The sequence below is a fragment of the Pectobacterium aroidearum genome (genome assembly GCF_015689195.1).
Taxonomy (GTDB): Bacteria; Pseudomonadota; Gammaproteobacteria; order Enterobacterales; family Enterobacteriaceae; genus Pectobacterium; species Pectobacterium aroidearum.
On record NZ_CP065044.1, the window covers coordinates 575,098 to 690,440 of the forward strand.

General features: G+C 53.7%; 108 protein-coding genes, 2 tRNA genes and 1 pseudogene (1 of these 111 running past the window's edge). 40 read left to right on the plus strand and 71 right to left on the minus strand.

The features are described 5' to 3' along the window. Window positions 1–16 carry the 5' portion of an EF-P beta-lysylation protein EpmB gene (gene epmB / locus I2D83_RS02560; RefSeq protein ID WP_205947474.1) on the minus strand. The gene continues 1,040 nt to the left of window position 1, outside the view, so 16 of the gene's 1,056 nt are visible here — the first part of the coding sequence; the start codon lies at window positions 14–16; the stop codon falls past the left edge of the window. A 42-nt stretch (window positions 17–58) separates the two neighbouring features. Between epmB and efp the strand changes: the two genes are divergently transcribed. The 3 genes from efp (at window position 59) to I2D83_RS02575 (ending at window position 1,395) form a co-directional block, all read left to right on the plus strand. Further along, window positions 59–625 (plus strand): elongation factor P, encoded by a 567-nt coding sequence (efp, locus tag I2D83_RS02565; RefSeq protein WP_015841891.1) that lies wholly within the window; start codon window positions 59–61, stop codon window positions 623–625. A gap of 181 nt (window positions 626–806) precedes the next feature. Then, entirely contained in the window at window positions 807–938 is a 132-nt protein-coding gene (locus I2D83_RS02570; protein ID WP_015841890.1) for an entericidin A/B family lipoprotein, read from the plus strand. Window positions 939–1,041: 103 nt separating this feature from the next. Further along, window positions 1,042–1,395: a DMT family protein gene (locus I2D83_RS02575; protein ID WP_015841889.1), complete on the plus strand. Its 354-nt coding sequence runs from the start codon at window positions 1,042–1,044 to the stop codon at window positions 1,393–1,395. A gap of 41 nt (window positions 1,396–1,436) precedes the next feature. On the opposite strand, the gene I2D83_RS02580 is transcribed toward I2D83_RS02575, so the two are convergent. From I2D83_RS02580 to frdA, 5 genes are all read right to left on the minus strand, one after another. Further along, window positions 1,437–2,006, minus strand: a complete 570-nt coding sequence (locus I2D83_RS02580) for a lipocalin family protein (RefSeq protein ID WP_220273996.1) — start codon at window positions 2,004–2,006, stop codon at window positions 1,437–1,439. Window positions 2,007–2,130: 124 nt separating this feature from the next. Beyond that, the gene (gene frdD, locus I2D83_RS02585) at window positions 2,131–2,487 is read right to left on the minus strand and encodes a fumarate reductase subunit FrdD (protein ID WP_181847261.1); all 357 of its coding nucleotides are present in this window, start codon (window positions 2,485–2,487) and stop codon (window positions 2,131–2,133) included. 14 nt (window positions 2,488–2,501) lie between these two features. Beyond that, window positions 2,502–2,897: a fumarate reductase subunit FrdC gene (gene frdC / locus I2D83_RS02590; RefSeq protein WP_043881993.1), complete on the minus strand. Its 396-nt coding sequence runs from the start codon at window positions 2,895–2,897 to the stop codon at window positions 2,502–2,504. Window positions 2,898–2,910: 13 nt separating this feature from the next. Further along, the gene (locus I2D83_RS02595; protein WP_015841885.1) at window positions 2,911–3,648 is read right to left on the minus strand and encodes a succinate dehydrogenase/fumarate reductase iron-sulfur subunit; all 738 of its coding nucleotides are present in this window, start codon (window positions 3,646–3,648) and stop codon (window positions 2,911–2,913) included. Next, window positions 3,641–5,437 carry a fumarate reductase (quinol) flavoprotein subunit gene (frdA, locus tag I2D83_RS02600; protein ID WP_205947475.1) on the minus strand — a complete coding sequence of 599 codons (1,797 nt, stop codon included), beginning with the start codon at window positions 5,435–5,437 and terminating at the stop codon, window positions 3,641–3,643. The genes I2D83_RS02595 and frdA overlap by 8 nt, the downstream gene beginning before the upstream one ends. A 474-nt stretch (window positions 5,438–5,911) precedes the next feature. Here frdA and epmA point away from each other — a divergent pair, with 474 nt between their 5' ends. Next, entirely contained in the window at window positions 5,912–6,889 is a 978-nt protein-coding gene (gene epmA, locus I2D83_RS02605; RefSeq protein ID WP_015841883.1) for an elongation factor P--(R)-beta-lysine ligase, read from the plus strand. 51 nt (window positions 6,890–6,940) lie between these two features. Here the strand turns inward: epmA and mscM are convergent, their stop codons facing one another. The 3 genes from mscM to rsgA form a co-directional block, all read right to left on the minus strand. Next, window positions 6,941–10,264 (minus strand): miniconductance mechanosensitive channel MscM, encoded by a 3,324-nt coding sequence (mscM, locus tag I2D83_RS02610; RefSeq protein ID WP_205947476.1) that lies wholly within the window; start codon window positions 10,262–10,264, stop codon window positions 6,941–6,943. A 55-nt stretch (window positions 10,265–10,319) separates the two neighbouring features. Next, complete coding sequence (asd, locus tag I2D83_RS02615) at window positions 10,320–11,348, minus strand: archaetidylserine decarboxylase (RefSeq protein WP_205947477.1); 1,029 nt, start codon at window positions 11,346–11,348, stop codon at window positions 10,320–10,322. A gap of 144 nt (window positions 11,349–11,492) precedes the next feature. Continuing rightward, entirely contained in the window at window positions 11,493–12,542 is a 1,050-nt protein-coding gene (gene rsgA / locus I2D83_RS02620) for a small ribosomal subunit biogenesis GTPase RsgA (RefSeq protein ID WP_015841880.1), read from the minus strand. 183 nt (window positions 12,543–12,725) lie between these two features. On the opposite strand from rsgA, the gene orn reads away from it, so the two are divergent. From orn to I2D83_RS02650, 6 genes are all read left to right on the plus strand, one after another. Then, on the plus strand, window positions 12,726–13,268 hold the full coding sequence (orn, locus tag I2D83_RS02625; RefSeq protein WP_015841879.1) for an oligoribonuclease: 543 nt from the start codon (window positions 12,726–12,728) through the stop codon (window positions 13,266–13,268). Between the two features lie 232 nt (window positions 13,269–13,500). Next, window positions 13,501–13,576 (plus strand) — tRNA-Gly (locus I2D83_RS02630). A gap of 76 nt (window positions 13,577–13,652) precedes the next feature. After that, a tRNA-Gly gene (locus I2D83_RS02635) sits at window positions 13,653–13,728 on the plus strand. Between the two features lie 228 nt (window positions 13,729–13,956). Continuing rightward, the gene (locus tag I2D83_RS02640; protein ID WP_205947478.1) at window positions 13,957–15,765 is read left to right on the plus strand and encodes a tyrosine-type recombinase/integrase; all 1,809 of its coding nucleotides are present in this window, start codon (window positions 13,957–13,959) and stop codon (window positions 15,763–15,765) included. Between the two features lie 157 nt (window positions 15,766–15,922). Beyond that, window positions 15,923–18,172 (plus strand): KAP family P-loop NTPase fold protein, encoded by a 2,250-nt coding sequence (locus I2D83_RS02645; protein WP_205947479.1) that lies wholly within the window; start codon window positions 15,923–15,925, stop codon window positions 18,170–18,172. Window positions 18,173–18,468: 296 nt separating this feature from the next. Further along, a complete protein-coding gene (locus I2D83_RS02650) occupies window positions 18,469–19,155 on the plus strand; it encodes a hypothetical protein (RefSeq protein WP_205947480.1) in 687 nt (228 codons plus the stop codon). 161 nt (window positions 19,156–19,316) lie between these two features. Here the strand turns inward: I2D83_RS02650 and I2D83_RS02655 are convergent, their stop codons facing one another. From I2D83_RS02655 to I2D83_RS02680, 6 genes are all read right to left on the minus strand, one after another. Beyond that, window positions 19,317–22,868, minus strand: a complete 3,552-nt coding sequence (locus I2D83_RS02655) for a DEAD/DEAH box helicase (protein WP_205948127.1) — start codon at window positions 22,866–22,868, stop codon at window positions 19,317–19,319. Beyond that, entirely contained in the window at window positions 22,861–23,631 is a 771-nt protein-coding gene (locus I2D83_RS02660) for a Hachiman antiphage defense system protein HamA (RefSeq protein WP_205947481.1), read from the minus strand. The genes I2D83_RS02655 and I2D83_RS02660 overlap by 8 nt, the downstream gene beginning before the upstream one ends. Window positions 23,632–23,923: 292 nt before the next feature. Beyond that, window positions 23,924–24,142, minus strand: coding sequence for a hypothetical protein (locus I2D83_RS02665; RefSeq protein ID WP_015730057.1), 219 nt, complete (start codon window positions 24,140–24,142; stop codon window positions 23,924–23,926). Window positions 24,143–24,559: 417 nt separating this feature from the next. Next, window positions 24,560–25,243 carry a hypothetical protein gene (locus I2D83_RS02670; protein WP_015730058.1) on the minus strand — a complete coding sequence of 228 codons (684 nt, stop codon included), beginning with the start codon at window positions 25,241–25,243 and terminating at the stop codon, window positions 24,560–24,562. A 102-nt stretch (window positions 25,244–25,345) separates the two neighbouring features. Next, complete coding sequence (locus tag I2D83_RS02675; RefSeq protein WP_039325644.1) at window positions 25,346–25,594, minus strand: helix-turn-helix domain-containing protein; 249 nt, start codon at window positions 25,592–25,594, stop codon at window positions 25,346–25,348. 378 nt (window positions 25,595–25,972) lie between these two features. Further along, on the minus strand, window positions 25,973–26,245 hold the full coding sequence (locus I2D83_RS02680) for a helix-turn-helix domain-containing protein (RefSeq protein ID WP_129712389.1): 273 nt from the start codon (window positions 26,243–26,245) through the stop codon (window positions 25,973–25,975). 620 nt (window positions 26,246–26,865) lie between these two features. Here I2D83_RS02680 and I2D83_RS02685 point away from each other — a divergent pair. The 9 genes and pseudogenes from I2D83_RS02685 (at window position 26,866) to I2D83_RS02725 (ending at window position 38,912) form a co-directional block, all read left to right on the plus strand. Beyond that, on the plus strand, window positions 26,866–27,384 hold the full coding sequence (locus I2D83_RS02685; RefSeq protein ID WP_129707094.1) for an Hcp family type VI secretion system effector: 519 nt from the start codon (window positions 26,866–26,868) through the stop codon (window positions 27,382–27,384). Window positions 27,385–27,475: 91 nt separating this feature from the next. Continuing rightward, window positions 27,476–29,326, plus strand: a complete 1,851-nt coding sequence (locus I2D83_RS02690) for a type VI secretion system Vgr family protein (protein ID WP_205947482.1) — start codon at window positions 27,476–27,478, stop codon at window positions 29,324–29,326. A 31-nt stretch (window positions 29,327–29,357) separates the two neighbouring features. Next, on the plus strand, window positions 29,358–29,804 hold the full coding sequence (locus I2D83_RS02695; RefSeq protein WP_205947483.1) for a DUF1795 domain-containing protein: 447 nt from the start codon (window positions 29,358–29,360) through the stop codon (window positions 29,802–29,804). Next, window positions 29,797–34,092, plus strand: coding sequence for an RHS repeat-associated core domain-containing protein (locus I2D83_RS02700; protein WP_241007263.1), 4,296 nt, complete (start codon window positions 29,797–29,799; stop codon window positions 34,090–34,092). The genes I2D83_RS02695 and I2D83_RS02700 overlap by 8 nt, the downstream gene beginning before the upstream one ends. Next, the gene (locus tag I2D83_RS02705) at window positions 34,086–34,574 is read left to right on the plus strand and encodes an Imm26 family immunity protein (RefSeq protein WP_205947484.1); all 489 of its coding nucleotides are present in this window, start codon (window positions 34,086–34,088) and stop codon (window positions 34,572–34,574) included. The genes I2D83_RS02700 and I2D83_RS02705 overlap by 7 nt, the downstream gene beginning before the upstream one ends. 42 nt (window positions 34,575–34,616) lie before the next feature. Beyond that, a pseudogene (locus tag I2D83_RS02710) lies at window positions 34,617–35,274 on the plus strand (RHS repeat-associated core domain-containing protein); the annotation flags it as partial. Between the two features lie 439 nt (window positions 35,275–35,713). Continuing rightward, a complete protein-coding gene (locus tag I2D83_RS02715; protein WP_205947485.1) occupies window positions 35,714–36,376 on the plus strand; it encodes a pentapeptide repeat-containing protein in 663 nt (220 codons plus the stop codon). A gap of 76 nt (window positions 36,377–36,452) precedes the next feature. After that, entirely contained in the window at window positions 36,453–36,992 is a 540-nt protein-coding gene (locus I2D83_RS02720) for a hypothetical protein (protein ID WP_205947486.1), read from the plus strand. A 321-nt stretch (window positions 36,993–37,313) separates the two neighbouring features. Next, entirely contained in the window at window positions 37,314–38,912 is a 1,599-nt protein-coding gene (locus tag I2D83_RS02725; RefSeq protein ID WP_241007264.1) for a sigma-54 interaction domain-containing protein, read from the plus strand. Between the two features lie 59 nt (window positions 38,913–38,971). Here I2D83_RS02725 and mobH read toward each other — a convergent pair whose 3' ends face one another. Beyond that, complete coding sequence (mobH, locus tag I2D83_RS02730) at window positions 38,972–40,795, minus strand: MobH family relaxase (RefSeq protein WP_205947487.1); 1,824 nt, start codon at window positions 40,793–40,795, stop codon at window positions 38,972–38,974. Window positions 40,796–41,167: 372 nt separating this feature from the next. Between mobH and I2D83_RS02735 the strand changes: the two genes are divergently transcribed. From I2D83_RS02735 to I2D83_RS02745, 3 genes are all read left to right on the plus strand, one after another. After that, window positions 41,168–41,884, plus strand: a complete 717-nt coding sequence (locus I2D83_RS02735) for a hypothetical protein (protein ID WP_205946765.1) — start codon at window positions 41,168–41,170, stop codon at window positions 41,882–41,884. Further along, entirely contained in the window at window positions 41,874–42,461 is a 588-nt protein-coding gene (locus I2D83_RS02740) for a hypothetical protein (RefSeq protein WP_157681917.1), read from the plus strand. The genes I2D83_RS02735 and I2D83_RS02740 overlap by 11 nt, the downstream gene beginning before the upstream one ends. A gap of 179 nt (window positions 42,462–42,640) precedes the next feature. Beyond that, window positions 42,641–43,024 (plus strand): DUF3742 family protein, encoded by a 384-nt coding sequence (locus I2D83_RS02745; RefSeq protein ID WP_476739473.1) that lies wholly within the window; start codon window positions 42,641–42,643, stop codon window positions 43,022–43,024. A gap of 13 nt (window positions 43,025–43,037) precedes the next feature. On the opposite strand, the gene I2D83_RS02750 is transcribed toward I2D83_RS02745, so the two are convergent. From I2D83_RS02750 to I2D83_RS02775, 6 genes are all read right to left on the minus strand, one after another. Continuing rightward, entirely contained in the window at window positions 43,038–44,555 is a 1,518-nt protein-coding gene (locus I2D83_RS02750) for a conjugal transfer protein TraG N-terminal domain-containing protein (protein ID WP_205947488.1), read from the minus strand. A gap of 12 nt (window positions 44,556–44,567) precedes the next feature. After that, on the minus strand, window positions 44,568–44,918 hold the full coding sequence (locus I2D83_RS02755) for a hypothetical protein (RefSeq protein ID WP_121247323.1): 351 nt from the start codon (window positions 44,916–44,918) through the stop codon (window positions 44,568–44,570). Beyond that, complete coding sequence (locus I2D83_RS02760; protein ID WP_476739474.1) at window positions 44,915–46,315, minus strand: integrating conjugative element protein; 1,401 nt, start codon at window positions 46,313–46,315, stop codon at window positions 44,915–44,917. The genes I2D83_RS02755 and I2D83_RS02760 overlap by 4 nt, the downstream gene beginning before the upstream one ends. A gap of 7 nt (window positions 46,316–46,322) precedes the next feature. After that, window positions 46,323–47,258 carry a TIGR03756 family integrating conjugative element protein gene (locus I2D83_RS02765; RefSeq protein WP_205947489.1) on the minus strand — a complete coding sequence of 312 codons (936 nt, stop codon included), beginning with the start codon at window positions 47,256–47,258 and terminating at the stop codon, window positions 46,323–46,325. After that, on the minus strand, window positions 47,255–47,689 hold the full coding sequence (locus I2D83_RS02770) for a TIGR03757 family integrating conjugative element protein (RefSeq protein WP_205947490.1): 435 nt from the start codon (window positions 47,687–47,689) through the stop codon (window positions 47,255–47,257). The genes I2D83_RS02765 and I2D83_RS02770 overlap by 4 nt, the downstream gene beginning before the upstream one ends. Before the next feature lie 139 nt (window positions 47,690–47,828). Beyond that, window positions 47,829–48,569, minus strand: coding sequence for a DsbA family protein (locus I2D83_RS02775; protein WP_205947491.1), 741 nt, complete (start codon window positions 48,567–48,569; stop codon window positions 47,829–47,831). A gap of 196 nt (window positions 48,570–48,765) precedes the next feature. Between I2D83_RS02775 and I2D83_RS02780 the strand changes: the two genes are divergently transcribed. Together I2D83_RS02780 and I2D83_RS02785 are read left to right on the plus strand one after the other, a co-directional pair. Continuing rightward, window positions 48,766–49,377: a DUF6088 family protein gene (locus I2D83_RS02780; RefSeq protein WP_121247311.1), complete on the plus strand. Its 612-nt coding sequence runs from the start codon at window positions 48,766–48,768 to the stop codon at window positions 49,375–49,377. Then, window positions 49,370–50,389 (plus strand): nucleotidyl transferase AbiEii/AbiGii toxin family protein, encoded by a 1,020-nt coding sequence (locus I2D83_RS02785; RefSeq protein WP_205947492.1) that lies wholly within the window; start codon window positions 49,370–49,372, stop codon window positions 50,387–50,389. Before I2D83_RS02780 ends, I2D83_RS02785 begins: the two co-directional genes overlap by 8 nt. Here I2D83_RS02785 and I2D83_RS02790 read toward each other — a convergent pair whose 3' ends face one another. The 17 genes from I2D83_RS02790 to pilL2 form a co-directional block, all read right to left on the minus strand. Further along, entirely contained in the window at window positions 50,390–53,242 is a 2,853-nt protein-coding gene (locus I2D83_RS02790; RefSeq protein ID WP_205947493.1) for a conjugative transfer ATPase, read from the minus strand. It abuts the gene before it with no gap. Continuing rightward, window positions 53,242–53,679, minus strand: a complete 438-nt coding sequence (locus tag I2D83_RS02795) for a TIGR03751 family conjugal transfer lipoprotein (RefSeq protein WP_205946759.1) — start codon at window positions 53,677–53,679, stop codon at window positions 53,242–53,244. The genes I2D83_RS02790 and I2D83_RS02795 overlap by 1 nt, the downstream gene beginning before the upstream one ends. After that, window positions 53,660–55,066 (minus strand): TIGR03752 family integrating conjugative element protein, encoded by a 1,407-nt coding sequence (locus tag I2D83_RS02800; protein ID WP_205947494.1) that lies wholly within the window; start codon window positions 55,064–55,066, stop codon window positions 53,660–53,662. Before I2D83_RS02800 ends, I2D83_RS02795 begins: the two co-directional genes overlap by 20 nt. Next, the gene (locus I2D83_RS02805; RefSeq protein ID WP_205947495.1) at window positions 55,056–55,958 is read right to left on the minus strand and encodes a TIGR03749 family integrating conjugative element protein; all 903 of its coding nucleotides are present in this window, start codon (window positions 55,956–55,958) and stop codon (window positions 55,056–55,058) included. The genes I2D83_RS02800 and I2D83_RS02805 overlap by 11 nt, the downstream gene beginning before the upstream one ends. Further along, window positions 55,955–56,635, minus strand: a complete 681-nt coding sequence (locus tag I2D83_RS02810) for a PFL_4703 family integrating conjugative element protein (RefSeq protein WP_039325559.1) — start codon at window positions 56,633–56,635, stop codon at window positions 55,955–55,957. The genes I2D83_RS02805 and I2D83_RS02810 overlap by 4 nt, the downstream gene beginning before the upstream one ends. Beyond that, window positions 56,632–57,030, minus strand: coding sequence for a TIGR03750 family conjugal transfer protein (locus I2D83_RS02815; protein ID WP_205947496.1), 399 nt, complete (start codon window positions 57,028–57,030; stop codon window positions 56,632–56,634). Before I2D83_RS02815 ends, I2D83_RS02810 begins: the two co-directional genes overlap by 4 nt. Window positions 57,031–57,042: 12 nt before the next feature. Next, window positions 57,043–57,399 carry a TIGR03745 family integrating conjugative element membrane protein gene (locus tag I2D83_RS02820; protein ID WP_205947497.1) on the minus strand — a complete coding sequence of 119 codons (357 nt, stop codon included), beginning with the start codon at window positions 57,397–57,399 and terminating at the stop codon, window positions 57,043–57,045. Between the two features lie 20 nt (window positions 57,400–57,419). Continuing rightward, a complete protein-coding gene (locus I2D83_RS02825; protein WP_048257629.1) occupies window positions 57,420–57,653 on the minus strand; it encodes a TIGR03758 family integrating conjugative element protein in 234 nt (77 codons plus the stop codon). Next, window positions 57,650–58,030: an integrative conjugative element protein, RAQPRD family gene (locus tag I2D83_RS02830; protein WP_205947498.1), complete on the minus strand. Its 381-nt coding sequence runs from the start codon at window positions 58,028–58,030 to the stop codon at window positions 57,650–57,652. The genes I2D83_RS02825 and I2D83_RS02830 overlap by 4 nt, the downstream gene beginning before the upstream one ends. A gap of 128 nt (window positions 58,031–58,158) precedes the next feature. Beyond that, window positions 58,159–59,259: a pentapeptide repeat-containing protein gene (locus tag I2D83_RS02835; RefSeq protein ID WP_205947499.1), complete on the minus strand. Its 1,101-nt coding sequence runs from the start codon at window positions 59,257–59,259 to the stop codon at window positions 58,159–58,161. A gap of 95 nt (window positions 59,260–59,354) precedes the next feature. Then, window positions 59,355–60,104, minus strand: coding sequence for a TIGR03747 family integrating conjugative element membrane protein (locus I2D83_RS02840; protein ID WP_205947500.1), 750 nt, complete (start codon window positions 60,102–60,104; stop codon window positions 59,355–59,357). Further along, a complete protein-coding gene (traD, locus tag I2D83_RS02845) occupies window positions 60,101–62,260 on the minus strand; it encodes a type IV conjugative transfer system coupling protein TraD (RefSeq protein ID WP_205947501.1) in 2,160 nt (719 codons plus the stop codon). The genes I2D83_RS02840 and traD overlap by 4 nt, the downstream gene beginning before the upstream one ends. Before the next feature lie 4 nt (window positions 62,261–62,264). Continuing rightward, window positions 62,265–62,744 (minus strand): integrating conjugative element protein, encoded by a 480-nt coding sequence (locus I2D83_RS02850; protein WP_457810200.1) that lies wholly within the window; start codon window positions 62,742–62,744, stop codon window positions 62,265–62,267. 56 nt (window positions 62,745–62,800) lie between these two features. After that, window positions 62,801–63,391: a transglycosylase SLT domain-containing protein gene (locus I2D83_RS02855; protein WP_039325579.1), complete on the minus strand. Its 591-nt coding sequence runs from the start codon at window positions 63,389–63,391 to the stop codon at window positions 62,801–62,803. After that, entirely contained in the window at window positions 63,373–64,179 is an 807-nt protein-coding gene (locus I2D83_RS02860; RefSeq protein WP_476739475.1) for a TIGR03759 family integrating conjugative element protein, read from the minus strand. Before I2D83_RS02860 ends, I2D83_RS02855 begins: the two co-directional genes overlap by 19 nt. After that, window positions 64,101–64,751, minus strand: coding sequence for a hypothetical protein (locus I2D83_RS02865; RefSeq protein WP_205947502.1), 651 nt, complete (start codon window positions 64,749–64,751; stop codon window positions 64,101–64,103). Before I2D83_RS02865 ends, I2D83_RS02860 begins: the two co-directional genes overlap by 79 nt. Further along, window positions 64,748–65,317, minus strand: coding sequence for a PFGI-1 class ICE element type IV pilus protein PilL2 (pilL2, locus tag I2D83_RS02870; protein ID WP_205947503.1), 570 nt, complete (start codon window positions 65,315–65,317; stop codon window positions 64,748–64,750). The genes I2D83_RS02865 and pilL2 overlap by 4 nt, the downstream gene beginning before the upstream one ends. 50 nt (window positions 65,318–65,367) lie before the next feature. Here pilL2 and I2D83_RS02875 point away from each other — a divergent pair, with 50 nt between their 5' ends. Together I2D83_RS02875 and I2D83_RS02880 are read left to right on the plus strand one after the other, a co-directional pair. Next, a complete protein-coding gene (locus I2D83_RS02875) occupies window positions 65,368–65,535 on the plus strand; it encodes a hypothetical protein (protein WP_434221036.1) in 168 nt (55 codons plus the stop codon). A gap of 302 nt (window positions 65,536–65,837) precedes the next feature. Then, entirely contained in the window at window positions 65,838–66,386 is a 549-nt protein-coding gene (locus I2D83_RS02880; RefSeq protein ID WP_205947504.1) for a 3'-5' exonuclease, read from the plus strand. Here the strand turns inward: I2D83_RS02880 and I2D83_RS02885 are convergent. The 11 genes from I2D83_RS02885 to I2D83_RS02935 form a co-directional block, all read right to left on the minus strand. Then, a complete protein-coding gene (locus I2D83_RS02885; RefSeq protein ID WP_205947505.1) occupies window positions 66,383–66,874 on the minus strand; it encodes a Mov34/MPN/PAD-1 family protein in 492 nt (163 codons plus the stop codon). The two genes, I2D83_RS02880 and I2D83_RS02885, sit on opposite strands and share 4 nt — an antisense overlap. Beyond that, the gene (locus I2D83_RS02890) at window positions 66,871–68,346 is read right to left on the minus strand and encodes a ThiF family adenylyltransferase (protein ID WP_241007265.1); all 1,476 of its coding nucleotides are present in this window, start codon (window positions 68,344–68,346) and stop codon (window positions 66,871–66,873) included. The genes I2D83_RS02885 and I2D83_RS02890 overlap by 4 nt, the downstream gene beginning before the upstream one ends. A 292-nt stretch (window positions 68,347–68,638) precedes the next feature. Then, on the minus strand, window positions 68,639–69,889 hold the full coding sequence (locus I2D83_RS02895) for a nucleotidyltransferase domain-containing protein (protein WP_205947506.1): 1,251 nt from the start codon (window positions 69,887–69,889) through the stop codon (window positions 68,639–68,641). Next, window positions 69,889–71,064: an SAVED domain-containing protein gene (locus I2D83_RS02900; RefSeq protein WP_205947507.1), complete on the minus strand. Its 1,176-nt coding sequence runs from the start codon at window positions 71,062–71,064 to the stop codon at window positions 69,889–69,891. The genes I2D83_RS02895 and I2D83_RS02900 overlap by 1 nt, the downstream gene beginning before the upstream one ends. 374 nt (window positions 71,065–71,438) lie before the next feature. Next, complete coding sequence (locus I2D83_RS02905; RefSeq protein ID WP_205947508.1) at window positions 71,439–73,718, minus strand: helicase-related protein; 2,280 nt, start codon at window positions 73,716–73,718, stop codon at window positions 71,439–71,441. A 96-nt stretch (window positions 73,719–73,814) separates the two neighbouring features. Beyond that, window positions 73,815–74,126: a plasmid related protein gene (locus tag I2D83_RS02910; protein ID WP_205947509.1), complete on the minus strand. Its 312-nt coding sequence runs from the start codon at window positions 74,124–74,126 to the stop codon at window positions 73,815–73,817. Between the two features lie 138 nt (window positions 74,127–74,264). Then, complete coding sequence (locus tag I2D83_RS02915; protein WP_205947510.1) at window positions 74,265–75,374, minus strand: DUF6094 domain-containing protein; 1,110 nt, start codon at window positions 75,372–75,374, stop codon at window positions 74,265–74,267. A 70-nt stretch (window positions 75,375–75,444) separates the two neighbouring features. After that, on the minus strand, window positions 75,445–76,092 hold the full coding sequence (locus tag I2D83_RS02920) for a hypothetical protein (protein ID WP_205947511.1): 648 nt from the start codon (window positions 76,090–76,092) through the stop codon (window positions 75,445–75,447). 81 nt (window positions 76,093–76,173) lie between these two features. After that, a complete protein-coding gene (locus I2D83_RS02925; RefSeq protein WP_039498878.1) occupies window positions 76,174–76,515 on the minus strand; it encodes a hypothetical protein in 342 nt (113 codons plus the stop codon). Between the two features lie 91 nt (window positions 76,516–76,606). After that, entirely contained in the window at window positions 76,607–77,281 is a 675-nt protein-coding gene (locus I2D83_RS02930; protein ID WP_205947512.1) for a DUF3275 family protein, read from the minus strand. Between the two features lie 82 nt (window positions 77,282–77,363). Then, entirely contained in the window at window positions 77,364–78,284 is a 921-nt protein-coding gene (locus tag I2D83_RS02935; protein ID WP_205946744.1) for a DUF3577 domain-containing protein, read from the minus strand. A gap of 377 nt (window positions 78,285–78,661) precedes the next feature. On the opposite strand from I2D83_RS02935, the gene I2D83_RS02940 reads away from it, so the two are divergent. After that, entirely contained in the window at window positions 78,662–78,985 is a 324-nt protein-coding gene (locus tag I2D83_RS02940; protein WP_205946743.1) for an H-NS histone family protein, read from the plus strand. Window positions 78,986–79,050: 65 nt separating this feature from the next. Here I2D83_RS02940 and I2D83_RS02945 read toward each other — a convergent pair whose 3' ends face one another. From I2D83_RS02945 to I2D83_RS03015, 15 genes are all read right to left on the minus strand, one after another. Beyond that, window positions 79,051–79,893 carry a phosphoadenosine phosphosulfate reductase domain-containing protein gene (locus I2D83_RS02945; protein WP_205946742.1) on the minus strand — a complete coding sequence of 281 codons (843 nt, stop codon included), beginning with the start codon at window positions 79,891–79,893 and terminating at the stop codon, window positions 79,051–79,053. 125 nt (window positions 79,894–80,018) lie between these two features. Further along, window positions 80,019–80,384: a DUF3085 domain-containing protein gene (locus tag I2D83_RS02950; protein ID WP_015730106.1), complete on the minus strand. Its 366-nt coding sequence runs from the start codon at window positions 80,382–80,384 to the stop codon at window positions 80,019–80,021. Window positions 80,385–80,531: 147 nt separating this feature from the next. Next, window positions 80,532–81,329, minus strand: coding sequence for a GTPase (locus I2D83_RS02955; protein WP_205946741.1), 798 nt, complete (start codon window positions 81,327–81,329; stop codon window positions 80,532–80,534). A gap of 319 nt (window positions 81,330–81,648) precedes the next feature. After that, window positions 81,649–83,112, minus strand: coding sequence for a DNA cytosine methyltransferase (locus tag I2D83_RS02960; RefSeq protein WP_205946740.1), 1,464 nt, complete (start codon window positions 83,110–83,112; stop codon window positions 81,649–81,651). A 526-nt stretch (window positions 83,113–83,638) separates the two neighbouring features. Next, window positions 83,639–85,651, minus strand: a complete 2,013-nt coding sequence (locus I2D83_RS02965) for a DNA topoisomerase III (protein WP_205947513.1) — start codon at window positions 85,649–85,651, stop codon at window positions 83,639–83,641. A 316-nt stretch (window positions 85,652–85,967) separates the two neighbouring features. Next, entirely contained in the window at window positions 85,968–86,369 is a 402-nt protein-coding gene (locus tag I2D83_RS02970) for a single-stranded DNA-binding protein (protein ID WP_039551813.1), read from the minus strand. A 61-nt stretch (window positions 86,370–86,430) separates the two neighbouring features. Next, window positions 86,431–86,991, minus strand: a complete 561-nt coding sequence (locus tag I2D83_RS02975; protein ID WP_205947514.1) for a DUF3158 family protein — start codon at window positions 86,989–86,991, stop codon at window positions 86,431–86,433. Continuing rightward, entirely contained in the window at window positions 86,988–87,806 is an 819-nt protein-coding gene (locus tag I2D83_RS02980; protein ID WP_205947515.1) for a PFL_4669 family integrating conjugative element protein, read from the minus strand. The genes I2D83_RS02975 and I2D83_RS02980 overlap by 4 nt, the downstream gene beginning before the upstream one ends. Window positions 87,807–88,086: 280 nt before the next feature. Then, the gene (locus tag I2D83_RS02985; RefSeq protein WP_205947516.1) at window positions 88,087–89,301 is read right to left on the minus strand and encodes an STY4528 family pathogenicity island replication protein; all 1,215 of its coding nucleotides are present in this window, start codon (window positions 89,299–89,301) and stop codon (window positions 88,087–88,089) included. Next, on the minus strand, window positions 89,298–89,861 hold the full coding sequence (locus I2D83_RS02990) for a DUF2857 domain-containing protein (protein WP_205946736.1): 564 nt from the start codon (window positions 89,859–89,861) through the stop codon (window positions 89,298–89,300). The genes I2D83_RS02985 and I2D83_RS02990 overlap by 4 nt, the downstream gene beginning before the upstream one ends. Window positions 89,862–89,872: 11 nt before the next feature. Next, on the minus strand, window positions 89,873–91,597 hold the full coding sequence (locus I2D83_RS02995; protein WP_205947517.1) for a ParB family protein: 1,725 nt from the start codon (window positions 91,595–91,597) through the stop codon (window positions 89,873–89,875). After that, the gene (locus I2D83_RS03000) at window positions 91,590–91,850 is read right to left on the minus strand and encodes a type II toxin-antitoxin system HicA family toxin (protein ID WP_015730118.1); all 261 of its coding nucleotides are present in this window, start codon (window positions 91,848–91,850) and stop codon (window positions 91,590–91,592) included. Before I2D83_RS03000 ends, I2D83_RS02995 begins: the two co-directional genes overlap by 8 nt. Then, window positions 91,834–92,697 carry a ParA family protein gene (locus I2D83_RS03005; RefSeq protein WP_205947518.1) on the minus strand — a complete coding sequence of 288 codons (864 nt, stop codon included), beginning with the start codon at window positions 92,695–92,697 and terminating at the stop codon, window positions 91,834–91,836. The genes I2D83_RS03000 and I2D83_RS03005 overlap by 17 nt, the downstream gene beginning before the upstream one ends. A 33-nt stretch (window positions 92,698–92,730) precedes the next feature. Then, a complete protein-coding gene (locus tag I2D83_RS03010) occupies window positions 92,731–92,943 on the minus strand; it encodes an AlpA family transcriptional regulator (RefSeq protein ID WP_015730120.1) in 213 nt (70 codons plus the stop codon). Between the two features lie 438 nt (window positions 92,944–93,381). Beyond that, entirely contained in the window at window positions 93,382–94,332 is a 951-nt protein-coding gene (locus tag I2D83_RS03015; RefSeq protein WP_232427863.1) for a LysR family transcriptional regulator, read from the minus strand. Between the two features lie 1,052 nt (window positions 94,333–95,384). On the opposite strand from I2D83_RS03015, the gene I2D83_RS03020 reads away from it, so the two are divergent. The 3 genes from I2D83_RS03020 to I2D83_RS03030 all read left to right on the plus strand — a co-directional run bounded on the left by I2D83_RS03020 (window position 95,385) and on the right by I2D83_RS03030 (window position 98,103). Then, the gene (locus I2D83_RS03020) at window positions 95,385–95,930 is read left to right on the plus strand and encodes a hypothetical protein (protein WP_015841878.1); all 546 of its coding nucleotides are present in this window, start codon (window positions 95,385–95,387) and stop codon (window positions 95,928–95,930) included. A 248-nt stretch (window positions 95,931–96,178) separates the two neighbouring features. After that, a complete protein-coding gene (locus I2D83_RS03025; RefSeq protein WP_241007266.1) occupies window positions 96,179–97,411 on the plus strand; it encodes an MFS transporter in 1,233 nt (410 codons plus the stop codon). Then, entirely contained in the window at window positions 97,408–98,103 is a 696-nt protein-coding gene (locus I2D83_RS03030) for a YjjG family noncanonical pyrimidine nucleotidase (protein ID WP_205947519.1), read from the plus strand. The genes I2D83_RS03025 and I2D83_RS03030 overlap by 4 nt, the downstream gene beginning before the upstream one ends. A 124-nt stretch (window positions 98,104–98,227) precedes the next feature. Here I2D83_RS03030 and I2D83_RS03035 read toward each other — a convergent pair whose 3' ends face one another. The 3 genes from I2D83_RS03035 to I2D83_RS03045 form a co-directional block, all read right to left on the minus strand. Beyond that, window positions 98,228–98,557, minus strand: coding sequence for a type II toxin-antitoxin system RelE/ParE family toxin (locus tag I2D83_RS03035; protein ID WP_181830270.1), 330 nt, complete (start codon window positions 98,555–98,557; stop codon window positions 98,228–98,230). Continuing rightward, window positions 98,526–98,762 carry a TA system antitoxin ParD family protein gene (locus tag I2D83_RS03040; protein ID WP_039317656.1) on the minus strand — a complete coding sequence of 79 codons (237 nt, stop codon included), beginning with the start codon at window positions 98,760–98,762 and terminating at the stop codon, window positions 98,526–98,528. Before I2D83_RS03040 ends, I2D83_RS03035 begins: the two co-directional genes overlap by 32 nt. A gap of 185 nt (window positions 98,763–98,947) precedes the next feature. Beyond that, window positions 98,948–100,594 carry a DUF1963 domain-containing protein gene (locus I2D83_RS03045; protein WP_205947520.1) on the minus strand — a complete coding sequence of 549 codons (1,647 nt, stop codon included), beginning with the start codon at window positions 100,592–100,594 and terminating at the stop codon, window positions 98,948–98,950. A gap of 336 nt (window positions 100,595–100,930) precedes the next feature. On the opposite strand from I2D83_RS03045, the gene I2D83_RS03050 reads away from it, so the two are divergent. From I2D83_RS03050 to I2D83_RS03060, 3 genes are read left to right on the plus strand one after another with little or no spacing between them, the layout of a single operon-like run. Then, a complete protein-coding gene (locus I2D83_RS03050) occupies window positions 100,931–101,950 on the plus strand; it encodes an ABC transporter substrate-binding protein (protein WP_181830269.1) in 1,020 nt (339 codons plus the stop codon). Window positions 101,951–101,965: 15 nt separating this feature from the next. Continuing rightward, the gene (locus tag I2D83_RS03055) at window positions 101,966–102,730 is read left to right on the plus strand and encodes an ABC transporter permease (protein ID WP_015841873.1); all 765 of its coding nucleotides are present in this window, start codon (window positions 101,966–101,968) and stop codon (window positions 102,728–102,730) included. Beyond that, on the plus strand, window positions 102,727–103,545 hold the full coding sequence (locus I2D83_RS03060) for an ABC transporter ATP-binding protein (protein WP_205947521.1): 819 nt from the start codon (window positions 102,727–102,729) through the stop codon (window positions 103,543–103,545). The genes I2D83_RS03055 and I2D83_RS03060 overlap by 4 nt, the downstream gene beginning before the upstream one ends. A gap of 70 nt (window positions 103,546–103,615) precedes the next feature. Here the strand turns inward: I2D83_RS03060 and I2D83_RS22300 are convergent, their stop codons facing one another. Genes I2D83_RS22300 through I2D83_RS03070 form a run of 3 tightly spaced genes read right to left on the minus strand, consistent with a single transcriptional unit; the run spans window position 103,616 to window position 105,685 of the window. After that, window positions 103,616–104,305: an MFS transporter gene (locus tag I2D83_RS22300; RefSeq protein ID WP_241007267.1), complete on the minus strand. Its 690-nt coding sequence runs from the start codon at window positions 104,303–104,305 to the stop codon at window positions 103,616–103,618. 32 nt (window positions 104,306–104,337) lie between these two features. After that, window positions 104,338–104,781 carry an MFS transporter gene (locus I2D83_RS22305; RefSeq protein ID WP_241007268.1) on the minus strand — a complete coding sequence of 148 codons (444 nt, stop codon included), beginning with the start codon at window positions 104,779–104,781 and terminating at the stop codon, window positions 104,338–104,340. 19 nt (window positions 104,782–104,800) lie between these two features. Further along, window positions 104,801–105,685 (minus strand): LysR substrate-binding domain-containing protein, encoded by an 885-nt coding sequence (locus I2D83_RS03070; RefSeq protein ID WP_205947522.1) that lies wholly within the window; start codon window positions 105,683–105,685, stop codon window positions 104,801–104,803. 252 nt (window positions 105,686–105,937) lie between these two features. Between I2D83_RS03070 and I2D83_RS03075 the strand changes: the two genes are divergently transcribed. From I2D83_RS03075 to I2D83_RS03105, 7 genes are all read left to right on the plus strand, one after another. After that, window positions 105,938–106,555, plus strand: coding sequence for a LysE family translocator (locus tag I2D83_RS03075; protein WP_015841869.1), 618 nt, complete (start codon window positions 105,938–105,940; stop codon window positions 106,553–106,555). Window positions 106,556–106,911: 356 nt separating this feature from the next. Beyond that, entirely contained in the window at window positions 106,912–107,961 is a 1,050-nt protein-coding gene (locus I2D83_RS03080) for an NAD(P)-dependent alcohol dehydrogenase (RefSeq protein ID WP_205947523.1), read from the plus strand. 208 nt (window positions 107,962–108,169) lie between these two features. Next, complete coding sequence (locus tag I2D83_RS03085) at window positions 108,170–108,712, plus strand: LemA family protein (protein ID WP_205947524.1); 543 nt, start codon at window positions 108,170–108,172, stop codon at window positions 108,710–108,712. A 4-nt stretch (window positions 108,713–108,716) separates the two neighbouring features. Next, on the plus strand, window positions 108,717–110,849 hold the full coding sequence (locus I2D83_RS03090; protein ID WP_420851265.1) for a DUF2207 domain-containing protein: 2,133 nt from the start codon (window positions 108,717–108,719) through the stop codon (window positions 110,847–110,849). Next, window positions 110,839–112,545 (plus strand): DUF6138 family protein, encoded by a 1,707-nt coding sequence (locus tag I2D83_RS03095; RefSeq protein ID WP_205947525.1) that lies wholly within the window; start codon window positions 110,839–110,841, stop codon window positions 112,543–112,545. Before I2D83_RS03090 ends, I2D83_RS03095 begins: the two co-directional genes overlap by 11 nt. A gap of 68 nt (window positions 112,546–112,613) precedes the next feature. Then, window positions 112,614–113,540 carry a D-2-hydroxyacid dehydrogenase gene (locus tag I2D83_RS03100; protein WP_181830262.1) on the plus strand — a complete coding sequence of 309 codons (927 nt, stop codon included), beginning with the start codon at window positions 112,614–112,616 and terminating at the stop codon, window positions 113,538–113,540. Between the two features lie 221 nt (window positions 113,541–113,761). Continuing rightward, a complete protein-coding gene (locus tag I2D83_RS03105; protein ID WP_205947526.1) occupies window positions 113,762–115,240 on the plus strand; it encodes a hypothetical protein in 1,479 nt (492 codons plus the stop codon). The last annotated feature ends 103 nt before the right edge of the window (window positions 115,241–115,343 follow it).

Consider the following 115,343-nt stretch of genomic DNA (forward strand, 5'->3'; position numbering starts at 1 on the left):
TTACAATGTGTGCCATTTTTTTGGCTTCGTACCAGTATTAAAATTGTAGAGGGCCTTTATGGCGACTTATTCTAGCAACGATTTCCGTTCCGGTCTTAAAATCATGTTCGAAGGCGAGCCGTATGCCATCGAATCCAGTGAATTTGTGAAGCCGGGTAAAGGCCAGGCTTTTGCTCGTGTAAAAATGCGTCGCCTGTTGACAGGTTCTCGCGTTGAAAAAACCTTCAAATCTACCGATTCTGCAGAAGGCGCAGACGTTGTAGATACCAACATGAACTACCTGTATAACGACGGTGAGTTCTACCACTTCATGCACCCTGAGACGTTTGAACAGCATCAGGTTGAAGAGAAGACCGTTGGTGATTCTGCAAAATGGCTGCAGGACAATGCTGAATGTATCGTTACCCTGTGGGATGGCCGTGCTATCGCTGTTCAGCCGCCGAACTTTATCGAAGCTGAAATCACCGATACCGATCCTGGCCTGAAAGGCGATACCGCAGGAACAGGCGGTAAGCCAGCTACGCTGAGCACTGGCGCGGTCGTTAAAGTGCCATTGTTCGTACAGATCGGCGAAGTGGTCAGAGTTGACACGCGTTCTGGTGAGTACGTTTCACGCGTTAAGTAATGTATCTGGAAATGCCGCCTTCTATAAGGGCGGCTTTTTTAATTCATTCTCTCCTCACGTAAGCCTCCCTCTGTTTTGCTCTTCATCCGAAAAAACCGCCACAAGCATTAAAATTGGCTACGCTTAAAAAGCAGTCCTTTCGTACCGTTGAAATCCTATTCTCATAAAGAAGGAACCGAGTATGTTGAAGAAAGCTTGTGTTGCCATTTTCTCTCTGGTTATTCTCTCTGCGGTGGTGGGGTGCAATACCACTCGAGGTGTTGGGCAAGATGTGGAAGCGGGTGGTAAGGCTATTCAGCGCAGCGCCCAATAGAAATAAGTCGTAATAACTTTTCCGAGTGGAAGAAAATGCCGTTTATGGTGTTTTCTTCCCCGCGGCGAGATAATGTGAAAGTGGATCACTCGGAGAAGTAATAATGTCGCCTATTTTCATTACTGTCGGCATGCTGACATTGAGTAATATATTTATGACGTTCGCCTGGTACGGACATTTACGCTATTTCAGCGGTCGTACCTGGATCATTGCCGCGTTGGTCAGCTGGGGGATCGCATTATTTGAATACCTCTTGCAGGTGCCGGCAAATAGGATCGGTTATCAGGTTGCTTCTGCCGGTCAGTTGAAAATATTGCAGGAAGTGATCAGCCTTTCCGTATTTATCCCTTTCTCCATGATTATTTTAAAAGAGCCGTTCCGCACTGATTATATTTGGGCGGGGCTATGCCTGCTGGGCGCGGTTTTCTTTATGTTTCGCGATAAGATTATGGGATAACGCGCCGTTCTATCCCCTGTGTTGCGACCAATACGATCGGGTTACTGATTGACCCAAATGAGCGCCTCTGTTGGGAAACCGTAGCGTTTGGCTGTGGCGAGCAGTTTGTCGCGTGTCACGGCATCCAGCGTTGGCGTGCGTGAGAGAATCCACAGGTAGTCACGGTTCGGCCCGCAAATCAGGGCGTAGCGGTAATCGTCATCCAGCTCGATAATGTTGTAGCCGCCATAAAACGGCCCGAAGAACGACACTTTTAGCGCGCCTCGCTGAGGCGATCCCGTGAAATAGGCTTTCCCGGTGCTCTCTTTCCATTCCTGTTTTTCGACGTTAAAGCCACGGTTGATAACCTTGATGCCGCCGTCATCCCGCGGGCTGTAGGTTGCCGTTACGCGTTCCAGATTGCGCTCAAAGCGGTGGTCGAGACGGGCGATCTCATACCATGTGCCGAGGTAGCGATTGACGTCAAAATTTTCCACTACGGTGACATTATCGGGCGGCGTTACGCTACAGGCGACAGAAAAGAGCGCCACCAGCGCGGCAACGCAGGCTTTCCCGCGACGTTTGATTGTTAATAGCAGGTTTTTGAAGAACAGGGCGTTAAAGGGCATCATATTGACGTCTCATCGTTTTCATCACTGTTCCAGTGTAGACGATGGGCGTGGTCCGGCGGGAAAAATAAACGGCCTGCGGCGATGTCGTGCAGGCCGTTGAGTACAACTTTACAGATGTTACATCTTACAGTGTGACGACGCCGATGACGGTAACCACGGTCAGGATTGCCGCCAGACCGTAGAACACCCATTTTCCGGCAGGAACGTGGATTTTCAGGTCATGCATCGCGTGGTGGATGCGGTGCAGGCCACACCAGATTGGCAGCACAATCATCAGTAGTAAAAAGACGCGGCCGATAAAGCTCTGGCTGAATGCGGCGATGCGCTCATAGGTTAACGCATCCGGGAACAGCCCCAGAGGCAGCATTATACCGACCAGTAGGATCATCACCGGGGCGAAGAATGCGCTCCACATCCCGCCGGCGCCGAACAGGCCCCAGAAAGGTGGTTCGTCAGAACGTTTTGGCGTTGGGTTAATCACGTTATTTCTCCTGTTCAGAATAGTAAGGCGATCGCCAGAACGGCTACGGTTACCACCACGGTGACAGCCCACAGCCCTTTAATGATTGGCTCTGGCCCCATTTTTTCATCTTTAACGACGATGATGCTGGCCTTCGGCGCCAGTTCAAACCAGGTTTTGGTATGCAGCGCGGCGGCAAGTAGAGCCACAATATTAATCAGCAGTACCAGCGGGTTTTGCAGGAAGCTGACGAAGTGTGCCCAGCCTTCCGGCCCGTTCTTCAGTGCGAAGACGCCGCACATCAGTACGATGCTGAACCAGACGGCAGGGACGGCCGTCCCCTCACGCAGCATATAAAAGCGGTAGAACCCCAGTTTTTTCCACCAGGTCGGCGACACGTCGCGAACATACGCTTTACGTTTAGATGTCATCATTGTCCCTCCCTTATTGTGGTTTCAGCATGGCGATCATGAAGTCTTTCGCGCTTTCGACTTTACCTTGCTGGATCGCAGCGGCAGGGTCGACGTGCTTCGGACACACTTCTGAGCAGTAGCCCACAAACGTACAGGACCAGACGCCATTATTACCGTTCAACTGCGGCATACGTTCTTTCTTGCCGTGATCGCGGTTGTCCAGGTTATAACGGTGTGCCAGCGTAATCGCCGCCGGGCCGATGAACTCAGGGTTCAGGCCAAACTGCGGACAGGCCGCGTAGCACAAACCACAGTTAATACAGCCGGAGAACTGGTGATACTTTGCCATTTGCGCCGGGGTCTGCTTGTTCGGGCCGTCAGCAGGTTTACGATCGTTGCCGATGATATACGGCTTGATGGCTTCCAGGCTCTCGATGAAGTGGGTCATATCGACCACTAAATCACGCTCAATGGGGAAATTGCCCAACGCTTCGACCTTCAGACCGTTCGTATAATCACGCAGAAAGGTTTTGCAGGCCAATTTAGGGACATTATTCACCATCATGCCGCAGGAGCCACAGATTGCCATACGGCAGGACCAGCGGTAGGAGAGGTCCGGTGCCAGGTTATCTTTGATATAACCCAGCGCATCCAGCAGGGAAGTCTGCGTGTTGTACGGGACGTCGAACGCTTCAAAATAGGGTTCGCGATCCTGTTCAGGGTTATAGCGCATGACTTCCATTTTCAGGGTTTTGATCGTCTCAGCCATTCGCCTGCTCCTTCTTGCTGCCTTCCTGTGCATCACCTTCTGCACCGTATACGCGTTTGGCCGGTGGAAGTTTGGTAATCTTCACATCGCTGTACTCCAGACGAGGTGCGCCTTCCGGGTTATAGAACGCCAGCGTATGCTTCAGGAAGTTAACGTCATCACGCTCGGTGCAACCCTCATCCAGACGCTGGTGCGCGCCGCGAGACTCTTTACGGTTGATTGCCGAGTGCGCCATACATTCCGCAACATCCAGGCTGTGGCCCAGCTCAACGGTGTACAGCAGATCGGTGTTGAACACGCTGGAGCGGTCGGTGATTTTCACGCGTTTGAAGCGCTCTTTCAGCTCCGCAATTTTATCGACGGTTTTCTGCATCAGATCGGTGGTGCGGTAAATACCACAGCCTTCTTCCATCGACATGCCCATTTCGTCGCGGATTTTCGCCCAGCTTTCGGTGCCTTCCTGATTCATCAGGTCATGCAGGCGCTGTTCGATATCCCGCGTTTGCGCGTCCAGCGCTGAACCGTTGGCCGGCGCTGCGGCTTGCGCGCGCTGTACGGCGTGTTCACCCGCAACACGCCCAAAGACCACCAGTTCGGCCAGTGAGTTTGAGCCCAGACGGTTCGCGCCGTGCAAGCCAACAGAGGAACATTCACCGACGGCGAAGAGACCCTTGATGCGGGTTTCGCAGTTTTGATCGGTTTCAATGCCGCCCATTGTGTAGTGCGCGGTAGGACGAATAGGAATCGGCTCTTTCACCGGATCGACGCCAACATAGGCTTTTGCCAGTTCGCAGATGAACGGCAGACGTTCCAGAAGTTTCTTCTCGCCGAGATGGCGCAGATCGAGGTAAACCACATCGCCCAACGGGGTTGAGACGGTGCGGCCTGCGCGCCATTCGTGCCAGAACGCCTGCGACACTTTATCGCGCGGCCCCAGCTCCATGTATTTGTTTTTCGGCTGACCAAGCGGTGTTTCCGGGCCCATGCCGTAGTCTTGCAGGTAACGGTAACCGTCTTTATTGACCATGATGCCGCCTTCGCCGCGACAGCCTTCGGTCATCAGGATACCGGAACCGGGCAGACCGGTCGGGTGATACTGAACGAATTCCATATCACGCAGCGGTACGCCGTGGCGGAACGCCATGCCCATACCGTCGCCAGTGACGATGCCGCCGTTGGTGTTGTAACGGTACACGCGACCTGCGCCGCCTGTTGCCAGCACCACGGCATTAGCACGGATCTGAACCAGCGACCCTTCCATCATATTGATGGCAACGAGACCGCGGGCCTGACCGTCATCGACCAGAACGTCGAGGACAAAATGCTCGTCAAAACGTTGGATTTGCGGATATTTAAGGGAGGTTTGGAACAGCGTATGCAGCATGTGGAAGCCGGTTTTATCGGCAGCAAACCAGGTGCGCTCGATCTTCATCCCGCCAAAGCGGCGAACGTTGACAGAACCATCCGGTTTACGGCTCCAGGGGCAGCCCCACTGTTCCAGTTGAATCATCTCTTCCGGGCAGCGTTTGACGAAGTGCTCAACAACGTCCTGTTCACACAGCCAGTCGCCACCAGACACGGTGTCGTTGAAGTGATAATCGAAGCTATCGTGTTCCTGAGTCACTGCTGCTGACCCACCTTCTGCCGCCACGGTATGGCTACGCATTGGGTAGACTTTTGAGATCAGCGCAATTTTCAGTTGAGGGTTGGCTTCTGCGGCAGCAATTGCCGCTCGCAGGCCAGCACCCCCGGCCCCGATAATGGCCAAATCGGCGTTAAAGGTTTGCAATGCATTCCTCCAGTTACTTAAGTTAATTAAGTTAAAATAAAAAAATAATATCTATTCATTTCTGTCTTTATATCCGAGCTTAATATCAAACCCGCTGAAAATTATGTGATAGAGGTATAAAGAATAGATAAACCTATAATTTTTGTGTGGGAATAATTATACCGAATTATAGGTAGATGAAATTTGATGTGATCCCGCATTTTGTCGTTTTTTCAGCGAGTCTCGTATTTATTGATAAAAACGTGATCGAAAGGCTTATTTAGGGGGAAATAATGCTTTTATTTCTTTAATAACCCTTTTGAGGGGGATATAAGAAAATGATCCACTGGATATAATTTATGGCTGCTATCCTGACCGCTCCCTATCTAAAGGTAGAGCATAGATTGCTGAAAAGCGCGTCTGGCCTTTTTTCCGCTGGAAATTTGGGCTGATGCGGGTAGACTGCACCCCCTGTTTGACTTTGGAGTAAGAACCATGAGCGAGACGACAAGTTGGCAACCTAGTGCTTCTGTCGCTAATTTGTTGAAACGAGCGTCGATCATTGCTGCTATTCGACGTTTCTTCACCGATCGTGGTGTACTGGAGGTCGAAACGCCTGCGATGAGTCAGGCTACGGTAACGGATATTTTCTTATACCCGTTCCAGACCCGTTTCGTTGGCCCCGGTGCTGCGGATGGTATGACGATGTACTTGATGACCAGCCCGGAATACCACATGAAACGTCTGCTGGCGGCTGGCAGCGGACCGATTTTTCAGCTGTGCCGCAGTTTCCGCAATGAAGAATCAGGCCGACACCACAACCCTGAATTCACCATGCTGGAATGGTATCGCCCTCACTATGATATGTACCGCCTGATGAATGAGGTCGATGACCTGTTGCAGCAGGTACTGGATTGTGAAAGCGCAGAGATGCTCTCTTATCAGCAGGCGTTTCTACGCCATCTGGAGCTCGATCCTCTGTCTGTCGACAAAGCGCAACTGCGCGAAGCGGCAGAAAAACTCGGATTGGGCGATATCGCCTGCCGCGAAGACGATCGCGATTCGCTGGTTCAGATGCTCTTTACCTTTGGCGTTGAGCCGCACATCGGGCGCGACAAGCCAGCGTTTGTCTACCATTTCCCCGCCACGCAGGCCTCGCTGGCTGAGATCAGTTCGGAAGATCATCGCGTCGCCGAGCGCTTTGAAGTCTATTTCAAGGGGATCGAACTGGCGAATGGCTTCCGCGAACTGACCGATGCCGATGAGCAACGTCAACGTTTCGAGCAGGATAACCGTAAGCGCGCCGCGCGTGATTTGCCACAGCAGCCGATTGATGAAAATCTGCTGGCAGCGCTGAAACACGGTCTGCCGGAGTGTGCTGGTGTAGCGTTAGGTGTGGATCGTTTGATCATGCTGGCGCTGAACGCCGAAAAGCTAAGTGACGTGATTGCGTTCTCGGTAGAGCGCGCGTAGCAAGCCTCATGAAGGGCGGTGCCACCTCTGGCCGCCGCCCATTTTCCTCTCTTATAAACTGCCCGGTGTCCGCTGCCGTGGCGTCAGCGTTCTTCCACTGCGCGACAGATTGTCCATTCTTACCTGGAACGGTGGGAAAGGAAGATCCAGATTGTGCTTGCGGTAGTTTTCCAGAATCAGCTGATGCAGTTCATGGCGCAGCGGCATACGGTGCCCCATTTCAGCGGCGAACACGCGCAGTTCGAAAATCTGAATCCCCTGTTGCAGGTCAACCAGGAAGGCTTCGGGCTCTGGCGTATCCAGAATCAGCGAACAACGCTTCACCGCATCCATCAGCAGTTCTGTGACTTCCTGACTGTTCGCGTCCGCCGGAGCGGGCACCGTCAGCACAACACGTGTGACGGAATCCGACAGTGACCAGTTGATAAACTGCTCGGTAATAAATGCCTTGTTTGGCACGATGATCTCTTTGCGGTCCCAGTCGGAAATGGTGGTGGCGCGGGTATTAATACGCATGACGCTACCCGTGAGATCGCGGATCGTAACGGTATCGCCGATACGGATCGGTTTCTCAAATAGGATGATCAGGCCAGAGATAAAGTTGGCGAAGATCTCCTGCAAGCCGAAGCCGAGTCCCACACCCAGTGCGGCTACTAGCCATTGCAGCTTCGACCACTCAATCCCGATCAGCGAGAACCCCATCAGACAGCCGATCAACATCAGAATATATTTGCTGATGGTGGTAATGGCGTAGCCGCTACCCGGCGACAGATCGAGATGCTGTAGGATCGCCAGTTCCAGCAGGGCAGGCAGGTTACGCACCAGCTGCGCGGTAATAATGAAGATCAGTATGGCGATCAGCACCGATCCCAGCGTAATCGCCTGTACGCTCTCCACACCTTTGACCGTGCTGGAGACATCCCACAGGCTGATATTTTCCAGGAATGCGAAGGCGGAGTGAATTTCCGACCACAGCGCGATAACGGAAACCAGTGCAATCAGCGTCAGAATGGATCGCACCAGTTGCAGCGATTTGGCGCTGATGGCGTCCAGATCGACAACGGGTTCTTCCACCGCTTCCGAACTGCTTTCATGGGACGACGCAGACGGCGTGTCTTCTTCACCTTTGGCACGCTGCGCCAGAATTTCCGAACGTCGCTGCTTGGCGCGGTCGAAGGCGATGCGACGTCGCTGAATCAGCATCCAGCGGCGAATAATATGGTAAACCACCAGCAGGAAGAACCAGATAGAGACGGAGGTTTCCAGACGGGCCAGCAGCGCCTGTGCGGTCGCCAGATAGCCGATGCAGGAGGCCAACGCAGCAACGAGCGGCATGGCGATCAGGATATTCCACATCGCACGGTTAACGGAGTTTTCCCCTGAGCCTTCTTTATCCAGATACAGCGGGATACCGGCGCGTTTTAACCCGGTTGTGACCAGACTCAACGCCATACAGAGAAGGATGAAACAGAGCCGCCCCAGCGTGCTGGAAAACTCGCGATCGTTGAGCTTATCGAACGTAATCAGCGCCATAATCAGCGGCACGATAAAGGCGATGGAAAGGCGATAATAGCGCATCGCTCTGGCAACGCGCTCCGGCGACCAGCGGAAGTGGACAATGAACAATCCCTGCGGGTGCGCGAATGAGGCGCTGATCATCACCAGCCACATCAACGGCACAGTGGCGGTCACGCTGTCGCCGATGGCGACGGCAATCGGATAAGGCCAGGCGTTTTGCAGCCCGTAGCCCAGCGCTGCCCAGAGTACCGGCAGTGGCAGAGCGGTAAGGATGGACCAAAATACGGTACGCAGCGTCAGCATAAAGTGATCGAGCGTGACCTTGCCGACGCGGCTGCTGGCGCGCTCCATAAACGCATGATAGTGACGACGGGAACTGATGCTGAAGCCCACCAACAGCAGCGCGCCCAACAGCGGCAGCACGGTTTCCTGACTAGTCACCATCATGACCAGCGCGCTACCCAACTGCGTCAGCGTATCCAGTGACAGCAGACGCGTCAGATCCTGCACCAGTTTGAGCGGATAGGCGAACGTCACAGGATCGACATCCGCAACCCAGAACAGATCGCGGTGGGCCGCTTCGCGTGTTTCGGTCAATGCATCCGCCAGTTGGTTATTGGCGACTTTGAGTTTGGTCAGTTCGAGTATCTGTGAGTCACAGCCGGAGATCAGCGAGGTTAGCAGGTCACGCTGAGTACGCATCTGATCGGTCAGAATACGCTGCTGCGCACTGGTCAACGGATCGCCGTTATCCTGTTTGGCGTTATCAAGATCCTGCGGCTTGTTGATCAGGTCTTCAAAGTGCAGCCGCTGTACGCGCAGCTGCGCCATGTCGCTATCCAGCAGCTGAGGCTTGGGCATTTCCGGCAGGCGCGCTATCTGCGCCCGTAACGTTTCTCCCAATATCGGTGAGACGCCGAGCCACTGTGCCTGTTCGCGGATAGTGCTCAGCGCCTGACGAACCTGAATGGTGTGCGTGGCAGCCTGACGCTGTTGAGAGGCGATAAGGTCCATCCGCTGCGCCTGTTGGTTCAGCGCGACGGAGAGCTCGCGGTTAACCTGTAGCTGCTTGCTGATGACGCTGGGTAAGTCGCCACTTTGTTCAGCGAGAAGTTCTGTGCGTTCTAATGCCTGCTCAGCCTCGCGCTGGCGCAGGTTATTGAGCCGGCTGCGTAAATCCTGTTGCAGCAGATCCAGCCTGTCGTGACGCTTCTTATACAGCTCGACGCGTAGCCGGGACAGCTCCTGACGATTGCTGGCGGAAAGCTGCGCCAGTTCCAGTTCGTCCACCCGGCTTTTGCGCAGTGCGGATTCGGCCTGAAGCGCGACGAGCTGTGCTTGCCCCAGCGGCGTGGCGGGTGTCCCGAGAGACTGAATACGGCGCTCGGCCTCGCTTTGCATGCGGCTGGCTTCCGTTTGCTGCTGCGGAAGCTGGCTCAGTGAATCGCCGATCTCACGCAGCCGATCTTGTTCCTGCTGGAGTTGGCGCGCCTGTTCCAGCAATTGGCTGCTCGTTTGCAGCAACTGTTGTTCGAGATCGTTACTGGAGAGACTTTCTGAAATGGACGAGGGCTTGCCGTCTTCGGCGTTAAGCTGGCGTCGCAGCTCCTGAACCAGTTTGGGGAAGTCATCAATAACGCGTTGATACTGTGTGGCGCGCTCCAGTGACTCTTTGCGATCCTGTAGGGTGTTCAGTGCAGCCTGATATTCCTCAACGATCTTTGCCTGATCGGCTGCACCTTTGTTCGCTTCCGCCTGCTGTAGCTGCTGGCGTAACTGCGCCTCATTGGGCGCAGTGGCAGCCAACGTGGCAGTTGATAATAAACATCCCAGAAGAAAAGTCAGAATCAGACGCACGTTAGCTACCTTATTACAAACAACACTTTTACAAGCGACTAAAGTCGGACGCTATTTACGGCGCGTCGGGTTTGTGACCCGTCTGGCCAGTTGCGTCAGACGCAGTATTTTGTTCCTCAGTCTGAACAGGTTCAGACGCTGCTGTGACAGGCGACGGTGCGGCGTCGTTGGCTGCCAGCTCGGTTCCTTCCGGGAAGACGACAGGCGTTGGATCATCCTGACGAACTTCGGCAAACGGTTCACCCATACGGGTCACACTCATGTTATTTAGGTGGGCGGCAAACTGGAGATTATTGCCTGCGGCAAACAGGTTAATCACGGTTGAGCCCAGCTTGAAGCGACCCATTTCCTCGCCTTTCGCCAGCACGACCGCACCTTCTTCACCCGCCTGCGGGTAAGTCCAGCGCTTGATGATGCCTTCACGCGGTGGCGTCACCACGCCTGACCACACGGTTTCGATGCTGCCGACAATGGTTGCACCGACCAGAATTTGTGCCAATGGGCCGAATTCCGTATCAAACAGACAAATGACGCGTTCGTTACGTGCAAACAGATTCGGCACGTTATCGGCCGTCAGCAGATTGACGGAGAACAGGTCGCCCGGCACGTAAATCATCTCGCGCAGCACGCCGTCGCACGGCATGTGGAGACGGTGATAATCGCGCGGTGAAAGGTAAATGGTGGCAAACAGGCCGTCGCGGAACAGATCGGCCATCATATAGTTGCCGGCCAGCAGCGCTTCCAGCGTGTAGTCGTGCTGCTTCGCCTGAATCAGCTTGCCATCGGTAATGGGACCAAATTGCGACAGCACGCCGTCAGCAGGTTGCACCAGACGGTGCGCATGAGGATCGACAGGCCGAACGCCTGGGCGCAGAGGGCGAACGAAAAATTCGTTAAACGTGCGATAGGATGCGGTATCCGACTGCTGCGCTTCCTGCATGTTGACGTTGTATTGGCGGACAAACAGATCGATCACCAGCTTGGTGAGTTTTCCCGCACGCTTATTTGCTCCCCAGCCCGCTAAGCGGGTCAGCCAGATCTTGGGAAGCCAATACTGTAGTTTGATTTTGATATTATCCAGCACTGTGAGCCTCTTGGATTAATAGTGCGCCATAAAACAAACAGTCTGGGAAACACGCCTGACGTTGCCAGCGGTAGCCCAGAAAGAGAGTCAGCGGATTCGTTAACTCTCAAAGGGGGCGCATTGTAACGATGGTCATGATAAATGTCAGTTATCTGTATCCGAAAAGCCTTTACGCGTTTTTACTTGCGCCATGCTTTCCAGAATCCGGTGATAGTTATCATAGCGCTCTACGGCAATCTCTCCGCGATCAAGTGCGGCGTTAATGGCGCAACCCGGATCGTTTTCATGTTTACAGTCGCGGAACTTACACGAGCCGATATATTGGCGTAGCTCGATGAAACCACGCGTCACCTGTTCGGGTTCCAGATGCCACAGGCCAAATTCACGCACGCCCGGAGAATCGATGACGTCGCCGCCGTGCGGGAAGTGGTAAAGCCGGGAAGCGGTGGTTGTGTGTTGCCCCAATCCTGAGTTATCGGAAACCTCATTTACCAGAATGCGTTCTTCATCCAGTGCGAGCAGCGCGTTAAGCAGGCTGGATTTCCCGACGCCTGATTGTCCAGCGAAAATACTGATACGGTCGGTGAGCGCCTGTTCCAGTTCAGGGATACCCTGTTGAGTATGGCTAGACACCATCAGTACGCGATAATTGAGCGCACGGTAGATATCCATCAATTTATCGACAAATTGGCGGGATTCGTCATCCAGCAGATCGATTTTGTTCAGCACGATCAGCGGTTCGATCTCCAGCGTTTCGCAAGCGACCAGATAGCGATCGATAATGTTCAGCGACAGTTCAGGCAAGATCGCGGAAACGATCACGATCTGATCGATATTCGCGGCGATCGGTTTAATACCATCGTAATAGTCAGGACGCGTCAGGACGGAATGACGGGGGTGAACGGCCTCCACGATCCCGCTGATGCCAGCGAGCGATTCATGGCCAGGGCGCCAGACGACGCGGTCGCCAGTAACCAGCGATGAAAGGGTCCGACGAATGTTGCAGCGGTGCACCACGCCATCGGTGGCTTCCACATCGGCGTGCATACCGAATCGGCTGATGATAATGCCTTCCTGTGCGTCGCCCAGTTGGCTATCTTCCCATTCGACTTTGCTTTCCGTTTTTTTCAGGCGGCGCTGGTGGTTTGCGCTAACCCGACGCTGCTGACCTTTCGACAGTTTCTTTTTGCTCACTGAGCCTCACTTAATACGATTTATCGTTTGCGGCAGTGCGTTATCGCCCGTCGCGTTTCAACCGACTATAATACACCCTATTTGATTTTAATTAACTGATACCACCTTGTCGGTATCAGCACTGGGATTGATACTGTTATCCTTGTATCGACGACAGGGCACAATGCAACAGGAACACCCACGATGGTAGATGAAAATAACCTGATCTGGATCGATCTCGAAATGACCGGTTTGAACCCGGAGCGCGATCGCATTATTGAGATCGCAACGCTGGTGACGGATGCCAATCTGAATGTTTTGGCTGAAGGACCGGTACTGGCGGTGCACCAGTCTGATAGCCAACTGGCGCTGATGGATGACTGGAATGTGCGCACACACGGCGCCAGCGGCCTGACAGATCGCGTTAAAGCGAGTACCACGGATGAACGTGCAGCCGAGCTGGAAACGCTGGCGTTTCTACAAAAATGGGTGCCAGCGGGTAAATCGCCAATCTGCGGCAACAGCATCGGTCAGGATCGCCGCTTCCTGTTCCGCTATATGCCGGAGCTGGAAGCTTACTTCCACTACCGCTACCTGGATGTCAGCACGCTCAAAGAGCTGGCGCGACGCTGGAAACCGGAAATCCTGACGGGCTTTAAGAAACAAGGTACGCATCAGGCGATGGACGACATTCGCGAATCACTGGCAGAGCTGGCTTATTACCGTGAGAATTTTCTGCGGCTGTAGATGAAGCAAGACGGGTAGGGCGTGATGTGCAGCGAACCTCTGCTATTTACGCCACAACGTCTGTTTTGTCGGCGCATGTCTATTTTATCAACATATTGTTTTTTTTATCAGCAGTCAGACGATTTTTCATTTTGGGGGGCTTGCGGTTAAACGGATTTCTCGTATAATGCGCACCCCATACCGATGAAGAATTTCTACTAAAGAACTTCAACATCGTATGAAGATTTCCCGGGCGGGAATAGCTCAGTTGGTAGAGCACGACCTTGCCAAGGTCGGGGTCGCGAGTTCGAGTCTCGTTTCCCGCTCCAAGTTTTATCACTGTTTGTCACCATACAGGCAGTGTGCAGTAATCAGACGTAACGCCTGTTAATGTCTGTCCGATATGCGGGAATAGCTCAGTTGGTAGAGCACGACCTTGCCAAGGTCGGGGTCGCGAGTTCGAGTCTCGTTTCCCGCTCCAATTTATGATCTGTAGACTGCTACTGAAGTCTGCAAGTCGTTGAAAATAGGACCTTCGGGTCCTTTTTTCGTTCCAGCGCAGTCCACTGGAATCCACCCACATCCGGGACTTTTTAGTCCATTTTTTAGTCCATAAAAAACGGGTGTGTGGGGTTCCGTATTGTTGCTGGGTCGGAGCGAGCCATGAGTCGAGGATCTAGCCTAACTCTTCAAGTTAGGAGCTGGAACTATGGCACTATCAGACATGGCGGTTCGCCAAGCCAAGGCAACAGGCAAGGCCTATACACTTGGCGACATCGATGGTCTCTCATTGGCTGTGACCGACATGGGCGGTCGGTCTTGGCACTTCCGCTATTCTTGGGCTGGTAAGCAAAAACGTATGTCCTTGGGGACTTACCCTGAGGTCGGTTTGCGTGAGGCGCGAACGCTGCGCGATCAGGCCCGAGCCTTGCTTGCCAAGGGCATCAATCCCAAGCTCGATCGTAAGCATAAACGGCAGTTCGTACGGCTTGCCGACGAGCACACATTCAAGGCTGTGTTTCTTCAATGGGTTGAGCATCGTAGGCTAGAGCTCAAAGAAGGGCGCAACAGTACCTTGTCGCAGATTCAGCGTATCTTTGAGCGCGATGTGCTGCCAAGCCTGAGTAAGCTATCTATTTACGACGTTCGTCGTGCCGACTTGCTGAATATACTCTCCAAAATTGAGCAACGCGAGGCGTTTACTACTGCCGAAAAAGTACGTTCCTGGCTCAATCAACTGTTCCGCTTTGCGCAAGTGAAAGTCGAAAGACTGGAGAGCAATCCGGCATCTGACTTGGATGTGGTAGCTGTTCCTGCTCCGCCTGTTGTTCACAATCCGTTCCTGCGTTTACCTGAGCTACCCGAACTTCTGCAGAAAGTGCGAGGCTATCGTGGGGCGATCACGACGCAACTCGGAATCCGCTTGTTGTTGCTGACGGGAGTGCGTACAGGCGAGCTACGGTTGGCGACTCTGGAGCAGTTCGATTTGGAACAAGGGCTGTGGATTATTCCTCCGGAAGTGGTCAAGCAGTTGCAAACCGATATGCGCAAGAAGGGCAAGCGGCCTCAGGACATTCCCTCCTACATCGTACCGCTGTCTATTCAGGCGATAGAGATCGTTCGCTACCTGCTCGAAGAGGTGAGGCCAGCGCAACGGTATCTTTTCTCGCATCGCAGTGATCTGAAAAAGCGTATCAGCGAGAACACATTGAACGGTGCCCTCAAGCGTATGGGTTATCAGGATTTGCTCACTGGTCACGGCATCCGTGGCACGATTTCCACGGCACTCAACGAAGTGGGCTACCCCAAAGTTTGGGTGGATGCCCAGCTTTCGCATTGCGATCCCAACCAGGTGAGCGCAGCTTACAACCATGCACTCTATGTCGAGCCTCGGCGCAAGATGATGCAGGATTGGGCGGACCGGTTGGACTTGCTGGAGCAGGGAGAAGTAGAAGCCGCCAGTCAGCATCTGACCATTCGCATTGATGGTGTGCCTGTTCTGGATGAAAGCAATGGGGCAGATGCAATGTCGAAAGATGTGTCACCCATTATCGGTGGTATTACGTCTCACCGCTTGTCTGCTGTGCCGGCACGCCCTGTGCCTGAACCTGTCGTTGACATCCCTGTTTCTGACCTGCAGCGTGAGCGGATGGAAATGCTCGCAGCTTATGAAGCACCGCACAACTTGCCTGTCGTTCAGTTTGCCAAGCTGGCAGGCAAGTCCAAGGATCAGATTAACCGAGAAATCAAAGCTGGCAAGTTATTGACAATCAGTCTTGGGAACCGTGGGCAGAGAGTGCCTGAGTGGCAACTGGTGCCGATGAAACTCAAACTGACGCAGATGATGATGAAGCATCTTTCGCGTGCTGAAGGATGGGATGTATATCGTTTGTTGAGCAACCCCCATCCTGAGCTGGATGGTTGTGCAGCAGTTGATATTATTAAGCCCACTAATATGAGCAGTGTTGTGCAGGTTTTGCTGTCATTACAAGCATTCGGAGCTGAGAGAAAAGTGTGACGAGACCTATGTCTGATAAATTTGGTGTTTCTCAGAAAAAACTATGCCTGATGATCTCAAAGAATGAGGGCGCGTCGAGCTTTTGGATGGGCTGGCGTTTGGCCTATTTTTTTAATTAAGCTTGTCGATATATTATAAATCCTAGGAGAAAAGAAGAATGATGAAGTGGATTCGCAAGTTTTTCAGGCACCGAAATTCGGCGGATACGTCACCTGTCAGTGAGGCCATTGCCGATACTGACGAAAATATTGAAGATGATGGTCACTACCTTTCTGATGAACCAATAATTTCTAAAGAGCAAGACCGTTTCGGCCGTGCTCTTTTTGCCAACAGGATCGCTGAGACAATTGCCAAAAGCCGAGACCCTTCCAGTCTCGTGATCGGCCTTTTTGGCCCTTGGGGAGATGGTAAAACTTCCGTATTGAAAATGATGGAGGAGTCGCTTGCTATACATGAGAGGGTAGTGACTATACGGTTCAATCCTTGGCATTTTCCGACCGAGGATGCACTTCTACGAGGATTCTTCGCTACATTGGCAGATGCGCTGGGCCAAGAGCCAGCTTTCAAAGAAAAAGCGGCGAAACTTCTGGAGTCATACGGAGGGATTCTATCGCTCGTTTCGGTCGCTCTGCCAGGCGTGGAAATTAATCCTGGTGAAGCGGCAAAGAGTATTGGTGAGTCACTATCTAAGGTATCTCTCGATCAACTAAAGGATCAAATTGATACCTTGCTAGGCCAGAGTGGAAAACGAATAGTCATTCTTATTGATGATATTGATCGGCTGGATAAAGATGAAACCAATGCCATTTTTAAGCTGGTAAAACTCTCGGCAAGTTTTAAGCACACCAGCTATGTGCTGGCTTTTGATGATGAAGTGGTTGCTGCAGCATTAGGTGAGCGATATGGCGCTGGAGGAAAAGAAGCAGGACGAGCGTTTCTTGAGAAAATTATTCAAGTGCCTTTGCACCTTCCTCCCGTTGATCGGGTAAGCCTGCGTCAGATCGCTTTTGAAGGCGTGCAATATGCCCTGAATCAAGCAGAGATAAGTCTAAATCAGCGCCAGGTTGATATGTTTTCACGCCATTTTGTGGATACTCTCGAGCCCAAATTAAAGACCCCAAGGATTGCAAAGCTTTACACGAATGCGCTGATGTTTGCGCTGCCTCTTGTAAAGAATGAAGTGAATATTTCCGAGTTCATGCTGATTGAAGGAATGCGGGTACTTTATCCAAAGCTATACGCTGCTATTCGCGACAATTCTGAGATATTCCTGAAAGGTGAATCTCGTGAATCTAGGAGGGGCCTTGAGCGACCATTTTCCCCTATTGATAAGCTGCTAGAAGATACTATGCCGATGTCGGACTTGGAGGAACGCAGGCGAATGCGAGAACTGCTGCTTAAGGCATTGTTTCCTCGAACTGGAACCTCCGTGTACGGTGATGCGTGGGAGGATGAATGGACTGGCGAGCAGCGTATCTGTTCTGCCCGATATTTTGCGCGCTACTTTGTTTATGGGGTGCCAGAGGGAGATATATCGGATAGCCAGCTTGGTGCTTTGACAGAGGCCCTTGCCTCAGCCGGCCCAGATGAGCAGCGTCGCCTTTTAAGTGTATATCCCATGCGGACTATGCCCCAGTTAGTCCAGGCATTGCGAGAGCGAGCGGACTCTATCGATGAAGATTATGCTTTGCCAGTTGCAGTTGCTATTGCAAGAAATGGCGATCTTCTTCCTCGTGAGCGAGGCATTAATGTGATTGGTGGCACAATGATGCAAGCTGGAATATTGATATCTCAGCTAATGAGGCGCATTCCTCTTGCAGGAAGGCAGGCTGCAGTTGAATTGGTAATTTCGGCTGCGTTCCCGCTAAAAATGGGAAGTGAGTGCATTCCATGGTTTGTACACTCGAAAGATATAAGTGAGGAGCACCGCGTGCTCCCAGACGAAGCAAATGACGTTATTTATAAATTGTTTGCTGATCGTATATATGCAGCAGACATTGGCGCGCCAATATTTGCGCAGGCCGGGAAGGATGCGCCTCAGCTTTATTGGTACTGGCAAAAAGGGCGAAATAAGGCGGAAATAGAAAGCCGATTATGTGCGATATTCGATGCAGAGTCTGCTCGGGTTGATGAATTCTTGGAGAACTATATCGGTGAGGGATGGATAGTGGATAGTGGTCTACCGGTTCGCGCAGACATGATGCGTGAGAATTATGAAGCTATCGCACTATTGATTTCGCCGGACTATATCGCAGCAAACTTGCGTTCGCGATATGGATCAGAGCTTGATGATCCTCAGTATCATTATAGCGGTGAATCAGCACTGATGACTGCTCATCAGTTTATGTTTATACACCAGCAGGCTTTAATCGAGCAGGGGTCTCAGTCGGACAATGATTTAGCCTAGGAATAGAAGGGGGCAGAGGGAGATGATCGTAACCTCTCCTCCCTTGAGGTATGCTTGCCATTTTTTAATCAGTTCGTTTCTTTGAAAATTTGTAGTGCCTGAAATCAGTAAAAGATAAATATCTATTTCGGAGTGCCCTATAAGAATATTTTTAATTAATAGTTGGTTCTATTATTTTTTGTGGAATTTTTTATTTCACAAGTTTGATTTTTTAATCTTGTCATAATTGTCTTTTTATGTGAAAACCAAGTTTGCCTGTTAGGTTGGCCACTACATAAGAACGGTTGGGGAATCCTATGCGAACTGAATTAAGGGATGACGAATTTTCGGAAATCTATGCGGAATTTACGGCGCTTTTGCCTGAAAAGCCTTGGATTAAACGCGTTTCTAATCTACAGCATCAGATCAATGAAATGCCGATCATACAGCCCCTTCTGTGGAAGAAGAATATTTTGGCATACGGCTTAGCAGCTTTTGATTCTCATGGAAAATCTTCTGACCATGAAGTATGGGGCGCTATCAAACAGGCAATGATATTTGCCTCGCAGATAGTAAAAATTTGTAGAGAAAGCTCTCCTGAAAATGCTCGGAATTTGTGTAGACGGGTGTCGCATGCGCTTAATAAGCCAGATGGTGCACGTGGCCTGCGATTCGAACTGATGGTTGCGACTCACCTCAGCAGAAAAGGCTGTGGTATTACCTGGATGGAAGAACATAGTGGCGAAGAAACCTTTGACATCCTTGCAACGATTTCGGGTGTGGCATCAGTTGAGATTGAGTGCAAAAGTTTATCGGTTGATAAAGGCGAGTCATTAACAGAGGAGGAGTTTTACGATTTAATTAATTGCCTTATGCCTCTGATTGAGCCAAAGCTTCCTGAATTGGAGCGCTATCTCTACGGTATTTCTTTCACTTTAAATGAAAAAATTCCCGTGGCGGCGTCAGAGCGAGCACAACTCGTTTCTAAATTAGTAGAGGGGTAATACCCCCAATAAAGCGGTGAGATCAGAAGTAGAATTTTCTCATTGAGGAGTTCTACGACATGAAGAAGTCACGATTCACAGATAGCCAGATTCTGGACGCGATCAAACGCGTGGCGCAAGGACGGCAGGGCCAGCTCAGCGCCATCGTCATGGATGCATGGTCAGCCCTCTCTTGGGGCCGCAATATCGTCAGGCCCCAGGTAGTCCACTTCTATGTTCGATTGGTTTCCCACTGTAACCCGCATCAGCCCCTTCCTTTTTGTATTGATCGCACCTGTAATGCTGGCAAGTGGCCTGCCGTCTTCTGCGAGCAGATAATTGACCCCATCCAACTGATAGAAATGAAGTGGTGTTAGCGGTTGAGGTATTGCGCCAATCCATTTTACTGTACCAGTATACCGACGAAGGCTCCATGTCTGATCGTCAGCAGGGTTTGTTACTCGTGTAAAATCAATCCACATCCTGTGAGTTTCTGGAGTCGGCCAGTCTGGAAGCTCGCCCCAAGCAACGATAAGGTCGGATCTTAACCACTCACGAAGTCCCCGGCCTGAAATGAAATCGGCGTCGGAGTCCTTTACAGCCTTAATTGCAGCAAGCCTTGAGTTGAATCCAGCCTGAATCAGCAGTGACGCCGCTCGGTTCAGCGTGCCAGTTTCAACTGCCGCAACCGCCGGACCAAGTTCAAAAGCATCCAACGTCAATCCTTCGTCATCCACGATGTCGCCATTCGCGATGGCTCGCACCCGGATAGCTTCCATCGCCCAGGGAAGGCGATAGGTAAGGCCATTCTCCACAAACTGCAAAATTTCCGTCTTCACGACGTCGGCGATTGCAGTAGTAGGTTTGCCGGATAGCCAAGCATGCAGTATCGCCTGCCAGTCATCGGGAAGGGGGTCTGGTGTAAAAGGATAAAAAGTAAAGACCCGACTTGCTAAGGCCGTAAGGGCGGCTATCGCCCCTTCTTCATCACTCCGCATGATGGCGGCGTTAGCCTCAATTAAGAGACGGTTCGCCTCCGGCGCGATGGAATCGAGTTGCTGGCCGGTTTTCAGTCCTACCCCCGAGAGAAAGTAACCCCGACGGGCGGCTGGCGTTGAGTTTTGCCAAATATGATGACTGCGAGATAACAGCCCGGATTTGATCAACCCGCGAATGTTATCACCCGGGTAACGTTGAAGGCTTCTTTGCCACAACGAGGAATGCAAAATGTCATCAAGAGTGTCTTCAATCTGATCGTCTGGAACATCACTCTCGCCAATCAGGCTGAGGATAGCCGTATCCAAGGTGGCGATTTGCTTTTCCCAGAGAGTAAAGGCTCTCTCCCTTTCATTAGCGTTTTCCCCGGTTTTGATAGGGAATGTCCACGCTCTCGCGTTGTTCAGAACATAGTCAGTGAGCGTGTCAATATCACCACTTACTTGCAGGCTCATTCGTGTCAGTAAGGAAATAACAAGCTGGACCAAGCCGCTTTGCATCTCTCTGGCACCGGTGTCCTTGGTCAGCTTATTCCAGTTTCCTAGGCGTTTACCGACCTCGTCAAAGATGGGGTAAATAACCAGCCCTTCTACGTCAACATAGGCACGTCCAGCACGGCCGATAACATTTCTGAATTCGGAAACATTGATGAGTTCACCATTCCTGTGCAGCGAATGCATTACTATCACCGTGGCAGAAAGATTGAGTCCCTGCGCAAGCGTAGGTGAAGAAACAGTCACTTTCAGCACGCCATCGCGGAGCAGGCGCTCGATTTCTTTTCGATAAGCTGTAGGCAGCGCGCCATGATGGAGCGCCACCCCCAGACGAAGGCAGGTGAGTATTGGGCTCTGAGCGCCAAGCCACTCTTCTCCAAGCGCAATAGCCCGATCAAGTACATCCGCTTCCCCTTCGAACAAAGAGCGCAGTAATCCCCGTTGGTTAAGATCAACTATTGTGTCAGCAAAGGGTTCCACGCTTTTGCGAAGCGGGCAATAAATCAGCACGGTCTGTCCATCCTCGACAAGTCGCCACGCTGTTGCTAAACAGAGTTCATTAGACGTACCGGGGAAGAGTTTTTTACGCTGTTTCCTTCCCCTCAGTTTAACCACAGGCGGTTCGGCAGAGACTAGGAATCGTGAAACCCATGGCCGTTCTTCCCCTACGCTAAGGTTGAGTCTGGCGGCTGCACCAGCCCAAATTACCTCTCCAAAACGCAGGCTGGTGGGCCGCCAGTCGTTCCTGACGACGCCGCCAGGTTTGTCACGCCGTAGCCAGTTGGCAAAATCATCAAGCTGATTGCCATCAGGCAGAATGGCCGATAGACAAACGATTCTGCGTTCATTAGCATCGGAGCGGCGTAACAGTCGCTGGATCTGGACCTCGTAACGGACCTCGCGCTCATCGGCCCCGATCATGTGTCCCTCATCAAAAATGAATAGCCCAACATCATTGATTAGACCCGGATCATTGCGCAGTGCAAAATCAAGCTTTTCAGGTGTAGCCACCACGATATCGCGCAGGCGAATGGCGTCCTCATCCATTCCACTGACGCCGATGCTGCCATAGAGCGCAGAGATCGTCTTTCCAAGGGGATTGAACGTTCTGGATAGCGTGGCTTCTGTCTGTGCGGAAAGCGCGCGAAGTGGAGTAATAAAAACAACCCGTTTTCCTCCCGCCAGACAACGGAGTATGCATAGCTCAGCTATTCGCGTTTTACCTGCGCTGGTGGGCAGGGAGACCACTAAGTCATCCGCATCGTTTACTGCACGCACCGCAGCTTCTCTCTGTGATGGCCAGAGGTCGACTTCCGCACGGGGACGTTGATGGAGTAATGCGATGAACAACTCACGAAGTTCGGGCCATGCTTCAGCTTCATTGCCAGCCGTGTCGAGTGGCAGCAGTTCATGGAACGTATCAGACCAGAGGTCTGACAGCAGATGGATGGTAATAAAAATGACCCACCATTGAGGAAGCATATTAAAGCGCGAGCAGACTGCCAAGCCTGACTGTAGCTGCTCGATAGCCCTGGTCAGGTAGAGGCGATCACCTCTTTCGATAGCAAGAATATAGAGGGACATCGCGGTCATATAGGTATCGGTCAACGCAGTATCCAGCCCCTCAAACAAAGCGTTGTATTCTGCTTCAGCGAGATTATTCTCTCTATCGTCTTCAGCCCCTCCTTCGACCTGCGGGTCAACATTTGCACGCATGTCATCAATAATTCGCTCCTCACTCCCCTCCCCACGCACTCGATAGCTGAGAACGCTGGATCGCAGGGTATGAAAATCTCGCCGGATGAGCTTCGTTAGGACGTGTTCGATAGGGGAGAAATTGTCATTATCGCCAACCATCGCGAGTAATGAATAAGCGCGGGCAGAGAGGTGGGCCAAGTGATAGCTGGCGGCAGCCATGACAAAGTGAAAATTATTGTCATAACTTTCCCGAGCACCTTTCGCAATTACTGATTCAAGAGCGGTCGCCGCATACTCAAATGCCAGTCGCGAGTAGTAGGCATCTCCGTTCAGATTCCGAAGACCAAGCCCAAGGCTAATCAATGAGTAAGCATAACCTTGAAGGTCTTCACTGAGCTGAGGAGTAAATTCTGGCGCATCCTCAGGTAACTTACCATCACGCCAGATCATAGCCCGGGCTTGGCCCCGAGCAAGAAGTCGGCCACGAAATCCGGTAGCAGTTGCGGCACGGATGGCTTCAATGATTTCTTCTGACGTTTCAAGCATGGCGAATGACCGTTTCAAAAATTTGTTCAATAAAATCACCATGCCGGACAACCATAACGGTGACGCCCATCTGCTCAATGTTTCCCTGATATGCGTGCATGGATGTTTTCAGTAAACCGTCGGAGGCATTGCCTGACAGCAAAAAGATTAAATGCCGGACGTGCCCAGGCAATATTCCTTGAGATAACGATGCCCTAAGAATGGCCCGCCCCAGTTCTGGTTGACCAGTTTCAAGCAGGCGCGTTGCTATAAACGAAAGAGCATGAGGGGTGGGCAACCCCTGCTCTTTATTTAAGTTATTCCGGGCTTCCGTAACCGTGCTGGCGCTCATGTTGACACGACTTTTGGCTTCCGTTTTTAGGAAAAACAAAGTCTGTGAATCCGGGGAAGCATAGATGCCAATTACATCTTCCCCGCGCATGGCCAGATTTCGGTGGTCTTTCCAGCGCAACCGATTGAGAGGCACGATGTATCCGTTGCTCCGCTCATTAATCCATTCGGTAGCCAGAATTTCGCCAATATCACCCGACCGGGTTTGCTTCGAGATAGGGAGATACTCTTTGATATAATTGGCCACACCGGGTTTGCCGAGAACCTCGAAGGCAACTGCGATGTTTTCAGGAGAGGCATAGTGATGAGGGACAACTTCAGCTGTCGCCCTAACACCATTGTCGAAATCGGTGGATCTTACCGTAAGTGTCTGAAGAAAGTGCTGTCCTACATTGCTGTCAATTGAATCACACCAATCATTGAAATTCGCCATGCTATTCCCTTACCTAACGGTAGCTACGGTGAGCAGTCGCACCGATCCTGCTGCTCGGGTTAGGCTATAACACTGTTAATATGGTGGGTAAGAGCCAAAAAAATAAGAAAAATTAACGACTTATTTGTCTTATTTTAAAAATGATAGCTCTGTAGCTTCCATTAATACTGAAACAGCATTGAACTTCTGCTTTTCGCCCGTTGTCGACTGTCAGATTGAATAGTGTTCTAAGAGCACCGCCAGCTCAAGTCTGAGCTAATATAAATTAAGGCCGCTGGCGCGGCTATTTTCTCTAGACTTGAACAACTTCCACAGCTACGCCCATCCCTTCAACCTCAAGGTAGTAGCGTGTTCCATCAGTTAGCAGCTTGGCTTTGGGGCGATAGCTGTAACTATAGCTGTACGTGTAGGAGGCTAACTTCCATTTGGTGCCATCATCAAATTCATAAATTTTGTCATCATCCCACCCTTCAAATTCATCTGAAAGGTTTGAATCTTTCAATATTTTCATAAAAATATCCCAGTTAAGTGTGAAATTCCTACGTGGTTTATATGTTACAGGAAATTATTGGCATATACATCTGCTAGAATGAGAATGGTGTATATACAAAATCTGATGGGCTTGCCGCGAAACCGCTGCAAGGAGAAAAGCCGCACTGGATAGTATTGGCAGAGTTTCCAGGTTGGCATCGGTTACATATTCAATTATGTCGGACCTAAAAATTTCTATAGTTCAAAATTGATTGCTCATATGAACTTATTGCTTATACCAAAAAGTGATCAGCTAATTTCCCGCTGCTGTGTCAAAATCGGAAATAGCTAGCGTAATTTGGCATTAATCTAAGAGGGACGGCTCAGATTCTCTGAGCGGCAAGGCGTTTAGTCTATTTATTTTGGATGTGTTAATAGTGCTCGTAGGCAGTTAACACTAAAAATTTACACTGTAATTGTTAAGTTCACCCGAATGATTATCAGGCACCGCCTCAAATCTATTTGGAATTAACGATCCCGGTTTTCCTTCGCGAAAATGTTCACGAACGGCACATTTCGTTAAGCTAGCAAGATACTCCCAAGTACAGTATAAATCATTCTGGTTATCCTGTTCTGCTTTGATTCTGTTCCGCTTAACAGGCTGATTATGCCGAAGATCAGGTCTGGTAGTATGTGTCACAGTGATGCTACCAATTTTCCAGTCATCGGTTTCTGATTCCCGCCAGCGAAAGGTAACTCGAACCTGTAAGTTTCTCGTTAACGTACCTATTGGATGACGGATTTCATCGTCTACTATGTACAAACGCTGCTCGCTAAGTTGCTTCTCAGCCTGGATTTTCATTGTCTGAACGGCATGAATTAAATCATTTTCAGCCTTGTCCACAGCGAATTGTGTTTCACTGCGTTTTTTTGAACTTTTAGCAGCCTGGTGAGATGCAATTGCTAAATTGAGGCGATTTTCACATTCAGAAATGTATGGTCCGCAGCTGTATAGTCGAAAATCTCGCAGAGGATAGGAAATTTCATTTTTTTTACATTGATTAATGCAATCCCTCAGAGATTTGACGTCAATCAATTGTATTGCCTCAATCTCAGGAAGGGGTATATTGATATTGTTCATAGTATTTCCTTTGGTTGGCAGAAATCATTAAATCTAAATAATTTTATTTTCATAATAATTGGATTCTACAGCACTTATTCCCTGGTGTGGAACGCAAGTCAATCAACTGTTTCTGGTTTTTCTTTCCAGTTTATTACCATCATCATCAAAGTATCGACTAGGCCAAATTTCGGCGGGTTCCACGCCGAGTGCGTTGGCTATCAGTTGTTCGCCTTTCGGCCAGGAGCGAGTGAGTGCGTTGGCGAGAGTAGAGGAGCTTAGTCCCGCTTGCCGGGACAACGCAGCCAGCGTGGTGTGCTTTTTACGAAGGCCTGCGATGATATCGGCGTTGTGCCAGTCCTGCTTGTTCATTGTCATATGAAGTAACCCTGAGTCTTACTGCTGGTGGCGATTCAGACAGGGTTTGCAGTACCGGGCAAGTTACCTAAACCGGCGAGGACATTGTCCTCCCCTGCCTGAACCGCCATAACAGGGGCGTACTCAGGCACACCAGCGTGCGAACGCTGATGGGTAACTCGCTAAGGGGCTGCAAATCCCCGCCAATGGATTTTGCCAAAGGCATAATTAAGATAAGTGAAATTTGCAGCTTTCTCAAATTAAAAAGTTGTTGTGCTGAAGGGCTGGCAGTGTTGAGCTGTTATGGCAGCATGTCGGGAGAATAGTAAGTAAAACAGGTAGTGAAGACGCATTTTTGTGCTGGCAGATGATTTTGCCAGCAAGTGGTTGTTTTTAGCCAGAAACGGGTGTTCGTGCTTTTTTGAACCTTCGGGTGACTTTGTTGCCCGTCTCATCGTAATACCGGCTCGGCCAGATCTCGGCTGGGTCCATGTCCAGCGCTTCTGCAATCAATTTTTCGCCTTTCGGCCAGGGGCGATAAAACGTATTAGCGAGAGTGGAATCACTGAGTCCGGCCTGTCGTGAGAGTGCGGCCAGGCTGATACGTTTCTTGTGAAGTGCGGCGACGATATCCGCCCGGTGCCAGTCCTGTTGCTGCTGCGCCATAACCATAAATAGCTCCATGTTGTGGGTGGCGGTTCAGACAGGGTTTGCACTACCGGACATGTGACCTAAACCGGCGAGGATAAATCCTCCCCTGCCTGAACCGCCATAACAGGGGCGTACTCAGGCACACCAGCGCCTAAACGCTGATGGGACACATGTATAGGGGGTGCAAATCCCCGCCGATGGATTTTGCCAAAGGCCTAAACAAGATAAGTGAAAAATGCGCCGCACTCAAAAACTTTTAAGCACATCATGTTATTGGTTCTAATTACTGGTCGATCGAGAAGCTAATGTTTACACACTATTATTTGAAAGATTGATAGCCATACCCTCTCAAGGAGATGGTAGTCTCAAAAATTAATCAAAATTATCAGAATAACTGCGAAGCTCAGGCCATTTATTGCGCAGATCACAGAATAATCCGACTGTCTGGGTCAGTTTTACAAAGAATCATCATTGTTTCGGGATGGTCTGAGCAACTTCTTGCTCAAATTTGGCTTAGGGGAAATTTGATTTAAGTAAATAATCAATAAAAACAGCAGGATAAAAATTGGCATGGTTATTGATATGAGTAACGACGAAGCGTTACCTATATCAACAACAAGGAAAGGAGCAAGACTATGCCAACTCCATGCTATATCAGCATCGAAGGAAAAACGCAGGGCAACATCACCGCTGGAGCCTTCACTTCTGATTCTGTCGGCAACATCTATGTGGAAGGCCATGAAGATGAAATGCTGGTACAGGAATTCAAACACGTCGTCACCGTGCCGACCGATCCGCAGTCTGGCCAACCGTCTGGTCAGCGTGTCCACAAGCCGTTCAAGTTCACCGTCGCGCTGAACAAAGCGGTGCCACTGATGTACAACGCCCTGGCCTCCGGTGAAATGCTGCCGACCGTCACGTTGAAGTGGTATCGCACGTCGGTTGAAGGTAAGCAAGAGCACTTCTTCTCTACCGTGCTGACTGACGCCACCATCGTGGATATCGACTGCAAAATGCCACACTGCCAGGACCCGTCCAAGCTCGATTACACCCAACTGATCGAAGTCTCTCTGGCCTACCGCAAAGTCGACTGGGAGCACACTGTGGCCGGAACCTCTGGTTCTGACGACTGGCGCACGCCTGTCGAAGCTTGATGCTGCTCAAACCCGGCCCTGTGCCGGGTTTCCTGCACTGAGTCATGGCTCATGCCATGCCTGAGTGTGGATGACAGCATCAGGAGGACGTGTGGCAAACAGTACAGGATTACAGTTCACGGTAAAGGTCGGTGCATTGCCCGAGAGCACCTTTGCGGTGGTGGATTTTCAGCTCAGCGAGGCACTGAACCAGCCGTTTTCCCTGTCGCTGAATCTGGCCAGCCCGCTGCCGGGTATCGACTTTGGTGCCGTGCTGGATCAGCCGTGTGAACTGCTGGTGTGGTACGAAGGTGAACTCAAGCGCCGTGTCAGCGGCATTGTCAGCGCCTTTGCGCAGGGCGACACCGGTTTTCGCCGTACCCGCTATCAGGCAGAAGTGCGACCGGCGCTGTGGCGGCTGGGGCTGCGCACCAATGCACGGATCTTCCAGGCACAGAAGCCAGAAGCGATTATTGGTACGTTGCTGGAAGAGTCCGGCATCACCGACTACGCCTTTGCGCTGCGGCACGACCACGCGCCCCGCGAATACTGTGTGCAGTACCGGGAAAGTGATTTGGCCTTTGTCGCCCGTTTGGCGGCTGAGGAAGGCCTGTACTTTTTCCATGAGTTTGAGGCCGGTAAGCACCGAGTTGTCTTTGCCGATGACGCCGGGGCGCTTGGCAAAGGCCCGGAACTGTTCTTCAACCTCGCCACGCAGGGGCTGAGTGAAGGCGAATATGTCAGACGTTTCCGCTACGCCGAAGCGGTCAGCACAGCAGAAGTCGCGCTCAAGGATTACAGCTTCAAAACGCCCGCCTACGGCCTGCTGCACAGCAAGGTGAGCGGTGAGTTGGCGAACCAGCGTGAAAGCTATCAACACTTCGACTATCCCGGTCGCTTCAAACAAGATCCGAGCGGCAAGGCCTTTACCGGCTATCGGCTGGATGCATTGCGCGCCGGTGCCATGACGGGATCGGGTGAATCTAATGCCGCGATGCTGATGCCGGGGAGCAGTTTTACCCTCACCGAACACCCCAATCCAACGCTCAACGCGGCTTGGCAACTGGTGGCGATCACCCACAGCGGCCAGCAACCGCAGGCACTGGAAGAAGAAAGCGGCGGCGAACCGACCACCTACAGCAACAGCTTTGAGGTTATCAGCGCCAAAAGTACCTGGCGTGCCGATCTGCCATACAAACCGATGGTGGATGGCCCGCAGATTGCCACCGTGGTCGGCCCCGCAGGCGAGGAAATCTACTGCGACGAATACGGGCGCATCAAACTGCAATTCCCGTGGGACAGATATGGTGCCAGCGACGACCAAAGCTCCTGCTGGGTACGAGTCAGTCAGGGCTGGGCAGGCGGTCAGTACGGCCTGATCGCCATCCCGCGCATCGGCCATGAAGTCATTGTGAGCTTCCTTGAAGGCGACCCTGACCAGCCTATTGTGACGGGCAGAACCTTTCATGCCACCAATCCTTCACCGTATCCACTGCCAGCGAACAAGACACGCACCTCGCTGCGTACTTCAACGCATAAGGGCGCGGGATTCAATGAACTGCGCTTTGAAGACCAGGCCGGGCAGGAAGAGGTGTTTATCCATGCTCAGAAAGACATGAACACCGTGGTGCTGAATAACCGCAGTACTACCGTGACGGCTGACCATACCGAAAACGTCGGTGGCAATCAGGCAGTGTCCGTCATCAAAGACCAGTCCACTGAAATCCAGGGGCAGCAAACCATTGCCATCTCCGGTAGCCGCAGCACCGTTGTGGGCGACGCCACTGCAACGGAAGACGTTCATGACAGCCTGCAGGTGAAAAACAACATCCTTATCCAGTCGAAACAGGGCGGCATCCTGATTGCCAACGGCATCGGTTTTTTCAGTATCAGCGATAAAGGTGACATCACCATCAAGGGTAACACCGTCACCATCAACGGCAATCGTATCGATCTGAACTAAGTCACAAGAACAACAACAAGGACGCTGAAACATGTACCAGATGAACGAAGGCACGTTGAACATTCCTGCGCAATGGCGTGATGAGTCGCTGCACGTTTTTGTTCTGCCTGACGACACGACCAACCTGGTGGTCAACCGCACTCCAGTGGAGGGCGGTAAAACAGCCGATGCGGCTTATCAGGACACGCTGGCGCAGTTGTCGGCGCAACTTAAAGGTTATGAAGAGCGGCAGGCGTGGACGCTGACGCTGGATGGGCAAACCGCTCAAGCGGTTGAGTACACCTGGCAGTCGCCCGAAGGGCAGATGCATCAGGTGGTGGTGATGCAGATGCGTGACAACCTGCTGCTGACCTTCACCATTACCGCCGCCGATGTGCTCAGTGATGAGAACAAAGCCAGCTTGCTGGCCGTGATTGAGACCTTCAAAGCAGTTGAATCGCCTGCCACACCGGAGGATAAGGCAGGCGGCCATGCGTGAGGAAATACTCTCCCGTATTGCACGTGTTGGTGCCATGCATGCGGGCAACCGCCCTAAGTTGCCACCGGGTTTACCTGAGCCGGGGCAGGGTAAGCCGCCCACCTCGCCAGGCAAGGCCATCAAGCATAGTAGCTTCTGGGGCGCACTGGCAGGGGCGGCTGTCGGAGCGTTGATCGCGGCTGCCGCGTTTACCGTGGCAGCCGCCGCAGTCGCGGGTGCGGTCGTGTTGACCGGCATTACAGGCGGGGCTGGTCTCGCCCTGGTGGTGGGGGTAGTCAAGCTGGCGGCAGGGGCGGCGCTGGTGTATGGACTGAGTGACCTGATAGGCGGTGTCAGCAAGCGTGTGTCCTCGATGGTTGACAGCATGTCGCCCTCATCAGGGGCGGTCAAGGATGGTTCGAAGAAAGTCTTTGCTGAGGGTAATCCAGTCTCCCGCGCTGAAATAGATGCGGTGCTGTGCGACAAACACAACGGCCCGCAACTGATTGCCCAGGGCAGTGCCACGGTATTTGTCGAGGGCTACCACGCAGCACGTGTAGATGACAAAACCGTATGTGGGGCCACCATCAAGGAGGGAGCATCAACAGTATTCTTTGGCTCTGGCCAGGCCTCTCCACTCAAGGTAGAGGACGAGTTCAGTGGCTGGGAGAAAGCACTGATACTCGCGGTGGAATTCCTGATGCCCCCCAGTCGCGGTCTGTTCCGGGGATTGGGCAAGCTGTTCACCAAAGGGCCGATGGCGGTGCTGCGGGGCATGAAAGCGGGCGCAGCACATGCCCTGGAAGGGCTCCGTAGCGCCGTGCAGTGCGCCAAAAACGGCTTTAAAGAAAGCAAAGGACTGGCGCGTGTCACCGAATCCATTCGCGGCTTCCTGAAAGATCCTGTCTACATCGCCAGTGGTGAGGTCATTGAAAAACGCCTCGATCTGGAACTGGGCCAGACCGTTCCGCTGCTGTTTGAACGCACCTACCGTTCTGGTAGCCCTCACACCGGTTTGCTGGGTCATGGTTGGCACGATAGCTGGAGTGAAGTGGCCACCATTGGTCGCACCGACCAGGGGGACATCCATGTGACGCTTACCCTGGCGCAGGGCTATGACATCGATTTCACCTTTGGAATCGGTGCAACGGTGGTGTACTGCGCCGAATACCCCGAATTCAAACTGGTGAAACGCCATAACGGCTTTCACCTGTGGCACCGCGACAGCCAGACCTGGCGGGCGTTTACCGTCAAGCAGGGAGACCAGCTACTGCTGTCGGCTATCACCGACAACCACCGCAATCGCATCGACTTTCTGCGCGATCCGAAAGGCTACTTGCGTAAGCTTAGACACAGCGACGGCATCGAACTGCTGCTGGTATGGCAGGGCGAATTCCTGCGCCAGGTGCAGCGCATTGATGGCGGGCAAAAAACCGTGTTGGCCGAATACCGGCAGGATGAACAGGGACGGCTGGTCGAGGCGGATGCTGCGCACGCTTATCACCTGTTCTACGACTATGACAGCCATCACCGTCTGATCCGCTGGCACGACAACGACCAGACCTGGGCACGGTATGAATACGACCATCAGGGGCGCTGCGTTTATACCACCTGTGCCGATGGCTACCTGACGGCGAATTTCGAGTACCTGGCCGACCGCGTGGTGATGATTGACGGGCTGGGGCAACGCCATGAATACGGCTTCAATGACCTGTACCTGATGGCGTGGGAGAAATCCCCGCTCGGCCATATCACCCGCTATGAGTATGACGATGTGGGCAACCTGCTGCAGGAAATCTCTCCGGCAGGGCGGGTTGTGGAATTTGCCTATCTGGACAACAGTGGACTGGTCAGCACCTTTACCGACGGCAGCGGCCACCAGTGGCACTACGACTATGACCACTACGAGCGGCTGACCGGCATCACCGACCCATTAGGCCGCAACTGGGCCTGGCAGTATGACAGCAAGGGCAATCCGCTGAGCCTGACCGGGCCGGACGCCAGCGAAGTCCGGTTTGCATGGAACCGCTACGGCCTGCTGACCGAGGTGAGCGACGAACAAGGCCGGACGCAGGCCAACCTGTTCTATGACCACCGGCACCGCCTGATGAGTGCCACTGATGCAGAATCTCGCACACGGCAACTGCGCTATGACCAGCAAGACCGCCTCACGAGCTGGACACGCGCGGATGGTGCCACCTATCGCCTAGGGTATCGCCGTGCAAGCTGGAAACTGCCGGAGCAACTGCTGCGCCCGGACGACAAGCAAGAGCAGCGCCAGTACGACAAGCACAACAACCTGCTGAACTACACCGATGGCAACGGCGCGGTATGGCGGCAAACCTACGGCCCGTTCGACCTGCTGATGTCGCGTACCGACGCAGAGGGACGCACCTGGCGGTACGACTACGATAAAGAAAGCCAGCAACTGGTGTGCGTCACCGCACCGGATGGCAACCGCTGGCAGTGGTGGCTGGATGCCGATGCGCGGGTTATCCGCGAGCGGGACATGGCCGGTACGGAAACCCATTACGGCTACGATGAGGACGGACATTGCATCGCGGTTCGTAACGGCGAAGGAGAAACCCGCCACTTTCTGTACGACGGGCGCGGCCTGCTTATCAAAGAAACCGCGCCGGACGACACCCTGCACTACCGCTACGATGCGGCAGGCCGGCTGATTGAAGTGACATCCTCCACCAGTCATATCCAGCTTGAATATGACGAGCGTGACAGGGTGGTGCAGGAGCGGAACAGCGGCACGGCAATCCGACGCCACTATCAGGACACGTCGCATACCGTCACCCGCAGCCTGCACTGGGAGGGCGAAGAAGACAGTGCGGCACTCACCAGCACCTTCCGTTACAGTGCGACAGGTGAACTGCGTCAGGTGCAGTTACCGGATGGCGCGGAGCTGACGCTGGCGCACGACAGTGCGGGTCGGGAGTCTTCCCGGCAGAGTCAGGCTGGCTTTATGCAGCACCGTGAATACGATGCCATGGGCTGGCTGACGCGGGAGATGAGCGGCCAGGCGGTGGACGGTCGCCTGCAACCGACCCAGACGCGGGAATATCTCTACGACGGCGCAGGCAACCTGACCGGCACCCGACGCAATCGCGAAGCAGCAGGCTATCAACTCGATGCCAGCGGACGGGTGCTGTCGGTACTGAGCGGTGGTGCGGGGCGCACCGTCAACACCGAAGAGGAATACCGCTACACCCGTAGCGGCTTACCACAGGACGCCACCCGCCTGACCGAATGGCAGGCCGGACGCCTGACCCAGCAGGACAACACTTACTATCAGTATGACAAGGCCGGACGTCTCATCCGCAAGCAGGTGGTGCAGCCGGGCTATCGGCCGCAGGTGTGGCACTACCGTTGGGACAGCCGCAACCAGCTCCGGGTTGTGGATACGCCAGCAGGTGAACGCTGGTTCTACCGTTACGACCCGTTCGGACGGCGCATTGGCAAACGCTGCGACCAGACCCAGGACGATATCCGCTACCTGTGGGATGGCGACCAGATAGCTGAAGTGCGGCATGACCGCGACGGTGAACCCGTATCACGACGGCACTGGATACACAGAGGCTGGGAACTGCTGGTGCAACAGCGCCAGAACACTGACGGCAGTTGGGAAACCGATTTTGTCACCAGCGGCCATAATGGTGAACCGCAGGCTATCTTTAATCCGCAAGGCGAACTTCGCTGGCAGGCTCCGCGCACCAATTTATGGGGCCAGCGCTATACAGATAATACTGAAAATCTTGATCCGGGACTGGCATTTGCGGGGCAGTACCGTGACGCTGAAAGTAGCTTATGCTATAACAGGTTCCGCTATTATGATCCGAGTGGTGGCTGTTATATCTCGCCTGATCCTATCAGTATTTTAGGTGGGGAGAGTAACTACGGATATGTGCCTAACCCGATTGGCTGGGTTGATCCGTTTGGATTGGCTTCTTGCCCCAATATGTCATATGACGATTGGATAAAATCTAAAGCGGCACAAGGAAACAATACGCACGTGTACATAGGGTACAAGGATGGGAATCCAATTTATGTAGGAATAAGCAAGGACGTTGATATTCGTGCTCTACAGCATGGTAGTAGGTTTGATCGATTGGTTCCTATAACTGAAACCCCATTGAATCGGGGGCATGCCCGGAGTATAGAGCAGGCTTTGATTGATAATAACACGTCAATTTTTAAGAACGAGATAAATAGCATTAGTCCTACAAGAAAACTTTACTCAGAAGCTGTGGAGTGGGGCGAAAACTGGCTTAAAGATAATGGGATTAGATTAAAATGGTAAATGAAATTTCCGTTATTAAAATAGATGTGTCGAAGAAACCTAAAAGACCCGTCAAAGGGGACGTTTTCTATTTTAAAACAAATAATAATGAATATTTATATGGGCAGGTCGTTTTGGCCGACTTAACGGTTGGCCCATTTAAAAGGACTCTTCTGATTTGTATTTTTGATAAGAAAACGATGGAATTGCAGGGTGGGGTTCCTAGTAATGGTTGTGAATTTCTGGTGCCACCAATTATCACTGATGAGTCATGCTGGAAGAATGGTTATTTTTTTCATTTAGGCAATGAGCGCTTTGATGAAGCTATTTTGGATGATTTTTTGTTTGTGAATCCATTGAATAATAGAGCGTACGATTTGTCCGGAAATCTATATGAGGGGAGTAGAGAGGGGAAGGTGATTGGGGAAAGAGCTCTTTGTTACTTTGAAAATGTTATCAAAATAATTGAATGTAAATTAAATGAGGGGTTTGTGCCAAATTAAAACTATTTGGTTTTAATTATTGATTCATATTTTCAAATCTAGTACGACAAAACCGGGCGGTTAATACGCAAACAGGTGGTGCAGCCGGGCTATCGGCCGCAGGTATGGTACTACCGCTGGGACAGCCGCAACCAGCTCCGGGTAGTGGATACGCCAGCGGGTGAGCGCTGGTTCTACCGTTACGACCCGTTCGGGCGGCGTATCGGCAAACGCTGCGACCAGACCCAGAACGATATCCGCTACCTGTGGGACGGCGACCAGGTAGCCGAGGTGCGCCATTATCGCGACGGAGAACTGGTGTCACGCCGTCACTGGGTGCATAACGGCTGGGAATTGTTGGTGCAGCAGCATCAAACTGTGGAGGGGAACTGGGAAACTGATTTTGTGACTAGCGGCCATAATGGTGAGCCGCAGGCAGATCTTTAATCTGCAAAGCGAACTTCGCTGGCAGGCTCCGCGCACTAATTTATGGGGCCAGCGCTATACAGATAATACTGAAAGTCTCGAGCCAGGATTGGCATTTGCTGGGCAGTACCGTGACGCGGAAAGTAGCTTATGCTATAACAGGTTCCGCTATTATGATCCAAGCGGTGGTTGTTATATCTCACCCGACCCGATCAGTATTTTGGGGGGCGAGAGTAACTATGGATATGTCCAAAACACGGTGGGCTGGGTTGACCCATTTGGGTTGGCAGCATGCGGAGCGGGATCTGGAGGAAAAGGTCTCGGTGGGCATCAGGCTGTTGATCGTGCTGCTGGTGAGTTGAATGCGGCAACGCAAAGAGCGGCTCGTCTTCTTGACCGTGGTGGTCATATGGATACTGCATGGGGAAAAATCCACCAGAAGTGGGTTAATAATACCCATGTGCCTCAGTGGCTTAAGAACGTCTCACGAGGAAATGCTATTCAGCAAATGACAGACAAGTTAACTGTCGATAATCGATATCTTAAAGATATTGTCCGAAATAGAACAGGGGAATGGTGGGGGAGTTTACGGCCTGATTATCATTTAGAACTTCCGGGTGGAAAGGTTGCAGTATTTGATATAACAACGCCAGGTCAGGCTCCTAAAATATCGAAATATAACGTTAATGGCGTGACGGACTGGCTAATTAATATTTTATATTAAGTGAGGGTGTATGGCAGGAAGGTCGAAAAAAGAACTCATTAGTCGATGGTCTGATGAATTGAATTTTGAAATAAATCGTAATCTAAAAAAAGAAGATTGGAGAGATAAGAAGGTAGAAAATTCAAAATGGGTAACTCAACCATTTGGGTTGACGGACGAGGGGAAAATGGACTTTAGGGGTTTTTCTTTTAGGGAGCCTATTCGCTATCATTTAATAAAGGATATTGATTTTTCATATTCAAGAAGTATAAGTGGAAATAAAGACGGGTATGGTCCATCGCGAGGGGTTACGGGATTTATTGACTCTGTTTTTGATGGTTGTAAATTCGTTGGTTCTGTCTTGCCAGCAAATTTGTCTGAGTGTTTTATTAATTGTGATTTTAGTGGTGCGGTGTTTAATTCAACCAGAATTAACTCAGATTTTAATTTTTGTATTTTTGTTTCTTGTAAGATGAGGGATGTATTGATTAGAGGGAGGAAGTTTTTGGGTTGTGATTTTTCTAAGGCTGATTTGTCTAAATCTAATTTTTATTCTTGTTGCTTTGAAGATTGTGTTTTTGATGATGCGAAACTAATTGGCTGTAATGTATCGGGAAGCACGTTTGTCAGCACTAGACCATCTGATGCCCAGATAGCAAGCTGTTCCGTAGCAGATAAAATAAAGTTTAAGTAAATAACGATAATGTATTTTAGGGGTGGTGCTCTGCTGCCAAAAATTAGCATAAACAGCATGCGTATAAGGACAAGGTATGTCACTGTCGAACCTGGATGATTGGAAATCTATCGTGTCTGTATTGGCACTTATGTTATCGGTTTTGTCATTTTTTTTCACACGAAGAAGCTGGCTTCAATCAAATAGGCCTATAGTTTCAGCGGCAGTCGAAACCCATGCCGGTGGCAATGAATCCATTGCCTATAACTTGGTGCTAAGTAACACTGGAAACAGACCCGCTACGAATGTCCGTATTCGTGTAAAAGAAAGTGATATTGATGCATGTCTATCAGAATGGGTTAGAAGTCAGAAATTTAAGAACGCTATATACTCAGGTGTGATGAGGTGTTTCTCTGATGATGGTGAAATTCCATTGCTTTTGAATGGAAAGTTCATGACTAACTCATTTGGCTATACTCGAGGAGATCAACAAACATTTTGGCGCTATGGAGCTAACCTGCCTGTAGTGGTCGAATATTCTGATCTCGATAGTCGAGATTACCAATCTAAACAAATAATCAGAATTAAGGATTCAGATGGGTTTGCTGGAGGTGTTTGGCAGTCATCAAACAATTAATTTTTAAAATTTGATCAAGTTCATCCTGTGTTTGCAGTTTTCTGCCAGGAACGTCACTTCGTTGTGCCATCTGTTATCTGTCTGAAAGACGGATTTTGCTATTTATAATAACGCTATTCCGGATTGTTGCTGGGATGTTGATTGTAGATAGTGTTTTCTGTTTATGAGCCTGTTAATTATTAATGGTGTTAATAGTGATAGTTATTTTATATGCTGCGGTTCGGGGTTTATTGTAAATAAAATATAATAAATTCTACCTGGCTGATAAATTATTCTTGCGTGTAAGCATAAAGGAATAATTAATTTGGCAAGGAAGTGGCTATGTTTGAAGGCAAAGAATTGCTGAGTGGGACACTGAGGAGCAAAAGCGATGAAGAGCCGGGGCAGATATCCCTGTTTGATCTGGCATTGACTCTGACTGCCCAGAACACTGAGACTGATTTATGTGGCTGGCTTTTGTCCACGGTGGCATCCTACTGGCGACCCCAGGGGGCGATACTTGGGCTGGTTGATGGCAGTGGTAGGCAGCTTTTGTGTCAAGGCCAGGCGGCAGATGAACCCGTTGTGATGGCACTTGATGTGGATGATTTCAGTCACCCATTGGCCTATGCCCTGCATGAGAACAAGGCACACGTCTGGTCATCGTTGAATGGTGGTGCGAGTATTGATCACCTGGCTTTTCAGCAAATACTATCGGGCTTGGAAACAGCGTGTGGGCTGTATGCCATACCGATGTTATCGGATAGTGGCACTGTGCTGGGAACACTGGCGCTGCTGGATACACCAGAGCGTTTACAACAATGGTACGACAGTGGAGAAGGTAGAAAGCTGGTTCAGATATTCTGCAACCAAGTGGTGCTTTTGCGCCAGCGATCGGGAGGGCTGTATCAGCAGTCAATGCTCAGTGCTTCTGTCAAACGAGCTCGGGATGAGGTGTGTCAGCAGGTACTGATAAAACGCATACAGGATGCACTGATCGGTCGGTCGTTATATATGAGGGCGTTGCAACAGAAGATCAGACAGGCGGCTGAGCATACTTTGTCAGTATTGATCTTGGGTGAAACGGGTACAGGCAAGGATGTGGTGGCCCGCCTGTTGCATCAGTGTTCCGTTAGGGGCGATGCACCCTTTGTGGCGATTAACTGTGCCGCGATCCCCGAGAATCTGATCGAAAGTGAGTTGTTTGGCTACCAGAAAGGGGCGTTTTCTGATGCTCTGAGCGACAAGGTTGGTCTGGTGGCGCAGGCCCATGGTGGCACGCTGTTTCTGGACGAGGTCGGAGATATGCCGCTTGCCATGCAGGCCAAGTTATTGCGGGTGCTGGAGACCAAGTGTTTTCGCCCTCTCGGCGCAGAGCAGGAAGCACATTCGGATTTCCGGCTAGTTGCCGCCACGCATCATTCGTTGACAAAGCGCATATCAGACGGTGCGTTTCGCCAGGATCTGTACCACCGACTATGCCAGTGTGTATTGCATGTAGCGCCACTGCGCGAACGTGTAGAGGATATTCCGCTGCTGTGCCGTCACTTCATCGCACTCTGTTGCAGACGGGAGCAGAAAGCACCCGTGACGCTGGAGCAGTCATTCCTGCGTCAGTTAATGCAGTATGCCTTTCCTGGCAATGTGCGGGAACTGCGCAACCTTCTGGAGGTTGCTTGTGCTCACACCTCATCCGGCCAGCAGATCACCATGCAGTCATTGCCGCCCGAAGCGCAGAAACGGCTGACAAGTGAACTGGCTCAGGGAGAGGATTTTCAGCACATAGCGGATTTGCGCCTCGCAGTACGTGTACGGGAGGCCGCCATCCTGCAAGCGAGGCTACGGCAGTTCGGTGGCGATCGTCAGGCTGCCGCAGACAGTCTGCATATACCCAAGCGTACGTTCAATCGTAAATGTCTCAGTCAGGGAATCAGGTATTGACGGTATTGTGTCAATGCGTTTTGAGAACGATATGTGCAGCGTTGCGCCGGATTGCATGATTAAGTTGGCTCGTCCTCCAGAAGCGTTAAGTATGGATTATTAGGTGGTTGCTCCGAGAAGATGATTGACGGCTCTGTGAGTAAGTAACCGTGCAACCGCCGAGTCTTTCTTGGCCCGGTCACTTGGCATGTCCAGATGTTCAGGCCGCTGGGCTGCTTTCGATGCGCCTGATGCTTTTCGAAGCGCTTTTGAATCCACTGCCAATCCTGTAATCCCTCTTGTTTCGCCAGGGTGGCAAGTGTCGGGTGCTCCTGCGCATAGCGCTGGAAAATCCCAGGACTGACAAGATAGACCGTATCGTTCACGGTATGCACCATCGCTTTGGCGTCGTTGATGATGAGTTTGCGTGATTGAACCCCTTCCCTCAGCCAGGCGATGAAGTGTTCGCTCGAAAGCGGTTTGGCAGGCTCAGGTTGGGATGGCGTATCCGAGGCCTGTGGTGGTATGGGCTCATCCGTGTCATCAGGTGGTGAGGTGGTGGGTTGTGCAGTGCTCGGCGCACTGGAAGACGAAGCAGTGCTAGGCGCTTCGGCTGGTATCAGCATTGCGAGCATGTCTTCCATGACATCGTGTGGCGCAGTGGGGGACGGTGCTGTTGTAATAACGGGTGTGGGGTGAGCGGGAGAGGCAGATACCGCAGGTTCAGGTGCGGGAGGCATCACGTCGCTGCTATCGGTAGAACTGATGTCGATCGTCACCGTTCCTGTGAAGGGCTCTGGACGTTCGGACGCTTCCCAGATCAATGCCGGAGAGAGTTTCAACAGCGTGAAACTGTGTGACCAGCCGGATGCGCTGCTGATGGTGGCTTTCCAGATGGCCTTGTCATCCTGGGTTGGCTGCAGTACGCCATGCTCCTGCAACACGTTGAACACAGCCGTGTTATTGGATGGAATGCCTTCGATCCCCTGTGCCAGCAGATGGGCTCGCAATTTGTCAGAGACGGTCTTGCTGACCAACCAAAGCGCATCTTCTGTCAGCCAGCCATCCGAAGCCTGGGGCTGGTTGATTTTCAATTCTTCCTTGAGCAGGTAACGCAGCCCGTCGAGTAACTTGCGCTTTAGTGCCTGCTTGGGAGCCGTCAGGATGACGCGGTTGGGATTTCCGCCCAGTTCCTGAGCCACTGAAGCGCGATCGGCATGAATGACGAGTTCGCCCAGCATACCGGCGTGTTCGTATTGTCCTGCGAGCACATACAGCAGCGAAGTCCAGAGAGCCGGGTAGCTGCTGAGCCAGTCGAGGATGTGGTTATCGAGTATTTGCCGGTAGAGCAAGCCAGTGGCAGCACCATGAAGGCGATATTCACGGTCATCCCGGTAGCGAAAGCGGTAGGGTTGTGTCAGCGGCCCGTACCAGGGGTGCCAGAGGCTACCGTCTTCGTGCTCGATGTGCAGATCAACGGCAATCTTGCCGATGTCGTGGAGCAGTGCGGCATAAGCGATGGCCGCTGTCCAGGCTTCTGATTGCGCGGCTTGATCTTCCGGAGGCGCGCCAGCAGGCAGCAGGTGGGACTGCCGCAGTTTCAGTGCAAAGGCGACGATCTCAAGTCCGTGATCGAGCATGCCGCCATGGTAAGCATGATGATGTGTTTCCGAGGCGGGAAACAACTGTACCAGCTCTGTGTAGCGCTCCAGAGGCCTGCGGTAAAGTGTGATGAATTGCTTGCGAGAGAGTGAGGTGCGCTGCCAGATGTGTTCCAGCAGCTTTTGCCGACGAGGTGTGGCTAGCAAAGACGTTGCGGGTTCTGGCTGGAGCAGCCCCTTTTCTGGCACGACAGGAGCAGGCTGGGGTGGCGTGGGCTTTTTTCGCTGGAACAGAGTAAACATGGTGATGCCTCAAGTGCGGGGTAAACGAGCCTTTTCCTTTTCTGGGTAGAGCCTTTCCCCTTGACCCCATTCCATTGCCTTTTATCGGTTTTACCCTTGTTGGAGCCTTTTGATATAGCGCTGTTTGTCTGTGCCATCGAGTATCAATGCGGCAGGGGGGAATTCTTTTTGTGTTGGGAAATGGATGGTTGTATGAGGTCTTGTGTCTCAGAGGTGTCACTGGGGCTGTGTGTGGCTCTAACGATCATGCTTCTGATAAAAATAAATAATGTATGGGGCCATGAGGCAGAATGCTTCATGGTAAAAGATATTTTCAGATAAGATGCATGGTAAATAGATATTACATGGTTATTTAACAGCGGAAGGACGAACGTGAAACTTTATGAAAACGTGGTGATTGGTAATTTTCTTTATGGATTGGGCATTTCCATCGGAGGACGGCTTAAATCCGGATACCTTCCGAGTGCTGTCAGTTTGTTACAGCAAACTCCGGAAGATAAGGCGCTAGGTGATGTTCTGCTCGATTTCCCTGGCACATTACGTCTTATCGAGTTCAAGGCACAAGCGAACCGTTCTAAAAAGGAACTCTCTCGGTACAGGAAACTATTACCGGCTATAGAAGATTCGCCGGAAATGCTGAATATCTCTCGCAGAGTTCACTGGTACGTGGAAACGGCACCCTCTGATCTGAAAGGTGTTGAAGCATTTTTTTCTCCTTATCTTGATGTATTCGAGACAGAAAAACCTGCGAAACAGCCATTTGCTCTGGAGAGGTTTATTGAATCTGTGGCGGATGACGTGATTTCGTCAAGGAACGATGAGCGGGATACACAGGAGAAGAACTATCTGAAGCTTGTGCGCTGGTGTCAGGGCGCGGGGGAAACAGGTGCGGGTGCGCTGATTGTGATTGTGGGTTCTGGCGGTGGCATAGAATTTGTCGCGCTGGAGGATTTGGTGGCGCTGAACATGTCTTATCAAAAGTGGATGGCGTATAGGCAAAAACAGGAATTGAAGATGGAAAAAGCACTGGAAATGGAGCTTAAGAAAGAAGAGCGGCAGAAAGAGCTAGGAAGGGGCTATGGGAGATAACATGAATAGGTGCCTGACAGATCATGATGTCCAGTTGTTCTTTGACGCGGCTGAAAAGTTGCGGGAGGCAGCGGAGTGCGATGGTGAGAAAGCTAGAGAAGCAACGGCGGCTTTGGAATCTTTGGTTAAAAGTATGAGCATCCGTCTTCAAACTTTGGAAAAAGGTGTTTCCCACAAGATAGCTGATTCAGCGGAAACAACTGCCAACCGGGCGGCGGACTTGTTGAGTGTCAAGTTTCAGCAGGCAAATGATGCAGCTAAAATAGCAACAGAGCAGTACAAGGAAGCGGCCAAAAAGCTCAATATTAGGAGCTGGTTATATATTATTGGGCCACAGATTGTAATGATGCTGGTTTTTATCGCATCTATTTTATTTCTGATGCCTTCGGTGGACGAGATTCAGCAACGTCGGGCAGAACTATCATCTCTTAATGAGCAGATCAAAAATTCCCGTCTAACGTGGACCACGTGCGACGGCGACAAAAAATGTTTCCGGACTGATGAGCGTGGGCGTGGTGGGAAGCTCTACACAAACGATCGAGATGGCAGTACCTGGCGTCTTCCGTGGACAGAGTAGCCCCATTCAAAAATAATTCTTGAAACAGCCTGCTGCCGAGTGTTCTCCTCCCCCAAAAGCTAGATATTTGATGTATGGTATTTCTGCTCTAAGCTAAGTAGACAAGATGATTTCCGTAACAACATCGCGTATCAATTGCAGTAAGGTGAACTTTCGGCACAAACGGGTAACGCAGATAAATGATGACCATGAATAGCACGAGCCATAACAGTATTGCGGAACGCTTTGGCCGTTGGCTCGGTAGAGGCTGGCGTGGCTATGTGCGTTGTGAGCGCAAAGTGTCGAACTGGTTGGTATCCAAGGATGTGCCACAGTTTGTTGCCTTCGTGTTTTTGTGGGCAATCAAACTGATTGTGCTTGGCGTACTGGCGTATTTCGTCTTTTGGTTGGCATTGTTGATTGTGTTTGCTGTTGTTACTGGTTGGGCTGTCGGACAAAGCACGCCAGAAGATGATTTCGAATTAGGCTTCCCTGCTACGTTGGATGAGCTTCGCGAAATGCCAGGGTACGATCCTAATCTGCACAACGATACATCTCACGAGATGTATCGCGATGGTGATTGATCCGGCTTAAATCCTACCTGAGTTTTTTGGAGACCGTACCCGCCCCCTTTCCGCCAGCATTACCAGCATCCTTTGTGCCCGCTGAAAAACTATTTGCGATTGTCCCCGCCCGAATGCCCGCCCAGGCCAGCGCTCCGACCCAGAATGCCGGGAGCACAATGAACATCGTGCCCATAACGAAGTTCAGCAACATGTCGCTGAAGGTATTGTGCATGCCTACAAGCGGATCAACATTGTTGTGTGGCCGATTCCAGCCCCATCCCCATCCGTAAAGCGCATCGAGGATCGTACTGTCGAGCCAGCGTGCAAGCTGGAACCAGAAATCCACAAAGAACAGCGCAAATTGCACGATGCTGAGCGTGACAACGGTCTTCAGGTCGTAGGTGCCGACCAGGAGCACCAGAGGGATACAGATCACCAGTGCCATCTTCAGTAGTGCAAGCACCATCGGCAGTGCCTGGCGTACGACGTCCAATGCCGGGAATGCGGCGATTCCTCCAATGGTCATGCCGATGTCGCCTGCAGCACGTGTGACGATATTCGGTAAGGTTTTGTCGATTTGACCGCCATAATCGGTGTAAACGCTGCCTTGATTGAGTTTTTGCTGGCGGGGGGATGCAAGTGCCCTGATGACGGAGTCATCTACCTCTGCACGGCTGATGAATCCCGCCCAGTTGGCAATACGGCTGAGTAGGCTGGGATCGACCTGTGCCAGCAGGCGCGCGCGTAAACCGTTGCCACCATCGCTCCACCACTGGCGGCAACTTGGGTAGCCCGCCCCGCTTGGCACCTGAGCCAGTCCAGCGTCACGATTGCTGTCGTAAGCCCAGCCCTCACGTGGTGTCTTGGCGCGGTAGGTGTCATAGAAGCCGCTGGTGCTGACAAAATAGGTCGAGCCGATCCAGGTCACGTCGTGCATTTGTGCTTCATCAAGATCAGGACGGCTCATGAACAGTTTGGCGCGTGCAGGGCCGTAGCAGTCGTGGGTAAAGTCTGCGACTTCCTGAGCCAGTAGGGGATTGTCAATCCGGGTGGCATTGATCTCCATCCGCATTTGTCGCAGGTCGGTGCCGCATGGGATAGCCGCCACCGAGGCACCCGTGATCGCGCGTGAGAGCGTATGCATGAAGGCCCACCAGACTGGCACTTTTGCACTCTGGTTGTTGAGGGTGCTGAATGATTGCGACCAGCCCGTGTCTTCGGGCTGGGGCACGCTGATCTGGCACTGTGCCGAACGCGCCTGATCGTACCTGATCGTGTCGAGGTCAACATCGATGAACGGAATACCGGCGAACATCACCACCACGATCGCCACCCATACCCGATTTTCAATGCGCATTGAAGACAGGATGCCCTTGTTGCCTTCGTCGGCACCCTCGGTACGGGATCTCAGCCATTCGTCGATGATGATGGCTACGAAGGGGAGGACGAACACGCCGCTGGAAACCAGTACAGCCCAAATACCGTTGTGGACGACCCAGCTCACCAGGGTCAGGTAATACTCCAGATAATCGGTAGTGAAAAGCGTCATGGTCATACTCCCCTATACGTCCTGTACCAACAGGCTGAATTCCAGCACCAGTAACGCGGCGATACCGGAAATCTCGGCACGAATGAGCCTGCGCCGGGCGTCGGAGCGGGTATCGCGCAGGAGCAGGCGGCGGCGCATCCACAGCCAGCCATAAACGGTGGCACCGTACAGGCACACGCGCCACAACAGGAAATAGCTGGCCGCATCGGCCAGCCAGTGTTCCCAGCCAGCGATGCTGCCAGCGAAGTAGATGCCCAGGACGTTGGCTGTGACGGTGATGATCAGCAACGCCACCGTCCACAGGAGGACTCTGACGGTACGCCAACGGAACAGACGGTGTGATCGCAACCAGGCAAGACTCATGGCGTGCCTCCGGGGTTGGGGCGTTGCAACTGGTCAAGACGGTTAGGTACGGGATCGCCTTCATAAATGCCGCGTGAGCCTGCTGCGCGTGCGCTGTGGCGCTGGATGATGGCCATCGGCGAGTTGTTGGTGAGTTCGCGGCGCAGTTCAAGCTCGGTTTTGAGATTAAGGATCTCGCGGTCAAGCGTGTTGCTTTCCTGATCGACGGCGGCGACTGCCAACTGGTTGGCGGCGACGTTTGGCTCTTTCCTGCCGGTCAGTAGCGTACGTTGCAGCAGCAGGGCTTTTTCCAGTACCGATGCCAGCGCGACTTCGGAGGCCAGACGTCGGGCCAGGATGTCTTGATCGGGTTCGTCACGCAGTGCCTCGATCACGCCACGGGTGATGGGCAGTGAGGTACTGCCAGCCTTGCTAAGGTTCTCGAACGTGGTGTGGCGTGCTCCGCTGACCAGCTCTTGCAGCGCTTCCAGTTTGGTGTCGTATTCGTCCTGGATGACCGGGGTCAATCCGACGCCAGGCAAGGTCTCGGTCTTGGTGCAGCCTTCGCAGGTGCGTTGTTCCTGTTCGCCCAGCACACGCGTGGCAAAGTCGATGGCTTGTTGGGGGGATGCCCACGTCTGGCAGGACAGGCTTTGGCAATTTGCCGGGTCGATGGGGGCGGTGTCGGTTACCCCACGGCCATTGACCAGGTTGTAGCCTGCACGGGTTACGTCCCCGACGACCTTGATTGAGCGCTGACCTGCACCACCGGCATTGCTGCCACCCACCCATGGTACGCCGTCGTTGCCCCGGTTGTTTTCGGCCTGTTCAATGGCTGACACGGCGTCGCTGCTGCTGACCGCCTGACGCAGCGCCATGCCTTCGGCGATCTGGCTCCAGCCGAGCTGGCCGCCTGCGGTGTCTGCCATTTTTTCAGCCATCGCTCGGCAGGTGAGTTTGGAGCGATCAAAGTCGAGTCGGGCTTGCAGAACGCCATTGGTCAGCAGGTTATAGAGGCCCGGATCGGCCCGCTGGATGATCAGTGCGGGCAACGAGGCGACGGCGCTGGTGGCGCTCTGGATCACGTTACCCATGATGTTCTGAAAGCCGTTGGTCAGCCCATTGAGCTGATTCTGGATGGTGGTACTGATGTTCATGTCACCGCAGATCAGGTTGCTGTTCCAGCCTACACCGACACCAATCGAGCGCATGCCGACCGCACCGCTCATTGATACGGCGTTACCGCCGCCGATGGAGTACATCACTTCATCACCAATGACGGCTCCGCTGTTCTGGAAGCCTCCGTCCTGTGCCAGAGCCAGACCACTGCTTAGCGTCAGTGCAGCAACCCATAGCGTGGGTTGCCACAGGCGCGGCACAAGAATTGAAAACGCTTTCGGGTCGAGACGTTTCATCATTATGTCCTCAGTTGAAATCTACGCTGCCAAGAAAGGTCTGGCCGCGTCGCTGGCAGCAGCTATAAGGTCGCCAGAGTGCCCAGGCGTAGTTGTCTTGCTGTGCCTGAGTGTGTGTTCCGTTGTGTGGGAAGACCGTGCAGGAAGAGGAGGAACGAGGGGCCAATTCTTGCCATTTTCCGGTTGCAGCATCGCTTTCCATCAGTGCGCCTGCCGGCCAGTAACCGTCGCGTGCGTTGGCGAGCAGGGGTTGGTATACGTGCAGTTGCCCTCTGCGGGTCACGATATCGCCCGCCCGCTGGGCGACCACGGCGCTGGCCTTGTAGCTGTCCACCTGGTGCAGGAAACCGCCGCGTGGATAGACGTTGCCCCACAGGTTCAGTGCGGTGCGTGCGCCGATCTCGCGCATACCGGGGATCAGCGCCTCGGGGTACACCGCTTCGGGAATGTTGTAGCGCCACGCGATGGTATCGAGTGTGCTCAGCAGGTACGGCATGAAGGCGGTGCCAGCACCATCGCAGATGGTGCCTGATGATGCGGCAAACTGACTGAACACCTGGCCGCCGGGGTGGCCGATCACGTCTGCGTTACGGAAACTGGAGAGATTGTTCTCGTTGCCATGGTTGCTGGTGCCGTCACCACCGCTCCGGGCCGTGGTGTTGGTTTGGCTCATGGCGCGTACTTCAAGCCATGGATTCTCGCCGGTATTAGCGTAGCTCGACACTACGGCGTCGGGGACGTAGTGTCTGACTTTGACGGAGGTACGAACCGTACATCCGAACTTGGTGCAAAGCAGCCAGTAGCAGATCCCGGTGACCCGGTATTCCAGGCAATCAGGGGATAATGATGAGGAGATGATGGCAGCGGTGTTGAGGGCAAACGAGGAACTGGCTGCCGTGAGCAAAACGGTGGCAAGACTGACGCGCAGGCGGCGGGGGAGTCTCATGGCTGAGCCCTCCTGTATGTGTTGATACGCGCCACTGCTTTGGCGACGTCAGGTTCGCCATAAACCACATAGCGTTGATCGACGATGACGGCTGGAAGGGTGGTAATGCCCAGGCTCCAGGCATCGACAACATCCTGATAGGCCTCGTTGATGCGTTGCTGCAGGGCTGTACCGCCTTCTCTCAGGCGTTGTTGCACAATGATGGTGGCGTGTGCCGGGTCTTGGGGGAGGTTGGCTGCCAGTTCGGCCTCTATGCGTGAGGGGCTATCCAGTTCGATGAGCCGGGTATTGCCCAGGTTCTGAACCGGGTGTCGTGTGTCGCTGACGACAACTACATCTGCGGCCTGTGCCAGTGGGCTCAACAGGGCAGTCAGCATGACGATGGCAAGCGTATGCCACCAGAATGAAGAGGTTGAAGCGGGAGCCAGCATAGTGGAGCACCATGAAATTGATCATGGAGGTAGTCGACTCCAACTGGCCTCAGGAAGCGACAAACAATCAGGACGTGGTGCTCCCCTGTTTTAGAGAGCGTAAAAAAGTATCGAATCCCTCTGCTCTGAAGGCCACAGACTACCTGGGCGTGTGGTCAATGATGTCAGCAGGCAATTTGGGCTCCTCATCCGAGGCTTGTGGGGCGGAGAGCAGATCCAGCGCCGATAGCAAAGCATCCCCCTGTACTGGACCTGTCAGTAACATGGCGCTGTTGGTCTGCTGGTCGATCAGCCGCAGTGATGGCGTAGCCTGTACGCCTTCCTGGTGTGCCTGTTCGACCTGACGGCGGATCAAGTGGTGGGGCCATTCGCTATCCATGCAGGACCGCATCGCCTGATTCAATCCGGGGGGCGTGGTATTCGGTGGCAGTCCCTCGCCGTTGCCTCGGGTGTGCTGGTAGATCCAGGTAATCATCTGCCAGTAGGCATCGTGACCACCGCTTTTGCCGGCGCACTCTGCCATGCTGGCCAGGTGCGATGCTGCAGGTTCATGCGAACTCAGGATCAGGTGATGCCATTGCAAACGAATATCGTGTTGCTGCGCGACCCAGTGTGTCAACTCAGGGTAGTAATCCTTGCAATAGGGGCACTCCAGATCCGCGTACAGGATCAGGGTGAAACGGGCATTCGCTGTGCCTTGATGCCAATGAGAAACGGATGGGTCGGGTGGCGAGTTTACACGGCCACTTATTGGATGCGAAGGTCCCTGAGGCACTGGAGCATAGAGACGCCAGATCAGCAGTATCAGGATGGTGAGTATCACTATGGTCGTGGGCCATGCCAGACGGCGAAGTGTTTCGATCTGAAAAATGGTGGTCATTTTTACGGTAGCTCCGGGATGGATAGGGACAGTGCCGATAGCTGAGTCGAACATGATTGGATGGTGGTGTAGAGCAACAATCCGGTATCTGCGAACACGCTTTCCCGCCATGGATGATGGCGTCTTTTTAGGGGGGCTTTGCAGCATTGCGACGTGTTAGATTTTTTTATAGAATATCTAACAAAAGGAGGCTGTCATGAGTACATCCCAAGCCATTCGAGAACGTATCGCTGCCCAGTTGGCAGGCGAGCCTTTCACGCCTGCTCTTTTTGCCGGGTTGGGGTCGCGTGCGGCTATTGATCAGGCGCTGATGCGGCTTAACAAGGCTGGCAGTATTGAGCGCATCGGCCATGGTTTGTATGTCGTACCCAAAGTGGGTCGCTTTGGCATCAAGACGTTGCCCGCACCTGAGCAGATAGCACATACACTGGCTGATGCGGAAGGGGCGACGATTGAGATCCATGGTGCCGAGGCCGCACGGCGTTTTGGCTTCTCTACGCAGATGCCTGCGCAGGCGGTGTTCTATACCAGTGGTTCGTCCCGGGCAGTCCGGCTAGGAAAAATGACGGTCCGATTGCAACATGTTGCCTCACGCAAACTGGTATTGGCCGGCCGACCCGCAGGTCAGGCGCTGTCGGCGCTCTGGTATCTGGGGCGTCATCAGGTCACGTCCGGTACATTTCGACGGATCGCACAAAAGTTGGCACCTGCTGAATTTCAGGCTCTGTGTTCTGCCAAGGCGTCGATGCCTGCATGGATGCTGGACGCATTGAGTGGCTATGAACGCAGCGAGGAAAAGTATGTCTGATACGTCAGTTGTATCCTATTTTGATTTGACGCCCGTTGAGCAGGCCGAACTATTGAATGGTCTGGCTCCGGGACTGGGGCGTCGCGCCGAAATTCTGGAGAAAGACATCTGGTTGTGCCAGATACTGGGCGTACTCTTTGCGTTACCCTGCTGCAAGCCGATGGCCTTCAAAGGAGGGACGTCTCTGTCGAAGGTGTATCAGGCTATCGAGCGTTTCTCCGAAGATATTGATGTCACCATTGATTATCAAAGTCTGGTGTCGGATGTGCCCGAGCTGGCCACACTGTCCGGAAACAAGCGTCGCAAACTGTCTGACACGCTCAGGGATACCCTGGCTGCGCATGTCAACGGGGAACTGGTGCCAGCACTGCGTGCGGCATTGCGACAGAGCCTTCCAAATCACGAAATCACGATTGAAATCAGTGATAATGCAGAAGAGCTCAGGCTCTATTACCCCAGTGCAGTGGAGAACACCGATCCCTATTTGCGGCCCAGTGTGTTGATCGAGTTCGGCGGCAGAAATGCGACCTTTCCCCAGGATGTGCTGACCATCGTGCCGGACATTGCCGCCTATGTGCCGGGCTTGGTATTTCCAACGGCGCAAGTTGCCGTACTGTCGCCGATGCGTACCTTTTGGGAGAAGGCCACGCTCATTCATGTTGAATGCAACCGCCCGGAACTGCGTGGCAGTGCTGAACGGCTGTCGCGGCATTGGTACGATCTGGCGCGGCTTGCTGACCATGATATCGGTCGTCAGGCTTTGGATGATATCCCGCTGTTGCAGGATGTGCTGAACATCAAAGAAACCTTCTTTCGCAGCAGTTTCAGCCATTACGATCGCTGTCTGACAGGGGAACTGAGGCTGATCCCAGATGTGGCGCTGCTTGATGCGTTGAGACAGGATTATCAGGCGATGCTGAACGCCCAGATGTTCTATGGTGAGATCCTGTCGTTTGATGACATTGTTGAACGTTTGACCCGCCTGGAGCGGCAGATCAATCAGCCCCGCTGATTACCTTTGCGCCATGGGCGTGATACCACGCGCATGATCAATCATTTCGGCCACTTTGAACGCGGCATCCAATTCGCCAATGCCGAACTGCTGCATCAGTTGGTAGCGTTCGGCTTTTTCCTCGGGCTCGGTCTGCGCCAGGGCGAGATAGAGACTGGGCGGTACGGCACGGAAGAGCACTTCCAGGTTCTTGGAGAGGATGACGCCTTCTGTGAACTTGCCAGACTCTTTGCGTGCGGACAGCATCAGCGCCTTCTGCGCGGGTGTCAGCTCCCTGAACTTTGCGATTTTTTCCACCTCGTCGGGTGGCATCGACAGGCAAATCCACCACTCGATCATGTTGAGCATCGGTTCTGCGGCCTTTGGCAGATCGTCGATGTTCTGCGTTGCGAGCCAGAACCATGCCCCAAGTTTGCGCCACATTTTTGTGACCTTCACGACGTAGGGCGAGAGCAAGGGGTTTTTGGTGATGATATGGCCTTCGTCCGTCACGTTGAGGATAGGGCGGCCCAGGAACTGGTCGCGCTCGGCGATGTTGTTGACGGTATTGATCAGCGAGATGTAGGCGATCGACAGTTGTGCATTGTAGCCTTCGCGTGCATAGGTTGCCAGGTCGACCAGGGTGATGTCGGCCTCGGGCCAGGGGGTGCCGTCGCGGTCGAACATTTCGCCGTCACTGCCCTGGCAGAACATATCCATCGCGTCGGCCATCTCCAGCAAACGGGCACACCGGATTTCTGGCAACGTGGTGTCATGACCCCGTTCACGTAGCGCATCGCGCACATCGCGGGTCAGCACGGTACGGTTGGCAGCGACGCAGCGCTGAGCGGCATCCAGAATGCATTGGCGGATCAACGAGCGATCGGCGCGGGTCATGCGGGCTTCTTCCTTGTCTTCACCCCCCGTGATCATCAGGCGTGCCGTGATCTCCAGTTCGCCCAGCACATCGCGTTGTTCGTCGGCCTCGACTTCCTTGCGCTGTGGTTCGTCATCGAGTTCATCAGCATCGAGTGTTTGTACATCGCTGGGGGTTTCGATGAGTCTGCGGGCATCGGCGAACGGTGCGAGACTGACGCCAGCACCTGGAGCGAGCTTGATACGGTTGACAGTCAGCCCTAAACGCCGGGCGAACTCGCAGAACAGCCCGAAGGAATTGCCAGCCTCCACAATGAAGATCCGTGGACGATAGATGGCGGTGACCTGATTGAGCAGGTTGTTGAGGGTGGCGCTCTTGCCCGACCCCGTCGGGCCGAACAGGAAAAGGTGCGCGTTCATCTGCCGATCCAGGCGGTTGAAGGGGTCGAACGTGATCAGGCCTCCACCGCGATTGAAGACAGTGATCCCCGGGTGACCTGTACCCCGGCTACGTCCCCAGGTCGGTGAGAGGTTGGCCACATGCTGGGCGAACATCAGTTGTGTGTACCACTGTTTGCGGTCCTGCGCCGGGTTGTACATACATGGCAGCCAGCGCAGGTAGGTGTTGAGCGGCGCGACCTCGTCCTCTTCGCGTACCGGCTGCAGTCCTGCGCCCAGCATCACGTTGGCCAGTTGCAGTCCTCGGCTGTCGAGTTCTTCTTCATCCTTGCCACGCAGGTAAAAGGTCAGGCTGGCACGGTATAGTTTGTGGGCGCTGCCGATCAGTGAGCGCGCCTCTTGCACATCCGCCAGGGTTTGTTCGGAGGCCAGCGTTTCGCCAACGGCTTTCTTTGCCAGATGATTCAGGTGTGCTTCAAGTACGTCCTGTGGTGTGGCAACCAGTGTCAGGCACATCATCGTGTCTTCCGGCATCTGGTCGAACAAGGTGTTGATGGCGTCGCCTTTGCGATTCTCGCCTGTCATATGACCCACACTGGGCGGTGTGCGCAGGCGGTCGGTCGTCATCACCCGATGCGGCATGCCGTCAAAGTACCACTCGCCCCGGGCCGTATCTGAACGTGGCTGGCCGAAGAACAGTCTCTGGCTGAAATCGCACCCGGAGGCCAGCTCGATGTCGTTGACGTCGTGGGTGTCCGGGTAGGCGGTCAACTGGTAGAAGCGTTCGCGGTCTTCGGCGCTGGGGCCCAGCAGCGTGGGGTGTGGGTTGAACCAGCGCAGTAGCCAGTTGTGGATGTGCGGTGCGTCCAGACGCTGTGCGCGGATACCTGCGTTGGCCAGACCACCGCTCAGGCGATCACAAACCACATTCAAAGCCTGTTCGGGCATCAGACCACGTCGCGTCGTGCTGCCTGCTGTGCGGCGATAAACGACCATGCGTACCCGTCGAGTTTGCCCTCGCCAGGGCAGGTGCGTGACCGTCGTATCCTCGAACAGGCCTCCCGCCTTTGCTACTGCGCGCAGGTGATGTGCCATCGAATGCAGATAGAATTCGGTAAAGCTTGAGCTCTGCGCACGTGGCTGGATGTAGCCCTTGAGGGTCTGCAGGTACTGATCAAAGTTGGTCTCGTCCTGAGCGTAAAGTTGCAGTACCCAGGGATTGTCGTCGAGCTCGTCGAAGCTGTCCTGCAGCGCGTTTTCCAGCGCATCCCGTGCCTGGGCCAGCCAGACCGGCTCACGGCCTTCTGTACCCAGCGGGGTCAGTTCAAAGAAGGCGGCGACTGAGACACCATCCTCCAGCAGCATACTTTGTGATTCGGGCAAATATTCGACCCAGGGCAGCAACGCGACAAACGATGGGGCCACCTCGTACAAGGCCTTCTCATCGGCCTGGGTGGCGGGACGGCTCCCCCTTACGCTGGTGGTACCGGGTTCGGGAATGCCTGCCTGCTGTAGTGTATCGATGTGGCGCTGCCAGCCGTCCGGCTGTTCACCTTTGGTCGGCACAGTGGGCTTGCGCCAGGGAAGCGACCAGACCATCAGTAGTCCTCCGTACGTTCGCCCGGCATTGCGTATTGCACACGCTGGTAGAGGGGGAAGATGGTGGTGTAACCCGGTACAGGAACCGGGTCTGTCCCCGCCAGATGCGGGAACACGTACATCAGCAGGTCGGGGTTGGGCAGTCGCTGAAACTGGCTGCGTACTTCATTGGCGGCGGTACGCGTGTAGTATGCCTGTTCTGCAGGAGCAGCTTGCCCATCCGCATGGCTGAGTGGACGGCGCAGGCTCTGACGGGCATCGAGCAGTTGGCGATAGGCCATCTGTCCCACTCGGCCTCCATTGCCGCTCTCTTGCTGCCAGATGTCCTGCATGGTTCGACCCCCATGGGGTAACAAGTCTTCCTTGCTCGTGGCGCAGCTGGTCAATACGCTCACGGATAGCATGATTGCCAGCGGTTTAGTCCAGTTCGAGCGCATGGCTTTCTCCTGTACGATGGTCGACCTTGCGGCCTTCGGTGTCGTAGTCAATGGCGAGCGGTTTTTCGAGGTGAACGGCGACGTGTGCGCCGGGCTTCACATAGACTGCTGCGAAGGCCTGGCCATAGAGTTTGTTGACCCAGTCAGACATGTCGCGTACGCCGCCGGCGAGAATGCGGCCCACAGCCTCGTTGCTGCTGATGCCCACGGTGCCGATGGAGCCGTCGGCACCGGCGTAGGACATCTGACCGCTGTCCGAATCGATGAAGGATGCCGCGCCTGCGCCTGCTGCGGTGATCAAAGCCTGTGTACCGAGATACTGCTGGGCATTGCTGCGGCGCTCGCCGGACACGCACGGGATACCGTAGGGGTCACTGATCCACCCGAGACCGTTCTGGTCATTGCTTTGCTGATGACTGCGTTCGCTGTCTTCCGGAATGGTGCGGATGGTGCCGTCGTGGAAAACGAAGGTGATTGAGCGTACCTGTCCCCTGACGCATGAGAGCGTCCAGTCGCCGGACGCGGTGCCACTGAACACAGCGCCAGCCACATCAGGGATATCGATGCCGTTGGCCGTCAGATTGTCGGGGCCGACCAAGACTTTGAAGGGATAGGGGTCATTGACGGTGCCATCGATCGGTACGCGGCCAATCAAGGCTGTCATCGCGACTGAACCCATCAGTGTTGAATTGGTGGGGACGGTGTAAACGGCCCTGGCGGGGTTGGCTCTGGTCGCGTTTGTGCGGGTACTGGTGACGCTTTCGACCGTGGTGTCCAGCGTCTTCTGGGCGGGCCCGAAACGTGTCGGAAAGTTCAGCGCAGCGTTGCCATGACGGCCATCAGTCTGTCTGGCATCGTCAGGCTCTACCCAGCGGATCGTGGCCTCGTCGCTGAATCCTTCAGCATCCCCGTCTCGCAGGCCAAGGCCGACTGGCAGGTCGCCGTGACCGGCGTTGCCGATACTGTCCAGCCGCCGTTGCAAATCTGCCAGCAGACCCTCAGCTTGTTGGCGCTCGTTGTTGAGTTGCTCCTGGTCGCGGCGAAGGCTGGCCCGCTCGGATTCCAGTGTGGTACTGATACGCTGGTCAATGGCACTTTCACGTTGACGCAGACGCTGGTTTTCTTCTCGTTGTGCCCGGTTGTCGGTGGTGGCGGTTTGTAGCTCAGTGCGCAGTTGCCGAACCTGGGCCACCAGCGTCGCGACAGTATCGCGTGGCGTGTCCCCTTCGATGCCCAATGCCTTCATTTCCTCCGGGGTGAGCTGGCTGCCCGTCTCTGCCGTAGCAGAGGACTGTGTGCCGCCACCAGAGAACAGGCGGATGCCAACGAACAGGACCAGCAGTGCGACGGGGATCATCAGCCATTTCAACAGACCGTTACTGCGCATGATGTACCTCCGTTGTCGGGGGCGTGTTGGCAGGCAAGTGCATGGCAGGATCAAAGCGCTGGATGGCGGGCAGTAGCGACTGCGGCAGTCCGTGCTTACGGGTAACCAGATACAGCACCGTGGTGTCTTCGGGGGAGCCGCGTGGACCGAGCGCCGTATGTTGGAAAGTGGCGGTGAGGAAATCACCTTGCAGTGCGCGTGGATCGAGTTCAACCCAGCCATTGCCTGTATGGGTCAGTCGCACGGCAGTGACCCACTGATCTTCCAATCGCCATGAAGCCAGCGCTTTTGCCTCTACAGGCAGTGTCGGCAGCAGCGTATCCAGTGGCAGGTCGTGGCGCAGGCTGATGCGCATTATGCCGGGCACAGGCTCTAGGGTGCGTAATGGTGCGTACAGGCTTTGTGCGGCGTAACGTGTGAGTACCACGGCTACAGGTGTTTCACGTTGCGCCGGTCTGGCCTGATCTGCCGTGGGGGCGGGGGTTGCGTTGTCTGGCGGCTGACCATAGCGGGGTGGGGTGGCATTACCCTCAACGATGCGTATCGGCTCAAGTGCTGACTCGCCGTCTTTGGCTGGTGTGGCCGCAATGTCGAGCAGGATCAGCGCACCGCTGTCGGCGTCCTGCAACTGCAATCGGGTGGGTTCGATAGGCTCGCTGGCACGCAGGTAGATGGCTCCACCTGCGCTCTGTACACGCAGACGGTCGCCGATGCTGGCCGGGACGCCGACACGGACATTGCGATCTACGAACACGATGCGTTCCTGCCCAACAGAAAGTGGCACGGCAAGTGGCAGTCGCTCCCAGCGCAGGATTTCCACGGCATGGAGCGCAGGAGTCTGCACCAAGGCCATCAGCCCCAGCCAGATGAGACAGAGACGACGATGTTTCATGGGGTTTCTCCTTGTGTGCCCAGGCCGCCACGACTGGGGGCTTCCTGTGCCGAAGCTGCGATGCGCTGCGGGGCACCGTCATAGCAGTCCAGCATGAGGCCGAACGGGTTACGGGCTGGATCGATATCTGCACGTGTGACTTTCACGGGATAGCGCACCAGAGCGCGTTTGACCTGCTCCGGGCCGTGGTACTCGTCGGCACTGAGGTCGAGTGTGACGACCCAATCGCGGTCAGAGACCACGCGCACCCGTGCTGTAGGGTTATCGCCATAGCCGCGACCGGGAATTTCGTAGACACCGCGTACACGTTGCCGCAGTTCGCCCGTGCTGCGGCGATAGTCGTAATCTGCCTGCAGAAAGGCACGGCATGCCGGGGTGAAATATGGTGATAACGCATGGAGGTTGCGCGTGTAGTCCTCTTCTCCGTTAGTCGGCCAGCGGTTGAGTTGCTGGAACACGTAGAAGGTGAAGGCATAGACCGATTCGGGGGGCACTTCCCACCAGGCCCGGGAACTCCCCGAACGCAGATCAGGGGGGACATGGATCGTCAGATCGCGCGGTGCGCTCCACCAACCGGCACCCATGACCAGTGCCACCAGCAGTAAGGCGCTGGCACCGATGCGAAGGGTCTTGATGTGCGCTTGTAGATGCGTGACTTCGTTCTTGAATCGGCTCATCGCGTTGTCCTTCTATTCGACCAGGAGCCTGAACGCGTGATCAGCAGGTGTCCGCCAACCCAGCCTGTGAGCGGCGGGTAGCGAGTCGTGATGTGCCATTGCAACTGACGGTACAGCCAGGTATCAGGCCGGCCGCGTTTCTGTCGTCGCAGGAAGCCGCCACCGATGAACACGCCGCAGGCGATGCCCAGCACAATGCAGGTCGGTGCCAGAGCGATGGTTGAAAGCAACCAGGACAGCGGCACGCCGATAATCAGCCCGGCGCTACCGGACAGGCCGCAGCAGATCCACAGCTCATCAGCCGTCAGGCCGCGTACCACCACCGGATGTCGATTAAGCCGATGTGGCAGGAACGTGATGGTGCCGTCCGTACGAACATGTGGATGCTCTGACATGCCCAGTCCCTCTTACAAAATGCCGGTGGCTTCGGTGAGCAGCCAGATGCCGATCACCAGCAGTACCGCCCCAACGGCGACTGTCAGGCCGAATTGACCCCAGGTTTTCTTGCCGTTGTGGATTTCGGCGTAGGTGCCGTAGGCGTGATAGCACACGCCGATGAACATGCTGGCGACCACCAGAAGAGCCACCAGCAGCACGATGTCGTAGCCGTAATTGCGGATGGTTTCCATAATGCCGCCACCGGTGCCCCGAGACGGGTTTTCCAGTTGCGGCAATCCTTGGGCGAACGACAGGGCAGGTAAGGTAAGACTCATGGCCAGTGCTGCATGTTGCGGGAGACGAGCCGGAGAGAAGTGGTGTTTCATATGGGATTGCCCCTTTCTGGTTACGAGAGCAGGAAAAACGTCAGCACGAGGTACATCGCGATAAAGCGCACGATGACACCGAGGAACTGACGCTGGTTGAGCTGGTTTTCGGCCCAACCGACGTAGGCGGTACGGATGGCCCATGCACCCCACAGCAGCAGCACCGCGAATACAACACCGATGAAAACGGCGGACATGGCTGCAGGTGTGATGCCGCTATTGGCCTGGAAGGCGTTGATTTGTGCGGCAGTCATGGCTGGTCCTTCAGGAAGGTGTCGCCGTGTTTTGCTGTCGATTCCTGACGGTAGTTACCGTTCAGTTCGGCAAGGTCGCGTGGCTGGGCGCGGGACGGCGTGAGATGAGCCTGGATACCGATGCGTATGCGAGCAAGGTCATCGCGTAGCCTTGGGTAGTCGAAGTAATAGCGTTCGCCTGGCTCTGCGGGGGTTCTGGATGCGCTCTGCACGACGAGGCGTTCCAGTGCGTCGAGTTGCCTTAGTGCAGTAGCCAGTTCCTGGCGTTGTGCTGGTGTGTCGGCATGAGCAGGGAACGAACTACCCAGTATTAGGGCTGCGGAGAGAAAGATGGGCGCGCTGCGGCGTACAGCGCGAAGCTGGGCTGGGAGAACCATAGCTCCATTCCTCGGTTTATTGAGTAATGGCGTTATGTTGGTGGAATGCGTGCAGCAAGGCTGCAAACAATGGGAACTGTGCAGTTACCGGATTAATGATAAATGGTGCGATGATGCACCAATTATCATTAATCTAAAATTTTGAAAGTTAATTTTGTATTGTTAGGTAGTGGATGCTTGATAAGTCCTTGCGGTGGTCCATCTGAAGTGAATAAAGTGGACAAGACGGTAATCAATCCGCCTAGCAAAACATAGCCATAAAGTACTTGAATTATTATTATAATCTGGGCTATCGAACTGTCAGCAGCATGCATGTCACCAAACCCTAAGGTTGTCATTGTTACAAATGAGAAATAGATGCTGCCTATTGGGTCGTAATGTTTTAGTCCGTTGATTAATGATGGGAAAAGAAAGTATATCATTGAAAAAAATAGATTTATTGAAAAAAATGATTTGATGATTTGTTTTATGGAATGACCATAGTCGGAGTAGCTCCAAAATTTTTTTACAAAGAAAGTGCGTGTTTTCCCTTGTTTGCGATACCAATCTTCCCAGTTATGCCTCCGGTTGCAGTATTGTAATGTTTGCCTTAATCCAGTTGAGTAGTTTGCTGCTTCAAATGAAATGCTCCTAAAATCTGTTTCGTGTGATACATAAAATAAATCGAAGTAAGTTTCGTTGTTAAATTTTGCATTGCGGAAAATAGTGCCGCAAAGGTTCATCCGTAACTCTTTTTGAGCCACTGGATTGTAACCACCGCCAAATAATTTGGCACCTTCAAGGTTCGCTTGATAGAACTGCGTCTCATAGAATTGAGATTCGAAAAATTCTGCATTTTTGAGATTGGCCTGAGTAAGATTTGCTCTCATAAAATCAACTAGAGTGAACTTGGCATTTTGGAACTGCGCCTTACATAGATAGGCTTCATTGAAGAAACAGTTGGCGAACTCAGCATGCTCAAAATCTGAATTAATCAGATTGCATTCCGAAAAATCTACCCTGACCAATTTTGAATTTCTAAATGTGGCTTCGCTCAGATTTACACCAATTCCACTTGCACGATAAAATTTTGCATCAGTGAAATTGATCCCATCAAAGTTGGCTCCTTCAAGCCTAATTACGCCATCTAGATTTTCAATGTAATTATTCCATTCAGTAAAGTCTTTTAGTTCGGCGCATTTTAAAATCAAGGTATATTGCGCCATGTTCAAGTTTTCGCTGTCTTCCATAATTATTTCTTTGAGATGTAAGTTGAGTGGTGTGAAGTAGCTTTATATCCGTCTTCTGAATCCCTTCGCAACATAATTTCACCTAAAAAATACAGCTAAAGATACTTCTTAAAACTACTCGCCGTCAGAGCCACCGCGACGCCCAACAATGCAACTCCGGGCAGCAGAATCATCAGTGGATGCACTGATATCGGCAGCGCCAGATAGGTTACCCAGGGCAGCACAGCCAGCGGCAATAGCGCTGCCTTGGCTCTGTGGTAAACAAATCCTGATTCCCGACCTGCACCAAACCTGCGTACATCGCGCCGCACCAAGCCATCAACCAGGCCCACAAACACAGCCACGATAATGAGTGGCAGTGTCAGTACCAGGACGAACAGGCGCACCATGAATGTCAACGTGGTGAAGGCTGCGGCGATCAGATAATTTTCTGACCACACATAGACTTGGCTCATGAAGTAGCGGAAGTCGCGCGTGGGTGTCTGGCTGGGAGCTCGCGCACGCTCGGCGGTCTGCTTCATGCGCTCAAGCAGTCCGGTCTTGACGAACATCCATTCATAGCCGGTGTCGATGAGCTGGTGTGCCGTGCGGCCCGGCTCCTGCACGATGACGCTACGGGTAAAGTTATTCGACAGGTGTCCCAATTCGTATTGCAGCATCGCCTGCGAGTGTTGCCAGCCCTGGTCTTTCCAGAAAAGATGCATACCTGCGCATTCCACGATGATAGAAATCAGCAATGAGCCAATCAGCACTCCCACTAACCTGAATGGCAAGATAATGACACTGGCCAGCAGGCTTTTCCGGCGTGTCTGCTGATGTTGTGCCGTAGCCGCTGGATCGCTCATAGCGCTTTACTCTCGTCGATAATAGGGTCGGCACCCTCATCAAGCAGTTCAGGCGGTAGCGCTTGCTCCTGTAGTGTAGGTGAGCCCTGGTTCTGCCACCATTGACCGGTATCGGTGTAGCTTTGACGCATGTAGCCTGCCAACTGCTGAAGATCCGTCGGCATGATTTCATCTGGATCGGGGGCGGGCAGGGGCATGCGGACTTTCCACAGGTTGCCACCCTGTAGCAGTGCAAAGCATTGCCCTTTCGGAAGTTGAACGACGTGTGACGGCTCAATCATCGGCACGCTCGACATGCTGATGCGATCCTGTGTGTTGCTGGTGAAGTCGGTTTTGGCGTGGATGTCGGAGCTGTCTGTCGCGCCGCTGACTACGGTCGTCGTGTAGACCTCCACCTTGGGCAACTGTTTTGTGAGCAGTTCGGCGGTGGCTGTCTCGCGCACGCGCAGCATGAACAGGTTGTTGAAATTGCCGACGACCTGACCGGCTTTGGCGCGATTGCCGATGCGGGCTTCAATATCACTGAGGGTTTGGGTATAAGCGGTGACCTGGATGCCAGCACCGCCGCCTTTGTTGATCATCGGGATGAATTCGTCTCCCATGAGTTCATTGAATTCATCGGCATGAACATTGATCGGCACTTTGGTGTCAGCCGATGCACCGGGCAGGCCATCGTCGATGCCGAATTTATAGATGTGTCCGGCCACAGAGACCATATCGCTGAACATTGAGTTGCCCACCGCAGCTGCGACTTCGGCATCGGAGAGCGCATCGAGTCCGACGTAGACGACCGCGCGTTTCCTGATGATCTGCATCCAGTCGAAAATCGGCCTGGGGTCACTCAGATCCGAGTAGTTCGGTGCCAGCAACTGGGCGATTTTGCCACTGGTGAGTTTTTCAAGCAGAGGCAGCAGGCTGGCGACGATCTTGTCGAAATAGGTTTTGTCGTAGCGAACCGCTGATCTTAGTCCGTCCAGTACGGGGTCGTAGTTACGGGCCTGGCTAAGATATTGTTCAAGGGCAACCACGCGCTTTTCGCGACCGATCATGTTCCTGGGAATGTTCTTCTCGTTGAGCTTGGCTTCAATCTGGACGATGATCTCCCAGGCTTTCGGTTCTGTGCGGGCGAAGTAGTGTTGGGCGTACTCGATGAACAACGCATCGATATTGATGACATGGCGCTGGATCAGCAGGTAGTCCGGTCGTTGCCCCAGCTCGATCAATGCGCGTGCAATCACATTGACGAATCTCCAGGCAAATTCTCTGAATGCAGCAGAGTTACCCTCCCCGGAAAGCTGCCCTGCGATGCGGGTCGCGACTTCACTGATGCGACCAAAACGCCCCACCGCGTTGTAACGGGCACTGATCTCCGGCCACCCTAGATGAAACACGTAGAACGCATTCTCTCTGCCTGCACGTCTGGCCTCGACGAACATTCTTTTGAGTAGATCCGCGTCGCCTTTAGGGTCGAAAACAATGACCACTTCGTGCTCGCCCAGGTGATTCTTTCGACGAATATCCTGGGTGATGAATAATTCAGCCAGCCGCGTTTTGCCTACGCGTGTGGTGCCCAGTACCAGGGAGTGACCGACACGCTCACCCAAGGGCAGACTGACGTCCACCTCGTCAGGCTCAATACCATGCAGGCGCGGTAAGCCGCCAACGGGCGGTAATGGCCGCACCGGATTGAGCGGTATATCCCAGGTCGTAAGACGGGGCAGTTGCGATAATGGAAATGGTGCAAACTCCAGCCGCTCCTCCAGACGTCGGGCCAACTGGTAGGCGGATGTCGGCTCTACATAACGCCTGAACTCAGGCCGATAGGTTTGCATCAACCGGTGAGTGTGTTTTTGCTCCCAACGAAATCCTTTGCCAATGAACAAGCGTTGTTGGCTGACTGGCACGTCGCGGCTGGTCATCACGTAACGCGGCAGGCGACGGATATTGCGTCGGTAGCGCAGGATCACCTGTGCATCGCGCCAGCGCAGTGTGCCAAAAATTCCGAAGGCCAGTGCGCTGCCGATGCCTATGTCCGGACTCAGCGCGAGAGACCATGGAGCCGTCAGACACAGCAGTGCGGCTCCGGCGCAAACCGCAACGGTATAGAGTTCTACAGGTGGACGCAGTAGTACCTCGACCGGCTGAGACTGTGCCATTGTGTTATTGCTCAATGCCCGTGCTGGTGATGAGCACGGGGTAATGCCGCAGGCCAAGTCGCTCAGCCAGGTCATCGGCCGCCACTGGCGCGAACTGCAAATCTGGTGCGATAGCACGCAGGCGTGCCAGGCCGTCTTTGGTCTCGACGTTGACCACCAGGCCGATGGCACCTCGTTCGTGAAGTAATACGCTTTGGCGCTGCAGCCACGCATGGGATGCCTCATCGTCGCCGACCAGAAAGAACGGTTGCAGGCCCGGTGCGTCGATGAGCCGGCGTGCTACGGTGCCTGGGGAGAGCTTTGTGCTGCGTACTGGCAGCATGTCTGCTTCGGTTGCTGGATTTACCTGTATCGGTGGTATGGCAATGGGAGGGCGTGGAGTATCGGGTGAACGTACCTGAAGGTTGAGTGCCTCGTAGTACGGCAGAGCAGAGGCCCCACCGTGGTCTTCCACCACAATCGGCGGCTGTGTTGCGTGAATCAACGGCGATACGGTGGTCAGTGTCAGGAACAGGCCGTATGCCGTCTTGATGCGGGTCATCATGGGGTCGTTTCCTTGCTGAGAGTGGTGGGGACAGTTTGCTGCGGCCCCAGTACGCGTTGAAGGTGTTGCGACACACTGCGCCGGTAGCGTGCCGCAGGCGCACCGCCAGCAGGCCGATGGTAGCGGCCCATTGCCAGCAGCCAGTCCTCGCCGGGGATATGCTGCTCCTTGAGGATCTGTGCAGCGATCGTCAGGTTGTTGTACGGATCGAGTAAGTCGCAGGGCTGGCGGTAGCGATGCTTTTGCCAACCGAGATTGATCTGCCCCAGGCCTACGTCAATGCGGGTAAGTGGTACGTCTTGCAGGGCCTGGTGTACTCCTGCACAGGCCTGCGCCTGGCTGGTGTATCGGCGAGACTGGCCTGCCACATTCAGCGACCACGGCCACGGCACGATACGTTCTGCACGGCGCACGCCACTTTCCTGCAGCGCCACCGCATAAAGGACGACAGAGGGAACACCCGCGCGTTGAGCCGCCAACTGGTAGGCCGGTGGGGGGATCTCCTGGGCCTGAGCCAGGCCAGCCATCAGTATGCTTACCAGCAGAGTCCACCTTCGTTGCATGGATGTCAGGGCTGACGCTGCCATTGACCATTTACCTGTCTGATACTGGCGGGCAGGTCTCCGGACAGCCCAAGAGACAACCAGCGACCTGCGTCGTGGTTCAGAGTGATGGTGCTATTGCGTACCAGCTCTGGGTCAATCTGTGCGCGTCTGGCCCAATCCCGGATGCGTACATCGTCCTGGCGTGAACCGACCATATACAGGTCGAAGGGCGTGCCGGAGGTCTGTAAGCGCTGCACAAGTTGGGTGCATGGCTGGCAATTTTCCTTGACGAACACCGCCGTGCGTCCGTTTCCGGTTACCGTGTTTTTGTTGAGTCCGGCATCAGGCAAATTTACCCGCAGCAGGTCGGGATTCTGTCTTTGCCAGGCTTCATCGTACGCTCGCTGATAGGCCAGCAGTTTTTCAACACGACGTGCTTCTGTCTGTACTTGTAGTTCGGCATAGCGTTGTCGCTCGTCGTCACTGCGGGCCTCGATGCCCAATGCTGATAGTGGGTCGAGGTTGGGTGAGTAGGTGCCGAGGGGCCCCTCCATGAGTTCGCGATAGCGCAACCATTCGTCAGTGTTCAAGCCCCAGTCCTGCGCCAGACGTTCGTCCCGGTGCTGTTCGACCTGGGTCGCTACGATACGGGATTGCATCGTGGTGGAGGGCTGTGCCATCGCGGACATTGTCAGAGTGGCCAGTGTGGCAGTGAGGAGGATCGTCATCAGACGTTTCATGGTCTTCTCCATCAGGGGATCGCCAGGCGTCGTGTCTGCCCGGCACGGCTGAAAATTGCGGTGTCGCCATCGATGGTTTCCAGTCGCCACTGGCTCACGGTTTCACCGGGTAATACAAGCTGGATTTGCTCAGGTGCGGGTTCTCCACTGGCCGGTGCAATCGATACCATGCGTTGTCCTGCGCGCAGCTCCAGACCCAGGATGCGAAACGGGAATGGCATTTTCCTGGGCGCGGTAGCAGCAGGATTGGTGGTGCGGCTGGTGGTTGGGGCGCTTTGAATGGCTGCTTTCTGTTGAGACTTGAATTGCGCCAGCTCATCACGAAGCGTTTGCACGACTTGTGTGGAGGCGTAGTTTTCCTGCTTTTGCTCCATCTGAGCAATACGCGTTTCCAGACTTTGTTGCATGCTTCGTAAGGCTGTTGCACTGGCAGGGAGAGGGCGTGCTTCAAGAGCCCGTATGTTGTCGGCCAGCTCTGTCAGCCGGCCTTCCAGTACCCGAACTTGCTGCAGGCTGGCATCCACCTGCTCGCGTTTGACCAGATCGGCTGTTGCGCGATAGTTCAGGACGGCAAAAGCAGTCAGAACACTCAGCCACACCCAGACCAGGAGTCGGATGATCATGGTTGAGGTGTGCCTCAACCTGATGGCGGTGTTGTTCATGGTTGCCCTCCAGCATGAGGGAGGGGCTTAACTGCATCGGCGACCTGAGTGTCGCCATTTGCTGTGCCAGCGCCAGCGTCGATATCGGTGCGTTTGAAACACACTTGTCGCGTACGGTTATCGACGTACATCGCCCAGTACGGCCCGGCCAATGTAAGCAATGTCTCCCGCAAGGTCATCGGGCCGAGGTGTAGATGCGCAACGGGCAGTGGCAGTGAATAGAGTTCAATAATAGACTGGGCTGTTTCGCAGAGCTGGTAGCCACTTCGCTTGAGCGCGTGCCGCAGGCCGTCACCCACGGTAGCGCGGGAATGCTCGGGTATTGATACGTCAATCACCTGCAGCAACAGATCACGCTGCGCCGCATCGGGAGCCAGTTCGACCAGGGTATAGCGTCCGTAACGTACAACGGGAATGAAGTCCGACGTAGCGTCGGGAACCGAGGTGACCGCTTTGATGGGCGGAGAATGGGGCGGGGCAGTGGTTGTTGTACATCCGCTGCTCAAGGCTGCAATGATCAGCAGGTGACTGACAAACAGCCGCCGGATTGAATGTGTTGGTGACATGGTTCAGCTCTCTATAGCGATGAGCTGTTACCTTCGTCTGAGGCGTGGGTTTGATCAGCAAAGAATGCGGATTGGGTGCCTTCCTATTTTTGTATCAAGGTACAGGACGTGAAGTGGCCGGGTATGGCCGCGTTGATGAAGACGTGGCCTACAAGCAGACCGGGGTGAACCGAAACTTTGGCGTATTGCGCAAGATGTTCAATCTAGCCGAAGTATGAGGACTGCGCTCGGACGGCACGGGTCAATACTGTTATGTTCCGATGTGTCCGCCCGCAATCGGTTCTGGTATATGTGGAATTGACTGGAACAGCTAAAACAGTTTATGAAGGTAGCATCACCATTCTTTGGTAATCGCCATGGTCTGGCTAAAGTGGAGTGGTAATATGTAAAGTTATTTAGGCGGAAGTAACAGAAACCTGAACGGAATTTTATAATGTCAGTTATCAGTTAAAACGGCCATTGAGTGGCTATGAAGCTTCGGGAGCTCCCCCCAAATTCTCTCCGAAATTTAAGAGGAAAAATGATGAGTGATGAGCTTTATGTTTCTGTCGATGTCGAGACTTCTGGACCGATACCGGGCATTTATAGCCTCCTTTCCATAGGTGCTTGCCTTGTCTCGGATCCAGTTCAGTCAATCTATCTCGAGCTTCAGCCTGATGGCCTAAAGCACGATCCGGAAGCCGTGGCTGTAACGGGCCTTGACCTCTGTACGCTCGAAAGTGAAGGACTTCCCCCGCAGGTGGCGATGCTCAAGCTTGAGCAATGGCTGACTCAGGTGTGCCCAGCAGGGCAGAAAGTCATTTTCGTGGGGCTTAATGCTCCATTTGACTGGTCCTTCATCAATTACTATTTCCATAAGTATTCTAGGATGAACCCCTTTGGGTTTACCGCAATCGACATGAAGGCGTATTACATGGGGCTTACCGGATGCTCCTGGAAGGAAACCAAATCCTCCCAGATGACTGCTCGGTTCAACCCCATAAGTGTACCCAGCCATAATGCGCTAGACGACGCACGGTTTCAGGGGGAGCTTTTCGCTCTTATGTTGGCAGAAGCACGTAACGGTTAATCCGACCAGCGCCCCCAGGCGGCTTCAACATACCGTCCATCCCTGAAGGACCAAGCCTTTATTCCGTCACTACTACTAGAGCTGCCCACAATGATTGCCATCGGGTGCGGCAGCTCTTGGGTGTAGTGCGCGGCAAACCGAGAAAAACTCCCGATATCAGTGGGGGAGATCATAGGAATGGTTTGTGGGTGCGTATGCCAGTACCCCACCAAGCGGAGTCCTACAGCATTGGCCTGCTCAATTTCCTTTCGGCAGCGATGAGCATTCAAGTCTAGCCAAGTCCTGCCTGCTCGATCATCTTTATGAGGGGGAGTCGCCAAGGCGAGTACCAGTCCGGTAGTGCTTGAGGGGTCGACGAATAGCTGGCCCCCACGCTCTACTTCAAAGCGCTTCTGCCTATAGCTCTCCAGGAGGTTCGCGACCTTCTGCGATACCAACAGAGGAGTGTGTAGCTCGGGCCAACTCCATTGCCAGGCGATCGCCATCATTTACCTCTCTCCAATGTCTCCGGCCAGTCGCGCTCCAACTGAGCCTGCTGAATTCCGGCAGGTAGATCAGGCCCAAGGTACTTACCTCCCAGCGTCACCACGTCATTAGGCCTATTGATGCTGCTGACCCAGCTCGGGCTATTGATGTTTCCACTCAACACTCGTAATGCAGTTTGAGAAACCATCGAAGCAATGTTCACCATTCCAAGAGAGCCTCCTGGGATGAAACTCTCCCCGCAGGCGGGAAGAGCGACGATTCCACCTTCCGGCCACTCGGTGAACTTATGCTTAAAATCACCGTTGTCTGTGAACAAGCCTCGAGCATCAAATACACCAGATGGCGCTAGGAGCGCATGTCCTACCTGCGTATGAGGCTCACTCCAAGCCTGGAGTAAACCCCAGGAGGTACCATTCGACTTGGCCCCCCATAGCGCCACCTCCGACTGCCAGTCTGCGGTAGTAATCACCACCAGATCCGCCTTATCAAAAACCTCGGGATTCTTGTACATCACCACTTCGGCGAAGGTGGCGAACGCCGTGACTTCCGTAGTGGGCAGGTCTTTGCGAATTTGTTCCTGAAGCGCTTCGGCCTTTGGGAGACCGAGGTCATCGGCACCGAGCACATGTCTGCCAAGATTTGCCGAGACCAAGTGGTCCGGGTCAATGAGTGTCAGATAGCCAACCCCCGAACGCGCCAACTGTAGGGCAACGGTGCTACCCAATGAGCCTACTCCAACGCAAACGACGCGAGCTCCTTCAAGTTTCTGTGCTACGCCACTGAGGTCACGAGACAAGATTTCTGTCCGATCCAGCACATCCAGCGTCGTTGCTCGGATCAGAACTGGGGGATAATTGACCGCAACTGCAGGCCGACGCCGCGCTGATCGCAGGTAAAACTTCGATCCTCTATCTAACTGCGGGCCGTATGCGCGAACGTTCAAGCAGTAGATTGGAGCATTGGAATCTCCTGGAAGTTCCAAAGCAATCCAACGATTGGGTAGCGAGCCATGCTCATTGAACCAAGCTAACAACTGAGCGCTATCCCCAGGGGTAAGGTGCGGCATGAGCCATGTAAGCAGCAACTCAGGGACAGGCAGACGTAGATTCGGATAACTCTGAAGCTTCGCGTAAAATCCAGGGGTTTCCGGGGCACGCATGCTTGGAGAACGTCCAATCGTGCGCCTGCAGTGTTTTTTGAGTGATGACAGATCCGTTGCGAGCCAAACTGTCTCCTGGCCAGAAGGTAATGCTTGCCGAGGGTCGCTTAGGGCAAACAGCTTCGAGGCGGTTTGGGGGCGATCGAGAAGAATTAGGTTCTGTAATGACAGCCCCTGCTGCCTAGACCAGTAGGACGTGATTTCACGCCGAAATTCGGCGTCTCGGGTAGCTGCGCATGACCCCATTCGGGATAGGTTAACGATCTTGCGTAATCGAGCCAGGCTATCTGATACAACATATTCGGGGGTGCCCATCACTGGGCGCTCCTGGAAGCCATGAAGGCAAAGATCGACTTCCATTGCGTGGGGCCATATAAGCCATGGCGAAGGTTCGACAGTAAGCCTTAGCCCGCTGCGGGGGAAATTCCTCGGAAAGCCGATGCGTAAACGTCTCTCCGCGCCCGTATAGTCCACTGGCAACGGAAAGTTGTAACTCGCAGCTTCGTCAGCCCGTGTGGCAACGGGCTGAAGCAGTGCCAGTGCGGCATCTTCGCCAAGAGCGCCTCGCAGCGCGGCTATACCCTGCTGCAGAAGCGTATCGGTGTGATCAACCAAGACGCCCAACTGGCTTCACATCCTCTTGGGAGCTCGCTGTTCCGCTCAAACCACCAAACAGCGCGCCCATCGACATGGAGTTTCGGGTGGTTCCGTCCGGGCGGCCAGGCATCGTCCAGTTGGACGGGATTTCTCTGTTCACTGCCGAAATGAATGTGGGGCCCATGCCAAAGTTTTCCTTCACTGCCTTGGCAAAAGCCTCGGCAGACTCGAAGCTTTCAAGCCCCAGCGACACCGATGAGCTAGCATTCTCGTGCCACTCTTGGAATGCCCGGCGGTAGCGTTGCCCATCAAGTGGTCTATTCCATTTCTCAGCAAAATTCTCGCCGCTGTCTGCTGGATTGCAGACAAAGCATTCGTTCCCTCGGTGTTTAATATGATCCGTCATCCTCCGGACGATTTCGAGGATGGCGTCCAGTGGCCTTAACGGCGTCGACTGAGATTCTTTCGCCACGTCAAGGTAGGCGTGGGTAGCGAGTGTGGTGATGACAGCCGAAATCGGGCGATGGTCTGCATTTTTGGTGCGGATAGCCCACTCATCTCGATGTCGCTTCAGCAGCTTAATCGTTGCCCGAAGTGGGTCTTGATCGAGGTAGTCCTCATACTGTGGCAGCGGATCCTGAGTGGCAGCATCAAAGGTGCGTTGACTTTTTGCGACGACCAGATGCTCCAACGAAATCGTCTGTTTTGAAGCCACTTGCAGCCAGTTGGAGTAGGGGATCGGGCTACTCGCCTTCCAGCCAATTACCCGATCCGGCACTTCCAGCTTACCTTCGCCATTGCTCTGAGAATTCCCATTGATGGCACGCGCCGGTGTGACATCGATATGGAATCCGGGGTTCTCATCGGCATAGATGATCCGGATGCCCCGACGTAGCTGTTTGATTTCTTCCTGGACGCGGCTGCCAGCCTTGAAGCGCTCCTCAATAGCATCAAGAACTTCTTGAGCTCCAGCCCCTTGGGCATGGGGGAGCCAAATAATGGCGTCCGCATCGATGGTGTCTAGATCCTCTGGGGCTCCAGAAACGGGTTTAATCGTCGTCTTCAGGCGCATGGAGCCTTGGACAAAAATATGTGCTTCCGCCAGTAGTGGATTGTCGGATGCGTTGAGAATCCGCTCCAGTTGGGAGTATCGATCGTTGATCTTCTCGTACTGTGCTTCCGACAGTGAGATCTCCCTCGCGGCACGGAGCAGAAAGTGCTCCCAGCTCCCGCGCTTGGTTTGTTCATTGCTTATGGACATCAACGAACCTCCTGGGCTTGGTGGCCCAAATGTAGTGTTGGCGTGAACCTGTTGTGGTTGTCTTTATCTCGATCGAAAATCAGGTAAGCGTGTTGGTGTTGCGTGGTGAGCAAGGCACCGAACTCAATTGCCAAAGCAGCGGGAATCGCTGCAAACACATGGATTGTGTCTGCAGTCATGGCCTCTAGCTGGCTTAAGTGTGTTTGTAGCGCGTCGCGAAACGCGTGTATCACGCGACGATTCTGAACCATCGCGTAACTGGGTTCGGGTATAGTCAACTCTGCGATACGCGCACCAGGCAGTGCCTCTTCGACATCGCGAGGTGGAACCTGAGCGGAAATAGACAGCACCAGAGCAAGCGGCCCCTCTCCATCCATAGGGGGGCTGAACAGAAATTTTGGTGGTTCAACTGACTGATTTGGCCAACGTAGCTGATGTTCTCGGCTGTATGAGAAGAGTAGGCGCTTGGATCGATCACCTAAGGATTGTCCCAGCATTATCAGCGCAGGGATGTCTGCCAAGCCCACTACTGCCAACGTAGGAGCATCACCATAGGTTCCGCCACGACGCGTTAGCTGATGTTCTAATTGGTGCTGAACGCTATCCTGGATACTCTGCCAGTAATGGGTGTCCCGACCCCGATGGCTTGGAGCAGGAAAAGTGATCTTTATGGGGTGATCAAATGCAGTCAGTCCCTCTGAGGACATGGCAACCAATAGATCACGAACAGGGATATCGTTAATTGTCGCGAAATGCTGGCTTTGTACAATTACTGGAATAGCTCTTCCACCGTCAGGAGTGGTTGCTGCCAGCCGGACACGTTCTAAATAAGCCTGATGAAGCCCGCTCAGGTCGTTTTCTGGATATCCATCAGCATCGCGATCGATCTTGTCGTGACAGGTTGGGCAGAGAAGCATGAGGTTTGCTGTGTCGCTGGTAAGCGACTCAGCCTTCGTCTCGTCATGATCATCGCGACCCCTAGGTCCCTTGGGACTAGCCGGTAAAATATGGGCCACCTCGCCCCACCTCATTGGCTTTCCTGCACGATAGTCGTGCATAAGATCCGTTCCGCAAAGCTCACAATGGCCCGCAGATTGGGTCCAGACAACACGTTTTGTGACCTCATCTGTGTTGTAACGGCCAGTGGCAACCTTAGCGTTTTCTTGTTTTCCCACTTGATCTCCTTGAGACATCCGTATCATTGCGTGCGAGTGATTTACGATCTTATGGGGTCTCTAAGCGAGAATACAAGGGGGTGAAGCAAAGCGGCAAACAATAAATTCTCCCGCTCAAAACCTTCGGGTGAGAGCTGCTATATCGTGCATAAAAGCTCCTCACCCTACACATTCGAACATCCGCAATGGCAATGGGTTGAAAGCGGAGCATCTTCCTTTGCACCTGAGTTGTGCCTTTTTTATTTTGGATGGTGCGTGAAGGAATGAGCTGCTATGACGAAAAGCTCGCCGTCTCTGGGCTGTTTTCACTGCCACAGCGCGACGTGTCATGTGAAAAAGCCGACGTCCTTGTGGGACGCCGGCAGACAGCAACATCAGGCCGCGACAAGCTGTCGGGCCAGGGCGACTTCGACCGAGTCACCATCTTGATTAAGCACATCCAGCCCTGATTCAGGCACGTCTCCCGACGTGCTCTGAGAGACCAGAATTTTCTTCGCCATCAGAGCTAGGCAGGTCATCTGCGACGTTGCCGTATACCCCAGGTAGATCACCTTCACAGGCTGCTTTTGTCCGATACGCCAGGAACGACGTGCGGCCTGCTGCAGCGTGTACACGTTGTACCCAGATTGCATGAACACAATCGTTGGGAACTCCAGAAGATCCAGCCCCGTTTTGACCAGCTCGGGGTTGGTGATGAGGACATCAATCCCTCTGTCGAGTTGTTCGGCAATCCAGTCTTCGCGTCGGCTGGCATCTACGCTCGCACGCAGTACCGCTACCTTGAAGCCCTCTTGCTCCAGCAACATCTTCAGCCTGCTGGTGGTGTCCCGCGTACCGGTGTAAACGGAATAGATCAGAGTCTTGCGACCTTCTGCTTTCTCCTGTTTGCAGATGTCGATCAGTTCCCGCTCCTTGGGCATCACCTGCAGCTCATTGAACTGGGCCGGGGTGAAAGCCAGTATTTCTCGCGTACGTGGATGGCGCACGGTTTCAGCACGAAAGCAGCAGTCAGACCAGGCCAGCAGCACATTGAGCACCACGCCCAGTAAGGTGGTGTCCCGCTTTCGCAGGGCTTCCTTGAGCTGAGTCGTCAGGCTGGCAGCGAGCTTGCTGTAGGTATCACTTTGCTCAGCGTCCATCTCGACTTCCCTGAACTCTTCGTCATACGGGGGCAGTACGCCACCAATATCCCGGAGCTTGAGGAAAATCGTGAAGGGCAGAACGCAGCGCAGTACACCTTTGGGGCCGAATCCCGGCGCTTTGACTGTCCTGACGGTAACCTTCGAGCCTTTGGCGGTCTTGTGGGACGGACCATCGCTCTCGGAATAGATATCCTTGAGGACGCCGTGCTCCCGCATGAATGCCATGGCTGCAGCGTTCATACTGCCGCTGGCACTTGGTCGGTAGCCGTCTTCGATCATACGTCTGGGCAGCGCCCGGAACAGCAGATAGAACAAATCGGAAGCGTAGCCTCCCATCAGCGTGCCGGTGAGCAGCAGCGTTTTGCGGGTTTTGGCCGCAATAACACCCATGGCCTGACCTTGCGCGGAACTGCCTGTCTTGTACTCGTGGGCTTCGTCGGCGATGAGCAAATCGAACGTGCTTTGCGGCAGATACCGCTTCACAAATTCGCTGGGTTGATAACCGCCTTCACCGAAGCCGAACTCCATACTCGACATGGCGCGTTCCATGCGCTGAGCCTGCCTGTCTGAAAAGACCAATTCCCCTCGGTTGTCCATCAGGTTGATGAACTGGTGGAAGTTATCCCCCAGCATCGATGCCAGGAATGAATCGCCGAAGGTCTTCATCAGCTTGGCCGCAGTGGCTTCACCTATGGTTGGAATACGTTTCAGCGCCCGCAGTACCGCTGCGGATTGATCGCTGCCTGACAAACTACGTGGTCGCATCAGTGTCCAGAGGGCACTCTCGCAAAAACTACACTTGCGACGTACTTCCTCCGCGTCGAGTTCCAGTGCGCTGACCGGTTCGCCATCAAGATTGCGAACCATGGTGCCGCAGTGTGGACAAAGCCCAACTGTGCCGTGACGGGTGCGCTTGCGAAAGAACGCGGGCTTCCAGTGGAATCCCATGCGCATGCGCACACGGCCAATGATGAAAAATTCCTGTCCATCGGCTGGCACATTCAGTTGCTCGCGCAGCTTGATCAGTTTGAGCAGCGTGTCCGGGCCGTTGAGCACCCAGACTGTGGCCCCTGTGACGGTTTCGAGAATTTCCCTGCGCCATTTGTAGACCAGGTGTGGCGGGCTGAGGACGAGAGTGCGGCGATAGCCCTCCGCATTGAGCACCGCCGCCAGCGCGATGCCGACGGTGGTTTTTCCCGTCCCCATCTCACCATTGACGATGGCCGCACGCTCGCCCTGATTGACGAGCAACTCGGCCGCTGCATGCACGACCTCAGCCTGGGCGGGGAACAACTGTCTCTTGAGATTGGCCAGAATACGTTGTCGGTTTACACGTGGCACGCCGTTGTAGACCGGTGGATTAGCCCGATTGAGAGAATCGAGCAATTCATCCCCGAACTCGCTGACAAAATCCTGCATGCTGATGGAGAGTTCGTCGTTCGCAGGGTCGAACAGATCGTCTGTTGCAGATGAGTGAGTGACGGCAGATGCCGCTTCGATTTGCATGGTCATGGAGATGCTCCAAAAAATGGGGCATGCACCACCCCAGGGGCGATGTATGCCCCTGGGGGAAGAAAAGTGGACGCCGTAGCGCCGCCTTTTGGAAGGTCAGTATTCGCTGGGTAACAACAGCGTAGTAACGCTGCGATCCCACTCAGTAATGATCCAGATTTTCAGATTAGGGTTGACCTGATACGAGGAAAATAAACGGTCTTCGCCTGACGCGAGCGCGTGGTCATTCTGCCGTCGGTCATTCTCCCCCAGTTCTCCCCAGTCGCCGCAGAGATGGCGGTTCAGATAAGCGGCTGGATTGAGATGCCCTTGTTCGACCAGATTGGCGATGCCGGAGGTCATGATGATTGCCCCTGGTGAAAAGCGCAGTTTGGTCACAGTGCTGAGAAAAAGTGCCTCGATTGCCATGAGATAGCTCCTTGAATAAACAAGGGGTCATGGCATGCCCAGTGGGGTGTCATGACCCCGGTGGGTGAGTGAAATGGACTGGCGTTGAACTCGGGTTCAGAGACCAGAAGATCGCGGGGGCAGTTACCCCAGTGGGGATTAATGGATGGTGAGAATCTGTCCCAGCGTGGCTGAGTCAGGAGACAGGTCCCATGCTCTGATGACGGGCACGAACTTATCGGTGAGAATGCGCGTTTCGGCGATGGAGCCGTCATCGCGTTCGCAATACTCGGTGCTCGTCGCTTTTTGCTTGTAGGTATCCCCCTTGACTGCAAGCGTGCGACCGCTTGGGGACTGCACGACACCGGAGATAGCACCCGCCGCCAGGGCTAATGCCAGGTGCCATTCAGATAACGCACGAGCAGGCGCACGCAGCGACTGCTGCGCGGCACCGAGGTGAGTCTCGAACGCTGGCCACAAACCTCGCAGGCGTTGTACTTCTTCGGCGAACTGCATCGGCTCCATGCTGATGCGATAAAAATGCTCGGGTTCAGCCTGGGCGCTTGGAACGACATACGGCAATGATGTCCACTTGGACGGCAATTCCGCTGCTTCCTGTTCTCCCTGCCCGATTTGCAACAATCGGGTGTGGGTGGACTTCACGTCTTCACTCGCCAGATCGCGCTGGCGAACGCGACGACCAAACAGCACCACTTGTTTGAACTGTGTATCTACCGCACGGAAGACACGCAGGTCGGCGAAGTGGCGCGTAAGCCAGCCCACCATTTCCTGGTCGAGCACATAGGACGGAATGATGAAAACGAGAATGCCGTGGTACTGCAGCAGGGGCAGCGTCCGCTGGTAGAACAACTTTTCCAGTCGGGGCCGGCCTTTACCGTCGTAGCCGATATTGCCGTTGGCATCTCTGGATAAGTCGCCGTACGGTGGGTTGAGCCAAAGCAAGCCGAATGCCTGACGCGAAATGATGGTGTCCATCAAATCGGCCTGGATACAGTGTTCGACCAACAACCGTGCATGACTGGCGCGCTCCTGATCGTATTCGACAGCGTACGACCGGGTGTGAGCAAGCCCGAGGGCATGGGCGGTTTCGGCAATCGCAACGCCTTCGCCGGCACAAGGATCAATAATGCACATGGGCTCATCGCTGGGTGCCAGTGCGGCGAGTGTCCGTTCAAGCGTAGACTCATCGGTAGGGTAATAGCCATTTTTGGCAAAATTTCTGGCGAGCCGGGGAAACATGAGTGCCATAGGAATCTCCTGTCTGGCGGTGATGAAAGAAAGTGCAGGTGCCTGGTAAGGTGCGCCTGTTGTGGAATGGTCAGACCGCCGCTTGTGATGTGCAGATCTGTGACGGATAGGGATAGGCCGTGAGAGCGCCGTTACGAATAAGCTCGCCCAGCGCGTCGGTGAGTGCTGGCACGTCCAGTCCAAGGCGAAAGCCCCGCAGCGGCCCTAGGGCGACCGGTAGCTCATGGATCATGTCGCGGCTGCGCAGCAACTCCAGCACTGGCATTTGCCAGTGGTCGAGCAGTGGCAGCGGACATGTGTCTTTGACGAGTTGCCACAAGCGAACAGTGGGTTCAGCGGCAGATCGCGGTAGTAGCGCCAGTGCGCTGGCTGTGCTCTTGTCAGGGCAGATGCAGCGTTGGTCGAACAGCCACAGATTGGTGAGCGATCCAAACAGCGTGCGGCGATAGTTGCGGGTCAGGCGTTTTTCAAGGCGCTCGACCGAGGGGATGAACACAGGCACGGAGCCGCCGTGTTCTGTGATGAGGTGAAACTGGTTCAATCCATCCTCATCGCGACCGAGTGTGAGACGGGCGATAAATTGCTGGACGGCAGTATCCCGCGCCCAGATTGAGACAAAGACCAGATCGCCATTCTCGCGGCAGACGCAGGCATCGACCATCAGGTCAGTGCATTCGTCGATACGGAACAACGGTTGCGGTAATGAAGATTCGGGCATGGTGGTGTCCTCAATAACACTGAGGGGCAACGCTGCCTGTAGGGCAATGTTGCCCCAAGGGGATGAAAGTGCGTGAGCCGTTCAGCCTTCACGCTCAGCGAACGAACCGTCAGCTTGATGAATGACTACACGGTTGCCGACATTGTTTTCGGCATCACGCAGAACTTCGGTGAACATGCTCTCAGGCACAGTGATCTGAAAACGCTGCAACACGGCACGGTAGTAATCCAGGCCATGGCCAAATGGATCACGTTCTTGCAGGTTGCTGTACAGATAGATGTCGTGTTCGTCACACGTGTCTTCCTCGATCTGTTCTTCCGGTTTCTCAATGACGAGAAAGAAGTACTGCATTGGGCGATCCCAGCCGAGGTAGAGGGGGGTGGGAAGACCCTTGTAGAAGGTCGTGAAATAGTGCCGACTCATGGTGAGGCTCCTGAAATGAAAGGACCGGGAACCTCCCCTGCGGGGAAGACCCCGGCGGGTGGGAAAAACGCAATAGCGGTAGCTGTATGAATCAGGTCGCCAGAGATTCAGACTGGCGGTTCCACTGCTGGGCCGTAGCGTCGAACGCATAGCCCAACTGGTTCAGCCGCCCGATCTGCAGGCGCAAGGTGCGACGGTCAATGGTCGAGTCCAGCTTTACCGACTCACCCAGCGGCCAGAGGATGCCGAACAATGTGGTGTCGTCACTATCGGGATTGCCCGAGGCTGCCACCGTAGCGGAAGGCGCATCGACGCCGAATGGCGTGGTGTCGATCAGTGGGTCCTTGGAGGCTTGCACAGGGGCCGGCCTGGCCTTGGAGTTGGGCATTGCGGTTGGCGTGGGAACGGGTTGTGTATCCGATTCCTCATCAAGCGGATCGACATCCTGCGTGGCGAAGGCGCGAGCCTCTGCTTTGCTGAGTTTGTCGATACCAGACAAGGTCATGCCATCCAGGTTGGCCCGGATCTCGAATCGCATGCCGTCGCCGACAGGATAGGCTTTCGGATAAATATATCGAATCGCAAATTCACCCTCATACTTCCCCTCGGGATACTGCTCCAGTTCGGGATCTTTGACATGGAACAACCCAAGGTGTGTGGTGAGACGACCGACTGTGAACCGGCCGTTACGACCGGATATTGTGCGGATTGCGAGTTGGCCGCTAACGATGATGGGGGGAGCGGATTGAACGGCTGCTGTAGCCATGGATAATCTCCTGGGATGCGTTGTACTACCGATAACCTTGGAAAAAGAGACAAGACCCCAATGTGAGGTCTTGCCGATCGGCTTAGAGTGAAGTGACGAGAGCGGGCTCTTCTTCTACCGAGGATTGCGCTTCAGGCCCGGCTGTACCGGACGTCGTAGAAGGCATATCCGCGCTGTTATCAGGGCTTTCTGACACAGTGGATGCCACCGTAGCGTGCCCAGAAGAGGGGGGCTGGTTGGCAGTGGGATAGACCAATTGGCCATCGATCTTGATCAGACCAATATGGATCAATCTGGACTCCAGACTCGCAGCCGGCTCGCCGGCATGCTCGCCCTTCGTGCGAAGGTACGGATCGGCTTTCATGTCGTTGAGACGAAAGGCCACCAATACCTTGCGCTCAGCCTCGATGGCCTGCACGCAACGGCGTACCAGATGTTGAGCCTCCGGCGCGGTCACGATGGTGTTGATGTACCGGTATTCCGGCTCTTCAACAGGCCCGGCCAGAGCACCAATGGTGCACGCGAGGAATGGGTCACCCTCCTTCGGTGTAACGTCTTTGGGTCGATTGAGGTAGCCAATGCCCCGAGTGATCAGTTCGTACTGTTCGATAGCCGCCAGTGTGGCAGGGTCGATCAGTTCAGCCTTCAGGAGTCGCCCCTTGAGGCTGGCTGCTGGCTCACCCTTGCGTTCACCGCTGGGGCGGATGAATGCATCACTCCACAGATCCCCCAGCCGGAACTTGACCATCGGGCGCTGCTTTGGATCATCCATGCCGACGTAGTGTTCGACCAGTTTTTTAGCCTCGGCACCTGAGACCTTGACGTCAAAATAGCGGGTGACCGGTTCTTTGACAGAGCCGACCAACGCGGCGATGGTGCAAGCCAGAAAGGGCTGAGCACGTCGGCCACCGCGTACGGGAACTTCCCGCACACGCTGCAGACGACCGTACCCTTCGGTGTGCAGATCGAAATAGGCTTTTTCGCCTGAGGTAGAATGGCTCATGGTGAAATCTCCATTGAAAATGAAGCGGAGACACACCAGGCCCTATGGCGAGGGTGTGTCACCCCGCGATGGGTTGATAAGGCGGATGCATCCACTACCGGTATAAACCGGTAGTCGTTCGCGTGAGGATGCTGGGCGAACTGGCTCGGTCATGCGGTTTTTGCCGCACCGCAACCTTGGAGACCGTGGTTGCGTGGCATGTCGCTGACAACGTCAGCAAAACATGCCGACAGACTGCCCGCGCTTCAATGACGGCGCGACGAGAAATATGAACCGGAGTCGTTCCCTATTTTCGAGATGCCATTCCTCTGGAAATGGCTGTCGTGGTACAAACGCGTACTTAACGAGTTTCTGCATCACCCACGGAGGGAGAAATAATGTCGATTGATTTGCAGGCGCTGTCCGCAGCCGAATTGAAGGACCTGATCGCATCCGCACAGGATCAACTGGTCAAGGGAGAACGTGAACGAGTCAAGGCCGTTCGCGAGAAAATTCTGCAGTTGCTGGAAGGTGAAAATCTGGAGCTGGAGCAGGTCTTCCCGAACTCAAAGCCAAGTCCTCGGGTAAAAAATCCTGTGGCTCCCAAATATGCACATCCCGACAACCCAAGTCTGACCTGGAGTGGTCGAGGCAAGCAGCCGAATTGGTTCAAGGAGGCGCTTGCAGCGGGCAAAACTCAGGAGCAGTTGTTGCTGCCCTAGTCGTTATCCAAAGTGGCACCTGATCAGTACAGACCCAAGACAATCAGGTTTCCCTGCGGCGCGATTTAATCACCGCAAAAACAGGCCACCGCATCTTCGGTTGAATCGAACAGATCACCCTGGTTTGCGGCAAATCGTGCCAGATCGGCATAGCTGGGGCCATCAACACGAAACCGTGTGCCACTGGGCTTGTTGGCCAGGTTCAGTGATTCCATACGAATCCACCATATGGCTGCTTCCGGTCTGGCCTTGATGAGGGCCAGGCGCTGTCCTTGTGGCTTGAGGAAGCACAAATCACAGTTGCCTTCGAGTGTGCGGCCTTTCACGGTCAACAGTTCCAGATCGAAAGGCTGCGCCTGCCAGAACGCACTGACCTCGTATACGCTGATGTTTGCATCGGCCAATGGCATGCACATCATTTCATGGCTTGATTCCGTAGAGTGACCGCGCGCCCGAATTTTGGCGACACGCCGTTGCTCGTCGGCGCGGATGCCAATGAATTGATCCCATTCTGTCCAACCGAGACTGCGCAGGTATTTATGCATCGGCCGAATTTTCAGGCTGGTGGTGCAGCCGCGAGCAACAGGGTTGGGCAGGTATTGGCGTTTACGGATCAACGCCTCGAAAGGCTCACCCTGACGGCTGGCAGTCGTGAAATCGACCCGCTTGAACCCTGGTGCAGCGTCCTGATATTCGAGCCAGTGGATAGGGGTTTTCCAATGCGTGGCGCAGTCACGCACGAAGCGCAGGGTAGCTTCTACTTCTTTGCCCGTGTTGGCGAAGCAGACTACGGTATCGGCAGGCAGGCCGCCGTTGGCCTGTAAAACGCGCCACAGCATATAGGCACTGGTGCGGCCACCGGAAAAACTGATGCAGGTCGGGGAGTCAATCTTGAACGGGTCGCGCATGTGGGCGTCTCCAGGGTATCGCTGGTGGAATGGCCTGTAGTGGGCTGAGACGAATGCGTGTCAGCGGTGGAGGTGTTGGCGCGAGAGGAAAGAAGCCCCCATGAGGGGGCTATGGAGGACGAGGCTCAGTTGCTATCGGGGCTTGTCGCGACAACTTGCAGGAAAATCTGTGTTGCGGTAGCGGACACTTCGAGATCACCAGCACCATCCAGGATGCCGGTAAACACCCTGTCGCCAGGTTCGAAAAACTCACCAAAATCATCGCCACCGAACTCGGCGCGTGAACGCTCCCACCAGTCGTCAAAGGGCGCAACATCAGGGTTGCAGCCAACCGCATAGGCGATTAACTTTTGACGCCCATCAGGATGGCGTTCACCATGCTCGGCAAGCCAGTAAACACCGTGGTCCTTGACCAGGATAATGCGGCACTGATTGGCAACAGCCTCTGCGATGATGGGCCGCAATTCGGCTCCTTTGAAGCGTAAAGTCATACACGTTACTCCTGAGAGGATGGTATGCCGGGCAACACAGTAAAGAACCGTTGTCCGGGGCGGGGGATTGGTGCGTATCCAGTCGAGGTGCGATAAGTAAACGATGCTGGTCAGATAACCCACCGTATAGACGGGTTGTCTGTAGCGTCATGACTTGCGTCGCAGCGGCTTTTGAATGGTGCGCACACGTATGCGACGCCAACTGCCATCGTCGATCAGCCTGAACAGTACGTCTCCGAGGGTATCGAAGAACACACCGTCAACCCGTTCAACCAACTCTCCATCGTGGCTCAGCACTACGGCATAGAGGTCATCGGCGCGTTCGTATTGCACAGTGACGCGGCCATTGAATTTCGCCGTGTTGGTGTTGAAGCTGATAGCCGGTGGTGTAGCGATGATGTCCTTGGGCAGCGGATCGACCCAGGTGAAATCCCGTGCACCCGCATCAACCAGCAGGTGCGTAATCCGACGAAAACCATCCGGTGCCGGCAGTTCCTCCAGTTGCCTGATCAGTTCCTGTAACTCCGGGCTGCGGGGTTGCGGGATCGGAAGCCTGGCGGGTGCGGAGCCGAGTACATACGTCTGAAGCTTGTAGGGCTTGCCATCAGAGGTGTATTCGGTGCGCTCTTCGGGTGTATCTGCGCGAAGACCGTCGAAGCGATGCCGGGCATAGGGTTCGACCTGCACCTTGGCTCCTTCGTCTGGATCTTCGGTCACGAGCGTCCGGTCAAGCACGGCGAACTCGATTCGGCCCGTCTTGACGACAATGGCATCCTCAGTCCTGGCGATGATCTTTCCTTCAAAAGGCTTGGGATCAATGTGAAAGCCCAGTGTCGAAACCTTGGGCTGGCCGTCAAAAATGTTGAACTTGAAGCTGCGGGCATTGGAAGGAACGTGGTCACGCACCAATGACTGCATCTGATTGCGAATGGTTTGATGATCCATGGGAAAGTCTCCAAAAAAAAGGAGCTCCCCAGCCACAAGGGAGGAGAGCCCTGTGGGTGGAATAAATGGACGCTAAGCGCTCTGGTGATGGCGAAAGCCAACACGCTATCAGCGTGCCGCGGTCTTGATGGCCTGGACCGCCTGGGATGCTGCCGGCTACGCCAGCGAACATGTATGCAGCATGGCGCGATAACGGTCCGTATGCGTGGAACAAAACGCATCAGGATTCGTCCGTATTGGTGTCGCGTATGGTAGAAAGACGCTTTACAGGGAGCGCGATGAACAACAAACAACACGCTCCTGTCTTATAGAAACGGTGTTACCTGGACTGTTGCATGGCTCCGAGCAGACGCTGCCCCAACCATGCCACACAGGTCACGGCCATTGAGTTGCCAATGGCTTTGTAGCGAGGCGTGTCGGCCGCCGGTTTGCCACGGTACGGCACCTGTGTCCAGTCATCGGGCATGCCCTGCAGACGTTCGCATTCGATCGGCATCAACCGCCTGACCCGCCATTGCGGCCAACATTGTTCGTCTGGTTTGCGTGGCGTGTAATGAAGATGTGTTTCCAGGTTCTGCGTCAGTACAGGGTCCTTGTCGTTGCCGCATCGCGTGGCGCTGAACACGGTTGGCATGCCTTGACCGGGTTTTCCGCCGCTGGCGAGCAGCGTGCCAGCGATCTGGCCATGACCCGATTCCAGGCGCAGTTCGCCGCGCCCGTTCTGTGCAAAGGCGATGGCAGGCCAGGCCCGGGTCCGCAAAGTGGGCGTCACGCCTTTTACGGCATCCGCACCGTAGTCCTGGGCAGTAAAGGCAATCATCGGGATAGATTTGTCGTTGCCATTTTCCCGATAGTCTTTGCCATAATTTGCCGTGTTCGGTGTATGGCTGAGGGGGCCAGCTACCGACTGAACCAGGAAGTTTTCGGTGCAGATATCGTGTTTGGCTCCAGCGGCCATCAGACAGGCAGCCACGTTGACTGGCCCTGTACCACCGCCGAAGCTGAATGTCGTGACCACCTTGCCATAGGGGCTCAGTCCGGCATAGTCGCTTGCTGTCGCAGGGCCTGCTCCAGCAGCGCGGGCAGCTTCTTGCCACGGCGAGCTGCCCGCTGAAGAATTCCCGCGCACGCTGTCGCGCTCAAAAAGTACTTCGCAGGGATCGAGGTCGTCTCGACCACTTGCCACAAGAAACACGCGCTTGCGACGCTGGGCGACACCGAAATATTGGGCATCGAGAACCCGCCACGCAATGCGCCGGTGGGGTCCAGACACGTGACCTGCGTGCGCCCATTTGGACCCTGGTGGTTTGAGCGCATGGCTTTCTCCGGCCAGTGCGCCCAGCAGGCAACCAAAGGCGTTAGATCGATCACTGAGCACGCCGGGGACGTTTTCCCAGACGAGCGTGGCGGGGGGCTGATGGTTTTTGATACGGGTTTGGTCGATGGCATTGGCAAGCTCCACGTAGCTGAGGGTTAAGGCACCGCGAGGGTCGTTCAGCCCCCGTCGCGCGCCGGCGATGCTGAATGCCTGGCAAGGCGTTCCGCCAACAAGAATGTCCGGGGCGATGACCTCACCAACGCGTACCTGGTTGGCGATGCGCGTCATGTCGCCGAGATTGGGGACATGGGGGTAGCGGTGTGCGAGTAGGGCACACGGAAAGGGATCGATTTCCGAGAACCAGGCGGCTTTCATACCGAGTGGTTCCCAGGCCAGGCTGACGGCTTCAATTCCGCTGCAAACACTGCCGAACTGCAGTGCATGGGGTAGGGGTTGTGTGCTCATTGTGTCTCCTGTTTGTTTGGTTCAAGGCCACAGGCCCAACCGGATATGTCGTAAATCAGGAGAAAAAGTGTCGGGGACCTGCTGGCCTCCGACTCGGTAGGAAGAAACCACCTGTGGGCTGTTTCAGGATGCAGTCGTCGTCAAAACCGTTCGCTGTCGCAGCAATCGCACCCGGCCGTTATCGTGGTTGTGGCCGGAATCCTCTGGCATGTATCCACACACAAAGGGAACCCAGTTTTTCGCCGTTGGGCGCGGCAATGAATACCGTCATCCCCGAAGGGTTTCCTGATGTCTGGCCTATCAAACAAAGCATCAGGAAACCCTTCATGGAGGGCGGAAGAACCGGATAAGGGGGAACGCGTCTGGTGCGTCCATGGATGAGTTGCCTTCTTGCCTCGCTGCCGGAGCATGGCGAGGTGCGCACGGTTTAGCAGAAGACTGGCGCGCCGGGATTCCCGCACGGGCGCGGGGGGTGAGGCCATGTCATCACAGAAGACGTGACATGGCTCTTTGGGTTCAGAGCGACTCAGGGCTCCCGGGAACTGCGGCTACGCTTGCGCGGCATGGCGCGTTTGTGTTTACCACTGTCGATAGGCTGAGAGCCTTTGCAGTCGGGGTAACGAGGACAAGACCAGAATGGCCCGCTCTTGCCGGTGCGTTGACGCATAGCGGTGCCGCATTCGGGGCATGCGGGTCCCTGTGGCACCTTGATAGACAGCGATGCTCCTCGATACTGCTGCACCAATTGCGTGATCCAGGCTGACTGCTTGTCGATAAAGACATCGAGTGTGAGCTGACCGGCTTCGATCATGTCCAGCGCCTGTTCCCAGATAGCAGTCATGCCTGGGTCGGCAATGGCACCGGGAACGGCGTCGATGAGTGTAAAGGCCGCATCGGAGGCGCGTACTGAACGGCTTTTCTTCAGCAGGTAGCCACGGTCAAGTAACCCTTTGATGATATTGGCGCGAGTTGCCTCAGTGCCGATACCCGTGGTGTCCTTCAGCTTTTGTTTGAGGCGCGGATCTGAGACCAGTTTGGCTACCCCCTTCATCGCCTTGACCAGTTCGCCCTGGGTATAAGGACGTGGCGGCGATGTCTTGAGTGCTTTACAGTCGATGCCAGTTATCTGGCAGGACAATCCTTCATGCAGCGCTGGCAGAACCTGGCTGCGTAGTGTGGTCTCGCCATCCTCATCTGGCCTGGGTTCAGTGAGCACCTGTCGCCACCCGATGACGACGATCTGCTTGCCGACCGCTTGCAGTGTTTCGCCCGTGCATGACAGGCGCGCGGTGGTACGGTCGAATTCATGTTGCGGCAGAAACTGCGCCAGATAGTGGGCACGGATCAGTTTATAGACTGCCTGCTCTTTGTCGCTCATCGCCGTGAGATTAGCGGGTTCGAGTGTGGGGATGATGCCGTGGTGCGCCGTGACTTTGCTGTCGTTCCAGGCACGCGATCGCTGATTGCGGTCTAGCTGGTCAACGATCGGCCTCAGGCCTGGATCGGTTTTGAGAAGACTGTCGAGTACCACCGGCACCTCGGCGAACATGCTTTCAGGCAGGTAGCCGGAATCTGAGCGCGGGTACGTCGTGGCTTTGTGAGTCTCGTACAGTGCCTGGGCGATTTCCAGGGTTTCCTGCACATCCAGGCCCAGTTGTTTGGAACAGATTTCCTGCAGAGTGCCCAGATCGAAGGGTAACGGTGGGCCTTCACGCAGGCGTTCCGTCTCGACAGACGTGACCTGTGCGCTGCCAGCAATACGCATGCGTTCGGCCGCTTGTCGGGCTAGGGGCTCCTGCAGACAACGGCCCGCATCGTCTGTTGCTGTATCTGGTGCCAGCCAGCCTGCAGTGAAAGATTGACCTGCGCTTGATAGCACGGTCTCGACTGTCCAGAACGGCACTGAGACAAAGCGAGCGATCTCGCGGTCGCGATCGACAACCAGTTTCAGCGTTGGGGTTTGTACCCGGCCAACGGAGAGTACGCCGTCGTAACCGGCCCGCCGCCCCATGACGGTGAACAGGCGACTGAGGTTCATGCCGATCAGCCAGTCTGCGCGGGAACGGGCCAGGGCCGAGAAGTACATCGGCAGAGTTTCGCCTGATGGTCTGAGCGCTGCCAGTGCTTTGCGGATCGACGCGTCATTGAGTGCCGATAACCAGAGCCTCTGGATAGGGCCGCGATAACCGCACAGTTCGATGATCTCGCGTGCGATCAACTCGCCCTCCCGGTCAGCATCCGTCGCGATGACTAGCTCAGTGGCCTTGCTCAGAAGGTCTTTGACGACGTTGAATTGCGAAGCGGTCTTTGATTTGACTTCGACACGCCAGCGCTCAGGGATAATGGGCAACTGCTCGATAGACCAGCGTTTGTACTGCTCGCCATAGGTTTCTGGGGGGGCGGCCTCAACGAGATGACCAATGCACCAGGTTACGGTGATACCTGAACCTGCGAGGCAGCCATTACCTCTTTGGGTGGCCCCCAGTACACGTCCGATATCTTTGCCCTGAGAGGGCTTCTCGCACAGAAATAGCCTCATAGAATTCTCTCGGCACGTGAATCATGCCGTCGAGTATTCCCGGCTGGAGAGTTTAAAATGATAAAGAATGCGGATTGCGAGCCAACGTATTTGATTTTCGAGTTTGATGCCAATCATCGGTGAATGGCACACCATTCGCATCCAGGCTGAAGGTGTATCAAGAGTGCGCCTGCGGCGGCTTCGGTGTCGAGAAAGGCCTACACTGGGCACTGCTCGTTTACGCAGCCAACTTCTTGTGCTGGAGCGCGCGAAACGCAATAGACCTCAGTGGAATAGGGGACGACCGCTGTCGGTGATCGTCCTGAAGTGCAATGTGTTATTCGGCCTGAGACACTGGATCTGCGGCCCCCGGCTTGGGGCTCAGGATGATAGCCTCGATCCGGTAAGGGAGGATACCAACACTGCGTGCATTGACTCGATAAGTCGTACGCGGATTGTTGTTCTCATCGGTCCAGTCATCTCGCTCTACACGTCCGCTGACCACGACTCGCATGCCTTTCTGGAACAGCTCGGCGAATTGCTCCGCGTCACGATGCCACCAGTCAACCGGCCGCCAGAAGCCGCCGCGATCTTCAAAGGCACCGCTCTTGCCGGGGACGGGGTTGTCGAAGTAAACGTTCAGGCGCAGCACCCGACGTGGTTCTTCGTTACCGTTGGGATATTCGTGGAACTCTGGCGCAGAGCCGATATTTCCCTCGCCGCTGAAATGTGTACTCATATTGATGACTCCTGCTTGATGTGAAAGGCCCGCACTGGAAAGACAATGCAGGCGGAAACCGTCAACGGCGTTGTGCCGATGCCGGATATTTCATGCGGTCTTCACCTGGATGTGGCTGGCTCAGATCTGCCTGATGGCCTGTCCGGCGCAGATAAACTTCGTCGGCATGAACCAGTTTGCTGGCGCAGTCCCTGGCCTGGCGTGTAAGTGTGTGCAACAGGCTAATCTGCATGTTCAGCACGGCTCGCTGGACTTCTATTGCATGTAAATCGCTGATGAGTCCGAGTGGCGTGGCCGGGTTGACCATCATCTCTTGCCACAGGGCCACGCCCATGCTGCTACGGTCGAGGTTGCGCCAGCGCAGAAAAGTGGTGCCTGCGCCAGTGGTTTGCTGGGCCAGTTGCGTCGGTAGCAGGTTGAAGGGATGGCTGCGTGCCTGCGCCAGAACCTGCCGCTGCGCCAGCACGATCAGGTCGTCGCGCAGTGCCTCGCATTGGCTGGCCCAGACTTCGAGTGCCCCTTTACCTTTAAAAGGTTTTAAAAGGCCTTTTAGGTAGCCTGCATGTTCCAACTGCTGGAAGGCGGTCTGTTCCAGCAGGGTGAAACGTGTCGATGCGCTCATGCGTGGTCATCCTCGCTATTTTGTGCACCTCCGGTTGGCTTTTCGCTGGCGCTGGCAGGGGCATCCGCAGGCTCGTCCTCGTGTGAGGGGGGGGGATTCGTGGTGCCTGAGTACGCCATATGCGTTTGTCCACGCCGGATCAAAGGTGGTGCGAAGCGTGAACGGCGCGTGCCTTCGAGTACGTCCTGCGGCAGTTCTCCGAACTTTTCCACTGCGGCACGGGCTGCGGCATTGTTGGCGGCAAAGTCGTCACGCTGGGTGCCGGAGTAGCGGTATTGCTGTGCCAGACTGAAGAGACTGCGCAGGGCATGGGCACCGTCGTTAAGCCAGCGTTCGAGAGTTGATCGGTCGATCAATGCGGTGTGGTGGGCCAGGATCAGGCGGCGGGCAAGATCGTCGTAGTCGGCCAGTAAATAGACCGCCATAAAGCCCAGTTGCGAGGAGACGAACAGTGGCAGCTTGACGGGTTGCACATTCATGTTTTCTCCAAGGCTTAGCGCGGACGGTACGTCTGCCAGTGCCTGATCCACTTGTTGGCGCAAGCTCTGGAGCTGTTCTTTGGTGAGCGCCAGCTTGTCTTCGATACGCAACATCCACCAGTCCGAGTAGGGATCATCCTGCTCGGCCCCGCGCTTGAGCTTGTTCATGATGGAGACAAATCCGTTCAAGCCGACGATGCCGGGTTTGCCTTCTGCGGCTGCGCGTCCGTGCCAGATACGCGATGCGTGGTGAGTATGCAGGGTCAGTGACATTGCACTGCGCAATGACCCCAGGTTCAATTGCAAGGATTCAGTGGCATTGTTTTCGTTGGCCATGGTGATGACTCTCCGTAGTGAAACGAGTCGTCAGCTTCGGCTGCAACGGGAAGGCCGTCAGTCATGAAACCGCACTGCTGGTCAGCCTGTTTTGCGAAGCGCCGGACGGCCTGTGAGGGAAGGCTGTGTGTGCAGCTATACCCGGGGTATAGGCGACGGTGGACGTCAGTGGACGATGCATGGCTATTTCTGCGTGAGTCTGTGCATCTCGTCTGGAAGGCTATGTATGCAGCTATACCCAGGGTATAGACAACTATGGATGATTGTGGACATGTCGAATTCAGGGGGTATCCAGCAATTTGCGCAGCCGTGCCAGATGGGCCAGTGCGACATCTCTGTTTGCCGCAGGCGGCTGCGGTGGAGGAGGTGCTTCACGTGGTGTGGTGGCAGGCGTTGTTTGTGTGTTGTCCTTCTGCCCAGCCCACGCTCGGAAATCACCACGCAGGGCTTTCTGGATAATGCCAAACAGATAGCCCGCAGGATTTCGAATGCTGGTTGTCGTGCACCGTGCATCCCATTCGTCAAGGACGGATTGGTGCAAACTGGGTTCAACCGACTGTAATGCGGCCAGTGCACCGGATTGCTGCTCAGCCTTGAGTGCCATAAAACGTTCCGGGAAACTCAGCATTCCAAGTTCTTGCGCACGCGGTACTGTAAGTATTTTTTTATTATTTTCTTTTATATGTACTGTACTTATGCTCTTCGGATTCCGAAGTGGGTTGATTTTGCTGGCGCTCAGGCCTGATTTGGAATCCGAAGTTAGGTCGCCATTATTCCGAAGAGGGGGCGTTATCCCTTCTTCGGAATTGTGATCGTTCATATCCTGTGGGTAACGTGAATCCATGCGCCAGTCCTGTGCGGCCAGACGCTGCGTCAGCACCTGCAATCGGGTTGGCAGTACCTGGTCGCTGAGCATCGAGTCCTGGGACATCTCCTGTAGCGTATACATGCCGACACGCTGGACAGATTTGCTGGCATGAACCAGAGACTGGCTGACCAGCGCCAGGTAGTCGGCGTCAAGCTGGATTGCCTCATAGGGTGTGAGTGGCTCATCATGCAGGACATAGAGGTTGCCCAGAATGCGGCCTGTTCGTGGATCACGTCTGCGTCTGACCAGGCTGATCCATCGGGTCAGGCGCAGCATCGTCAGGGTGCGTGCGACTGTTTCGTGAGACGCTTTGGCCGCACACGGCATGGAAGCGAGCCAGGGGGCGAGCTGATCGTACGTTGGCATCGCGGTGATACCATCTTCTGCGAGCATCAACCGGAAAACTTGCCAGCCGTTGCGTTCAAGCGGGGTGAGTCGCCCGTCCATCAGTAGTGCCCGTGGCACACTGTCGTGGTGGTTGCCGCTAAAGAGGAAACCATCCGTTGCCGCAGGCGATGAGGCGGATTGAACCGGTTTCGCAGATTGCGGTTGCAGACGGGAGAAAGCCTGGTCGAACAACTCATTCAGCCGGATGGGGCCGTTTGTGCGTGGCTGGCCACCCGTCATCTGGTCTGCCCTTCATCAATCCATCTGCGTATGGCACTCCAGATAACGGACAGCGGCAGATCCGTGGCTTCGGCAAGTTCCGCTGCGATATCCAGCATAGCCATATCGTCATTGAGTGCCACTTTTTGTGACTTGACTGCAGCAGACCAGCGGTGCCACAGATTGGTATCCTGCTCTTCGGTCAGAACCGGATGGCGACCTTTCCTTTTTGGCAATCCGATCACACTGCGGCGCAACGCGATTTCCTGATGGGTGAGCCCGAAGAACTTGCTGATAAGTTCGGTACTGGCACCCAGGCGCAAAAGCCGGTCGATTCTGGCGACTTCCTCGGTTACATCGTCGACCTGATGCAGGAGGCGACGCAGCACATCTCGGTTGACCACGACGGAGCACCAGGACACGTTGGCGTTGGCCAGCACGCTCGCCATGGCAGGATGTTTCAGTGCGTCAAGGTCGGTGTCATCGAATCCCATGGACTTGGCTCTGCGCAATTGGCCATTGCGCAGATCATGCAGTGCCTGTGCGATGACAGCCTGATTGAGAGGGTGTGGACCGGTCATGGCTGTGCTCCTCATGATCCGGGAATGACGTCGCCGTCATCCTGTGTGCCGTTCTCAATGTCGATCAGCCTGCGGGTCAGCCGTAGCAATCGGAACAGCTTCACCAGTGCGCTGTCATTGAGCCGCTGTGGTGCATCGTTGGCGTCATTGCTCGCGTCCAGTATCCCCTGCAACAAATGCCCAAGTAGCCCAAACCGGATTGAAGACGCGGTATCTGAAAACGGATGTGTGGCGGGCAGATAGGGGGCGCTCAGAGCGTGCAGCAGCGCCAGCACCATGGATGCTGACGTATCTGTGTTGACACGGTCATCGGCGCATTTGCAACTGAATCCGATGCCATTTTCGTATGGCTCAATAGCATCTTGCGCGCCGACTTCATGGGCGATTTCTGCGGCAAACTGCGCAATATGGGTGCGTAGTCGAGAAGGTTCATCCAGTGATGCCTCAATGTGCCAGATATCGGTGATCGGATACAGGCTATCGGCCTGGATAGGGATGGATTGCAAGACATTGCGTTCGAAGTCCGGCAGGGTCTCGCCAGTATGGCCGGCGACCAGTCGCTGAATCGACTGCAGCCGTTCGGTTGTGCCAGCAGGAGAAACAACATGCTGTTGCAGTAGCGTGGCATGCCCGTCGTTTCCTGCCGCAGATTTGTCTTGTGAGGTGCGGCCAACAGGTTCAGACGGGGGCGATGCCGGTTGTGTAGACGCCTTGCTGGTCGTTGATGGCTCGATGTTCCTGGGCGACGTGGATTCCGATGTCACGCCGGGCGGCGTGACGGGTAATGGCGTCTTCTCTTGCAGCGTCGATGCCCCAGGCTCAGCCGATGGTGTTTCATTGCTGAGTAACTGCCAACGCCGATCGGTGTCGGTGATCTCGAATGCCAGCGTGTCGTATTCCATCTCCAGCAGATCGGCCATTTGTCCAATCAACTCATCCTGTACGCGCTGGACACTGAAATTGCCCGGTGTGCTGTCGAACATCACCAACACATCCTGGAACAAGGTGGTGAAGTCGATGTGGTGGTGTGTGTTGGTGCTGCGAACGGACCAGGCCCGTTCAGCAGCACGCCGCAGGCTGGTCAACTGCTCTACCTGATGCCTTCCCAGCCCGGCATAAAGCACAGTAGGGATGGCCGGAAGCAAGTATTGAATGGCCTCTTGCATGCGACTGATATGGGGCTGGGGGACAGGGTAGCCATCGGCCTTGAGTCGGCGGGCCAGCTCTGACTGTGACAGTGATTTCCCGGTCTCTTCTTCATAAAGCTCCCGTGCTTTATTGACGCCCAGGGCACGTTCAATAAATGACAGGCCACCGTGCAGCTCGTTCTCAGCCAGATGCCCCGTTAATGCGATGATTTCACCGCGTTCCGGCCATGGGCGGAACAGGCATGGAATGCGGAAAAAGCGTTCGTCTCTGGTCTCAGTCCAGAGTTCGCGCAGGATCGAGAGTCTGGTATTGCCTCCGTTGCGAATGATATAGCCCTTTGCCCCTGGGCGCTGAGTGATGGAGGGCGGTGAGTCGAGTCCGCGCTCGCGTATTGAGGCTTTGATCTCGTCGTAGAGCGGGTTGCGCGTTAGTCGTGGATCAAGCTCATACGGTGATAGCTCATCGAGCGTGATAACCATTGCAGTTTCTGCAATAGGTGCGCTCAACACCTCTGCAATGGGTGCTTTGCTCGTGAAGCCTTCGCTCAGAAGTTTGCCGGCAAGGTCTTGTACGGAAATATCAGGCATGGTGGCCTCCCTTGTCAGGAGAGGATTCGTCAGTAGCAAACTGGTGTTGTGTTCGCCGTAGTAAGGCGCGCGCATTACGCCCGGCACGATAGTCGCTAGCTGTCGAACTGGTGAAGATCGGTGGCATACCGGGCTTGGTGAACTTCAAATGCCCACCAGAGGTACGCACAACCTCCCAGCCTTCTTGCAGTGCGTATTCGATCAGCGGTAGTAGTTGCTTGTGGCCTTTAGCCAGTTCACGAGCATTTGACATGGGCATGCCCTCCGCTGGTTTTTCCTGTGACCAGTGCGAACTGCTCACGCCACTGGGGCAGCAATTCGGTTGCCAGACTGCACATGATTTCTCGCGCAGAGCGGGTCTGGCGACCATAAGGCCTGATACGCTCAACGCGATGTGCCGGCAGACCACGAGTCGCTGCACGGGGAAACGCTTCAATTGCGGGTATCTCGGTGTCCAGAATGTGGATGCCCGCTTGCTCCTGAAAAATCAGGCGCAAGGTTTTCTGGATCATACGGGCATTGGACGACACGGCAGGCACGCGATTGATCAGCAGGTGTAGCGGTGGAGGTGTAATGCCCAGATTACGATAAGGCGCGATGTCTGCGATCAGTTGCAAGGTTCCCCGACGTAGCTCCCGAGCGGCGAGTATTTCTGGCGTGACAGGCGAAATGGCTTGTTGCGATGCCAGTAATGCCATCTCCAGCAAGACGGTGCGTGCTCCCTGCGTATCAATAACAACGAGGTCGTAGTGTGGCTGGAATACAGGCAATAAGTTGTGCAGCCTCAGCCTGCCGTCCGGAGCGTGAAGCAGCAGCGTGTGCAAATGCCGGTGTTCATCGTTGGATAGCACAAGGTCCAGACGATCAATGGTGGTACGAGAGACAATCTTTCCCAAGTCCTGCTCGTTGAATGCCAGTAGCTCATAGATGCCGCCAGGGGCGGGGCTCAGCATCTCATAGTAAGAGGACAGCGTAGGCTGCATATCGAGATCGAGTAGGAGTACGCGCAATCCTGCATCGGCAACGAAACTTCCTAGGTTGGCTGCAATGGTTGTTTTACCCACGCCACCTTTTGTCGAAATAACAGAAATCACCTGCATGGTCTGCTCCTGGTAATGAGTGACTGGGAGCAGTCAGGCGCGTTCTTTGAGACGATCAGTGATCCACTGATCGATTTCGGCAGAGTCCCATCCGACGGCGCGGACGCCGAGGCGCAGAGCCTTGGGAAACTTACCTTCCTTCATCAAATTATAAATATGGGCCCTTTTAAAGCCTGTTTTGGCTTCAACTTCAGCCCGGCGCAGGATACGACGCTCAGGAACGGGATGAGTGTTTTGTTGGAACATGATAGTCACTCCTTAATGCTTGGTAGCGCTTATTGAGGGTGATTGCCATTAAATCGGCAGCATCAATAGGCCTCATCAAACAATAGGAACGAGCTGGTCACCGCTTTCTTGCCGCAACAGGTGCGAGATTTGATTTAAGCCAATGTTCGCTCGCTCCGGAAAGGTGACAATATTGGTTATCACTTCCAACTGATAAAGCGTGCAGACGATCAACATTCCTGATTTATAAAAATGAGAAGTTGGAATACTTTGTTTTCTATTTATTTGCGGACAAAAAATGTCTGAGATGAATTTATGTTGGTGGCTGGCTTATTCTTCAAGCCTTGAGAGCTATGCGTACTCGTCCAACATACTTGTGTGACAAGTGTTTTTGATGTATTTGAAGGACTGTTTCTGTCATAAAAATGACAAAAACAGTCCTTTTGTTTCATTTGTGTGTCACGGGGTTCTGGTATGTGAGAGGTGCGGAAAGCTTGGCATTTCTCCGATCGTGACCGCCCGGCTGATGAACCGCTCCAACTCCGCTGATCGTTCCCTCTCTGTGGTTACGGCAAACGTGGCTGTGCTGGGAATATTGTCTGCTGCTTCTCGGATAATGACATTTGGATGGTTATAGAGAGCAATTTGGGATTCAAGTCCGATACCGATCCCATAGCCTGCTGCAACCAGCATGATCATGGGCTCATGTCCTGAAACATATTCGGCAATATTTGGTGTTGGAAATGACGGGTTGCTGAAAAAATGTCGAGTCAGGTTATATCCACCAGTACACTGCTCGGGGTGGCAAAGCACTAGCGGATAGCGAAGTATCTCTGAGTCAGAGATTTTTTCTTGAGAGAGCAGGGGATGGTGAGTCGGTATCGCGATGGCTGGGCGATCTGTCCATACAACCTCTTTGAGGTATCCCGGTATGATTGAATTATCGACGGTAAAACCTACATCAATTTGATCGTGGCTGAGAGCCAATAACATCTCGCTGACGGTCATTTCAGTAATCCTGATTTCTGTACTCGGTTCTTCTTCTCGACAGCGCGCGAGCAGTGTCGTGAGCCTTGGTGGGGCCAGGCTGTCTGCAAGCCCAATACGCAATCGGCCACGGTAGCCTTGCGAGGCCGAGCTAACTCGTGTTTGGGCGTTCTCTATAAAGGCAATGATGCGTTGAGCCTCTTCACGAAACACTTCACCCGGCCAGGTTAGCCTGATGCGGCCTTTGGACCGATGAAGCAGTTGAACCCCTAGATAGTTCTCCAGTTCCTTGATGGCTCGGGACAGAGGGGATGGTTCGATATGGACTCTGGCAGCCGCGCGGGTGAAGCTTTGTTCTTCGGCTACGATCAAGAAATATCGCAGGTGGCGTATCCTCATATTTACATACTCCTTTCTTTCCATTGGGTATTGGTTCCTTTTTATGGAGGAAGGCTCCGCTGCGCGAATGGTATGCATTCGCGATATTGATCTACATTTGCGGGCACCCCATGCTGAAATGCAGCCTCAGTTGGTGATGAGGATGTAGGGCATCTCATAGCTTGCTAAGCCGAGTCTTTCTCAGAGGGGATAGGTGTCAAAGCAACTCGGCTGTGAAGCATCGCTCATGCTAAGGCTGTCTCTTATAGGTGTTTGTTCACAGCTTGTGCGTTTTTTGCCTATAGATATGGATGACGGGGCGGGCTGGTAGGGTGTAGCACTTGTTTGATGTTGGCTACAGAGGGGGGCACTTGATGGTTGGTTTGCCTTGTTGAAAGGGCTTGGTGAGGTCTTTCTGGACCATGTCTGGTGGATGTTGTTGGACGTGTATGACGCTGTATGGAAAAAAATTTAGGTTCCGACTTGCCAAGATCTAAGTTCTAGTCCATAATGCTGTCCATCCTATCTAGGGACGTCGGGAAACTCTTTCTAAAACAAAGAGATAACGGGTGGGTTTAAGACTCGTTTCCCGCTCCAATCTTTTAGTCTCTCTTTTGTTTACATCACCAGTTTCCTTACTGTATCTAAAATCTATTCACTCTTTTCCGTTGTGCAACCAACCGTTGGTACGCTGAGTCGCTTCCTTGTCTGGCGACATACACCGTTGCTCTACTCGATGAACGCCGTTAGCAGTGCGTTCGAGCTGTGCCTTTACCGTTGATATTGTAGATTAATTATTTTATTAAATACTTAGCTTGGTTATATTTATTCTGATTCCTTTTTATATTTTATTCTCTGCGTGGATTGGATTTTGACGTAATATCAAAATTTGACTATGTTTATAACCAGAATGCATTTATAAAAATCACATCATCTAAAATGATTAGTGTTGTTATTTTTTTAGTGATTTTTCTATTCAATTCTATCTGGGAAATATCATTTAAATCCCATGAATCATTCCGGCTATTTATTTAATAAATAACGGGTTGTTATCATGGATCATATGGTTATCCCTACAGATAAAAGAGGATGGAAAAATGAAAGCAATGAATAGCACTATTTTACATGTTGTAGCGACGGCGGCTTTAGTGATGAGCGGGGTTGCTCAGGCTGATGACACGGCAAAAGCACATACCGGAAAAGAACAAGTTGAATTAAAAAATATTCACGCTGTCCTGCAAAATGGGACGCCTAGCCCACAGCACGATGCGATGTGTGAGAAGCAGCTGAATATGCCTGAATCCAAATACGTCGGCATGAAAGTGACAACAGAATATAACATCGATACCCAGTCGATGATGATGTCGGCAAAATCCATGTTCCCTTCGCCACACAGTACACAACCCATGGAATTAACGGCCGATTTATCCCCTCTCGGTTTAGCTGATAGCTACTCATTTGGTGCATTTAAACCTAGTTCCTTACCCAATGCTTATATTATTTTCTCTGTTGATAAAAAAATGAAAAACCCGGTGAGCACTTTTATGGTTATTAATGAAAGTGAAACGTATAACTGTGTTATTAGCAGTTCGACGCACGGGTTAAGCAAAGAGGCAATGAAAAGCCTTGAAATGAAGAAATAGTCATTTTTTATTTTCTACCGTAAATTGCAGGTAATCACCTGCAATTTACGGCTATGTGTATAGCTCAGGCTGTTATTTAGTGGTTGGCCAGGAAGTTTCATTGCATCAGAGAACCTTTCCTCCTGAAAGCGCCAGTGAGGCAGCGCATCATGTTACCTGTTTGTATACGGATGTAGTGATATCATCTCTGTTCAGGTGGCAAAATTCAGAGTGCCACGACAGGTCCGTGTTACAGGTGAATAATCATTTTGAGTGCAAATCGAATCCAAACCCCGTCTCTCCCCGTGTTAAAGCTCCTCGCGCTTGCGACAGCGGCGTTTCTGACCTTACTGGCTGAGATCATCCCAGCAGGGCTTCTCAGTTCGATTGCGACGGGTCTTACTGTCTCTGAAAGTCTGGCCGGCCAGTTCATTACCGCGTTTGCTCTGGGAGCGCTGTTATCGGCGATTCCCGCGACGGCGCTGACGCGCGGCATGCGGCGTAAACCTCTGCTGCTCATCGCGATTAGCGGATTTGCCGTCGTGAATGCGGTGACTGTCGTTTCAGATAACTACATTTTATCGCTGGCTGCCCGCTTTGTTGCTGGCTTGTTCGGTGGTGTGGTCTGGTCGATGCTTGCCGGGTACGCCTCCCGTATGGTTCCCAGATGGTTACTCGGGCGCGCCATCGCCATTGTCGGCGCGGGGTCTACGGCTGCGCTGGTGCTTGGTGTACCGATTGGCGGCCTTCTTGGGTCAGCGATCGGCTGGCAGGGCGCATTTGGATTAGTATCGGCGATTGCGGTGCTCCTTGTTGTCTGGATTGCGCTTTTCGCTCCCGACTTCCCAGGGGAATCGGCGGATAAGCGGTTATCGCTGCCTCAGGTTGCTTCCAAACGCGGCGTTGGGGCGACGCTGGCGCTGATTCTCACCTACATCGTCACGCACAACATTCTGTATATTTACATCGAACCTTTCCTCGTGGCTTCCGCTATGGGGGATTGGCTCAACGGTGTGCTGTTCATCTTCGGGGCGGGGGCGGTGTTTGGCCTTGTGCTGTCAGGCATTATCGTCGATGGTAACCTTAAGCGTCTCGGCCCTGCCGAGGTGCTCTTATTCGCTGCGGCGATGCTTCTTCTGGGTCTTTGGTCCGATGTACTGCTCATTCTGTTTCTGGCTGTCTTTATGTGGGGCATCTCTTTTGGGGGATTCTCCGTCGTCACGCAAACGGCCATGACTCACCTTTCCTCTGATGCCGTGGATGTCGCACAGTCGATGTCTACCACATCGTGGAACACGGCCGTGGCCACGGGGGGCGTTATCGGAGGGCTGCTCCTCAGCAGCGCAGGGGCGAACGCGTTTCCGTGGGTGATGATTGGGCTATTGACGCTCTCCTTCCTTGTTGTGATTCTGGGCGTTAACCGCGCGCTGACGGCTGCGAAGCCCGCGCAGTCCGTCTCCACCAAAAGTGATTCCTTGATTTCGAGTAACCAACATTTATGAAATACCGCCATTTCCTGTTTGACCTTGACGACACGCTATTGGACTTCAAAGCCTCTGAGCGTCTTTCGTTCGCGCGTACGCTGACCAATCTTGGTGTCGATATTGAAAATACGAGCCTGTTTGCAGACTATCAGCGCGAGAATTCCCAGCTATGGAGCGAGTTTGAGAAGGGGGGAATCACCAAGGATTTCCTGAAAGTAGAACGATTCCGTCGCACTTTCTCGCTTCATGGCATTGATATCGATCCACACAAGGCGAGCAACCGCTATCTGGAGTGCCTGCCTGAAACTGTGGTGCTGGTGGATGGCGCGGTGCAGCTATGCGAAGCGCTTGCCGAGATCGGCGAGGTTGGCATTATTACCAACGGCATTGAGTATGTGCAGGCGCAGCGGGTGGCGAACTCGGGTCTGGCGGACTGGCTGACGTTTGTCGCGACCTCTGAAGCTTGCGGGTTCGCCAAGCCGGATGCGCGCTTCTTCGAGTTCTCCGCCAGCAAATTCAGCTCATTCAAAAAAGCCGAGGCGATCCTCGTGGGTGACAGACTCGATGCCGATATTCTGGGGGCGAACCTCTACGGTATTGATAGCTGCTGGTTCAATGCTGGCGGAGCCGCCAACGATTCGGACATCGCGCCGACCTACGAGGCCGCAACGCTACAGGATGTGTTCACGCAGCTCAGTACCAGTTCTTAAGCCCGTACCATGCCGCATCGACGACAATCACCACGATTAATTCGCGGTGGGTTGTCGTTGCTCTCTGGTTGTCAGTTTCCTGAATAAGAAAACTGTTCAAGATAAAAGGAGCGTCTGAGACGAGTTACTTAATAAGCTTTAAGTCGGCTTTTCTGTGACGCTTTTGATCATCATAGAAATTTTCATGTGAACCGAGGCTCAATAAATATATTTCAAGTTTAGCGTCAACCCAGCTATAACTCAGGAGATATTGCTGGTTACTCATATAAAATTTATGTACCCAAAGATAATTCAGATCACCCTTTTTACGCTCACCAATCTCAGGTTCGTCAATGATAAGTTCAATCTGCTCATCGACGATTTTCTGTTCTTGTTCTGTCAGAGAGGCAAATTTTTTCTCAAAACGGCGTGACTGATATATCTCAAGATTTTTCCCGGTCTCTTCTGCGCACATATTTTGTCATTCTTCCATTGTCGATTTCTGATTTCGCCAGCAGGATTTCGTTGATGAAGGAAAAAGGTAATTCAGGGTTATCTTCAGCAATACGGCCAATTTTAGCCCAGTACTCTATTTGCTTTGGCACGCTTCGGCTCATTGCTTCTGCGTGCACTTTGACTTCTTCAACAAAATCGTCATCCAGGCGGATGCTTGTTGCCATATTTCTGTACTCCACTATGTAGTCACCACAGCCTCTTAGTGATGGTTTTGATGATACGTCACCTTTCGACGCACTACAGACTTTAGTTTGCGACAAATTGTCGCAATGCGCAATCTATTTTCTTGCGGTAGCCCGAAACATAGTCATGTCTTGTCTCTGCGACTGTTTTCATGAAATGCACGTCCTTAGTAATCGCAGACCAGAAATACTCGGTCAAAGCGCAGGGCTGCAAGGTCGGTGCGATGGATGATGAAATTCAGCATGCCGTCATCCCACTGAAATTGTCCGTCCAGACAGACCTGAAACAGTACCAGCCAGTCCTGCGCTTCGCCGCCCAGTTGCTGTGCTGCCTGCAACTCTGGCAATTCATGCTGGCTGAAGCCACAGCCGTTGACTCGGGCAATACCCTGATATTCAGGCAACCGGGCATCAGGCGGAAAGTCCGATGGCAGCATCTCCTTTTCGACCATCCAGGCGAGTTGCTCTTCCGTCGCTTTACTATTAGGTAACAGATTGAATGCCCCCAGTTGTCGTAACTGCCAGGCGTAATATTGTGCACAGCCAAGACGGGACAGCGCATCGTCATACGCATCATCATGCAATGCTGCCTGCTGTTCCTGACTCAGACGTGAGCACAATAGGGCGTCAAGATGGGGGTTCTGACGCAATGCGTAAAAGCTGGGGACGGCGACGCTGGTTCTCGGATGCAGTTGAAAGGCGGTTTTTTGCCCGAGTGTCTTTTCGTCATTGAAGGCCAGGTCGGCAAAGCGCACGCCGCTGCACAGGCGTGCGGCATCCTGCACATAGATGACTTTCCCTCTGGTTGTTACAGGGCTGCTTCCGCATTCCAGAAAGAAGAATAGGGTTCCCTCGCGCGGCAGATAGTCCTGTAACGGAGCTAAAGCGCGGCAGTCTAGCTGCGCAATAAATTCCAGCGGTACACGGTAAGTTTGTGTGGCGTCATCCCAAGGGAAGATACAAATATCTTTTCCATCTTCACTTTCTTCCCAGCACTCCTCATATTCGAGCAAGGTGTCTTCAGCAACGTTGACACAAGGATAGGGGATATCGACAGGCAAATCCGGCATGCCGCCCAGCCGATGATGGCCCAGCACAGTCTGGTCGTCCTCTGCGCCATGATAGAAATCGACGCTGCTGCGTAATGTGCCAGCCACCGCATGGGCTATGGGGGTGATGGTATCCGCTGAGAGCAGCGCATCCACAAGGTGCCGCCGTAACTGAGAATGTTCCGCCAGCAGCGGGTGCAAGGCTCGATCTATGGGCACAGGAGGAAAGGTTGGCGTCTCGGCTGTCTTTCCCTGCTTGTTTTCTGGAATGGCGCGGGTCCCTGCTTCTTCTTCCCCTAATGCTTTTCGATGGCGGCTCAATGCCATCTCTGGGGTTGTGGTGACAATCCGCAGGCTGCGCAGCGCGGTTTCTAGGGTTTTGAAATGTCCTTGTCGCCGATCCTGCGGGCAGTATCCCCCAGCGAAAAGGCAAACCGTGTCCGTTAAGCGGATAAACGCGAACAGGTAGGCGAAGCCGTAAATCCCTTCAGCCGTCATTAACAATGCGCTGTCGTTTTCGAGGGTTAACGTCTTTTCCTCAAGCCAGGTGAGTTTGCCATAGCTTTTACCGCAGAAAGCGCGATATCGCTCTGCTTGCCCCGTTTCTACTTCATACAGCAGTTCCCCACTCACCGGGTAAATGTTTAGCGCAACGACGCCGTCGTCAGTGGCGTACTGGCCGAGTGCCCCTTGCCCTATCTGCTCAATGGACGTGAAATTTGAGGGAAAATCGATGGATAAAACATCCGTGTGCATGATTGGCATGACAGTCCCTAACGTAGAAAAGAATATCGCCTCTGATGGGGTTTTTATGATGCCACATTTGTCTGCCTCAGCAAGAAGGCAATGTGCTGATGGCCGAGTCACTCTGCATCACTCGTAATGCATTTTTGTAACGTTTTGCCTTTTTTTGGTGCGCTAACGCCACTGGAACAGCGTATTTGCTGGTTTTTTTGGCGTTGATAAACATGGCACGGCCTGTGCTTAGTCTTATATACCGTCTTGTGTACAAGATGGCGCGACTCAGGCAATCGACCTGATCGGTTTTTTCAGGTTGGTGATGATCAGCTGTTGTTAGCTCACCGTTGAAGGGGGAACACAATGAAAAATAACAATGACAAGATCGATCGTAAACGCAGGCAGTTAATGAAGTGGTCAGCGGTTAGCGCAGGTGCGCTGACGCTAAGCAGCCTGCTGCCGGGCATGGCTTTTGCTGCCGAAAGTGAAGAAATCCGCATTGGCTACTGGCCGATTGTGGGCGGTTTGCCTTTATACGTGGGCGTTGAACGCGGTTTTTTCAAAGAAGCAGGGTTGAATGTGCGAGCGGTGAAATTCGCCAGCCCGCAACAGATTGTCGAGGGGATGATTACAGGACGTATACACGGGTGTGCTAACGGTACGGCAACCGGCGCATTGGGATTAGGCGAGATTACCTCACCCGGCTTGTTCAAGATCATTTGCTCGAACCCGTCAAATCATCAGATGGTATTGGATGAATTTCTGGTGCCGTTGAACAGCGATGTAAAAAGTATCGCGGAGTTGAAGGGCAAACGTATCGCCTGTGGGCCGGGTATTCAGAATGTGGTGATGACCAAAATCATTCTGGAGAAAAACGGCTTTACGGCGGATGAATTGCGCGTGACCGAATTGCCGGTCGGGCAGCATGCCGCGGCGCTGGCCGCCGGTCAGATTGATGGTGTTTATACGCTGGAACCCACGGGGACGGTGGGCCGCCTGAAAGGGCTGTCGCGTACGCTGGAAACTGGGGTGATCTCACGCTATGTGCTTGGTAACCCTGATGCACCGTGGTTTGGCGGTGCGGCGGCATTGAATAGCGGTTTTATCGAAAGCCGAGCGGCAGAGGCGAAAACCTTCACGCAGGCCTATGCCAAATCAGTGCAGTTTATTCAGCAGAACCCAGAAGCGGCGCGCGAGCACATTACCGGGTACACCAGCATTGAAGCCGAGCTGAGTAAAGAGGTGCCGCTGCCGGGGTTTGTCATGTATGACGAACTAAAAGGCGACAATCTGGCGTGGTTCCAGAAGTTTTATGATGTGTTCACCGAAAGAAAAATCTTCCGGCAGCCGGTAGATGTCAGCAGCCTGATTTATCAGCCTTAAGGGAGATGCTTGATTATGCGCCAGCACTGGACGTCTAAATTATTACCCGCTGTCGGTCCGATTCTGCTGTTTCTCTTTTGGCAGTTGGCGGTCAGCGCGAAATGGCTGAACCCCATTTTATTACCGTCGCCGGTCGACACGTTGAGCTATATGTTCCAGTCCTTCGCGGATGCCAGCATGCGTACGGATATCGGCGCGACGCTATACCGTACCCTCGCCGCATTTGGCTTTGCGGCACTGATTGGCGTGCCGCTCGGCGTTATTCTCGGCAGCAATGAAAAGATCTACCGTAGTCTGGAGTTTCTGATCGATTTCTTCCGATCTACGCCATCGTCGGCGCTGATTCCGCTATTTTTGCTGATTTTCGGGATAACCGACGCGAATAAAATTGCCATTTCGGCCTTTGCGGCCGTGCTAGTGATTCTGTTCAACAGCGCCTATGGCGTGATGAATGCCAAGAAAACCCGTCTGATGGCGGCACAGGTCATGGGGATCTCTCGCTGGCATATTTTTAAAGACATCATGCTGCTGGAAAGTCTGGCGCAAACTTTTGTCGGCTTGCGTACCGGTGTATCGATGGCGTTGGTGATTGTGATTGTCGCGGAGATGTTTATTGGTTCGGAAACCGGGCTGGGGCATCGAATTATCGATGCACAGCAGGTGTTCAACATTCGGGATATGTACGCTTCTATCTTGATTACGGGCGCACTGGGATATCTGCTTAACGTGCTGTTTCTTATCGTAGAAAAACGAATTGTTCACTGGAGTGGCAAAGCATGATGACACATCATAACGCGCAAGTGGAAAAACCGGATACCGCGCTGCCGCCTTATCCGGCACCGAATACCCACGTCACTATTCGTGGCTTGAACAAGTCGTTTGCAGGTCAGCCGCTCTATACCGATCTGAATCTGGATTTGCCGCGCGGCAAGATCGTGTCGATTTTCGGGCCAAACGGCTGTGGTAAATCGACGCTGATGAACATGATTGCCGGGCTGATTCCCGTTGATAGCGGCGATATCCTGTTTGATGGTAAAACGCTGGCGGAAACCAGAATTGGCTATGTGTTTCAAAACTATCGTGATGCGCTTTTTCCCTGGATGAGTGCCTGGAAGAATATTGCTTATCCGCTGGTGCGTAGCGGCATGCGGCAGCAAGACGTTCAGGCGCGGATGGACGAACTGATCGCGATGTTTGACATTCGTTTCGATCTTCAACGCTATCCGTATGAGCTTTCGGGCGGGCAGCAGCAGACCGTGTGTATCATGCGTGCGCTGGCGACGGGGCCGGAAGTGATGTTTTTGGATGAGCCGTTCTCCGCGCTGGATTTTGAAATGACGCTGTTCATCCGCGACAAGCTGCAAGAGGTTCAACTGGCGACTGGCGTGACGATGGTCATCGTGTCACACGATTTGGAGGATGCGGTGTTTTTGGCGGATGAAATTCTGCTGCTGACGCGTCGACCCACGACGGTGTCGGAGATTGTTCCGTTTGATTTAGCGCGTCCACGCGGTGCGGAGGCGATGAGCGATCCTGAGTTCATTCGCGTCAAGGCGCACACGCTGGAGGTGTTCAAACGCGAAATGGCCGCATAAGCGACCTTTCTGTCGTATCTCTTTCAGGTTCACCAGGCTGTAGCGGGCTTAGTGAACCTGATGCCTACGTTTACTCTTCCCCCAAAGAACGCGAGACGCGTGTTTTTCTTAATACGCCCTGTATGCCGACAAACAGCACGCCAGTTAACAGCAAGATGGCGATCAGACCGTCGTAGCCATAGAACGTAATGGCGGCACCGGAGAACAGTGGCCCGCTGATACTGCCCGCAGACCACAGCAGCCCCAGAAGGGAATTCATCACGATCAGTCGCTGACCAGCAAACCGCTGACCCGCGCGAACCAGAGACAGCGTGTAAAGACCGCCTGCGGCGGCACCCAGTGTGATACAGACGGGAACCAGAAGTGTAGGGGAGGAAAACGAGAAGGTGATAAATACCAGCATCACACAGAAAAGGATGCCGCAGCCGATGTGGGTTCTGATGATGCCACATTTGTCTGCCAGCCAGCCAATCGGCGTCTGAAATACGGCGTCGCCCAGAAAGATGAGCGTAACCAATAAGATCGCGGATTTTTCATCTAAGCCCTGTTCCATGCCATAAAGCGGAAAGAGTGAAAGGATGCTGGCATCGAAGAAGGAAAAGCAGAGTACACCAGAGGCGATGGCCGGGAGAAAAGGGATCAAGTCCCGATAAGATGCCGAGGATGATTCATCTGCCCGCACCATCGTGGCGCAGTTCCTCAGCATGAACGCACAGGCGGCGGAGATGCCACAAATCAGCCACAGAGCATAGGTTTGCATGTGCTCGCCAGCGGCGATAAGCAGCGGTCCTATCAACTACACCCTGTGAAAACGGCGGCATACAGCCCCGTTAGCGTCGCTTTGTGTTTGTCTGAAGCCCGACTGGTGACCCAGGTTTCTCCCAGTACCACCAGAACTCCCGAAGCAAGCCCGGTTAGCAGGCGGGGTAAAATGAGAGAAACAGGGTGTGACAGCAGGAATGAGGCAATCGTTGATGCCGCCAGAATAATCAGGCTGCCGGAGAGCAGATAGCTGGCGTGCAGGTGGCGGCTGAGCCACGGCGTAACGAAAGAAGAGAGCATCATCCCGGCCGCCGGAAGGGCAGCCAGAACGCCGAGTGTTGCCGTGCTGTGCCCGTGCTCGGCTAGCTTCAGGCTGATGAGCGGCAGGGTGTACCCTGTCACCAGCCCCACAAGCGAGGCGGCGATAATCATGTTCAGTGTCGTGAAATTGGTATCACGGGAATGTGCTGTCATTGTCTTTCCAGTTGCGGGTTTAACAAGCATCCTCAACCCCGGAAAGGCAGGTGGACACTTCCTGCATTAGCCAGGTATGAAATCGTACGTACTTCTCATTTTGCTCAAGAGGGATGGGCGACAGTAGATAATACGCAGAACCATCCTGCGCAAATCCGTAGGGGGCATGCAACTGTCCGTTCGCAATCTCGTCCTGCACCATCAGGAAGGATGCCATTGCCATGCCCAGCCCCGAGACTGCCGCCTGAATACACAGATAGAAGTGCTCGTAGTCCGATCTGATGCTGCCTTTGATGGACACGTGCGTCTTCCGTTGCCAGGTTGCCCACGCTTTCGGTCGCGTTCCGGTATAGAGCAAACGCATCCCTTCCAGACTGTTTTTGCGCTCGGCTTTGTCGCGGCTCACCGGCCCCATCCACTCGTCACATACCTTTACGCCATGTGTTTGCGGATCCCAGTGAAAATCGTCACGCCGCAGGGCGAGGTCAACGCCACTACGTACAAAATCAATCGGCCCGCCCGCCGCAACCAAATGAAGTTTGATATCGGGATTTGCCTGATTAAACGCCGGTAGCCGTGGAATCAGCCATTTCATGGCAATCGTCGGCTCGCATGACAGCGTCAGCACGTCATCCTGCGCACTCTGCTGGAGTCGATATACCGCGCCTTCGAGCTGTTCAAAAACGGACTGCGTGACCGTATGCAAAGAGCGGCCTGCCGCATTCAAAAAGATCGCCCGGTTGCGTCGTTCAAACAGCTCAACTCCCAGCGCTTCTTCCAGCAATCTGATCTGCCTGCTGACAGCACCGTGCGTGACATGCAGGGACTCGGCGGCTTTAACAAAGCTACCGGTTTGTGCGGCTGCTTCAAAGAAGCGAAAAGAGGCTAACGAGGGAAGTTTCATATGCACGATGAAATTTGACAGATTTGCACCAAGATAAATCGCTTTTTTGCCACATGCAAACGCTGAATAATCAAACTGTCCTCAGACGATAAGAGGTGTAATTGCCTAAATAGTGAGGGTTTATCGTGGGTTTGGCATCGTTGATAGCCGTATTACGTCAGTCATCTTTGCATTCCTCTTTTAGCCGGTCTGTCACCTATCTGTGCAAAATCATCGTGAAAAAAGATGGCTTGCCGAACAAGGAAAACGTTAATGAATGAGTTAATTGCTGTCGCGACAATCACCATTTTGGCGGTGATCAGTCCGGGGCCTGATTTTGCCATGGTGACCCGCAACAGCTATGCCTTTGGTTTACGCGCCGGGTTAATCAGCGCGTTTGGCATTGCCTGCGGCGTCCAGATTCATGTGATGTATACCGTTTTTGGCATCGCGGTATTCATTGTCAGCTCCCCAATACTATTTATGGCGATGAAGATTCTGGGGGCGTCATATCTGATTTATCTGGGGTACAAGTCGTTAACCAATACGACAAAAATAACCGTAGAGGAGGCGTCCGGTCATGCGCCATCAGCGCTTGCCGCGTTTCGCATGGGCTTTCTCACCAATGCGCTTAACCCGAAAACCATGCTGTTTGTCGTCGCCACCTATACCCAGATCGTACAGCCCGGTAGCCCAATGAGCCATAACGTTGGTTACGGATTATTCATGTCGGTGGCGCACTGGGTCTGGTTCAGCATTGTAGCGCTGTTTTTTGCCGCACCGGCTATGCGTCGCCGGCTGCTCGACAAGCAACGTCTGGTCGACAAAGGCATCGGCGTTGCACTGATGGCGTTAGGTGCTTCTCTGGCATTGACCAAAATTACCCTGTGAGGAATGACGGCGGTGAATAACGCCGTCTGTCATACGTCGCGCTCCTGAGCGGCATCGTGCGGACATAAATAAAAAATGGAGAATTAGGCAAGAAAACAAGCGGAATGCTATACCTGTTTGCTGGGGGAATTGAGGAAAATATACCCGTCATACTTTAAGCTGCTTGTGCGTTGGCAATACTCGGCTCATCTCTGAGCCTCGCCCTAAAGGGTCAATGCAGAGCGTTGTTCAAAACGCTAACGTTTTGTCACGCAACTCGAATTATTTAGGGTATAGCGTGTTTTTCAACGTCATCGGTTTCTCAACGCCATCAATTTCTCAACATAATTGGTTTCTCAACAGAAAAGGAAAGAGTCATGCTTGTACACGCATATGGAGCCCATGCGGGCGATAAACCTCTTGAGTCGTTGCAGATTGTCCGCCGTGAGCCGGGAGCTCACGATGTTCAGATTGAGATTGCGTACTGTGGTATCTGCCACTCGGACCTGCATCAGGTACGTGCCGAATGGGCAGGAACGCAGTTTCCCTGCGTGCCTGGCCATGAAATTGTCGGGCGTGTGTCTGCGGTAGGGGCACATGTCACTGGCTTCAAGGCTGGCGATCTGGTGGGGATTGGTTGCATTGTGGACAGCTGTCGTCACTGTGAAGAGTGCGATGATGGCTTAGAAAATTACTGCGATGGTATGGTCGGCACGTATAACGGCAAGACAACGGATGAGCCGGGTTGGACGTTCGGCGGCTATTCCCAGCAGATCGTCGTACATGAACGTTACGTGCTGCGTGTTCGTCATCCTGAGACGGAACTGGCTGCTGTCGCCCCTCTGCTATGTGCGGGGATTACCACCTATTCGCCGCTGCGCCACTGGAATGCCGGTCCGGGTAAGAAGGTTGGCGTGGTGGGTATCGGCGGGCTTGGCCACATGGGGATCAAGCTGGCGCATGCCATGGGTGCCTATGTTGTGGCGTTCACCACGTCTGAATCGAAACGTGAAGATGCGAAGGCGCTGGGCGCAAACGAGGTCGTGGTTTCCCGTAATGCTGAGGAAATGGCGGCGCACGCGAGCAGCTTCGATTTAATCCTGAATACCGTTGCCGCACCGCATGATTTGGATGCGTTTCTGGTGCTGTTGAAACGCGATGGTGCATTAACGCTGGTCGGTGCGCCTGCATCACCGCATCCTTCTCCCAACGTGTTCAACCTGATCATGAAACGCCGTACGGTGGCGGGATCGATGATTGGCGGCATTCCTGAAACGCAGGAAATGCTGGATTTCTGTGCCGAGCACGGGATTGTCTCCGATATCGAGCTGATCCGCGCCGACGAAATCAATGAGGCCTATGAGCGGATGCTCAAAGGCGATGTGAAATACCGCTTCGTCATTGATAACGCCACGCTGAACGCCTGATTGGCCTCTGTCCCACAGCATTCGCTTTCTGGTGCTGTGGGACAGCCATTCACTGATTTATCACACCCTCTGCACCCTGATAAAAACCACACCATCGTAATTTCCTGTCACCAAAGACGTCGGGATGCGGTACTATTCGTCGGTACTGTTCATTGTTACACCAACGCGTTGATTTTCCTTCCCTATTACAGCGAAAAGACAGTTTAAAATGGAAATTTATCTTGGTTTAGCTCTGGTTGGTTTGGTGGTGGTCTGGGCGATTTTTACCTACAACCGGTTGATATCTCTGCGACGTTTTAAAGATGAAGCCTGGAGCGGCATTGCGGTACAGCTGAAGCGCCGCCATGATTTGGCCCCCAATCTTCTGACGTTGGTTAAGCGCTACGCGCAGCACGAAAACGATCTGCTGGAAGCCATTTCACGTCAGCGCACCAGCCAGACTGGCAGCACGCGCCAAATTGCTCAGAATGAACGGGAATACTCAGGAACGCTGGGGCGTTTTTTTGCGCTGGCGGAAGCTTACCCTGACCTGAAAGCCAACCAAAACTTCCTCGCCTTGCAGCAATCGCTCTCTGAAATTGAAGAACAACTTCAGATGTCGCGCCGTTATTTCAATGCCACGGTGCGGGATTTCAATATTCAGGTGGAATCCTTCCCCAGCCTGCTCATTGCCAACCTGTTCCAGTTTAAAACCGAAACGTTCTTTGAACTGGAGAACCCCGCAGAGGGTGACGTTCCGCGGATGGAGTGACGTGATGGCAAAGTGGAAGGAGGCGCTGCGTCGTTGCGGCTGTCTGGTTTTACTCTGCTGGAGCGCTCTGGTTCAGGCAAACGCGCTGGATAATACGTTTATCCCCGGTGTTAGCGCTGCGCCGGGAACAGCGGCTTCTCTTCGGGGGGCGGACGAACGTATTTTGCTGTTTGATTCGCAGGCCCATTTCCAGACAGATGGCACCATGCTGGTGGATGAGACCATTCAGGTACAGTCGACCGGAGAGCAAATCAAGCGAGGAATTTTCCGCACGCTACCGGTGGTCTGGCATCGGCAGGACGGCAGTACGTTCCGGCTGGCGTACCAGATTAAACAGGTGCTGCGGGAGGGAGAACCTGAACGCAACAGCATTGATGACACGGGCGAGCAGATTAAGATACTGATTGGCAGCGCCGATCGCCAACTGCAACCCGGTGTTCACCGCTACCGTATTCAGTATCAGGTGAGTAACCATTTCAGCCGCTTTCCTGACTGGGATGAACTGTATTGGAACGTCACGGGCAATGGCTGGAGTTACCCCATAAATCAGGTGCGTTTTCGCCTGAACCTGCCGGATCAAGCCGCGTTTCTCTCTACCCGCGGCAAAGATACCCGCCTGCAATCGATTGATGTCTATACCGGTCCGGTGGGCAGGAAAGGTGATAATGCCCGTATTCTGGCAGATGGCAGCATCGAGACGCTCGCGCCGCTGCATCCGGGGGAAGGGGTGACGGTCGCCTACACCTGGCCGCGGAGTATTCTGGCATCCGCCTCCGCACCGCAGGAAGACTCGCTGCTGGGGCATTGGCTCTCGCCCACGCTGAAAAGTGGCATACTGTGGTTTCCTCCCTTTCTGATCGTGGTTTACTACCTGTTTTGGTGGGGTAAGCATATAACCCCCCTTTGCTTAACGAAACCCGCAGTCGTGCCGTTGTATAGCGTTCCCAATGACATTTATCCCGGCTATGTACGCTACCTCTGTCAACGAACCTACGATAATGTGGCTTTCTCCAGCGATATCCTGGATCTGGTTGCTAAGCGTGCGATTGCACTGACAAAAGTCATCCATAAGCCGAGAAAAAGCCGAAGTGGTATGACGCAGAGGCGAGAAGAGCAGTGGCTCACTCGCTTACCTGAAAGCGAATCCATGAAGCTGACCTCTGAGGATAAACAGCTCCTTAGCACTTTGTTTCCCGGCAAGACGAAGAAACTGGATATTACAGAAACCAGTATGCGTTCGGTGCCGATGCAGAAGGCGCGCAAGGCGCAGAAGGCGCATTATGAAAAAATGCACCCGACGCTGTTTTTATCGATTTCCGGCGCGGTGAGGTCGGGCATCGCCCTGACCCTGCTGGTTCCTGTGCTGTACGGCCTGTTCTTTGACCTTAGAGCGGCGATGAGCACGATTTTCTGCCTGCCTTTTCTGCTGTTCAGTACGCTGCTGTGTTTCAAGTTACTGAAATATGCACGCTATTCCGCGCTGCTACGCAATAGCGAGAAAAGCAAAGTCTCGCTCTTTCTGGTGTTGGCGGGTTTCCTCTTCACATTGCCTTTTGGCCTTTCGCTGTTGCGCTTACTGACATCATCCCTGCTGCCGACAGACTATCGGGGGGCCTTATCGGTAAGCCTGTTACTGTGTCTGGGTTTCTTCTGCATCGTCCCGCGTCATACCCAGAAAGCATTGAATGGTCTGGCCGTAGCCAAAGGGATGACGCTGTATCTGCGCGCCGCAGAAGAGCGTCGTTATGAAACGTTGTATCCGCCCGATGAGCGAGTGACCCATTTTGAACGCATGCTGCCTTATGCGCTGGCATTGGGCGTGGGGGAAACCTGGGCGAACACCTTTGCCCAGTATCTGAAGCGTCACCAAATGGTTTCCGACGTGTTCTCCAGTACGCAGTGGGACGGTATTTCCCAGTTCAACAGCGCGTGTAGCGCCTCGTCAAGGACGGTGGTGAACTCCGGTTCTGGCGGTGGAGGCGGCAGTTCCAGTGGTTCGGGTTCTTCCGGCGGAGGCTCGTCGGGGGGGGGGGGCCGGCGGCGGTGGAGGCGGCGGGTGGTAAACATCATCAAGCACTGTGCTTTGGGGCAACATTTCATCTGCGATGAACAAGGGAAAAAAGAAAATGATGGATAAGCATGTAAACGAAACCGAGGTTCCATCACAAGACGAGCTACGTATACGGGATGAAGCGCTGACAGCAATCAACAAATGGTTTGATACGCAGGAGCAAAGGGACGGACTTGATGAGATTATATCGCGCACAACATTGCAAGCGGGCATCCATCACGATGTGATGCTGGATTATGCGCCGGGCCGTACGTCGATATCCCCGGAATCGAAGCGTGATGCCGACGGGGTATCTCCCGGCAGTCGCAAAGGGGCGCTGAGCGTCACGCAAATACAGGAAGAGGTGGTTCCGGCGCTGGCGCAGGCTATCGCACAGCGTGTTGAGAAACTGGCCGATACGGCGCTAATTGACTATCGATTCTGTTTTCGGGCTGTATTTCCGGCAACCGAAGGCCGCCTGCTGATTACACTGTTTACATTCACCAATGAGGTGAAAAAGCAGCGGCTGCTGGCGTCTATTCATGACTATATCGATCGATACCTTACGCATGGCAATGCGCCGACGGAGCAGCTGCAAACCTTCTTTTTGGCTCGCCACCTGCTTGATGTACAGCTCTTTCCCTCGCAGGATATCCGCTGGATCATGACTCAGTTTGAGCGCATTCAGCAGCGAAACGCAGGGAGTGCGGAATTATCAGAGCATCGACGCAATATTATCGGCGCATTAAAAAAGTGGGTAGAGCCGCAATTTCTGTTGCGGTATTGCGACGTGTCCCAGCCTAAGCAGTCCTTTCAACCGGTAAGCTATACCCTTAGACCTGGAATCAGTTTGGATTGGCAGGATTCACAAATGCTTCACCCCGTAGAACTCGTGCTCTATGCGGCAGTCATGATCCTGCGTTATGAACCTTCCTACAGTAAATCTCAGGCGCTGGAATATCTGGATATCGCGAAGCAGTTGGGTTATCCACGTGCAATCAGCATGATGGAAGAGGGAAGCGGTACGTTTGAGCAACAGCAGATTAACCTAAAGAATGACTGGGTTGAGTGCGTGGCGAATGACGTGTTTTCTACCATCACGATTCGTATTCGTAAGGAAAGCGCTGAAGCGTATGAGCAGGCGCTGAGCTTCATTACGCGGTTACTGGCGATCGGCTTTCCAAAGAGCTACAAGATCGTCCTGAAATCGTCGGTGCGACAGTACCTCCCCATCAAGGGGCTGGCAAAGTCAGATACTCATCGCTTTTTTGCTAACGCGTTGCAGTATGTCTCGAACTACCCGTTTCTTGAGGATTATGCTCGTGCAGCGATTGAGCAATTTGAATGGTATGCCGATTCGGAAGGTGAGAAGTGCTGTATGCCGGGAAGTTATGCGGTATTTGGGCTGGGTCTGGCCGATGCCGCGTATTTCCCGCTCGTAAAAGCGTATATGGAAAACGTGGATGATGAACATCAATCGGTACAGGATGGCTTCATTCGTGCGTTTTTCGATAAGCATGGCGTGACGACGCAGAACGTGGCGACGCTGGTTGCCTGCCTGAGCCATGCGACAGAAAGCCTAAAACTGAATATGTTACCTGCGCTAGAGGATGATGTGCTGTTCGAACAACTGGTCGAAGCGGTACGGGCGCAGGAGCCTGCCGTGATCGAACATATTGTGTATCTCATCTGGGGCAATACCAAGAAACTCGCCGCACTGGTGAAAAAATCGGAAGCGAAGCGCGGCGCGTTATTAACGTCGCTCATTCAGGCTTCGGCGTAATCTTAAACGTAATGACGACAATCACAGGGTAAGGCCGCGGGTGCCTTACCCTGCTAAGGAACGTGCTTATGACCGCTATTCTGCTGCTGGACTCGCGTGCCGATGAGATCGGCTCTGTCTTAAATCATAATGCGCCGGAGCTTGAGCTGGTGCTATCAAACGGTACGGCGGAGCAGGCGGCGAGCTGTCCGATCTGGCTGGGTGAACCGGATACCGCAGCGGCATTGCTGGCTCAAGGGGCTAAACCAACGTGGCTACAGTCTACGTGGGCAGGGTTCAAGCCGCTGCTGGCTGAAGGGTTGCCGCGCGATTACCGTCTAAGCCGCGCCGTCGGCGTGTTTGGACAGCCGATAGCCGAATATGTGATTGCCTATATGCTCAGGCATGAGCTACGTCTGGGGGAACGGCAAGCCAGTCAGGAAGAACGGCGTTGGGATCACCGTTTACCGGGATCGCTGGCGGATAAGAAGGTGCTGATTGTCGGTGCGGGAGAGATCGGCTGCGAGGTTGCAGGCTTTCTACGGCCTTTTGGCGTCGAGTTATACGGCATCGTCAGCACGCCAAGGCAGCGACCTGATTTTAAACGGGTCATGAGCTTAGCAGAGCTACCCGCCGCGATGCCGACAGCCGATTATGTCATCAACCTTCTTCCTGATACGTCGGCCACCACCGATATCTATGATGCCCGTTTGTTTGCAGCGATGAAGCCTTCGGCGCTGTTTATTAATGTCGGGCGTGGTAGTGCCGTGGTGGATGATGATTTACAAGCGGCGCTGCGTGACGGACAAATTGCGGGAGCCGTGCTGGATGTATTCAGACAAGAGCCGTTGCCGTACAGCCACCCGTTCTGGAACACGCCGAACCTGACATTGACGGCGCACATTGCCGGGCCGATGGTGCCGGGACTAATGGGACGCTTATTTCTGGATAATCTCGCTCGCTTTCATGCGGATAATACGCTGCGTGGCGAGGTGGATTTTAATCGCGAATATTAAATAATTACTTGGCGAATTATAAATTAATGAGTTAATTGTTATTGATATAATTTCAATTAACTCATTTAAAAAGTTTCATTTTAAATATTTTTGTAAAAATTTATTGAGATTATATCGCGTGTCGGTGTAATACTACTCTCGCTAAGAATCAATATTAGTTAATTTTTAAATAATAAGTCTGCGTTCTATTTGAGAATACTCAAAAATAAGGAAATCTTGGGATGAAATATCATCGTTTGAATTTATGTCTTGCGGCAGCAGGACTGGCATTCTGTATGAGCTCAGCGCTTGCTGAAACCAGCGTTTCTGTCGAAGTTAAGGATATAGGGAAACTGCAAAAGAAAGGTACGGTTTCTGCCTTTAATGCGCCCAGCAGTATACAAGCACATGCTGCAAGTAATTATAAATTTCACAAAGCGGAAAATGAGGGCGTTGTCGTTATTTCCCCTAATGCATCAACTGCGCAGACTGATGCAAAAAGCGCACAAAAGAAATCGTTATCAAGCACCCAAGCTCTTGCTAATGACTCCACGTTCACCCCTTTGTGTCCCACCCTTGCTGTAAATTCAATTTATACGCTGGATGGGCTGCAAAGTGGAGGTAGCGCCTGTTATCACTTTGAAATTACTCAGCGTTCTAAAACAACCGCTTTCGTCGTAGGCATGAGTCCTGAAACAGATATTGCACTCAGCTTGATGCGCGATGATGGCCAGAATAATGTGACGGCAATTAATTATTCAAATCAAGCGGGAAATGCTGATGAAGCTACGTTAGATTTAACTCCGCCGGGACACTATTACTGGTTTATGGAGGCCAATACGGCTGATGGCTCCGGTTTTAATTTTGGCGCTATCGTTAATACGAATGTTGATGACTATGAGCTAAATGATATTCCTTCTCTGGCCACCCCTATGTCTGATAGTTTGAGGGAAGTCGAGGCTAACTCTGATAGCGATTCTGATGCGGATTATTATGCATTTACAGCAACCCGTGGCCAGCATGTTTTACTTCGCTTTAATGGCGTAACGAGCGGCACCAATAACAACTGGTTACTGGCGTCTTCCTCCGATGGGGGCAATACCTGGACAACCCGTAATACCGGACAGGATATTACTATCATTCCATCTCAGCCGAATGAGAAAGTTTTGGTGAGAGTGCTGCCTAATCCATCAAAATTACCGACCGTTTCTCAGAAATATAAGCTAACTTTGGGCTCCAAAATTGTTCAGTTTAGCCATTCTGTGTCGGGGGAAAGCACCGTTCTGCGTATCCCTAGTTCTGCACCGACAGCTTATGGTTTTATGACCACGCAAGCCTATCGGGATGTGACCTGGGGAGTGACGATGGCGGATTCCACCGGAGCGGGTATTCCAAATATTGTGGCAATTCTTATACTCGACCAACGAGAAAACAATGGTGAGTTAGAGTTTAATGCTGCCAACGCTCACGGAATAATAACGGATGCAAACGGCAAGGCTTCTGGGTCTGTGAAATTGGATAACTGTTATGCTGATTACACGACACAGTTCCAAGACTACAGCCAGGGTTATATTAATACGTGGAGAACAACCTACGATGTGGGTGCATGGCGTATTGAAGTCCCGGCTCAGAGCGGTGTTGGTGTAGGCGGAAATAATGTCACTCACGTCACCTTCGGGCACATTTGTAAGCAAACCTTGCTGAAAAGTGTGAAATCCTGATACGCATGAGCAAGTGAAATATCAGGCCGCCTTAATGTCAGGCGGTCTGGCTGTGGAGGCGGGCTCATGGCTTCACCTCCACAGCGATGTTGCTGATACGATA

Bases quoted from the DNA above. Each gene is read 5' to 3' on its own strand.
- I2D83_RS02755 (WP_121247323.1), bottom strand. From the start codon at position 44,918: ATGAGTCTTGCCTGGTTGCGATCACACCGTCTGTTCCGTTGGCGTACC.
- I2D83_RS02680 (WP_129712389.1), bottom strand. From the start codon at position 26,245: ATGGCGCAGCAGCAACAGGACTGGCACCGGGCGGATATCGTCGCCGCA.
- I2D83_RS02835 (WP_205947499.1), bottom strand. From the start codon at position 59,259: ATGGAAGACAGCGAAAACTTGAACATGGCGCAATATACCTTGATTTTA.
- I2D83_RS02830 (WP_205947498.1), bottom strand. From the start codon at position 58,030: ATGGTTCTCCCAGCCCAGCTTCGCGCTGTACGCCGCAGCGCGCCCATC.
- I2D83_RS02725 (WP_241007264.1), top strand. From the start codon at position 37,314: ATGTTTGAAGGCAAAGAATTGCTGAGTGGGACACTGAGGAGCAAAAGC.
- I2D83_RS02580 (WP_220273996.1), bottom strand. From the start codon at position 2,006: ATGATGCCCTTTAACGCCCTGTTCTTCAAAAACCTGCTATTAACAATC.
- I2D83_RS02840 (WP_205947500.1), bottom strand. From the start codon at position 60,104: ATGAGCGATCCAGCGGCTACGGCACAACATCAGCAGACACGCCGGAAA.
- I2D83_RS02595 (WP_015841885.1), bottom strand. From the start codon at position 3,648: ATGGCTGAGACGATCAAAACCCTGAAAATGGAAGTCATGCGCTATAAC.
- I2D83_RS02865 (WP_205947502.1), bottom strand. From the start codon at position 64,751: ATGAACAACACCGCCATCAGGTTGAGGCACACCTCAACCATGATCATC.
- I2D83_RS03000 (WP_015730118.1), bottom strand. From the start codon at position 91,850: ATGTCAAATGCTCGTGAACTGGCTAAAGGCCACAAGCAACTACTACCG.
- I2D83_RS22305 (WP_241007268.1), bottom strand. From the start codon at position 104,781: ATGACAGCACATTCCCGTGATACCAATTTCACGACACTGAACATGATT.
- mobH (WP_205947487.1), bottom strand. From the start codon at position 40,795: ATGTTTACTCTGTTCCAGCGAAAAAAGCCCACGCCACCCCAGCCTGCT.
- I2D83_RS02920 (WP_205947511.1), bottom strand. From the start codon at position 76,092: ATGCCCGAATCTTCATTACCGCAACCGTTGTTCCGTATCGACGAATGC.
- I2D83_RS03045 (WP_205947520.1), bottom strand. From the start codon at position 100,594: ATGCCAATCATGCACACGGATGTTTTATCCATCGATTTTCCCTCAAAT.
- I2D83_RS02910 (WP_205947509.1), bottom strand. From the start codon at position 74,126: ATGGCAATCGAGGCACTTTTTCTCAGCACTGTGACCAAACTGCGCTTT.
- I2D83_RS03035 (WP_181830270.1), bottom strand. From the start codon at position 98,557: ATGTGCGCAGAAGAGACCGGGAAAAATCTTGAGATATATCAGTCACGC.
- I2D83_RS02570 (WP_015841890.1), top strand. From the start codon at position 807: ATGTTGAAGAAAGCTTGTGTTGCCATTTTCTCTCTGGTTATTCTCTCT.
- I2D83_RS02770 (WP_205947490.1), bottom strand. From the start codon at position 47,689: ATGCTGGCTCCCGCTTCAACCTCTTCATTCTGGTGGCATACGCTTGCC.
- I2D83_RS03030 (WP_205947519.1), top strand. From the start codon at position 97,408: ATGAAATACCGCCATTTCCTGTTTGACCTTGACGACACGCTATTGGAC.
- I2D83_RS02825 (WP_048257629.1), bottom strand. From the start codon at position 57,653: ATGACTGCCGCACAAATCAACGCCTTCCAGGCCAATAGCGGCATCACA.
- I2D83_RS02650 (WP_205947480.1), top strand. From the start codon at position 18,469: ATGCGAACTGAATTAAGGGATGACGAATTTTCGGAAATCTATGCGGAA.
- I2D83_RS02695 (WP_205947483.1), top strand. From the start codon at position 29,358: ATGTACCAGATGAACGAAGGCACGTTGAACATTCCTGCGCAATGGCGT.
- I2D83_RS02760 (WP_476739474.1), bottom strand. From the start codon at position 46,315: ATGATGAAACGTCTCGACCCGAAAGCGTTTTCAATTCTTGTGCCGCGC.
- I2D83_RS03075 (WP_015841869.1), top strand. From the start codon at position 105,938: ATGAATGAGTTAATTGCTGTCGCGACAATCACCATTTTGGCGGTGATC.
- I2D83_RS03040 (WP_039317656.1), bottom strand. From the start codon at position 98,762: ATGGCAACAAGCATCCGCCTGGATGACGATTTTGTTGAAGAAGTCAAA.
- I2D83_RS02685 (WP_129707094.1), top strand. From the start codon at position 26,866: ATGCCAACTCCATGCTATATCAGCATCGAAGGAAAAACGCAGGGCAAC.
- I2D83_RS02960 (WP_205946740.1), bottom strand. From the start codon at position 83,112: ATGAGCACACAACCCCTACCCCATGCACTGCAGTTCGGCAGTGTTTGC.
- I2D83_RS02925 (WP_039498878.1), bottom strand. From the start codon at position 76,515: ATGAGTCGGCACTATTTCACGACCTTCTACAAGGGTCTTCCCACCCCC.
- I2D83_RS02880 (WP_205947504.1), top strand. From the start codon at position 65,838: ATGATGAGTGATGAGCTTTATGTTTCTGTCGATGTCGAGACTTCTGGA.
- I2D83_RS02765 (WP_205947489.1), bottom strand. From the start codon at position 47,258: ATGAGACTCCCCCGCCGCCTGCGCGTCAGTCTTGCCACCGTTTTGCTC.
- I2D83_RS02720 (WP_205947486.1), top strand. From the start codon at position 36,453: ATGTCACTGTCGAACCTGGATGATTGGAAATCTATCGTGTCTGTATTG.
- I2D83_RS03105 (WP_205947526.1), top strand. From the start codon at position 113,762: ATGAAATATCATCGTTTGAATTTATGTCTTGCGGCAGCAGGACTGGCA.
- I2D83_RS02790 (WP_205947493.1), bottom strand. From the start codon at position 53,242: ATGGTCTGGTCGCTTCCCTGGCGCAAGCCCACTGTGCCGACCAAAGGT.
- I2D83_RS02940 (WP_205946743.1), top strand. From the start codon at position 78,662: ATGTCGATTGATTTGCAGGCGCTGTCCGCAGCCGAATTGAAGGACCTG.
- I2D83_RS02945 (WP_205946742.1), bottom strand. From the start codon at position 79,893: ATGCGCGACCCGTTCAAGATTGACTCCCCGACCTGCATCAGTTTTTCC.
- I2D83_RS02575 (WP_015841889.1), top strand. From the start codon at position 1,042: ATGTCGCCTATTTTCATTACTGTCGGCATGCTGACATTGAGTAATATA.
- I2D83_RS02930 (WP_205947512.1), bottom strand. From the start codon at position 77,281: ATGGCTACAGCAGCCGTTCAATCCGCTCCCCCCATCATCGTTAGCGGC.
- I2D83_RS02895 (WP_205947506.1), bottom strand. From the start codon at position 69,889: ATGTCCATAAGCAATGAACAAACCAAGCGCGGGAGCTGGGAGCACTTT.
- I2D83_RS02750 (WP_205947488.1), bottom strand. From the start codon at position 44,555: ATGACGCTTTTCACTACCGATTATCTGGAGTATTACCTGACCCTGGTG.
- I2D83_RS02820 (WP_205947497.1), bottom strand. From the start codon at position 57,399: ATGAAACACCACTTCTCTCCGGCTCGTCTCCCGCAACATGCAGCACTG.
- I2D83_RS02995 (WP_205947517.1), bottom strand. From the start codon at position 91,597: ATGCCTGATATTTCCGTACAAGACCTTGCCGGCAAACTTCTGAGCGAA.
- I2D83_RS02655 (WP_205948127.1), bottom strand. From the start codon at position 22,868: ATGCTTGAAACGTCAGAAGAAATCATTGAAGCCATCCGTGCCGCAACT.
- I2D83_RS02775 (WP_205947491.1), bottom strand. From the start codon at position 48,569: ATGACCACCATTTTTCAGATCGAAACACTTCGCCGTCTGGCATGGCCC.
- I2D83_RS02965 (WP_205947513.1), bottom strand. From the start codon at position 85,651: ATGAGGCTATTTCTGTGCGAGAAGCCCTCTCAGGGCAAAGATATCGGA.
- I2D83_RS02810 (WP_039325559.1), bottom strand. From the start codon at position 56,635: ATGAGCCGATTCAAGAACGAAGTCACGCATCTACAAGCGCACATCAAG.
- I2D83_RS02815 (WP_205947496.1), bottom strand. From the start codon at position 57,030: ATGTCAGAGCATCCACATGTTCGTACGGACGGCACCATCACGTTCCTG.
- I2D83_RS02675 (WP_039325644.1), bottom strand. From the start codon at position 25,594: ATGAACAAGCAGGACTGGCACAACGCCGATATCATCGCAGGCCTTCGT.
- I2D83_RS03005 (WP_205947518.1), bottom strand. From the start codon at position 92,697: ATGCAGGTGATTTCTGTTATTTCGACAAAAGGTGGCGTGGGTAAAACA.
- I2D83_RS03060 (WP_205947521.1), top strand. From the start codon at position 102,727: ATGATGACACATCATAACGCGCAAGTGGAAAAACCGGATACCGCGCTG.
- I2D83_RS02660 (WP_205947481.1), bottom strand. From the start codon at position 23,631: ATGGCGAATTTCAATGATTGGTGTGATTCAATTGACAGCAATGTAGGA.
- I2D83_RS02705 (WP_205947484.1), top strand. From the start codon at position 34,086: ATGGTAAATGAAATTTCCGTTATTAAAATAGATGTGTCGAAGAAACCT.
- I2D83_RS02980 (WP_205947515.1), bottom strand. From the start codon at position 87,806: ATGGCCAACGAAAACAATGCCACTGAATCCTTGCAATTGAACCTGGGG.
- I2D83_RS02665 (WP_015730057.1), bottom strand. From the start codon at position 24,142: ATGAAAATATTGAAAGATTCAAACCTTTCAGATGAATTTGAAGGGTGG.
- I2D83_RS02990 (WP_205946736.1), bottom strand. From the start codon at position 89,861: ATGACCGGTCCACACCCTCTCAATCAGGCTGTCATCGCACAGGCACTG.
- I2D83_RS02915 (WP_205947510.1), bottom strand. From the start codon at position 75,374: ATGGCACTCATGTTTCCCCGGCTCGCCAGAAATTTTGCCAAAAATGGC.
- orn (WP_015841879.1), top strand. From the start codon at position 12,726: ATGGTAGATGAAAATAACCTGATCTGGATCGATCTCGAAATGACCGGT.
- I2D83_RS02800 (WP_205947494.1), bottom strand. From the start codon at position 55,066: ATGCGCAGTAACGGTCTGTTGAAATGGCTGATGATCCCCGTCGCACTG.
- I2D83_RS02950 (WP_015730106.1), bottom strand. From the start codon at position 80,384: ATGACTTTACGCTTCAAAGGAGCCGAATTGCGGCCCATCATCGCAGAG.
- I2D83_RS03010 (WP_015730120.1), bottom strand. From the start codon at position 92,943: ATGTTCCAACAAAACACTCATCCCGTTCCTGAGCGTCGTATCCTGCGC.
- I2D83_RS02785 (WP_205947492.1), top strand. From the start codon at position 49,370: ATGTCTGATACGTCAGTTGTATCCTATTTTGATTTGACGCCCGTTGAG.
- I2D83_RS02780 (WP_121247311.1), top strand. From the start codon at position 48,766: ATGAGTACATCCCAAGCCATTCGAGAACGTATCGCTGCCCAGTTGGCA.
- I2D83_RS03100 (WP_181830262.1), top strand. From the start codon at position 112,614: ATGACCGCTATTCTGCTGCTGGACTCGCGTGCCGATGAGATCGGCTCT.
- I2D83_RS02970 (WP_039551813.1), bottom strand. From the start codon at position 86,369: ATGAGTACACATTTCAGCGGCGAGGGAAATATCGGCTCTGCGCCAGAG.
- I2D83_RS02855 (WP_039325579.1), bottom strand. From the start codon at position 63,391: ATGGCAGCGTCAGCCCTGACATCCATGCAACGAAGGTGGACTCTGCTG.
- I2D83_RS02975 (WP_205947514.1), bottom strand. From the start codon at position 86,991: ATGAGCGCATCGACACGTTTCACCCTGCTGGAACAGACCGCCTTCCAG.
- I2D83_RS02795 (WP_205946759.1), bottom strand. From the start codon at position 53,679: ATGCGCTCGAACTGGACTAAACCGCTGGCAATCATGCTATCCGTGAGC.
- I2D83_RS03095 (WP_205947525.1), top strand. From the start codon at position 110,839: ATGATGGATAAGCATGTAAACGAAACCGAGGTTCCATCACAAGACGAG.
- I2D83_RS03080 (WP_205947523.1), top strand. From the start codon at position 106,912: ATGCTTGTACACGCATATGGAGCCCATGCGGGCGATAAACCTCTTGAG.
- I2D83_RS02745 (WP_476739473.1), top strand. From the start codon at position 42,641: ATGATGACCATGAATAGCACGAGCCATAACAGTATTGCGGAACGCTTT.
- I2D83_RS03050 (WP_181830269.1), top strand. From the start codon at position 100,931: ATGAAAAATAACAATGACAAGATCGATCGTAAACGCAGGCAGTTAATG.
- I2D83_RS02890 (WP_241007265.1), bottom strand. From the start codon at position 68,346: ATGGGCACCCCCGAATATGTTGTATCAGATAGCCTGGCTCGATTACGC.
- I2D83_RS02985 (WP_205947516.1), bottom strand. From the start codon at position 89,301: ATGACGGGTGGCCAGCCACGCACAAACGGCCCCATCCGGCTGAATGAG.
- I2D83_RS02955 (WP_205946741.1), bottom strand. From the start codon at position 81,329: ATGGATCATCAAACCATTCGCAATCAGATGCAGTCATTGGTGCGTGAC.
- I2D83_RS03070 (WP_205947522.1), bottom strand. From the start codon at position 105,685: ATGAAACTTCCCTCGTTAGCCTCTTTTCGCTTCTTTGAAGCAGCCGCA.
- I2D83_RS03090 (WP_420851265.1), top strand. From the start codon at position 108,717: ATGGCAAAGTGGAAGGAGGCGCTGCGTCGTTGCGGCTGTCTGGTTTTA.
- I2D83_RS02935 (WP_205946744.1), bottom strand. From the start codon at position 78,284: ATGAGCCATTCTACCTCAGGCGAAAAAGCCTATTTCGATCTGCACACC.
- I2D83_RS03020 (WP_015841878.1), top strand. From the start codon at position 95,385: ATGAAAGCAATGAATAGCACTATTTTACATGTTGTAGCGACGGCGGCT.
- pilL2 (WP_205947503.1), bottom strand. From the start codon at position 65,317: ATGTCACCAACACATTCAATCCGGCGGCTGTTTGTCAGTCACCTGCTG.
- efp (WP_015841891.1), top strand. From the start codon at position 59: ATGGCGACTTATTCTAGCAACGATTTCCGTTCCGGTCTTAAAATCATG.
- I2D83_RS02670 (WP_015730058.1), bottom strand. From the start codon at position 25,243: ATGAACAATATCAATATACCCCTTCCTGAGATTGAGGCAATACAATTG.
- I2D83_RS22300 (WP_241007267.1), bottom strand. From the start codon at position 104,305: ATGCAAACCTATGCTCTGTGGCTGATTTGTGGCATCTCCGCCGCCTGT.
- I2D83_RS02715 (WP_205947485.1), top strand. From the start codon at position 35,714: ATGGCAGGAAGGTCGAAAAAAGAACTCATTAGTCGATGGTCTGATGAA.
- frdC (WP_043881993.1), bottom strand. From the start codon at position 2,897: ATGACATCTAAACGTAAAGCGTATGTTCGCGACGTGTCGCCGACCTGG.
- I2D83_RS02740 (WP_157681917.1), top strand. From the start codon at position 41,874: ATGGGAGATAACATGAATAGGTGCCTGACAGATCATGATGTCCAGTTG.
- I2D83_RS02700 (WP_241007263.1), top strand. From the start codon at position 29,797: ATGCGTGAGGAAATACTCTCCCGTATTGCACGTGTTGGTGCCATGCAT.
- I2D83_RS02885 (WP_205947505.1), bottom strand. From the start codon at position 66,874: ATGATGGCGATCGCCTGGCAATGGAGTTGGCCCGAGCTACACACTCCT.
- I2D83_RS02805 (WP_205947495.1), bottom strand. From the start codon at position 55,958: ATGAAACATCGTCGTCTCTGTCTCATCTGGCTGGGGCTGATGGCCTTG.
- I2D83_RS03055 (WP_015841873.1), top strand. From the start codon at position 101,966: ATGCGCCAGCACTGGACGTCTAAATTATTACCCGCTGTCGGTCCGATT.
- I2D83_RS03085 (WP_205947524.1), top strand. From the start codon at position 108,170: ATGGAAATTTATCTTGGTTTAGCTCTGGTTGGTTTGGTGGTGGTCTGG.
- I2D83_RS02640 (WP_205947478.1), top strand. From the start codon at position 13,957: ATGGCACTATCAGACATGGCGGTTCGCCAAGCCAAGGCAACAGGCAAG.
- I2D83_RS02645 (WP_205947479.1), top strand. From the start codon at position 15,923: ATGATGAAGTGGATTCGCAAGTTTTTCAGGCACCGAAATTCGGCGGAT.
- I2D83_RS03015 (WP_232427863.1), bottom strand. From the start codon at position 94,332: ATGGAAAGAAAGGAGTATGTAAATATGAGGATACGCCACCTGCGATAT.
- traD (WP_205947501.1), bottom strand. From the start codon at position 62,260: ATGGCACAGTCTCAGCCGGTCGAGGTACTACTGCGTCCACCTGTAGAA.
- I2D83_RS02905 (WP_205947508.1), bottom strand. From the start codon at position 73,718: ATGACCATGCAAATCGAAGCGGCATCTGCCGTCACTCACTCATCTGCA.
- epmA (WP_015841883.1), top strand. From the start codon at position 5,912: ATGAGCGAGACGACAAGTTGGCAACCTAGTGCTTCTGTCGCTAATTTG.